General features: G+C 62.3%; 99 protein-coding genes, 1 tRNA gene and 2 riboswitches (1 of these 102 running past the window's edge). Of the genes, 38 read left to right on the top strand and 62 right to left on the bottom strand.

The window, feature by feature from the left end:
- Positions 1-1433, bottom strand: partial view of a carboxypeptidase M32 gene (locus ACP15P_RS06010; RefSeq protein WP_424927601.1) — the 5' portion only. 58 nt of this gene lie to the left of the window's left edge; only the first 1433 of its 1491 coding nucleotides appear in the window; it begins with the start codon at positions 1431-1433; its stop codon lies beyond the left edge, outside the window.
- A 105-nt stretch (positions 1434-1538) separates the two neighbouring features.
- Here ACP15P_RS06010 and modA point away from each other — a divergent pair, with 105 nt between their 5' ends.
- From modA to ACP15P_RS05995, 3 genes are read left to right on the top strand one after another with little or no spacing between them, the layout of a single operon-like run.
- Positions 1539-2312 carry a molybdate ABC transporter substrate-binding protein gene (gene modA, locus ACP15P_RS06005; RefSeq protein WP_424927600.1) on the top strand — a complete coding sequence of 258 codons (774 nt, stop codon included), beginning with the start codon at positions 1539-1541 and terminating at the stop codon, positions 2310-2312.
- A 3-nt stretch (positions 2313-2315) separates the two neighbouring features.
- Positions 2316-2993, top strand: coding sequence for a molybdate ABC transporter permease subunit (modB, locus tag ACP15P_RS06000; RefSeq protein ID WP_424927599.1), 678 nt, complete (start codon positions 2316-2318; stop codon positions 2991-2993).
- Positions 2990-4084 (top strand): ABC transporter ATP-binding protein, encoded by a 1095-nt coding sequence (locus ACP15P_RS05995; protein WP_424927598.1) that lies wholly within the window; start codon positions 2990-2992, stop codon positions 4082-4084. The genes modB and ACP15P_RS05995 overlap by 4 nt, the downstream gene beginning before the upstream one ends.
- A 68-nt stretch (positions 4085-4152) precedes the next feature.
- On the opposite strand, the gene ACP15P_RS05990 is transcribed toward ACP15P_RS05995, so the two are convergent.
- Complete coding sequence (locus ACP15P_RS05990; protein WP_424927597.1) at positions 4153-4851, bottom strand: hypothetical protein; 699 nt, start codon at positions 4849-4851, stop codon at positions 4153-4155.
- A 408-nt stretch (positions 4852-5259) separates the two neighbouring features.
- Entirely contained in the window at positions 5260-6210 is a 951-nt protein-coding gene (locus ACP15P_RS05985; protein ID WP_424927596.1) for a cation diffusion facilitator family transporter, read from the bottom strand.
- A 196-nt stretch (positions 6211-6406) separates the two neighbouring features.
- On the opposite strand from ACP15P_RS05985, the gene ACP15P_RS05980 reads away from it, so the two are divergent.
- Positions 6407-7579, top strand: coding sequence for a DUF3644 domain-containing protein (locus ACP15P_RS05980; protein WP_424927595.1), 1173 nt, complete (start codon positions 6407-6409; stop codon positions 7577-7579).
- A 170-nt stretch (positions 7580-7749) separates the two neighbouring features.
- Positions 7750-8238: a cell wall hydrolase gene (locus ACP15P_RS05975; RefSeq protein ID WP_424927594.1), complete on the top strand. Its 489-nt coding sequence runs from the start codon at positions 7750-7752 to the stop codon at positions 8236-8238.
- A 12-nt stretch (positions 8239-8250) separates the two neighbouring features.
- Here ACP15P_RS05975 and msrA read toward each other — a convergent pair whose 3' ends face one another.
- The 4 genes from msrA to ACP15P_RS05955 all read right to left on the bottom strand — a co-directional run bounded on the left by msrA (position 8251) and on the right by ACP15P_RS05955 (position 12050).
- Positions 8251-8901 (bottom strand): peptide-methionine (S)-S-oxide reductase MsrA, encoded by a 651-nt coding sequence (gene msrA / locus ACP15P_RS05970; protein WP_424927593.1) that lies wholly within the window; start codon positions 8899-8901, stop codon positions 8251-8253.
- A 14-nt stretch (positions 8902-8915) separates the two neighbouring features.
- Positions 8916-10259, bottom strand: a complete 1344-nt coding sequence (locus ACP15P_RS05965; protein ID WP_424927592.1) for an MATE family efflux transporter — start codon at positions 10257-10259, stop codon at positions 8916-8918.
- A 7-nt stretch (positions 10260-10266) separates the two neighbouring features.
- Positions 10267-11511, bottom strand: a complete 1245-nt coding sequence (locus ACP15P_RS05960) for an MFS transporter (protein ID WP_424927591.1) — start codon at positions 11509-11511, stop codon at positions 10267-10269.
- Between the two features lie 143 nt (positions 11512-11654).
- Positions 11655-12050: a hypothetical protein gene (locus tag ACP15P_RS05955; protein WP_424927590.1), complete on the bottom strand. Its 396-nt coding sequence runs from the start codon at positions 12048-12050 to the stop codon at positions 11655-11657.
- A 171-nt stretch (positions 12051-12221) separates the two neighbouring features.
- On the opposite strand from ACP15P_RS05955, the gene ACP15P_RS05950 reads away from it, so the two are divergent.
- Positions 12222-13172: a LysR family transcriptional regulator gene (locus tag ACP15P_RS05950; RefSeq protein ID WP_424927589.1), complete on the top strand. Its 951-nt coding sequence runs from the start codon at positions 12222-12224 to the stop codon at positions 13170-13172.
- On the opposite strand, the gene ACP15P_RS05945 is transcribed toward ACP15P_RS05950, so the two are convergent.
- Positions 13163-15799: an AAA family ATPase gene (locus tag ACP15P_RS05945; RefSeq protein WP_424927588.1), complete on the bottom strand. Its 2637-nt coding sequence runs from the start codon at positions 15797-15799 to the stop codon at positions 13163-13165. The two genes, ACP15P_RS05950 and ACP15P_RS05945, sit on opposite strands and share 10 nt — an antisense overlap.
- Entirely contained in the window at positions 15796-16905 is a 1110-nt protein-coding gene (locus tag ACP15P_RS05940) for a metallophosphoesterase family protein (RefSeq protein WP_424927587.1), read from the bottom strand. The genes ACP15P_RS05945 and ACP15P_RS05940 overlap by 4 nt, the downstream gene beginning before the upstream one ends.
- Before the next feature lie 189 nt (positions 16906-17094).
- Here ACP15P_RS05940 and ACP15P_RS05935 point away from each other — a divergent pair, with 189 nt between their 5' ends.
- The 5 genes from ACP15P_RS05935 to ACP15P_RS05915 all read left to right on the top strand — a co-directional run bounded on the left by ACP15P_RS05935 (position 17095) and on the right by ACP15P_RS05915 (position 22893).
- Positions 17095-17433, top strand: coding sequence for a hypothetical protein (locus tag ACP15P_RS05935; protein ID WP_424927586.1), 339 nt, complete (start codon positions 17095-17097; stop codon positions 17431-17433).
- A 170-nt stretch (positions 17434-17603) separates the two neighbouring features.
- Positions 17604-17960 (top strand): hypothetical protein, encoded by a 357-nt coding sequence (locus ACP15P_RS05930; RefSeq protein WP_424927585.1) that lies wholly within the window; start codon positions 17604-17606, stop codon positions 17958-17960.
- 135 nt (positions 17961-18095) lie between these two features.
- Positions 18096-21443 (top strand): transglutaminase family protein, encoded by a 3348-nt coding sequence (locus tag ACP15P_RS05925; protein ID WP_424927584.1) that lies wholly within the window; start codon positions 18096-18098, stop codon positions 21441-21443.
- Between the two features lie 175 nt (positions 21444-21618).
- Positions 21619-21966 (top strand): hypothetical protein, encoded by a 348-nt coding sequence (locus ACP15P_RS05920; RefSeq protein ID WP_424927583.1) that lies wholly within the window; start codon positions 21619-21621, stop codon positions 21964-21966.
- Positions 21967-22269: 303 nt separating this feature from the next.
- A complete protein-coding gene (locus ACP15P_RS05915; RefSeq protein WP_424927582.1) occupies positions 22270-22893 on the top strand; it encodes a hypothetical protein in 624 nt (207 codons plus the stop codon).
- A gap of 131 nt (positions 22894-23024) precedes the next feature.
- Here the strand turns inward: ACP15P_RS05915 and ACP15P_RS05910 are convergent, their stop codons facing one another.
- The 6 genes from ACP15P_RS05910 to cobU all read right to left on the bottom strand — a co-directional run bounded on the left by ACP15P_RS05910 (position 23025) and on the right by cobU (position 27413).
- Complete coding sequence (locus ACP15P_RS05910; protein WP_424927581.1) at positions 23025-24134, bottom strand: site-specific DNA-methyltransferase; 1110 nt, start codon at positions 24132-24134, stop codon at positions 23025-23027.
- Positions 24135-24208: 74 nt separating this feature from the next.
- Positions 24209-24847, bottom strand: coding sequence for a ribonuclease HII (locus ACP15P_RS05905; RefSeq protein WP_424927580.1), 639 nt, complete (start codon positions 24845-24847; stop codon positions 24209-24211).
- 26 nt (positions 24848-24873) lie between these two features.
- A tRNA-Arg gene (locus ACP15P_RS05900) sits at positions 24874-24950 on the bottom strand.
- A gap of 89 nt (positions 24951-25039) precedes the next feature.
- Positions 25040-26029, bottom strand: a complete 990-nt coding sequence (locus ACP15P_RS05895) for a hypothetical protein (protein ID WP_424927579.1) — start codon at positions 26027-26029, stop codon at positions 25040-25042.
- A 36-nt stretch (positions 26030-26065) separates the two neighbouring features.
- A complete protein-coding gene (locus ACP15P_RS05890) occupies positions 26066-26671 on the bottom strand; it encodes a Crp/Fnr family transcriptional regulator (protein WP_424927578.1) in 606 nt (201 codons plus the stop codon).
- A 223-nt stretch (positions 26672-26894) separates the two neighbouring features.
- Positions 26895-27413, bottom strand: a complete 519-nt coding sequence (gene cobU / locus ACP15P_RS05885; RefSeq protein ID WP_424927577.1) for a bifunctional adenosylcobinamide kinase/adenosylcobinamide-phosphate guanylyltransferase — start codon at positions 27411-27413, stop codon at positions 26895-26897.
- Positions 27414-27520: 107 nt separating this feature from the next.
- Between cobU and ACP15P_RS05880 the strand changes: the two genes are divergently transcribed.
- The 4 genes from ACP15P_RS05880 to cobD all read left to right on the top strand — a co-directional run bounded on the left by ACP15P_RS05880 (position 27521) and on the right by cobD (position 30799).
- Positions 27521-27898: a DUF1636 family protein gene (locus ACP15P_RS05880; protein WP_424927576.1), complete on the top strand. Its 378-nt coding sequence runs from the start codon at positions 27521-27523 to the stop codon at positions 27896-27898.
- Between the two features lie 57 nt (positions 27899-27955).
- Complete coding sequence (locus ACP15P_RS05875; RefSeq protein ID WP_424927575.1) at positions 27956-28741, top strand: propanediol utilization protein; 786 nt, start codon at positions 27956-27958, stop codon at positions 28739-28741.
- The gene (cbiB, locus tag ACP15P_RS05870) at positions 28738-29679 is read left to right on the top strand and encodes an adenosylcobinamide-phosphate synthase CbiB (RefSeq protein ID WP_424927574.1); all 942 of its coding nucleotides are present in this window, start codon (positions 28738-28740) and stop codon (positions 29677-29679) included. The genes ACP15P_RS05875 and cbiB overlap by 4 nt, the downstream gene beginning before the upstream one ends.
- A gap of 148 nt (positions 29680-29827) precedes the next feature.
- The gene (gene cobD, locus ACP15P_RS05865) at positions 29828-30799 is read left to right on the top strand and encodes a threonine-phosphate decarboxylase CobD (protein WP_424927573.1); all 972 of its coding nucleotides are present in this window, start codon (positions 29828-29830) and stop codon (positions 30797-30799) included.
- On the opposite strand, the gene ACP15P_RS05860 is transcribed toward cobD, so the two are convergent.
- From ACP15P_RS05860 to ACP15P_RS05815, 10 genes are all read right to left on the bottom strand, one after another.
- Entirely contained in the window at positions 30760-32232 is a 1473-nt protein-coding gene (locus ACP15P_RS05860; RefSeq protein ID WP_424927833.1) for a cobyric acid synthase, read from the bottom strand. The two genes, cobD and ACP15P_RS05860, sit on opposite strands and share 40 nt — an antisense overlap.
- Before the next feature lie 190 nt (positions 32233-32422).
- Complete coding sequence (gene cobO, locus ACP15P_RS05855) at positions 32423-33031, bottom strand: cob(I)yrinic acid a,c-diamide adenosyltransferase (protein WP_424927572.1); 609 nt, start codon at positions 33029-33031, stop codon at positions 32423-32425.
- A complete protein-coding gene (locus tag ACP15P_RS05850; protein WP_424927571.1) occupies positions 33028-33663 on the bottom strand; it encodes a nucleotidyltransferase family protein in 636 nt (211 codons plus the stop codon). The genes cobO and ACP15P_RS05850 overlap by 4 nt, the downstream gene beginning before the upstream one ends.
- Positions 33660-34355 (bottom strand): aspartate/glutamate racemase family protein, encoded by a 696-nt coding sequence (locus tag ACP15P_RS05845; protein ID WP_424927570.1) that lies wholly within the window; start codon positions 34353-34355, stop codon positions 33660-33662. Before ACP15P_RS05845 ends, ACP15P_RS05850 begins: the two co-directional genes overlap by 4 nt.
- Complete coding sequence (cobN, locus tag ACP15P_RS05840) at positions 34352-38068, bottom strand: cobaltochelatase subunit CobN (protein ID WP_424927569.1); 3717 nt, start codon at positions 38066-38068, stop codon at positions 34352-34354. Before cobN ends, ACP15P_RS05845 begins: the two co-directional genes overlap by 4 nt.
- Before the next feature lie 3 nt (positions 38069-38071).
- Positions 38072-39145: a cobalamin biosynthesis protein CobW gene (gene cobW, locus ACP15P_RS05835; protein ID WP_424927568.1), complete on the bottom strand. Its 1074-nt coding sequence runs from the start codon at positions 39143-39145 to the stop codon at positions 38072-38074.
- Between the two features lie 120 nt (positions 39146-39265).
- Positions 39266-39477: riboswitch (cobalamin riboswitch) on the bottom strand.
- A gap of 373 nt (positions 39478-39850) precedes the next feature.
- Positions 39851-41140 carry a PQQ-dependent sugar dehydrogenase gene (locus ACP15P_RS05830; RefSeq protein WP_424927567.1) on the bottom strand — a complete coding sequence of 430 codons (1290 nt, stop codon included), beginning with the start codon at positions 41138-41140 and terminating at the stop codon, positions 39851-39853.
- A 64-nt stretch (positions 41141-41204) separates the two neighbouring features.
- Positions 41205-41945 carry a cobalt-precorrin-6A reductase gene (locus tag ACP15P_RS05825; protein ID WP_424927566.1) on the bottom strand — a complete coding sequence of 247 codons (741 nt, stop codon included), beginning with the start codon at positions 41943-41945 and terminating at the stop codon, positions 41205-41207.
- Positions 41942-43015, bottom strand: a complete 1074-nt coding sequence (locus ACP15P_RS05820) for a cobalt-precorrin-5B (C(1))-methyltransferase (protein ID WP_424927565.1) — start codon at positions 43013-43015, stop codon at positions 41942-41944. Before ACP15P_RS05820 ends, ACP15P_RS05825 begins: the two co-directional genes overlap by 4 nt.
- A gap of 81 nt (positions 43016-43096) precedes the next feature.
- Positions 43097-43579: a YbjN domain-containing protein gene (locus tag ACP15P_RS05815; protein ID WP_424927564.1), complete on the bottom strand. Its 483-nt coding sequence runs from the start codon at positions 43577-43579 to the stop codon at positions 43097-43099.
- A 292-nt stretch (positions 43580-43871) separates the two neighbouring features.
- Between ACP15P_RS05815 and cobA the strand changes: the two genes are divergently transcribed.
- From cobA to ACP15P_RS05800, 3 genes are all read left to right on the top strand, one after another.
- Positions 43872-44729, top strand: a complete 858-nt coding sequence (cobA, locus tag ACP15P_RS05810) for a uroporphyrinogen-III C-methyltransferase (RefSeq protein ID WP_424927563.1) — start codon at positions 43872-43874, stop codon at positions 44727-44729.
- Positions 44726-46015, top strand: a complete 1290-nt coding sequence (locus ACP15P_RS05805) for a cobyrinic acid a,c-diamide synthase CobB (protein ID WP_424927562.1) — start codon at positions 44726-44728, stop codon at positions 46013-46015. The genes cobA and ACP15P_RS05805 overlap by 4 nt, the downstream gene beginning before the upstream one ends.
- A gap of 210 nt (positions 46016-46225) precedes the next feature.
- Complete coding sequence (locus ACP15P_RS05800; RefSeq protein WP_424927561.1) at positions 46226-48172, top strand: TonB-dependent receptor domain-containing protein; 1947 nt, start codon at positions 46226-46228, stop codon at positions 48170-48172.
- Between the two features lie 75 nt (positions 48173-48247).
- Here ACP15P_RS05800 and cobM read toward each other — a convergent pair whose 3' ends face one another.
- The 7 genes from cobM to ACP15P_RS05765 form a co-directional block, all read right to left on the bottom strand.
- The gene (cobM, locus tag ACP15P_RS05795; protein WP_424927560.1) at positions 48248-49024 is read right to left on the bottom strand and encodes a precorrin-4 C(11)-methyltransferase; all 777 of its coding nucleotides are present in this window, start codon (positions 49022-49024) and stop codon (positions 48248-48250) included.
- On the bottom strand, positions 49021-50832 hold the full coding sequence (gene cobJ / locus ACP15P_RS05790; RefSeq protein WP_424927559.1) for a precorrin-3B C(17)-methyltransferase: 1812 nt from the start codon (positions 50830-50832) through the stop codon (positions 49021-49023). The genes cobM and cobJ overlap by 4 nt, the downstream gene beginning before the upstream one ends.
- Complete coding sequence (gene cobI / locus ACP15P_RS05785; RefSeq protein WP_424927558.1) at positions 50825-51523, bottom strand: precorrin-2 C(20)-methyltransferase; 699 nt, start codon at positions 51521-51523, stop codon at positions 50825-50827. The genes cobJ and cobI overlap by 8 nt, the downstream gene beginning before the upstream one ends.
- Positions 51520-52713, bottom strand: a complete 1194-nt coding sequence (gene cbiE / locus ACP15P_RS05780) for a precorrin-6y C5,15-methyltransferase (decarboxylating) subunit CbiE (protein ID WP_424927557.1) — start codon at positions 52711-52713, stop codon at positions 51520-51522. The genes cobI and cbiE overlap by 4 nt, the downstream gene beginning before the upstream one ends.
- Positions 52710-53357: a precorrin-8X methylmutase gene (locus ACP15P_RS05775; RefSeq protein WP_424927556.1), complete on the bottom strand. Its 648-nt coding sequence runs from the start codon at positions 53355-53357 to the stop codon at positions 52710-52712. Before ACP15P_RS05775 ends, cbiE begins: the two co-directional genes overlap by 4 nt.
- A 6-nt stretch (positions 53358-53363) precedes the next feature.
- Complete coding sequence (locus ACP15P_RS05770; RefSeq protein ID WP_424927555.1) at positions 53364-54470, bottom strand: sirohydrochlorin chelatase; 1107 nt, start codon at positions 54468-54470, stop codon at positions 53364-53366.
- A gap of 297 nt (positions 54471-54767) precedes the next feature.
- Entirely contained in the window at positions 54768-55745 is a 978-nt protein-coding gene (locus ACP15P_RS05765; protein ID WP_424927554.1) for a calcium-binding protein, read from the bottom strand.
- Positions 55746-56025: 280 nt separating this feature from the next.
- Positions 56026-56240, top strand: a riboswitch (cobalamin riboswitch).
- A gap of 145 nt (positions 56241-56385) precedes the next feature.
- Here ACP15P_RS05765 and ACP15P_RS05760 point away from each other — a divergent pair.
- Genes ACP15P_RS05760 through ACP15P_RS05740 form a run of 5 tightly spaced genes read left to right on the top strand, consistent with a single transcriptional unit; the run spans position 56386 to position 59842 of the window.
- Positions 56386-57192: a DUF4198 domain-containing protein gene (locus ACP15P_RS05760; RefSeq protein ID WP_424927553.1), complete on the top strand. Its 807-nt coding sequence runs from the start codon at positions 56386-56388 to the stop codon at positions 57190-57192.
- Positions 57192-57815 carry a cobalt transporter CbiM gene (gene cbiM, locus ACP15P_RS05755; protein ID WP_424927552.1) on the top strand — a complete coding sequence of 208 codons (624 nt, stop codon included), beginning with the start codon at positions 57192-57194 and terminating at the stop codon, positions 57813-57815. Before ACP15P_RS05760 ends, cbiM begins: the two co-directional genes overlap by 1 nt.
- The gene (locus tag ACP15P_RS05750) at positions 57815-58387 is read left to right on the top strand and encodes a cobalt ABC transporter permease (protein ID WP_424927551.1); all 573 of its coding nucleotides are present in this window, start codon (positions 57815-57817) and stop codon (positions 58385-58387) included. Before cbiM ends, ACP15P_RS05750 begins: the two co-directional genes overlap by 1 nt.
- Positions 58384-59181: a cobalt ECF transporter T component CbiQ gene (cbiQ, locus tag ACP15P_RS05745; RefSeq protein ID WP_424927550.1), complete on the top strand. Its 798-nt coding sequence runs from the start codon at positions 58384-58386 to the stop codon at positions 59179-59181. The genes ACP15P_RS05750 and cbiQ overlap by 4 nt, the downstream gene beginning before the upstream one ends.
- Positions 59168-59842 carry an energy-coupling factor ABC transporter ATP-binding protein gene (locus tag ACP15P_RS05740; RefSeq protein WP_424927549.1) on the top strand — a complete coding sequence of 225 codons (675 nt, stop codon included), beginning with the start codon at positions 59168-59170 and terminating at the stop codon, positions 59840-59842. The genes cbiQ and ACP15P_RS05740 overlap by 14 nt, the downstream gene beginning before the upstream one ends.
- Positions 59843-59854: 12 nt before the next feature.
- On the opposite strand, the gene ACP15P_RS05735 is transcribed toward ACP15P_RS05740, so the two are convergent.
- Positions 59855-60508, bottom strand: a complete 654-nt coding sequence (locus tag ACP15P_RS05735; protein WP_424927548.1) for an outer membrane protein — start codon at positions 60506-60508, stop codon at positions 59855-59857.
- A complete protein-coding gene (locus ACP15P_RS05730) occupies positions 60505-61137 on the bottom strand; it encodes a phosphatase PAP2 family protein (protein WP_424927547.1) in 633 nt (210 codons plus the stop codon). The genes ACP15P_RS05735 and ACP15P_RS05730 overlap by 4 nt, the downstream gene beginning before the upstream one ends.
- Positions 61138-61326: 189 nt before the next feature.
- Between ACP15P_RS05730 and ACP15P_RS05725 the strand changes: the two genes are divergently transcribed.
- Positions 61327-62142: a cyclase family protein gene (locus ACP15P_RS05725; RefSeq protein WP_424927546.1), complete on the top strand. Its 816-nt coding sequence runs from the start codon at positions 61327-61329 to the stop codon at positions 62140-62142.
- Between the two features lie 20 nt (positions 62143-62162).
- On the opposite strand, the gene ACP15P_RS05720 is transcribed toward ACP15P_RS05725, so the two are convergent.
- Positions 62163-65615 carry an indolepyruvate ferredoxin oxidoreductase family protein gene (locus tag ACP15P_RS05720; protein WP_424927545.1) on the bottom strand — a complete coding sequence of 1151 codons (3453 nt, stop codon included), beginning with the start codon at positions 65613-65615 and terminating at the stop codon, positions 62163-62165.
- 182 nt (positions 65616-65797) lie between these two features.
- On the opposite strand from ACP15P_RS05720, the gene ACP15P_RS05715 reads away from it, so the two are divergent.
- On the top strand, positions 65798-66688 hold the full coding sequence (locus ACP15P_RS05715; protein WP_424927544.1) for a LysR family transcriptional regulator: 891 nt from the start codon (positions 65798-65800) through the stop codon (positions 66686-66688).
- Positions 66689-66950: 262 nt separating this feature from the next.
- Here the strand turns inward: ACP15P_RS05715 and ACP15P_RS05710 are convergent, their stop codons facing one another.
- From ACP15P_RS05710 to ACP15P_RS05685, 6 genes are all read right to left on the bottom strand, one after another.
- A complete protein-coding gene (locus ACP15P_RS05710) occupies positions 66951-67985 on the bottom strand; it encodes a TRAP transporter substrate-binding protein (RefSeq protein WP_424927543.1) in 1035 nt (344 codons plus the stop codon).
- 117 nt (positions 67986-68102) lie between these two features.
- Entirely contained in the window at positions 68103-69425 is a 1323-nt protein-coding gene (locus tag ACP15P_RS05705) for a TRAP transporter large permease (protein WP_424927542.1), read from the bottom strand.
- Positions 69425-69919 (bottom strand): TRAP transporter small permease subunit, encoded by a 495-nt coding sequence (locus ACP15P_RS05700; RefSeq protein WP_424927832.1) that lies wholly within the window; start codon positions 69917-69919, stop codon positions 69425-69427. The genes ACP15P_RS05705 and ACP15P_RS05700 overlap by 1 nt, the downstream gene beginning before the upstream one ends.
- 92 nt (positions 69920-70011) lie before the next feature.
- Positions 70012-71322 (bottom strand): glutamate--tRNA ligase, encoded by a 1311-nt coding sequence (gene gltX, locus ACP15P_RS05695; protein ID WP_424927541.1) that lies wholly within the window; start codon positions 71320-71322, stop codon positions 70012-70014.
- A gap of 76 nt (positions 71323-71398) precedes the next feature.
- Positions 71399-72379: a sensor domain-containing diguanylate cyclase gene (locus ACP15P_RS05690; RefSeq protein WP_424927540.1), complete on the bottom strand. Its 981-nt coding sequence runs from the start codon at positions 72377-72379 to the stop codon at positions 71399-71401.
- 158 nt (positions 72380-72537) lie between these two features.
- Positions 72538-74196 (bottom strand): NAD+ synthase, encoded by a 1659-nt coding sequence (locus ACP15P_RS05685; protein WP_424927539.1) that lies wholly within the window; start codon positions 74194-74196, stop codon positions 72538-72540.
- A 172-nt stretch (positions 74197-74368) separates the two neighbouring features.
- Here ACP15P_RS05685 and ACP15P_RS05680 point away from each other — a divergent pair, with 172 nt between their 5' ends.
- Both ACP15P_RS05680 and ACP15P_RS05675 read left to right on the top strand, forming a co-directional pair.
- Complete coding sequence (locus tag ACP15P_RS05680) at positions 74369-75832, top strand: MORN repeat-containing protein (protein WP_481736470.1); 1464 nt, start codon at positions 74369-74371, stop codon at positions 75830-75832.
- 31 nt (positions 75833-75863) lie between these two features.
- Entirely contained in the window at positions 75864-76583 is a 720-nt protein-coding gene (locus ACP15P_RS05675; RefSeq protein ID WP_424927538.1) for a hypothetical protein, read from the top strand.
- On the opposite strand, the gene truA is transcribed toward ACP15P_RS05675, so the two are convergent.
- Positions 76580-77383 carry a tRNA pseudouridine(38-40) synthase TruA gene (gene truA, locus ACP15P_RS05670; RefSeq protein WP_424927537.1) on the bottom strand — a complete coding sequence of 268 codons (804 nt, stop codon included), beginning with the start codon at positions 77381-77383 and terminating at the stop codon, positions 76580-76582. The genes ACP15P_RS05675 and truA overlap by 4 nt on opposite strands.
- Positions 77384-77505: 122 nt before the next feature.
- Between truA and ACP15P_RS05665 the strand changes: the two genes are divergently transcribed.
- Positions 77506-78930 carry a YcjX family GTP-binding protein gene (locus ACP15P_RS05665; protein WP_424927536.1) on the top strand — a complete coding sequence of 475 codons (1425 nt, stop codon included), beginning with the start codon at positions 77506-77508 and terminating at the stop codon, positions 78928-78930.
- On the top strand, positions 78927-79952 hold the full coding sequence (locus ACP15P_RS05660; protein ID WP_424927535.1) for a YcjF family protein: 1026 nt from the start codon (positions 78927-78929) through the stop codon (positions 79950-79952). The genes ACP15P_RS05665 and ACP15P_RS05660 overlap by 4 nt, the downstream gene beginning before the upstream one ends.
- Here the strand turns inward: ACP15P_RS05660 and ACP15P_RS05655 are convergent.
- Both ACP15P_RS05655 and ACP15P_RS05650 read right to left on the bottom strand, forming a co-directional pair.
- Positions 79949-80434: an SRPBCC family protein gene (locus ACP15P_RS05655; RefSeq protein WP_424927534.1), complete on the bottom strand. Its 486-nt coding sequence runs from the start codon at positions 80432-80434 to the stop codon at positions 79949-79951. The genes ACP15P_RS05660 and ACP15P_RS05655 overlap by 4 nt on opposite strands.
- Positions 80427-80765 (bottom strand): ArsR/SmtB family transcription factor, encoded by a 339-nt coding sequence (locus tag ACP15P_RS05650; RefSeq protein WP_424927533.1) that lies wholly within the window; start codon positions 80763-80765, stop codon positions 80427-80429. Before ACP15P_RS05650 ends, ACP15P_RS05655 begins: the two co-directional genes overlap by 8 nt.
- Positions 80766-81024: 259 nt before the next feature.
- Between ACP15P_RS05650 and ileS the strand changes: the two genes are divergently transcribed.
- The 4 genes from ileS to ACP15P_RS05630 all read left to right on the top strand — a co-directional run bounded on the left by ileS (position 81025) and on the right by ACP15P_RS05630 (position 86675).
- The gene (gene ileS / locus ACP15P_RS05645) at positions 81025-83946 is read left to right on the top strand and encodes an isoleucine--tRNA ligase (protein ID WP_424927532.1); all 2922 of its coding nucleotides are present in this window, start codon (positions 81025-81027) and stop codon (positions 83944-83946) included.
- A gap of 74 nt (positions 83947-84020) precedes the next feature.
- Complete coding sequence (locus ACP15P_RS05640) at positions 84021-84368, top strand: CPCC family cysteine-rich protein (protein WP_424927531.1); 348 nt, start codon at positions 84021-84023, stop codon at positions 84366-84368.
- A 191-nt stretch (positions 84369-84559) separates the two neighbouring features.
- Positions 84560-84976 carry a universal stress protein gene (locus tag ACP15P_RS05635; protein ID WP_424927530.1) on the top strand — a complete coding sequence of 139 codons (417 nt, stop codon included), beginning with the start codon at positions 84560-84562 and terminating at the stop codon, positions 84974-84976.
- 40 nt (positions 84977-85016) lie between these two features.
- Complete coding sequence (locus tag ACP15P_RS05630; protein ID WP_424927529.1) at positions 85017-86675, top strand: BCCT family transporter; 1659 nt, start codon at positions 85017-85019, stop codon at positions 86673-86675.
- A 71-nt stretch (positions 86676-86746) separates the two neighbouring features.
- Here ACP15P_RS05630 and kdsA read toward each other — a convergent pair whose 3' ends face one another.
- Positions 86747-87580, bottom strand: coding sequence for a 3-deoxy-8-phosphooctulonate synthase (kdsA, locus tag ACP15P_RS05625; RefSeq protein ID WP_424927528.1), 834 nt, complete (start codon positions 87578-87580; stop codon positions 86747-86749).
- Positions 87581-87682: 102 nt separating this feature from the next.
- Here kdsA and ACP15P_RS05620 point away from each other — a divergent pair, with 102 nt between their 5' ends.
- On the top strand, positions 87683-88297 hold the full coding sequence (locus ACP15P_RS05620; RefSeq protein WP_424927527.1) for a uracil-DNA glycosylase family protein: 615 nt from the start codon (positions 87683-87685) through the stop codon (positions 88295-88297).
- Between the two features lie 86 nt (positions 88298-88383).
- A complete protein-coding gene (locus ACP15P_RS05615) occupies positions 88384-89169 on the top strand; it encodes an SseB family protein (RefSeq protein ID WP_424927526.1) in 786 nt (261 codons plus the stop codon).
- A gap of 9 nt (positions 89170-89178) precedes the next feature.
- Here the strand turns inward: ACP15P_RS05615 and ACP15P_RS05610 are convergent, their stop codons facing one another.
- From ACP15P_RS05610 to ACP15P_RS05545, 14 genes are all read right to left on the bottom strand, one after another.
- Positions 89179-90120, bottom strand: coding sequence for a 2-hydroxyacid dehydrogenase (locus ACP15P_RS05610; RefSeq protein ID WP_424927525.1), 942 nt, complete (start codon positions 90118-90120; stop codon positions 89179-89181).
- 1 nt (position 90121) lies between these two features.
- Entirely contained in the window at positions 90122-91270 is a 1149-nt protein-coding gene (gene rodA, locus ACP15P_RS05605; RefSeq protein WP_424927524.1) for a rod shape-determining protein RodA, read from the bottom strand.
- Positions 91267-93195: a penicillin-binding protein 2 gene (mrdA, locus tag ACP15P_RS05600; RefSeq protein ID WP_424927523.1), complete on the bottom strand. Its 1929-nt coding sequence runs from the start codon at positions 93193-93195 to the stop codon at positions 91267-91269. The genes rodA and mrdA overlap by 4 nt, the downstream gene beginning before the upstream one ends.
- Positions 93195-93737 carry a hypothetical protein gene (locus tag ACP15P_RS05595; protein ID WP_424927522.1) on the bottom strand — a complete coding sequence of 181 codons (543 nt, stop codon included), beginning with the start codon at positions 93735-93737 and terminating at the stop codon, positions 93195-93197. The genes mrdA and ACP15P_RS05595 overlap by 1 nt, the downstream gene beginning before the upstream one ends.
- On the bottom strand, positions 93737-94654 hold the full coding sequence (gene mreC / locus ACP15P_RS05590) for a rod shape-determining protein MreC (RefSeq protein ID WP_424927521.1): 918 nt from the start codon (positions 94652-94654) through the stop codon (positions 93737-93739). Before mreC ends, ACP15P_RS05595 begins: the two co-directional genes overlap by 1 nt.
- Before the next feature lie 116 nt (positions 94655-94770).
- Positions 94771-95811, bottom strand: coding sequence for a rod shape-determining protein (locus ACP15P_RS05585; protein ID WP_424927520.1), 1041 nt, complete (start codon positions 95809-95811; stop codon positions 94771-94773).
- A gap of 201 nt (positions 95812-96012) precedes the next feature.
- The gene (locus ACP15P_RS05580; protein WP_424927519.1) at positions 96013-97023 is read right to left on the bottom strand and encodes a P1 family peptidase; all 1011 of its coding nucleotides are present in this window, start codon (positions 97021-97023) and stop codon (positions 96013-96015) included.
- Positions 97023-97763 carry a glucose 1-dehydrogenase gene (locus tag ACP15P_RS05575; protein ID WP_424927518.1) on the bottom strand — a complete coding sequence of 247 codons (741 nt, stop codon included), beginning with the start codon at positions 97761-97763 and terminating at the stop codon, positions 97023-97025. Before ACP15P_RS05575 ends, ACP15P_RS05580 begins: the two co-directional genes overlap by 1 nt.
- Before the next feature lies 1 nt (position 97764).
- Positions 97765-99210, bottom strand: a complete 1446-nt coding sequence (locus tag ACP15P_RS05570; protein ID WP_424927517.1) for an aldehyde dehydrogenase family protein — start codon at positions 99208-99210, stop codon at positions 97765-97767.
- Entirely contained in the window at positions 99207-100793 is a 1587-nt protein-coding gene (locus ACP15P_RS05565) for an ABC transporter ATP-binding protein (RefSeq protein ID WP_424927516.1), read from the bottom strand. The genes ACP15P_RS05570 and ACP15P_RS05565 overlap by 4 nt, the downstream gene beginning before the upstream one ends.
- On the bottom strand, positions 100790-101602 hold the full coding sequence (locus ACP15P_RS05560; RefSeq protein WP_424927515.1) for an ABC transporter permease: 813 nt from the start codon (positions 101600-101602) through the stop codon (positions 100790-100792). Before ACP15P_RS05560 ends, ACP15P_RS05565 begins: the two co-directional genes overlap by 4 nt.
- Positions 101602-102549, bottom strand: a complete 948-nt coding sequence (locus ACP15P_RS05555; RefSeq protein WP_424927514.1) for an ABC transporter permease — start codon at positions 102547-102549, stop codon at positions 101602-101604. Before ACP15P_RS05555 ends, ACP15P_RS05560 begins: the two co-directional genes overlap by 1 nt.
- Positions 102550-102610: 61 nt before the next feature.
- The gene (locus ACP15P_RS05550) at positions 102611-104086 is read right to left on the bottom strand and encodes an ABC transporter substrate-binding protein (RefSeq protein WP_424927513.1); all 1476 of its coding nucleotides are present in this window, start codon (positions 104084-104086) and stop codon (positions 102611-102613) included.
- Positions 104087-104112: 26 nt separating this feature from the next.
- Positions 104113-105417 (bottom strand): acetylornithine deacetylase/succinyl-diaminopimelate desuccinylase family protein, encoded by a 1305-nt coding sequence (locus tag ACP15P_RS05545; RefSeq protein WP_424927512.1) that lies wholly within the window; start codon positions 105415-105417, stop codon positions 104113-104115.
- A 167-nt stretch (positions 105418-105584) separates the two neighbouring features.
- Between ACP15P_RS05545 and ACP15P_RS05540 the strand changes: the two genes are divergently transcribed.
- Both ACP15P_RS05540 and ACP15P_RS05535 read left to right on the top strand, forming a co-directional pair.
- Entirely contained in the window at positions 105585-106199 is a 615-nt protein-coding gene (locus ACP15P_RS05540; RefSeq protein ID WP_424927830.1) for a CDP-alcohol phosphatidyltransferase family protein, read from the top strand.
- A gap of 153 nt (positions 106200-106352) precedes the next feature.
- Positions 106353-108059 (top strand): bifunctional sulfate adenylyltransferase/adenylylsulfate kinase, encoded by a 1707-nt coding sequence (locus ACP15P_RS05535; protein WP_424927511.1) that lies wholly within the window; start codon positions 106353-106355, stop codon positions 108057-108059.
- A 439-nt stretch (positions 108060-108498) separates the two neighbouring features.
- Here ACP15P_RS05535 and ACP15P_RS05530 read toward each other — a convergent pair whose 3' ends face one another.
- The 3 genes from ACP15P_RS05530 to ACP15P_RS05520 form a co-directional block, all read right to left on the bottom strand.
- Positions 108499-110127 (bottom strand): FAD/NAD(P)-binding protein, encoded by a 1629-nt coding sequence (locus tag ACP15P_RS05530; protein WP_424927510.1) that lies wholly within the window; start codon positions 110125-110127, stop codon positions 108499-108501.
- Between the two features lie 144 nt (positions 110128-110271).
- Complete coding sequence (locus tag ACP15P_RS05525) at positions 110272-111801, bottom strand: calcium-binding protein (protein WP_424927509.1); 1530 nt, start codon at positions 111799-111801, stop codon at positions 110272-110274.
- A 241-nt stretch (positions 111802-112042) separates the two neighbouring features.
- Positions 112043-112621: a hypothetical protein gene (locus tag ACP15P_RS05520; RefSeq protein ID WP_424927508.1), complete on the bottom strand. Its 579-nt coding sequence runs from the start codon at positions 112619-112621 to the stop codon at positions 112043-112045.
- Between the two features lie 355 nt (positions 112622-112976).
- Between ACP15P_RS05520 and ACP15P_RS05515 the strand changes: the two genes are divergently transcribed.
- Positions 112977-114287, top strand: coding sequence for an AAA family ATPase (locus ACP15P_RS05515; RefSeq protein WP_424927507.1), 1311 nt, complete (start codon positions 112977-112979; stop codon positions 114285-114287).
- Positions 114288-115343: the final 1056 nt, after the last annotated feature.

Genomic DNA, 115343 nt, shown 5'->3' with positions numbered 1-115343 from the left:
TCGGGCTCAAAGCCTGTGGCGTCCGTGATGAGCTGTTTGGGCGGGACCATGCGGCCGCGGTTGTGGATGTTGCGGTTGAGCCAGGCGACGACCCCCTGGGTTTCGCCTTCGGCCAGGGCCATGTCGATATCGGGCATGTCGGCATGGATGGCGCGGTTGAGACAGCCCGCATAGATGTTGCCCAACGTGTAGGTGGGGAAATAGCCGAAGAGACCGTCGGCCCAGTGGATGTCCTGCATCACGCCGCGCAGGGCGTCGGGAACCTTCAGGCCGAAATCGGCCTCGAAGCGCGCGTTCCAGGCGGTCTCGAGATCGGCCACGGGCAGGTCGCCGGAGATGAGCGCGCGTTCCAGGTCGAAGCGCATGAGAATGTGGAGGTTGTAATGGACCTCGTCGGCCTCGGTGCGGATGTAGCCGGTCTCGACGGCATTGGCGGCGCGGTAGAGGTCTTCGGCACTGTCGAGGCCGGTGGGGCCGAACCGGGCGAGCATGGCGTCGTGGAGCCAGCCGCAGAAGGCGCGGCCGCGGCCGATCTGGTTCTCGAACAGGCGGGACTGGGATTCGTGGACACCCATGGAGGCATGGGAGGCCACCGGGAGCATGGCGTGTTCAGGGTTGAGGTTCTGCTCGTAGACCGCGTGGCCAAGCTCGTGGATGGTCGAGTAGATGCATTCCAGCGGCTGCGTCGGGTTGATGCGGGTGGTGATGCGCACGTCGCCGCCGGAGCCGTTGGAGGACGGGTGCACGGCGAGGTCGAGACGGCCAGCGTCCCAGTCATAGCCGAAGATGTCACCGAGTTTGCGGGAAAAGGCGATCTGGCGGTCGGCGGGGAATTCGCCGGTAAAATTCGGTGGCGAGATGCCGGTCTCCGCTATGCGCTGCCGAAGTGACACGAGGCCGTCGCGCAGGCGGGAGAAGATGGTGTCGAGTTCGGCTGAGGTGGTGCCGGGCTCGAATTGGGACAGCAGCGCGTCGTAGGGGGTCTCGGCCTCCTCCGCCAGGCATTTGGCCTGCTCGCGTTTGAGGTCGATGAGCTCGGAAAGCGCAGGGGCGTAGCCGGCGAAATTGCTGGTTTTGCGGGTTTCCTGCCAGACGACCAGGGTCTTGCTGGCCTGGCGGGCAAGCTCGACGGCAAGTTTTTCAGGCGTGCGGGTGGCGCGGCGGTGAAGCGTGCGGGCCTCGGCCACGTTCACGGCCACATGGGCGGGCGCGCCGTCGGTGTCGATGGCGTCGCACCAGTCGGCGATGCGCGGATCGGCGGTGGCGGCGTGAAGTGCTGCGGCTACGGCACCGGCCTGTTCGGCGCGTTGGGCGGCCCCTTTGGGGGGCATCTGGGTTTCCTGGTCCCAGCCGAGCAGGCCCATGACCTGTTCCAGCGCCGTGATGCGTTTGAGGTGTTCCGCGAGGTTTTCATAGTCTTTTTGCCCTCTCACCGTGCCACTCCGTTCGTGTTGTCCCGTGTTCCTTTGAGGGATGACCAGCTATCGCGGTTTGAGTAAACAGGAAACCGGTCCGCATGGCGGAGAATTGAGGGGGGAATGGTGCGGTATCAAGTGGTTCGGCTCATTGCGGCGGTGATGCTGGCGCTGGGGCCCGGGTTCGGGGCGCAGGCGCGGGGGCTGGTGGCGGCGGCGAGTGACATGCAGTTTGTGATGCCTGACCTGGTGGCGGCGTTTGGCGCAACTGGAGGCGGCGAGGTTGAGGTGGTGTTTGGCTCATCAGGCAATCTGACGCGGCAGATCCAACAGGGCGCGCCCCATGAGCTGTTTCTCTCGGCGGATGAGGCCTATGTCGTGCGGCTGGAGGAGGCCGGGCTGACGGACGGAGCGGGCGTGATTTACGCGGAGGGGCGGCTGTCATTGTTTGTGCCGGAGGGGTCCGGGATTGGCGCGGATTTCGCGGCGTTTGAGGCGGCGCTGGCCGCGGGGGGTGTTGCGCGGTTTGCCATCGCCAATCCGGAACACGCGCCCTATGGGCTGCGGGCGCGGGAGGCGCTGGAACACCGCGGGATTTGGGAGGCGGTGCAGCCGGTGCTTGTTCTGGGCGAGAATGTGGCGCAGGCGGCGCGGTTTGCGGCCTCGGGCAATGCGGATGGCGGGCTGATCGCGCATTCGCTGGCCCTGTCGCCGGAGATGTCGGCGCGGGGGGAAAGTGTTCTGGTGCCCGCCGAGTGGCATTCGCCCCTGTTGCAGCGCATGGTTCTGATGCGCGATGCGGGGGATGAGGCGCGGGCGTTTTATGAGTGGTTGCAGTCGGATGAGGCAGGCGACATTCTGGCCCAGGCCGGATTTTCGGTGGGCGCGGAGGAGTAACGTTTGGACTGGACCGCATTGTGGCTGTCGTTTCGGCTGGCCGGGCTGACCGTGCTGGTGCTGGTGCCTCTGGCGGTGTTGGCGGGGCGGTGGCTGGCCTTTGGCTCGTTTCGCGGGCGCGGTGTGGTGGAGGCGCTGGTGGCCCTGCCGCTGGTTTTGCCGCCAACGGTGTTTGGCTATTACCTGCTCGTGGCGTTCGGGGCGGCCTCGCCGCTGGGTCAGGTCTGGGACGCGGTGTTCGGGCGCAGCCTGGTGTTTACGTTTGAGGGGCTGCTGATTGCGTCGCTGCTCTTTAACATTCCCTTCGCGGTGCAGCCGATCCAGCGGGCGTTTGAGGCCATTCCGCGCAATCTGCGGGAGGCGGCGCCACTATCGGGGTTAAGCCCGTGGCAGTCGTTTTTGCGGGTGGAGCTGCCGCTCGCGTGGCCCGGGGTTCTGACAGCGGCGGTGCTGGCGTTCGCGCATACGCTGGGGGAGTTTGGCATTGTTCTGATGGTGGGCGGGGCCATTCCAGGGGAGACGCGCACGGTGGCGATTTCGATTTACGATTCCGTGCAGGCCTTCGATGACGGCGCGGCGGCGCGGATGGCGGCTTTGCTGCTGGCCATATCGCTTATTGCGATTGCTCTGGTGTTCAGCCTGTCACGGCGGGCCGGGCGGCGGTTTGGCGGGCGGTCGTGACCGGGCTTGAGGTCCGGATTGGCCAGGAGGGGCCGATCCCGCTCGATGCCGCGTTTTCCTGTGGGCCGGGGGAGACGCTGGCCCTGGTGGGTCCGTCGGGAAGCGGGAAATCGACGATTTTGCGCTCGATCGCCGGGACGTATCAGCCCGCGTCGGGGCGGATCGTGGCAGGCGGCGATGTCTGGTTCGATGCGGCGGCGGGCGTGGCTGTGAAGCCGCATCTGCGGCGCGCGGGCCTGGTGTTTCAGGACTATGCGCTGTTCCCGCATATGACGGCGGTGGGGAACCTGACCGTGTCGATGGGGCATGTGCCGAAAGCGCGGCGGCGGGAAATGGCGGCGCGGCTGCTCGACATGGTGCATCTGACCGATCTGGAGAACCGCTATCCCGATGAGCTGTCGGGCGGGCAGCAGCAGCGGGTGGCGGTGGCGCGGGCTCTGGCGCGGGAGCCGGATGTTCTGCTGCTCGATGAGCCGTTTTCAGCGGTGGACCGGGCGACGCGGCAGAGGCTTTACCGCGAGATTTCGGAATTGCGGCAGAGCCTTGAGATCCCGGTGGTGCTGGTGACGCATGACATGGACGAGGCGGTGATGCTGGCCGACCGGATGGCCGTGCTGCACCGGGGCGCGGTGTTGCAGACGGGCACGCCGGAGGAGCTGACCAACCGGCCTGCGACGCCGCAGATTGCGCGGCTGGTGGGGCTTGGCAACGTGTTTGAGGGCCGGATCGAGGGGCATGACGCGGCGGCGGGGCATACGGTGCTGTCCTGGCGGGGGCAGATGCTGGAAGTCGCGCTGCGCCGTGATCTGGCGGCTGGCACGGTTGTGGACTGGGTCGTGCCGGAGGGGTTCGTGGTGCTGCACCGGCGGGGGCGGCCGTCTCTGGGGGAGCGGGAAAACCCGGTGCGCGGGGTGATTACCTCGCTGCTGTTCCAGGGGCAGACGGCGCAGGTGGTGATGACGCCGGAAGTGGACCCGGAGCGGCAGTTCCGGTTTTCCCTGCCCGCCCATTCGGCCCGGCGCAATGGGCTCGCACAGGGCGAGGAGGTGACGGTTTCGCTGATCGCGGGCGGGGTGCATGTGATGGGGTGATTGGGGCTTGGGTTAATCAGAATTTGCCGTGTGCCTTAAACCTTGCCGGATTTCGGAAGGAAATCCGCTTAATCCAAATAAATTCCATCAAAAAACATGGTAGTGTTGGCTGGTTGCTTCATTTTTATTTCCAGCGCAATTTCCGAAACGTCTTCAGGTTTCTCCAGAGTTGCCGAAAACAAGTCCCTAAATACCTCGCCCTCTTTGACGGAAACCTGCAATTCACCCAGCTGCTGGATATGCTGCTCACCCGTGTCCGTCAGAATACTGCTTCCCTCATCATAAATATAAAGGACCTTACCACCATCCACTGCGGAAAGAACCACCGGGATACGCAGTTGTGGTCCCATTCTTTTGAGATCCAAAGTCTTAACACAGACCTTGAGATTGCCGGAGGCTTGACACCGGTCCGCAACCGCGTCGAACTCCGATGAACTAATCTGATCGATAAAGACAGGTTTGAGCAACCGGAATGCTTCAAACTTGCAGTCGTCGGTGTGCCGCCGGATCCCCTTAAGTTGGGAATTCAACTGATCATACTGTTCAACGGAAATTTTGCCTTCCGCCTCAAAACCAAACATCCGAACGACACCGCCTGCGCCGGCAGTCCCGTCAATTTGAATGGAGTGGCCCGTATCCCGGTCGGAAACCTCTTGGGCACACATCCGGTCAATCGCGGAGAGCAATCCCTCCACATCTGAATTCTGCGAGGCGGCAATCGAAGGGAAAAGACAAAAAGCGAGCAACACAATATTCATGAATTTCATAAGATTTTCCTGACCTGAAATCTGAAAAAATACGAAGTAGTATGAAACCTTGATGATCGTAACACGCGCATCTATCGAAAAGAAGAAAATTGTCGCAGGGCTGCGCGGACGGTTCAGAATTCGCTAGCCACGGTTTTTTTGAGTCAAATGTCGAGGCAAACGATCCGGCAAGAAAACCTGGCATTGGGTGTCGAGAGGCGAGCATGTGATGGGGTTAGATCCTGACACGAGGCGGGACGCGCCATGTCCGACTTTGGGAGGGCTTCGACACGCTGGTTCAACGCGGGTCGCTCTAATTCCCGAAACCATTGAGTTTTTACCAACGTCGGGATGCCCTCCCGGGGGGAAAGTCGGGCATGGCGTGTCGTGCCGACACGCCGGGAGAGCCGGTGGGTTCGCGCCCCCGCTTCAGGTGGGGATTTCGGCGGTTTGGGTGATGGGGGAGGCGTCGGCCTCGTCGGCGCGCTGGATTTCGATGAAGATGTTGGAGACCTCGGGGAAGCGGTCGCGGATGCGGTCTTCGAGAGTGGAGACGCCGGTTTCGACGTCAGCGGCGGAGAGGCTGTCATCGGCGTCGACGGAGATGTTCACCAGCACGCCCTCAGGGCCGAAATGGACGGTGCGGACCTCGTTTACCAGCTCCACGAAGGGGGCGTCGTCGGTGATTGTGATGATTTCGGAGACCATTTCAGGGGAAGCCGCCTCCCCGATCAGCAGGCTCTTGGTCTCGATGGACAGCAGCACGGCGGCGAGGCCCAGGATGCAGCCGATGACGATGGTGGCGACGCCGTCGGCCCAGACGAGACCGAGCCGGTCGGCGCAGAAGACGCCGATAGCGGCGGTGATGAGGCCGAGGATGGCGGCAGTGTCCTCGAACAGCACGGTGAAGAGTGCGGGATCCTTGGAGTCGCGCACGGCCTGCCACATGGGGGTGTCGCCGCGGCGGGCATTGAACTCGCGCCAGGCGACGGTCCAGGCAATGCCCTCAAAGACCAGCGCGAGGCCGAGGACAATGTAGTTCCAGAAGGCGTTCTCGATGGGGTGCGGGTTGCCGAGTTTGTGGATGCCCTCGTAGAGCGAGAAGCCCGCGCCCAGCGCGAAGAGGATGATCGCGACCACGAAGGCCCAGAAATAGATCTCCTTGCCGTAGCCGAAGGGATGGTACTCATCCGCCGGACGGCTGGAGCGCTTCATGCCAAAGAGGAGCAGGCCCTGGTTGCCGGTGTCGACGACGGAATGCACGGCCTCGGCGAACATCGCGGAGGAGCCCGTGACGGCGGAGGCCGCGAATTTCGTGACCGCGATGAGGCCGTTGCCGATGAGTGCCGCCAGGACCACTTTGGTCGATCCACCTGCCATGTTCTGTCCCTCTGCCCGTTTGGTTTGGGGTATCTGACCGCAAAGGCGGGTGCGGTGCAAACGGAATGCGGGCAATTGTTTTTGGACATCCAAATTCTGGCGACTTTGACCACTCCGTCAAAAACTGACTTTATCGTCGAATACCTATTCCAAAATTCATTGCATCGAACCCCTAAAGACAAAAGGATCATAATAATTGGCCCGTAAAACCGGAAAAACACTGGAAAAGTGGGAAGTGGCAATTGTCAAAGCATTGCTACAACGGAACTATGTCCCGCAAGACGTTCATGCCTATTTTTCGAGACCGACAAGATCCGTGAATCAAGCCCGGATATCCCAGATTAAAGATGGCAAAATGCATGCCGCTATTAAAGCGGCGAGCGACGAAGAACTGGACGCTTTTCTTAGTGCATGGCCGGACATAGACCCAGCAACTGGCCTTCACCTTAAAGGAGACGAATTGCTAATCAAGGCTAGAGAAGCCATGATTGCGGCTGTTCATACTTTTAACAGCGCCGGTTTGTTTTTTCGCGCCGAACTTTTCATCGTCACAAGCGTCATTGCATGGACGTATCTATTGCACGCCTACTACAAGCGGGAAGGCGTCGATTATCGATACAAAAAAGCAGGAGTCGTACAGAAAACAAAACATGGTGCAGATAAGTTCTGGGAATTAGGCCAATGCCTCTCTTACGACAAATGTCCGATTGAAAAGGGTGTCGTTGATAATCTGAACTTTCTGACAGAGATCCGCCATGAGATTGAACATCAATCAACCGACCGAATTGACGACGCTCTCAGCGCAAAGCTGCAAGCATGTTGCATCAACTTCAATGACGCTATCAAAACCCTTTTTGGAAAAGAATTTGCACTCGAAAAGCGCCTGCCAATAGCACTTCAATTCGTAACCTTTGATGGAGCGCAAAGGTCCAGCTTGGTTGGCAAGAACTTGCCAACCAATATTACGGCCGCGATGAATGATTTTCACAATGGCTTGACCGATGAAGAGCAGGCCGATCCCAAGTTTCGATTTCGGGTCGCGTTTGTACCAAAAGTCGCAGGAAAGGCTTCAAAATCCGATTTGGCTATTGAGTTCGTCAAACCCGGCACACCGGAAGCCGATAGTGTTGAAAGAGTGCTGCTGAAAGAGACGGAGCGGCCAAAATATCGACCTACTGAGATTGTGGCAAAGGCAAAGGCAGCTGGCTTTAAAAAGTTTGCGATCTACGACCATACACAGCTCGTTAACCAGCTCGACGCCCGTAATCCAGGGAAAGGCTATGGAGTCGAGATTGCGGGTCAGTGGTATTGGTATGAAGGATGGTTTGAGAAGGTTATTGAAAAACTCGACGAAGGATGGACCCGTTAAGAAACCGCGGCCTAATGTTCGGTTATGGGCCGGAGCCATACTCCGTGGTCGTTTTTGCCCCCAGGCCAAATTCCGCCCATACGGGAAGGTGAACGGAACGGATCGTCTTCACGTCTTGTTAATGTTTCAGGAAGGAATATTGGAAGTCGGCAACTACAACGGAGCGTACTTTGCGTTTTACTGGTATTTTGGCGGTCTGTGGACTTGTCGCGGGATGCGCGCAGCCGCCGGCCGATACTGAGGCGGCCCCCCTCTCCCGGTCGGAAGGCCGACCGGCGGAGCTTGTCGAGCCGAACACACGGGATGTGAACTGCATGGCCGAGGCCATTTACTTCGAGGCGCGGGGCACCGGTGCCGAAGGCACACGGGCCGTGGGGCATGTCATCCAAAACCGGGCGGAGAGCGATGAGTTTCCGGATACGGTCTGTGCCGTCATTGACGACAAGTGCCAGTTTTCCTACCGTTGCGACGGGGTGCCCGAGGAACTGAGCCATGATGAAGCCCGGGCGCGGGCGCTGAAGACGGCGCAACAGGTTCTGTCGGGGGCGCCGGATATTACCAATGGGGCCTTGTTCTTCCATTCCGCCGGGATCGAGCCGGGCTGGTTCAGCACGCGCAAGCGCGTGGGCAAATTCGGCGGCAACATCTTCTACAGGTGACGCCCGGGCGCGTCAGGCGTTGTGGCGGACCGGGAAGACAATACCGGTTCCCCGCGTCTCGCCCAGCCTTTCGGGCTGTTTGTGGAGATACTGCTGGTACTGTTCCTCGGCGAAATAGAAGTCGGTGGCCGGTTTGATCTCGGTGGTGATTGAGCCCAGTCCGGCCGCCACAAGCTCCATCTGGTAAAGGTCGCGCGATTCCATTGCGGCGTGCTGCTGTTCCTCATTGGTGAAGAAGATGCCGGAGCGGAAGCGGGTTCCCACATCGGTGCCCTGGCGCATGCCCTGGGTGGGGTCGTGTTTTTCCCAGAAGAGGCGCATCAGGTCGGACGTGGAAATGCGGGCGGGGTCATAGACCACGAGAACCGCCTCGCAATGGCTGGTGCGGTCGGTGGAAACCTCGCCATAGGTCGGGTTGGCGACGGTGCCGGCGGTGTAGCCCACGGCCGTGACCCAGACGCCGGGTGTTTCCCAGAACAGTTTCTCGGCCCACCAGAAGCATCCCATTGCGAAATAGATGGATTCGGTATGGTCGGGATACGGCCCCTTGAGCGGGCGTCCATTGACCGCGTGGGTGTCCGCGGTTTCCAGCGGCTCGTCCCGGTCGGGTATCTCGGAGGTGCCTGCGTTCAGAACGGATTTCAGCAGATTTCCAAATTCCAAGTGTCTTTGTCCCTTTAAAGCTGCACGGGCCGCGCCCTCTCCAGCCCGGAGACATAGCGCCACCCTGCCATGGCCGCCGCCGCACCTACAATTACGCCGGCCATGGACTGTCCATATACTGCACCGGGTCCACCAATCCATGATGAGAGAGCCCATGCAAGTGGAAACATAACTAATGCGTCCCGCATCCAGTTAAAACCCGTCGACCAGAGCGGTTTTCCCAAAGTGTTGAACGCGGCGTTGGCACAGAAGAGAGATCCGTTGAACACGAAGCCGCCCGCGGCGAGGCCCGCGAAGGCGAGGTAGACGTCGAGCCCGTCGCCGGAGAGCTGGAACATGTCCGCGACGAAATGGCGGGTGAGGAACAGGATGCACCAGGCGATGCAGGTGTAGCAGGCCACGAAGATGAGGGCGTCGCGATAGGTACTGCGCACCCGGTCGAGAAGGTTAGCTCCGTAGTTCTGGCCGATGATGCCACCGATGGCGCCGGAGAGCGCGAAGATGCCGCCGAAAGCCAGCATGGAGACGCGGGAGACCACGATCCAGCCCGCGACCGCGCCGTCGCCATGGCGGGAGACGAGCCAGGTCAGCAGCATGTTGCCGCAGGGGGTGGAGAGCTGTGTCAGGGAGCCCGGCAGAGCAATGGCGAAGAAGGCGGGGATGATGCGGGTGATGTCGGAGAGCCTGACCGGCGCGAGCATTTTGTGCACCCGGACGAGATACCAGATGGCCAGCGCCGCGGTCACCGTGCGCGACAGGACGAGAACCAGAGCCGCGCCGTCGATGCCGAGACCAAAATACAGGATGAACAGAGGGTCGAGGGTTACCGCTATGGCACCGGCGGCCAGGGTGACGGACATGGAGCGCCAGCCGTCGCCGAGGGCGCGCAGGATGGAGCTGCCGACCATGCCCAGCGCGATCAGCGGAATGGAGGGCATGATGAAGCCCAGGTAGCGCACGGCGATGGTCCGTGTCTCGCCCGTTGCTCCGGCGAGACCGACAAGCGCGTCGCGGAAGGTGAACATCAGGGCCGCGATTGTGAACTGGATGGCGAAGGAGATGATCAGTGCCGAACTGGCCGTGCGGCGGGCATTGGCGCGTTCGCCCTGCCCTATCCCGCGGCTGACGAGCGCCGTGGCGGCGATCGCGAGGCCTATGCTGCTGCCCACGGCAAAAAACATGATGGTCCAGGCGAACCCGAGCGCGGCCAGCAGTGTGGGGTCATCGAGTTTGGAGACCCAGAACAGGGCGGCCGCGTCCACCAGGAACATGAAGGTCAGGCCGGTGGCGCCGGTCAGGGTCATCTCGATGACATGGCGCATGGTGCGGCCGTGAAGGAATTTTGCGCCCTGGGCCATGTTGATCCTATTCCGCGATGCTGACGCCGCGCCTTGTGAGGATGGTCTCGTGGCCGGGCGCGGGGTGTCTGGGTATCAGGGCGGAGAGCAGGATGGAACAGGCGGCAAGGCCCGCGCCGAGGTAAAACACCGCCGACGGGTTGACGATCCAGAGGTAGCCCAGGGCCGCGGGCAGGAACACGGCGGCAATGTGGTTGATGGAAAAGGCCACGGCCATGCTGGGGGCCATGTCGGCGGGGTCGGCGATTTTCTGGAAATAGGTCTTGAGGCTGAGCGAAAGGGCGAAGAGCGCGTGATCGACGAGGTAGAGCAGCGCGCCGATGACCGCGCCCCAGCCGAAGAGATAGACCCAGCCATAGGCGAGGAAGACAAAGAGGAGCCCGAAATACTCGATGAGCAGCGCCGTGCGTTCGCCGAGATTTGCGACCATGCGGCCGATGATGGGGGCGATGACCACGTTCATGGCGAAGGTCACCATCATCAGGCCGGTGACCATCGGCACGGAAAAGCCGAAGCGTTCGACCATCATGAAGGCCGCGAAGACCACGAAGATCTGGCGCCGGGCCCCGGACATGAATTCGAGCAGGTAGTAGAGCCAGTAGCGGCGGCGCAGGACGATGCTCTGGCGCTGCTGGACCGGGGTTTTGAAGGTGGGGTAGTATAAGCGGCAGAAGAGGGCTGCGGCGGCGGTCAGCAGACCGGAGACGGCATAGATCACGCCATAGCCCATATCGAGCAGGCTCCACAGAAGCAGGATCAAACCGTAGGCCGCAAAGGACGAGGCGGCGGCGACGGCGATGAGGCGGCCAAGTACGATGGGGGCTTCCTCACGGGTCAGCCATTGCAGCTGGAGCGACTGGTTGGCGGTCTCGTAGTAGTGGAAGCCGATGGAGCCGATCAGGGTGGTGATCAGCAGCCCCTGGAAGCTGGGAAACATGGCTGTGACGGAGACGGCGAGGCCCAGCATGGCGAGGCAGATCAGGGCGAACCTCTGTTCGCGTACGAGCAGGAGCAGGAAGATCACGCCGACGGCGAGAAAGCCTGGGATCTCGCGCACGGTCTGAAGCCAGCCGATCTCGACACCGGTAAAGCCCGCGCGTTCCACCACGAAATTGTTCAGGAGCGCCACCCAGACGGAGAAAGCGAGCGGCTGGGCGGCGGCCATGATGATGAGCATGCCCGCGGGCCCGCGCATCAGCGGGAGTGCGCGCGCCTCGGCGATGGGCATGGTCTGGTGGTGCCTGCCGGCCATTGTTGCGGGTCCGTCCTGTTGGTCGGGACACGCGCGGAAAATACGGACGGTCCCCCTGCCCGCGTTTCCTTGTCACAGGTTGCGCGAAATGAACAGCGCCGTTTCGTTGGGGGCCGGCGGAGGGAAGCCGCCGGCGGGCTGGGTCAGGGGGTGGTCCCGGCGTGTAGGGCTCCAACGCCGTGGCGGAGGATGACGCGCAGGAACATGCCCATGGAAATGAGAGCGAGGATGGAACCGATGGCTGCGGGGGCCTCGCCGTTTTCGGTGATTGCCAGCGCGATGCCGGGTGTCATGACGACGACCGCCGCGAACGTGAGCCAGTAGTGGATGCCGGCGGCCCTGGATGCGCCGGCGGCCGGGGTCAGGGCGTAGTAGACGCCATAGACGGCCATGATCACGAAACCGATCAGGTTGAGATGGGCATGGGCCGGTGACAGCGTGTGGTTGTGGCTTATCGACATCTGGATGCCCCAGATCATGCCGATCAGGGCAAAGACGGCGGATGTGGCAAAGAAGCGGGTCGGGATGGATTTCAGCATGGCGCGGCATCCCGTTTTGCGAAAAAGCGCGGTGCCCCGAGCGGGGTCGTATTCGAGTAGATCATATTATTTCCTCCCAACGTCTACTGGTAACAATGCCACTGGTGAGCCGTAAATTTACCAGATTACAGGCCATATAAAAAATTGATTGAATGTATTACAGTAATTCACATGGCAAATTTATCCGGGCTGGACCTGAACCTTCTGCGTGTTCTTGATGCGCTGTTGACCGAGCATTCGACGGTGCGGGCCGGGCGGCGTGTGGGGCTGTCGCAGCCGGCGGTGTCAGCGGCTTTGGGGCGGCTCAGGACAAGCCTGGGGGACCAGCTGTTTTTTCGCCGGGGTCAGGGGCTGGAGCCCACGGAGTATGCGCGGTCGCTGGAGGCGCCGCTGCGGCGGATATTGGAGGATGTGGAGGCGCTTGTCAGCAGTCCCGGCGCGTTTGATCCCGCCGCGTCGACCTTGTCGTTTACGGTTTCCGGGAGTGACTATTTCGCGGAACTGCTAATGCCCGAACTGGGGCGGGTGTTCTCGAAGGTGGCACCGCAGACGCGGGTGCATCTGGTGGACCTGGTGCCGGACCGGTACGTGGATACGCTGGAACATGGGGTGGTGGATCTGGCGCTGATGCCGACCGCGTCCATGACGGGCTGGATCGAGTCCCGGACGGTGTTCTACTCGTCGTTTTCGCTGATTGCGCGCAAGGGGCATCCAGGGTTGGCGGCGGCGGGGATTGGACCGGGGGGTATGGTGCCGCTCGATCTTTACTGTGACCTGCGGCATGTGATGTTCTCGCCGGAGGGGCGGAACAGCGCGGTGGCGGATCTGGCGCTGGCGCGGGTGGGGCGGAGCCGCAATGTGGTGATGACCATGCCGGTATTCTCCGGCATTTACCGCTCGGTGGCCGGATCGGATCTGATTGCGCTGCTGCCGACCGCTTTGGCCGAGCGGGTGGCGGAGGCTGCGGGGCTCGATATTTTCGTGCCGCCGGTGCGGGTGGCGCGGGCGGAGATCATCATGGTCTGGCACAGGCGGTATTCTTCGAGCCCGCCGCATATGTGGCTGCGCGATCAGGTGATGCGGGTGTTGCAGCCTCTGGATGAGGGGCCGGATCAGGGCTGATCTTTGGGCGTCCAGTCTGTGAAGGTGAGGTCCGTCGCGCCAAGCTGGCGGAAGACGGTTTCGTGGCAGGTCAGCACGACGATCTGGAGGTCCTGGGCGGTGCGGTGGAGCACGTCGAACATGGCCGCGATGCGGGCGTCGTCGGTGAAGACCAGCGGGTCGTCGAGGATCACCGGAACGTGGCGGCCGTCGCGGGCCAGCAGGCGGGCGAAGGCGAGGCGCGTGAGGATGGCGAGCTGTTCGCGCATGCCGCCGCTGAGGATCGAGATGTCCTCGGTCACCGGGCCGCGCTCGACCGTGGTGGGGAGCAAGGTTGTCTCGTCGAAGCGGATTTCGGCGTCGCCGAGAAGCATGGAGAGGAGCGGCGCGAGCTCAGTGATGACGGGCGCGAGGTAGCGCTCGGCGGCGTTGGCGCGGGCTTTTTCGAGAGCCGCGTGGAGGCGTTTGAGGACGGCGATTTCGTGTTCGATATGGGCGAGATGGGTTTGGGCGGCCTGGAGCCGGCCTTTGGTCTCAAAATGGGTTTCCTCCAGCCCCTCATCGGCGCGGGAGGCGATGCTGCCGTCGAGTTTGGCGAGTTCCGTGCGGGTCTGCTGGATTTTCAGCTCGGCGTTTTCCATGACCGCTTTGGTGCGGTTGGCGGCGGCGGTCACGGCGGCGAGGTCGGGGGCTGAGGCGGAGAGACGCTGGACGGCCTGGGCGGCCTCCATGTGCGCGCGGGTCAGGTCGGTGACGGTTTTTTCAAGCTCCGCGAGCGTGTCGGCGCGCTGGTCCTGCGGGCCGAGATCGTGGTCGAGGGTGGTCAGGCGTTCGGAGAGCGTGCGGGCCTCTGATTTGAGGTGCCAGAGGGTTTCGCTGGCGGATTTCAGGGCGGCGCGGGCCTGTTCGAGTTTGGCCTCTCCCGCGTCGAAGGCCTCACGGGCGGCAGTCATGGCGGCCTCGGTCGTTTCCGGGTCGGGGTGGTCGCCGGTGTCGTCGGGGATGAGCGAGGCGAGGCGCGTGACCTCCTGGCGCAGGGCGTCGATGCCGTCGGGTGCGAGGGCGCGAAGCTCGGCCTGGGCGTCGCGGGCGGCATCAATGGCCGTGGTTTTTTCGCGCAGGAGGGTTTCGGCAGCGGCGAGGTCATCCGCACCGGTTTTGGCAAGCGCGTCCGCGAGGGTTTTGGCGGTCGCGTTGGGGTTGCGGGCGTCGGTGTCGCTGCGGCCGGGAGTGATGGTGAGCTCGCCGTAGCCGGCGATGTTGAGGGTGACGGGACCGGTCAGGGGGGTGTCGCGGCCATCCGCCAGTGGTTCGTCGTCGTGGAAGATTTTGGCCACGGCATCCGGCGCGTAGTCCATGCGGATGCGGGCGGCGCCGGAGGCGACCTGTTCGCGCTGGCGGTCGAGGTCGGATGAGAGCGTGCGCAGGCGGGCGAGCGTGTCGGCGTCGACGGGGATGGTTTTGGCTTTGGCGGCGGCAGTCTCGAAGCGGATGCGGGCGGCGTCGGCGCGGGAGAGGTTTTCAAGGGCTGTCCGGTGGCGGTCGCGGTGCTGGGCGGAGAGGGCCACGCGTATGGCCTGTTTGTGCGCGTTTTCCGCATCCGTACGGGCGGCGGCCAGCGTTGCGAGGGCGCGGCTGGCGCTGTCCTGGGCTTTGGTGGCCTCCGCGTTGCGGGTGTTGGCGGCCTCAAGGCGGGTTTTGACCTCGGCCAGGTCTTTTGCGGCTTTGGCGGCGTCACTGAGGGCCGTGCGGAAGCTGCCGAGGCGGCCTTGGGCTGCGTCGAGTTTGGTGCGGGCGAGCTGCTCGGTTTTTTGGGCGTCCTCGAGCGTGCGGGCGTGGCTCTGCGCGGCGGTCAGGGCGTCGCCGGCGGTGCGGGCGGCCTCGATGCGGGCGCGGATGGCCTCGGGATCGGTGAGTTTGTCGAGGGTCTCGCGGAGCCGGGCACGGGACAGGAGTTCGTCGCGCAGGAGGTTGAGTTTGGCCTCAAGCGCGGCGGTTTCCTCCGTGAGGGACGCGACTTCCTTCTCGGCCTGGTCGTAGGGGCTGCCGGTTTTGGCACGGCCGCTCTGGACGATCTGCGCGTCGAGCGCGCCTTTGACCTCGGCCAGCACGCGGGTCATGCGGCGGCCGCCGGTGAGGGTTTCGACCTCGCCGGTGACGGAGGTGACGATGGTCTCGCGGGTTTTGCGCTCCTCCTCCATCTCCTTTTTGCCGGAGGTGTCGAACGCGGTAATGCCCTGCTTGACCCAGAGAAGGCCGGTGGGGCCGTGCATGCCGTCGCGGATTTCGCGTTCGATCCAGTTTTCGGCGTCGGCGCCCTGGGCCACGATGCGGGAGGTGGCGAGATCGGTGACGGAGGCGGTGGACTGGCGCAGGAAGCGTTTGCGGATGCGGAAGAGGCCGTCGCGGGTTTCGATGTCGAGTTCGATCAGGGGGCTGCCGCCGCTGTGGGGGCTGAGCGATTTGACCGGAGCGGCGCGGCTGTCGTGCTTGGTGAAGAGCGCGGTTTCCATGGCGTCGAGCGCGGTGGATTTGCCGCTCTCGTTTGGGGCGGAGAGGACGGAGACGCCGTTGCCGATATTCTCGATGGCGACGCCACGGCCGTCGAAACGGCGGGTGTTCCACAGGCGCAGGGCGCGGAGTTTCATAGGGACCCCGCGATCGAATAAAGCCGCGTGAGGGCGGCCCCGGCGACCTTGCGGTCGGCCTCCGAAAGGGCCGTATCGGAAGCCTCGGCCAGAAGTTCGGACGCGGCCTCGCGCAGGGCACCGGCGAGGTCGATACCGTCAAGATCGGCGGCGTCGTATTCGACGGCCAGGCCTGTGTCGTCGAAATCGACCCAGGCGAATTCGGGAGTGACCTCGCGGACGATGTCGGAGAGGGCGAGTTTTCCGGCGAGATCGCTGCGGCCGGTGACGGCGAGGCGCAGGAGGGTCTGGCGGCGGGTGCCTTCGGGCAGGCGCGTGCGGAGCGTGTCGGCGGGGGCCATGCCGGGCACGATGTCGAGGGCCATGTCGCGCCAGAGGAACGCGCCGGTCTCGACCGGTGTCACCTGGGCCTGCGCGCCGGGGGCATCCACGGTTACGGCAAGGACCTGGCCGGGGGCGTCGTGGCGGAACCGGTCGGGTTCGGGCGTGCCGCTGTACCAGGTGCGGGGCTTGACCTGGCGCTGGCCGTGCCAGTCACCGAGGGCGAGGTAATCGAGCCGCGCGGATGTGGCGCGGACGGGGTCGATGATGCCCTGCCCCTCCCCGTCGCCGAAATCGACGATGGCACCATGGGCGAGGCCGATGCGGGTGCGGTCTGCGGACGTGTCGCAGGTGTCCATCCAGGCGGTCAGATCGAGCGCGGTGTTTTTGCTGAGGAGTGGCGCGGGCAGGATTGTGGCGCTGCCGATATTGAGCGGTGCGGGCTCGCTGGCGATGTGGATGTTGGGGCCGGCGGAAGCGCGCACGCGGGTCCAGAGTTCATCCGAGGAAAACGGGTCGTGATTGCCGGGAATGATGACCCAGGTGAGGGCCTGGTCCTCGTTCAGAATCTCCAGGGCGTGGGCGATGGTGCGGGGGGACGGCGTGGCGGTGTCGAAGAGGTCACCGGCCACGAGGATGAATTCGGCCTGGTGCGCGCGGGCGGCGTCGGCAATGCGCGAAAGCGCGGTCTGGCGGGCCTCGGTCAGGCGGTTGCGCAGGGCTTCGGGGTAGCGTCCGAAACGCCGGCCAAGGTGAATGTCGGAGGTGTGAATGAAACGGGTCAATCGGAATACGGCACGTGATCCAAGGGGTTTTCAACCTGGTTACATTATGGGCAAAGATCAAGCGCTTGCGGGCCGTCACCTCACATCCTTTGGCGCGGCGTCGGTTCGCGGTTGAGTTGGCCGGTGAATTGGGGTTCACTGACGCTCCAGCCCGAAATTTGCCGATCCAGTGACCGGATGCCGAAACCGTTGTTTAAACCTGTCCGTATGCTGCTGTGCGCCGCAGCTTTTCTCATGTCCTGCGAGGCCGGTGATGGCCAAGGTGGCAGCGCCGCAGAGATCGACTGCTTCGCCTGGGTGTATCTGAAGCTCTATTCGGATGAGGGGCGCGGCAATGTTCCGGCGGCGGAGATTGACGCGCGGCGCGACGCGCTGATCAAGCAGTTCAACGCGAGCGTTTCGGGACGGGATTTCAACCGTCAGATGCGGCGTCTGATCGCGCGGGTTGAGGAGCTGTCCGCCACGGAGCCGTCCCAGGCGGAGATTACGGCGCGGGCGGAGGCCTGTGCCATTCCGGGGACACTCTGAGGGTTTTTGCGGGACGCATGATCTGTTGCGGCCCGGTTGAAACAGTCCCGGTGTTATAAAAGGGCGAAAAACTTTCGCGATTACATCGCTGCACGGTTGAGTTGATTTTGGTATTGGGTTTCAATACCGGTCCCAATTTCTTTTTACTTTGTAATTTGGATGTGACCGACATGAAAATTTACACTGCCGCCGCCTCCGCCGCCGCACTGTTCACACTGGTTTCCTGCACGGAGGGCGGCGTCGAGAGCGCCTCCGGTGGGGCTGATGAGCTGAACAGATCGGATTGCATCGCTTACATTTGGCTGGATGCCAACGCACGCGCCAATGAAGGCGAAATCTCGGATCAGGAGCTTCAGGACGTGGGCACCAGGCTGGCCGGTGAAATCCAGAACAAGGGTGACAATTTCAACTATGCCAACACGTACCGTATTCTCGACAATCGACTTGACCGGATAGTCGAGAGTGGCGTCACGTACGGGGAGGTGGCGCAAAAAGTCGAGGAATGCAGACCGATTGTGCATATTTAGCAGCGTTTTTGAGCTGTTGTAGACCTAACTTTACGCACAGTTCCGCCAGGTGACCGGCCGGGGCAATTAAGTCGTGGTACTGCCGCATTTTTTGTGAGACCCATTGGTGGGTGTTCAACAGTACGGGGTCCGGAAATGGCGATTACGGCGGGTGTCTATCATCTCACGCATTACAGATATGACAGACCGGTTTCACTGGGGCCGCAAATCATCCGGCTCAGGCCCGCGCCGCATTCGCGGACGCGGGTTCTGTCCCATTCGCTGAAGGTCACGCCGTCCGAGCATTTCGTGAACTACCAGCAGGACCCCTATGGGAACTGGCAGGCACGGTTTGTGTTTCCCGAGCCGGTGCGCGAGTTCAAGATCGAGGTCGACCTGGTCGCGGACATGACGGTCTACAACCCGTTTGACTTCTTCGTGGAGGAGGCGGCGGAGGAATGGCCGTTTGAGTATCCGGAAGAGATCCGGGACGATCTGAAGATTTACCTGAAGACCGAGCCGGTCGGACCGCGGTTGCAGGCGTTCCTGGATGACATTCCGCGCGACAAAATGCGCACGGTGGATTTTGTGGTCGGGCTGAACGCCAAGATCCAGGCGACCTTGGGCTATGTGATCCGCATGGAGCCCGGTGTGCAGACGCCGGAGGAGTCGCTGGAGCGCGGGACGGCGTCCTGCCGGGATTCGAGCTGGCTGCTGGTGCAGGTGCTGCGCCATCTTGGGCTCGCGGCGCGGTTTGTGTCGGGGTATCTCATTCAGCTGAAGCCTGACCTGGTGGCTTTGGACGGGCCTCCGGGCACGGATCATGACTTTACCGACCTGCATGCGTGGTGTGAGGTGTTTCTGCCGGGTGCGGGCTGGATCGGGCTGGACCCGACCTCCGGTTTGCTGACCGGTGAGAGCCATGTGCCGCTGGCGGCGACGCCGCATTACAGCAATGCCGCACCCATTTCGGGCCTGGCGAGCCCGGCCGAGGTTGATTTCAGCTTTGACATGAAAATCGACCGGGTGGCGGAGCATCCGCGCATTACTAAGCCGTTCTCGGACGAGGCCTGGGACGCGCTGAACGCGCTGGGGCGCAAGGTCGATGAGGCCCTGGAGGAAGGCGACGTCAGGCTGACCATGGGCGGTGAGCCGACATTCGTGTCGATCGATGATTTCGAGAGCGGCGAGTGGAACACCGATGCGGTTGGCCCGACCAAGCGCGGGCTGGCCGACGAGTTGATCCGCAAACTGCGCGAGCGGTTCGCGCCGGGCGGGTTCCTGCATTACGGTCAGGGCAAGTGGTATCCGGGTGAGAGCCTGCCGCGCTGGACGTTTTCGCTTTACTGGCGGAAGGATGGCAAGCCGATCTGGAAGAACCCCGACCTGATCGCCAGTGAGGCCGGGTCGAAAGAGGTGGGTCCGGAGGACGCGAAGACGCTGCTTCGGGGGATTGCGGAGAATCTCGATCTGACGCCGGAATACGTGGTGCCGGCCTTTGAGGATCCGGCGGAGTGGATCCTGCGTGAGGCGGATCTGCCGGATAACGTGACGCCGGAAAATTCGGAGCTGAAGGACGCGGAGGCGCGAAACCGGCTGGCGCGGGTGTTTGAGCGCGGGCTGACGGAGCCGTCGGGCTATATCCTGCCGGTGCAGGCCTGGCAGAGCCGGGCCATGGGGCGCAAGTGGCGGACGGAGCGCTGGACGCTGCGGCGCGGGCATCTGTTCCTGATCCCTGGGGACAGCCCGGTCGGATTCCGGCTGCCGCTTGGCAAGCTGCCGCATGTGCCCGCCTCGGACTATCCCTATACACATGTTGTGGACCCGACGGTGAACCGCGACCCCCTGCCCGATTTTGACGACATCATTACCCACCGCCGCTCCGCCTATGAGCGGCAGCAGCCGGTGTCGGAAGTGTCGGGCGATGCGGAATCCGTACGTCAGGATGTGCGGGAGCAGGAGGACAGTGGCATTGAGGGCGTGGTGCGCACGGCCCTGTCTGTGGAGCCGCGCGACGGGCGGCTTTGCGTGTTCATGCCCCCGGTTGAACGGCTGGAGGATTACCTGGAACTCGTCACGGCGGCGGAGGCTGCGGCGGCGGAGGCCGGGCTGGAGGTGCATATCGAGGGCTATTCGCCCCCGTCAGATCCGCGCATGAACGTGATCCGGGTGGCGCCCGATCCGGGTGTTCTGGAGGTCAACATTCATCCCGCCTCGAACTGGGACGAGTGTGTGGCGATCACGGAAGGTGTGTACGAGGACGCCCGCCAGGTGCGGCTTGGCACCGACAAGTTCATGATCGACGGCAAGCATACCGGCACGGGCGGCGGCAACCATGTGGTGGTGGGCGGGGCGACGACGCTCGACAGCCCGTTCCTGCGGCGGCCGGATCTGCTCAAGAGCATTATCCTGCACTGGCAGAGGCATCCGTCGATCTCGTATCTGTTCTCGGGGCTGTTCATCGGGCCGACGAGCCAGGCCCCACGGGTGGACGAGGCGCGGCATGACACGCTCTATGAGCTGGAAATTGCCCTGGCACGGATACAGGCGCCTGGGCAGGGCGAGCCGAGCGCGCCCTGGATGACGGACCGGCTGCTGCGCAACATTCTGACGGATGTGACCGGCAACACCCACCGGGCGGAGATCTGTATCGACAAGCTTTACTCGCCGGACGGGCCCACGGGCCGTCTGGGGCTGGTGGAGTTCCGGGGCTTTGAGATGCCGCCAAATCCGCGCATGTCGCTGGCGCAGCAGTTGCTGGTGCGGGCGCTGATCGCGCGGATGTGGAAATCTCCGGTGACCGGGTCGCTGACCCGGTGGGGCACGACCCTGCATGACCGGTTCATGCTGCCCCATTATGTCTGGCAGGATTTCATGGATGTTCTGCGCGACCTGGGCCAGCACGGGTTTGAGATGGACCCGGCCTGGTTTGAGGCGCTGCTCGAGTTCCGCTTCCCGTTCTGCGGTCAGGTGGAAACCGACGGCGTGAGCCTCGAGGTGCGTCAGGCGCTGGAGCCATGGCATGTGCTGGGCGAAACCGGGGCGATTGGCGGGACGGTGCGGTATACCGACAGTTCCGTGGAACGTTTGCAGGTGAAGCTCAATGCCGCCGATACGGGCCGCTATACCGTGTGCTGCAACCAGCGTCAGGTGCCGTTGAAGAAGACGGCCAGCGCGGGCGAAGCCGTGGGCGGCGTGCGCTACAAGGCTTGGAAACCGGCCGAGGCGCTGAACCCGGAGGTGCCGGTTCATGCGCCGCTGGTGTTCGATGTGTTCGACACCTGGACGGGCCGCGCGGTGGCGGGATGTACGTATCACGTGGCGCATCCCGGCGGGCGGAACTACGACACGTTCCCGGTCAACAGCAACGAGGCCGAGGCGCGGCGGCTGGCGCGGTTCGAGCCGTTTGGCTACACGGCCGGATCCTATACCCCGGTGCCGGAGCATCCGCATCCGGAGTTCCCGATGACGCTTGATCTGCGGCGGCCGCCGGGGCTCGTGTAGGGCCCGCGCCCTCTTTTCCCGCGTTAACCATACCGACACGGCCCGCTTGGCGGGCCGTTTAAATTTTTGGCAAATTAAGTTAAGCTGTGATGGGGGTCACTGAGAGCGCGTGGGGGCGCGCTTAAGGTTTTCACAGGGTCACACGGGACCAGGGAAAACGGTGGGAGTGGGGATCATGTCAAATACGGAACATCACGTCAGCCTGTTGAAAAAGCTGGCAGAAGACAGACGCATCGTCACGGACGTGTCGGATTTGGGCGTCCCGGAAACGCGGCATTTCGGGTCCGCGGACACGGGAATCGCGCCGGTCTGGTTCGATCGCCGCACGAGAGTCATGTCCGAGGACGGTAAACGGGCCGCCTATCGCGCGATCACGATTCGGGGTGAACTGCACTGGGTGGTGTTCACGGAAGGCAGGACACGGGCCCAAAGCTGCCGGACCCACTGCCCCTATATTGCGCTGAAGGCCGTACGCCAGGTTTCGCCGGATGGGACGGATGGGAGGCGGGAATGGGCGGCGTAAGGGAATCGGGCGCCCCTGCCCCGGAAAGACTGCCCATGGCGGGCATGGCCGGGCGCGGATGCCTGCGCCGCCTGAACCGAACGGTTCCGGTACGGATGCTGCCGCGCATGGGTGGAGCGGTTATCCTCCCGAAAAGCCTGCATAAATGCGGATGCTGAATCGCAAATTTATCCCTGAATGTGATGTAGATCACAGTTGGCGACCGGGCCACGTGCCAGATTTTGCGGAATGAAAAAAAGCGGTGTGAATCAGATGGGACCCCACCCGTCGGGACACCGCGAAATGGTCAGGAAATTGTTTTCGATGTTTGGATCAGTGTCACGGAAAGACCGTATTTTTCGCAAGCTTGCCGATGCCCGCAAACACGCCTCCCCTGCGGAGCGGGACCAGGCGGCGGATGGCCGGGATTTCGAGTTTGATGATGGCGATGGCGTGCCGGTGTATTTTGACCGGGGCAACCGGATCGTGTCCGATGACGGGCTGCATGTGGCCTATCGTGCGGTGACGTTCCGGGGGGAGCTGTTGTGGATTGTGTTCACCTCCGGCAAGCCGCGCGGATATCATTCCGATGCGGACGATCCGTATGACGCGTTTGAGGAATGCCGCCAGGCCCTGATCCGCCGACGCCTGGTTGAGGCGGACTGGGATGAGGTCCGGGCGCTGGCCTGGAAGCTGCGATTTGGCCTGGCGCGCCTGGAGATCAGGGCATCGGATGCGCGGTCCACGCCGGTCAGTCGTGCGGAAATGCGCGGTGTCATAAAGCGTTACGGCCGGCCCGGTGGTGAGACCATTTCGGGTTTTGTGCTGGCCTGGCTGATGCGGTTCCAGCCCCGCCTGGGCTTCGTGTTGCGCGAGGCTGCGGTGCGGCAAAACGTTTTGGAGCATGGACCTGCTCCATCACCTGACGCTGTTAAGGTGGGGGCCTGAAAGCGTCAGGACCGGGCCGTCCCGTTCGCGTTTGCATCGACGGACGCGGAGACGGCCACGAGGTCCAAAGGGTATGATGGTTGAAAAGCAAAGCGGCCGGAAATTCCGGCCGCTTTGGTCTGTCTGAGGGGTCAGCTGTCGCGCATTTCCGAGCGGATCTGCTGGCGCCAGTAGTCGATGGGCACGGGTTTGCCCTCGCGTTTGAAGTGCCAGAAGGTCCAGCCGTTGCAGGACGGAGCGCCCTGCACCGCCGCGCCGACCTGGTGGATGGAGCCGCGGGCGTCGCTGGAAATGACCGTGCCATCGGCGCGGATCTTGGCGGTGTGGCGGCCGTTGAGGGACCAGAGTTTCTCGCCAGGCGCCAGCAGGCCGCGCTCGACGACCGTGCCGAACGGCACGCGGGGCTCGGCGCGTTTGGCGGGGGTCACGGCGAGCGCGTCGGCATCGGCGGGACGGACCGCGGCGATGCGTTTCTCGGCGATTTTGCGGTAATCCGCCTCGCGCTCGATACCGATGAACTTACGACCCAGACGTTTGGCGACCGCGCCGGTGGTGCCGGTGCCGAAGAACGGGTCGAGAACCACATCGCCAGGGCGGGTTGAGGCGACGAGAACGCGGTGCAGAAGGGCTTCGGGCTTTTGGGTCGGGTGCGCCTTGACGCCATCCTCGTTTTTGATGCGCTCGGAGCCGGTGCAGAGCGGAATGACCCAGTCGGAGCGCATCTGAACGTCGTCATTCATGGCCTTGAGGGCCTCGTAGTTGAAGACGTATTTCGACTGATCGGATTTGGCGGCCCAGATCATGGTCTCATGGGCGTTGGTCAGACGCTTGCCGCGGAAATTGGGCATCGGGTTCGATTTACGCCACACCACATCGTTGAGCACCCAGAAGCCCGCATCCTGAAGCGCCGTACCGACCCGGAAAATGTTGTGATAGGAGCCGATGACCCAGATCGCCCCGTTGGGTTTGAGAACACGACGGGCGGCGGCAAGCCACTTGCGGGAGAAATCATCATAGGCTGCAAAGGACGCGAACTGGTCCCAATGATCGTCCACCGCGTCAACGCGGCTGTTATCGGGCCGGTGAAGCTCACCCTTGAGTTGCAGGTTGTAGGGCGGATCGGCAAAAATCAGGTCAATGCTGTTTTCCGGCAACGCCCGCATGACCTCTATGCAGTCCCCGGCGTGAATAATACCTGTTTTTAACTGGGCGGGGCGCGGCTTCGATCCGGTCTTTGTCACGGGGGGTCTCCTGGTGTGTCGGGTGCTCCGGAGACCATGATTCAAAAGTGATTCGCCGTCAATTTCTTTATGAATCAGGCACTTAAAGATTTAGCTTTTCGCAACATATTGTGTATCGGCTTAAATGAGCGCCGATGATGTTGTGTCACACCGTGCAAATTGAGGCCCTCAACATGGGCTTTCGTGCCGTATCCCATGTTGGTCTCCCAAGCATAACCTGGAAACTGTTGCGAAAGTGCAACCATGATCCTGTCCCGTGTGACCTTTGCCACAATCGACGCCGCGGCGATGGAGAGCGAGCGGCCGTCGCCCTTGATGACGGCCTGGGCCTGGCACGGCAGGCCGGGCGGGATGTGGCGGCCGTCGACGAGGACGAAATCCGGTGGGGTGGTGAGGTTGTCGAGGGCGCGGCGCATGGCGAGGAAACTCGCCTGCAGGATGTTGACCTCGTCAATCTCGGCAACCGTCGCCTCGCCGATGCCGACCGCGGCGCAGGCGGTAATTTCGGCCATCAGGCTCTCGCGCCGGGCGGCGGTAAGCTTCTTGCTGTCGTTCAGACCGGCGGGAATGTTGTCCGGGTCGAGGATCACGGCCGCCGCCACAACCGGCCCGGACCACGGCCCCCGCCCGACCTCGTCCACCCCGGCGATCCGGGCGTGGCCGGATGATATGGCCTCAAGCTCCAGACTGAGATCGGGGAGTGTGCCGGTCATGAGGTACATCCTGGATATGTGGAGAGTGGCGACCCCGACAGGATTCGAACCTGTAACCTGCCCCTTAGGAGGGGGCTGCTCTATCCAGTTGAGCCACGGGGCCTTGGTGGTGCCGGATTGACGTGGCGCATCTGTAACCAGGCTGAGGTGGCGGGGTCAATTGCCGGACGGCATAAATTGGGGAAATGGCGGTCAATGCGGGCTTTTGGCGGACTGCCACTCATCGAAGAGTGCGGTGATGCGGCTGCGGTCTTCAGGTGACAGCACGGCGGGCGGAGCGACGGGGTCGTTGGCGGTGATGCCGTAGCGGGCGAGGAAGGCATCGCGGGCGGCCTGGGAGGGCCAGTAGCCGCTGGCAGGGGATCCTGCGAAAGGCGACTTTTGGTTCATCCATTGCGTGAAGCCCTGGACGGTTTTGCGCCAGTCGTTGATCCCTGTCCCGGCCTCGCGGTTTCGTTCGCGGATCCACAGGACGGTGCGCGGGTCCGTGGTAACACGGGCGCGCGGGGCGGAGATGTCGAGACCGTTGACGCCGAAGACCTCGGCCAGAAAGGTGTTGGCGAGGCCGGTCTTTACGTGGCTGTCGTAGTCAAATGTGGTAGCCTGGCCGAAGACCTCGCGGAAAAGGGACACCTGGCGGTCGAAATCGAACCAGTGAATGCGTTCCTCAAGAAAGGTCTCGAAGTCATCGACGTAACCGAGGGAGTCCACGAAAGAGAAATACAGGGACTGTGCCACGCGGTCCTGGCGGCGCAGGTAGATGACCGGTTCAATCTCAAAGCGGGACAGGGCGTAGCGCAGGCGCTCCAGATAGGCGCGTCGTCCGGTCCAGTAGGTGTCCGGGTCGCCCGCGGCGGTCCAGTAGCCGCCGCCGCGGTTCGGATGCCTTGGCTCGCCGTCATGGTGGCGGCAGATGGCCTCGGCGCTGAGCAGAACGGTGCGGGTTTCGGGAACTTTTGCCAGTCGGTCCTGAAAGGCGGCCGTGTCGAACCCTCTGGGGCGGGCAATGGCATGGGCGAATTTGTGGTGGGCCTCCACCGGGTCGCGACCGAAGGGTGGCAGGTCGGGGTAGACGATGTCGTTTTTGCGGAGACGGCCGCGGTTGCTGGCGAAGGCCTTTTGCAGGGCGGTGGTGCCGGTTTTGTGCAGGCCCGCGTGGAGCACAAGGCGTGGTTTGCCCATCGTCCGGGTCCTTCGGTGGTCTGGCGGGTTTCAGGCTCAGTCGGGGAGCTGCTCGGCGAGTTCCTCGAGCGCATCCATGTTCAGCAGGTTGACCTTGCCGCGGGAGATGGAGACCCAGCCGTTCAGCTTCCAGACGGAGAGGGTTTTGGCCACGGATTCGCGGGTGGTTCCGACAAAATCGGCGAGGTCGGCCTGGGAGACCGGGACGGAGCCCGATTTTTCGCCGACCTTGCCATCGAGATAGAGAAGCCGGCGGGCCAGGCGGGCCGAGAGCGGCAGGAAGGTGCGTTCACCAAGCTGGGCGCTGACGTAGCGCAGGCGCTCGGAGAGCAGATTAATGAATTCCAGCGCGAGGTCGGGGTTGGTTTTCAGCTCCGCCAGAACCTCCGGGCGCCGGATGGAGGCGAGCACGCAGTCGCTAAGCGCGGTGGCGGTGGCGGTACGATCACCGCCGAAGAGGCCAATCTCGCCCAGAACCTCTTCCGGTCCCATGATGTTGAGCGCCAGTTTGCGGCCGGATTCGGAGAGCACACTGATTTCGACCTCACCCTGACGGATGATGTACATGCCGTCGCCGGGGTCGCCTTCCTGGAAGAGGATTGACCCCTTGCTCAGGCGGACCTCCTTGGCCACGTGTTCCATTACATTCCAGAGAGCGGGTGGCACGGAATCCAGTATGCTTTTCGGTAAATCTGACACGGTATGTCCTGTCCGGCCCCGATTTCGGGATTATTGCGGGCGCCTGCAACCCCTGGACAGACCCCTCCTGCCATCATCATCCTTATTCGGATCGGATAAACAAGACTGGACAGACGCGATTTCGCGGCCAGGCCTGCGGAAATGCGCTGATCTGGCGCGTAAACGGTCAGTTTTGCACGTTTTTGAGAATGAGGGGCAGTCCGCAGGAAACGAGAACAACTTCCGCCGAGACCGCGGCAATGGCCTGGTTTGCGGCGCCGGCAGCGTCGCGGAAGCGGCGCGCAAGGGCGTTATCGGGGACGATGCCCGCACCGACCTCATTGGTTACGAGGATGACCGGGGAGGTTTGGGCTTCGAGCGTGTCCGTCAGCGCCGTGAGGGCCGCCTGCCAGTCGTGGTCGGCCAGCATCAGATTGGTGAGCCAGAATGTGACGCAGTCAACGAGGCGCGCGCCGGTGCCGTCGGAGCGGGTGAGCGCGCCGGAGAGGTCGAAGGGTTCCTCGATCGTTGTCCAGTTTGGGCCGCGTCGGGCGATATGGGCGTTGATGCGCTCACGCATTTCGCCATCGCGGGGTTCGGCGGTGGCGATGTAGGTCCAGGGGAAGATGAGGCTTTCGATGCGTTCCTCGGCCCAGCGACTTTTGCCGGAGCGTGCGCCACCGGTAACAAGTATGATCCGTGACAAAACCGGCTCCTTTTTTGGCCCGTGGCGATCTCCCGAGGTTGCATAGACCGCGCCGACCTGTCACTCAATCCCGGACTTTTTTTGAGGCCGTCAAGGAGCGTCCGCCGATGTCGACCATTACCGTCTGCACCACCTGTCGCGTTCCGGAGAAGAAGGACGTGACCGATGAGCCGCCCTGTGGCGAGGCGTTCATCGAGCACATGCGGGCGGCGGCGGCAGAGGTTGAGGGTGTGTCGGTGCGGCCGGTCAAGTGTCTGATGGGCTGTGAGCGGTCGTGCAATGTGGCGCTCTCGGCGGAGGGCAAACTGACCTATGTGCTGGGCCGGTTTGAGGGTACGGCGGAGGATGCGCAGGCGGTGGTGGAGTACGCCACCGGGCATCGGGACAGTGAGACGGGCGTGGTGCCCTTCCGGACCTGGCCGCAGGGGGTGAAGGGGCATTTTGTGGCCCGCATTCCGCCGCTGTCAGCGCCGGTTGAGGGCTGAAACCGCATGGGGTCTGACGGGATTTCTGTCAGTGTCGCGGGACATTTCGGAGAGTTTTTGCAAGGAAGACTGGGCGCTGATGGGCCGGTTGTACTCGTGACCCTGCCCTGCCCGGATGCAGTCACGCAGGTGACGTGGCGGCCCGGGCCGGAGTTTGGGCTTTACCAGCACGGGGTTCCGGTTCTGTCGCGGGAGGATGTGCGGTGGTTGTTTCGGCTGCTGGTCGGGCAGCGGCCGTCAGGGATTTTTCGGGTGCGGTCGGGGATGCCGCCGGGGGGCGGTGCGGGAGCGTCGACGGCGGCGCGGCTGGGCCTGATCCGGGCAATGGCGGAGCCTCTGGGCGGATTGTGGCCGGAGATTGAGGCGATTTTGTGCGTGGCGATGGAGGGGGCGTCGGATCCGCTGATGCTTGAGCGGCCGGAGCGGATGCTGTGGGCCTCGCGCCTGGGTCAGGTGGTCGAGCGGCTCCCGGCCCTGCCCGCGTTTGACGTGGTTGGCGGGTTTGACGGGCCGGGCCGGCGCACGGATGCGGGCGATGCACGGTTTGCGGATATAAGCGATCTGGTGGCGCGGTGGATGGCGGCGGGTGGCGACCGGCGGGAGATTGCTGAGATCGCGAGCGCATCGGCCATGCGGAACCATTTGGTTCGCGGCGGGCGCGATCCGGGGCGGATATTGACGCTGGCGCGGGACCTGGGCGCGTTGGGCATAGCGGCGGCGCACACCGGGTCGGCGCGGGCGATGCTGTTTGAGCCGGGGCGTGCGCCGGATGGCGCGGCGTCCGCATTGCAGGCGGCAGGCCTGAGCGGCGTGCGGCGGTTTCGGGTTGGAGGGAAAGGTTGAGTTTCGCGGGCATGATGCTGGTGGCACTGGTGGTGGATGCGGCGTTTGGCTGGCCGGACCGGGTGTATCGCCGCATTGGGCATCCTGTGACCTGGATCGGGCGGATGATCGGCCAGCTTGAGGCATGGCTGGGCGCGGAGGATCAGGATGACGCGGCGCGGTTTCGGGCGGGAACGGCGACGGCGGTGATCGTGATTGGGGTGGTTGTGGTCGTGGCTGTGATGGTTGCGGCGACGCTGCCCGGTGGTGTGCTTGGAATGGTGATTGGCGGGATTTTGGCGGCGCCTCTGGTGGCGGCCCGGAGCCTGCACGATCATGTGGGGGATGTTGAGGCGCCCCTGTCCGCAGGTGATGTTGACGGTGCGCGGCAGGAGGTGGCGAAGATTGTGGGGCGCGATCCCTCGCGGCTCGATGAGGCCGGGATTGCGCGGGCGGCGCTGGAGAGTTTGGCGGAGAACACTTCGGATGGCGTGACCGCGCCGCTGTTCTGGGGGCTGCTGTTCGGGTTGCCGGGGATTGCGGGATACAAGGCGGTCAATACGCTCGACAGCATGATCGGGTATCGCAATGCGCGGTACGAGTGGTTTGGGAAGTTCGCGGCACGGTTTGATGATGTGGTGAATTACGTGCCGGCGCGGCTGACCGGGCTGGTGTTTTGCCTGGTGTCGGGTCGTCCGGGACAGGCGTTTGCGGTGATGCGGCGGGACGCGGGGGCGCACCGGTCGCCCAATGCGGGCTGGCCCGAGGCGGCGATGGCGGCGGGGCTTGGCGTGCGGCTGTCGGGGCCTCGGGTGTATGGCGACCGCGTGAGCGACGAGCCCTGGGTGAATGCGGGGGCGCGGGATCCGGAGGCGCGGGACTTGGCTGAGGGGCTTGGGCTTTATCGGCGGTGTGTTTTCGCGTTTGGGGTGGTTTTGGCGGTGTTGGTGCTGGTTTGATGAGGGTTGTGCGGATTTCCGAGGGCAGCGACGGCCGCGGGCGGAAGCGGAGCGCCGCCCAGGGGGGCGGACGGCGCTGCCCGGCGGTGCCGCCGGGCGGTGTGGCTGAACGAAGAATTGCTTCACTACATGCCGGGGAAAGTTTTCAATGAACACGCGGGATCACGGGGGCAACCTGGAAGGCGCGATTGCGCGGTTTGGTGGGGCGCGGGCGGACTGGATTGACCTGTCCACGGGGATCAACCGGGTGCCTTGGCCGGTGAGTGACCTGGGGCGGGAAGCCTGGACTGCATTGCCAACGGTGACGGCGCGGGAGGGACTGGTGGCGGCGGCGCGGCGGGCCTACGGCACGGGTGACGGGATTTTGCCGGTGGCCGGGGCGCAGGCGGGGATACAGTTGCTGCCGCTGATTCTCGACGGTCGGCGGATGGCGATTGCGGGGCCGACATATAACGAGTTTGCGGCCTCGTTCGAGGCGCGGGGCTGGTCAGTGGAACTGTCCACGGAGGGGCTCGACGGACTGCGTGGGGTGGATGTGGCGGTCGTGGTTAATCCGAACAATCCGGATGGGGCGCATTGCGGCGCGGATGATCTGCGGGCGCTGGCCGGTGAGGTCGGGACGCTGGTGGTGGATGAGAGCTTTGCGGATGCGGTGCCGGAGGGATCGCTGCTGCGGCGGCCCCTGCCCGGCAATGTTCTGGTGCTGCGGTCCTTTGGGAAGTTCTACGGGCTGGCGGGCGTCAGACTGGGGTTTGTGGTTGGCGCGGAGGCACGGCTGGAGGCGATGCGGGTGCTCGCGGGGCCGTGGAACGTGTCCGGTCCGGCGCTGGCCCTGGGGGCGGCGGCGCTGGCGGATGAGGGCTGGCGGGCAGCAACGGTGGAGCGTTTGACGGGTGAGATGACGCGGATGGACCGGATTGGGGCTGGTGCGGGCTGGCGCGTGCTGGGCGGGACGCATCTGTTTCGGCTGTTCGGGACGGAAGATGCGGCGGCGGCGCAGGAGCGGCTGGCGAAGGCGCAAGTCTGGAGCCGGATTTTTCCCTATTCCGACAGCTGGATCCGGCTTGGGTTTCCCGGAAGTCAGGCGGAATGGGAACGGCTTGAGGCGGCCCTGGCCTGAGACCCGGCGATTTTGAGAAGCCCATCGAGATCCGCGTGGGTTTCGAGGTGTTGGGCGAGGTCGTCCAGGGTGGTTTCCACCTGCGAGCCATATGAGGTTGTGGCGGCGGCAATGCCGAACCCGTTAAGCCAGGCGGCGCGGAAGGCGTCGTTGGAGAAGAGACCGTGCAGGTAGGACCCCGCGACGCGGCCATCGGGTGACGTGGCGCCCTCAGGGCGGGTGTCGATATGGGCGAAGGGGCGCGCGGTGTCCGGGCCCTCGGTGGCGCCAATATGGATCTCGTAGCCTTCGAAGCTTTTGCCGGTCGCCGTATGCGTCGCGGAGACGGTGGTGAGGTTTTTGCGTGGGTGCATGTGCGTGACCACGTCGAGCAGGCAAAGGCCTGGTGTGGTGCCGGGAGTGCCCTCGAGACCGTCAGGGTCGATCACGGTTTTTCCGAGCATCTGGTAGCCGCCGCAGAGGCCCAGCACGCGACCGCCGCGCCGGTGATGGGCGAGGATGTCGATGTCCCAGCCCTGCTTGCGGATGAAATCGAGATCGCCGCGCGTGGATTTTGAGCCGGGCAGGATCACGAGGTCCGTGTCGCCGGGAATGGGTTCGCCAGGGCGGACCATGGTGAGCGTGGTGCCGGGTTCGGCCTTGAGCGGGTCGAGATCGTCGAAATTGGCGATGCGGGAGAGGACGGGACAGGCGATTTTGAACGGGCCGGTTGAGGGGCGACCGGCGATGTCGAGCGCATCCTCGGCCGGAAGGCGGTGGGCTCCGTCGAACCAGGGAATGACGCCGAAACCGGGCCAGCCGGTGCGTTGAGCAATGAGGTCGTAGCCGTCGGTGAAGAGCCGGGGGTCGCCGCGGAACTTGTTGATGAGGAAGCCCTTGATGAGGGCGCGGTCCTTGGGAGAGATGACCTCCGCCGTGCCGACGATCTGGGCGATAACACCGCCGCGATCGATGTCTCCGGCGAGGATGACGGAAACGCCTGCGGCCTCGGCGAAGCCCATATTGGCGATGTCATTGGCGCGGAGATTGACCTCTGCAGGGCTGCCAGCTCCTTCGATCAGCACAAGGTCGGCCTGGGTGGCGAGGCGGTGGAAACTCTCCAGCACCGGGGCCATTAGCCCAGGTTTGAGTTTGGCGTAGTCGCGGGCCCTGACGGTGGTGAGGCGTTTGCCCTGGACGACGACCTGGGCGCCGGTGTCGGTTTCGGGCTTGAGCAGGATCGGGTTCATGTCGGTGTGCGGGGCCACGCCACAGGCGAGCGCCTGGAGGGCCTGGGCGCGGCCGATTTCGCCGCCGTCACTGGTAACGGCGGCATTGTTTGACATGTTCTGAGGCTTGAAGGGCAGGATTTTCAGGCCACGCCGGGTAAACGCGCGGCAGAGGCCGGCCACGAGCATGGACTTGCCGACATTGGAGCCGGCGCCCTGGATCATGAGGGATCTGGTCACGCGGCGGGCCTTTGGGGGTTCAGGAGGGCCGCGTTATCCGACGGTTGTTCCCTTGCCATGAGGGCAGTGGCGATCCTGGTGGCGCGAGAGCGCCTCCTGGGGGAGGATCGGCGCTGCCCGGCGTTGCCGCCGGGCGGGAGATTTGACAGGGGCACTGCCTCAATACCCGGCCTGTTCAGAATTCCACCCCGGCCTGGGCCTTTACGCCGGAGCGGAACGGGTGTTTCAGGAGTTCCATCTCGGTGGCGAGATCGGCGATTTCCAGCAGTTCCTCCTTCGCATTGCGGCCGGTCAGAACCACGTGGGTCATGGGTGGTTTGTGGTCGCGCAGGAAGGCCACGACCTCGTTTATGTCGAGGTAATCATAGCGCAGGGCGATGTTGATCTCGTCGAGCAGGACCATGCGGTTGGTCTCATCGAGAATGAGTTCCTTTGCCTTCGCCCAGGCGGCCTGGGCCATTTCCATGTCGCGGGACTTGTCCTGGGTTTCCCAGGTGAAACCCTCGCCCATGGTGTGAAAGGCGCAGCGGTCGGAGAAATGCTCAAGGATCAGGTCGCGCTCGCCGGTGGACATGCCGCCCTTGATGAACTGCACCACGGCGCAGGGCATGTCATGGGCGATGCAGCGGAAGATCATGCCGAAGGCGGCGGAGCTTTTGCCCTTGCCCTTGCCGGTGTGGACGATCACGAGGCCCTTTTCCTCGGTCTTGGTCGCCATGATCTTGTCCCGCGCGGCCTTCTTTTTGGCCATCTTGTGGGCGTGGCGGTCGGTATCCTCGTTCATGTGTCCTCCAGTGTCGCCATGGCGTGTTTGGGCCAGGGAAAGAATTCAAGCTCGGGCCAGAGAGCCATCTGGCGGGCGGCCTTGGCCTCGTGGGTCTCCCGGTTGGGCCGGATGGTATTTGGCACAAGACGAAAGGAAAAGATGTTGTCGAGGCCAAACGGGGCATGAACCGCGATGTTTCCGTCATGTTCCAGCCGCGCCGCGACGGAATGGGTCCTTGCGGCAAAGTACAGCAGTGCTTCCCGCGATGACGAGAATTTTGGACCTGGGCGGCCGAAGCGCTGTTCGTACCAGAGGTGAACCCGGGCCTGGTTGCGGGTCTCCACGGGTGGCTTGCCGGGGATGGCCTCCGCCACGCGGCGTATGACCTCGTCCTCGGCCTCCCAGGTGGTGTCGTGGTTGAAATAGAACAGGTCGATATCGTTGACGCCGTGCATGTCGGGCCGGCCGGTCAGGGCGTTCCAGACCGTGTTGTAGATCGCGCCCGATACGATCCAGGCATCCGGCAGATCCAGCAGGCGCACCCGTTCCATGACATCCATCATACGGGGTGAGGCGCGCAGGATTTCACGCAGGGTTTCCGTCTGCCGGGAAATGGACAGGCCGGAATAACGGAGATGGTCGTCGGTCATGTGCCTTCCAAAGCCGCGTCGAGGGCGCGGTCGCAGTGGATGAGTGTGGTGTCGAATACGGGTACGGCGACATTGGAGGCGTTCAGGAGCATTCCCACCTCCGTACAGCCGAGGATAAGGCTGTCGGCGCCCGCGTCAACAAGGCGGGCTGCTATGGCCTCATATGTTTTGCGGCTGTCACCGCGGATGATGTTTTTGCAGAGTTCGTCATAGATGATGCCATGCGTGGTCGCCCGGTCCGTGGCATTTGGAATGACGGGATCGAGCCCTTTTTCGCGGAGGCGGCCGATGTAGAACTCCTGCTCCATCGTGAAGGCGGTTGCCATCAGACCGGGGCGCTGCAACCCCTGCCCTGCGACAGCCTCTGCGGTTGCGGTTCCGATGTGGAGGAACGGGATGGCGAGGCCCTCAGTCATGCGGTCGGCCAGTTTGTGCATGGTGTTGGTGGCAAGGATCAGAATTTCCGCACCGCCGGCCTCGAGCAGGCGTGCCTCGTGGTTCAGCAGGTCACCTGCCGCGTCCCAGTCACCACGGGACTGCATGTCGGCGATGTCCGCGAAATCGAGGGAGCGGACGAGAAGGTTTGCGGAGTGCAAGCCGCCGAGACGCTCCATGGTTTGGGCGTTTAGACGGGCTTGGTAGAGGGCGGTCGAGGCGGCGGACATGCCGCCGAGGATGCCGATTTTCTTCATGCCAGCATCTCCTGCAACCGGATGCGGGCCGAGTTGGAGCGGGGCTGCCACAGACCGCGGTCGATGGCCTCGTTCAGGCGTTCGGCGATCTCGCGGAGCGCGGGCGCGTTGTTGTCGGCGATGAAGTCGCGGGTGTCGTCATCCTCAAGGTACGCGTCGTAGACCAGGTCGAAATGGTGGTCGCGGACGGCTCCGGTGGTGGCGGCGAAAGCGAAGAGGTAATCGACGGTGGCGGCGATCTCGAAAGCGCCCTTGTAGCCGTGGCGTTTGACGCCCTCGATCCATTTCGGGTTGACCGCGCGGGAGCGGACAACGCGGGCGATTTCCTCGTCGAGGGTGCGGATGACGGGGCGTTCCGGGCGGGAATGGTCGTTGTGATAGACGGTCGGGGCCGCGCCGCGCAGGGTCTCAACCGTGGCGGCCATACCGCCCTCGAACTGGTAGTAGTCGTCGCTGTCGAGGATGTCGTGTTCACGGTTGTCCTGGTTTTGGACCACGGCCTCAACCTCGGACAGACGACCGGCGAGTGCCTCACGGGCCGGTGCGCCCTCGCGGCCGTCGCCATAGGCGTAGCCGCCCCAGTCGAGCCAGGTATCGGCGAAATCGCTGCGGTCCTTCCAGAGTTTTTCGTCTATGAGCGCCTGAAGCCCCGCGCCGTAGGCTCCGGGTTTTGAGCCGAAGACGCGGTAGGTCGCCGCATCGCCCATGGCGCCGGATTCCCTGCGGAATTTGGCGGCTGACGGGTTTTCGGAGTCGGGCTCGTCCAGGTGCATCACGGCTTTGGCGGCGGAGGCCACAAGGTCGATCTGGGCCGGGAAGGCATCTCGGAAGAAGCCGGAGACGCGCAGCGTCACGTCGACGCGGGGACGGCCGAGGGCGCCCAGGGGGATGATCTCGAACCCGGTAACGCGGCCGGACATGTCGTCCCATTGCGGTTTGACGCCCATAAGCGCGAGGGCCTGTGCGATGTCGTCGCCGCCGGTGCGCATGTTTGCGGTGCCCCAGGCGGTCAGCGCCATGCTGCGCGGCCAGTCGCCATGGTCCTGGAGGTGGCGGTCGATGAGCAGGCCCGCGGATTTCCAGCCGAGTTTCCAGGCGGTGCGGGTCGGGATGGCGCGGCTGTCGACGGAGAAGAAATTGCGGCCCGTGGGCAGGACGTCGAGGCGGCCACGTGTGGGGGCGCCGGAGGGCCCCGGCGAGGTGAACTTGCCGTCGAGCGCGTTGAGAAGCCCGGTCATTTCGGCCTCGCCGGAGTATTCGACGAGAGGACGGACACGGGTGGTGATTTCCTCCATGACCGCACCGGATACCGGGCCGGGCGCGGTAGTTTCGCCCGCGACAAGGGTTTGGGCGAGGAGTTCCAGGCGTTCCACTGTGTCGCCGTGGCTGCGCCAGGTGTCGTCGGTCAGCGTGGCAAGCATATCGGGTTTGGGGCTGGTCCAGGGCGCAGCCATGTCGCAGTCGAGCGGATCGAAATCGAGGGCAAGATCGGCGGCCAGTGCGCGGATGAGGGAGGCGTCGCGGCCTTCGCCTTTGGCGCGGGGGACCCGTGTGAGGGCGATGGTGAGGTCGCGGGCCAGGCGGCCCTTGGGGGCCTCACCAAAGATGTGCAGGCCGTCGCGGATTTGGCTTTCCTTCAGCTCGCAGAGCCATGCGTCGAGTTTTTGCAGGCGACTGTCGGCATCGTCGGCGTCAGTTATGCCCGCGTCGCTGCCGAGGCCGGTGGCTTCCAGAAGCGTCACGATCTCGCGGCGGAGATGTTCGATGCGGCGCGGGTCCACGCCCGCGGCCTGGTAGTACTCGTCCACGAGGGTTTCGAGTTCGCGCAGTGGTCCGTAGCTTTCGGCGCGGGTGAGCGGTGGCGTCAGATGATCGATGATCACGGCCTGGGCGCGGCGTTTGGCCTGGGTGCCCTCGCCTGGGTCGTTCACGATGAAGGGGTAGATGTGCGGGGTTGGACCGAATGCGATCTCGGGGAAACACTCGTCTGACAGGGCCACGGCTTTGCCGGGGAGCCATTCAAGGTTGCCGTGCTTGCCCATATGGACCAGCGCGTTGGCCGCGAACGGGCCGCGCAGCCAGGCGTAGAAGGCCAGGTAGTTGTGCGGCGGGATCAGGTCGGGGGAGTGGTAGGTGTCCTCCGGGTCGATGTTGTAGCCGCGGGCGGGCTGGATGCCGACGACCACGTTGCCAAAGCGCAGGATTGAGAGGGCGAAACCGTCGCGGCCGGTGTCGAAGAACGGGTCGTCCTCCGGCCGGCCCCAGCGGGTTTCAATGCGGTCCCGGATTTCCCAGGGTAGCGCGTCATAGAAACTGCGGTACTCCTCCAACGTGAGGGTTTCGCCGCCCGTGCGGGTGGCGCGGTCCGCGAGCCAGTTGGTTGGTCCGGCCATGACGGCGTCCATCAGGTCGGACGGGGATTGCGGTATGTTTTCGGTGGTGTAGCCCGCCTCCGCGAGACGTTTGAGCACGCCGACCGTGGCGGCGGGGGTGTCGAGGCCGACGCCATTGGCGAGGCGGCCGTCCCTGTTGGGGTAGTTGGCGAGGATCAGGCCAACGCGGCGGTCCTGCGGTCTGGTCCGCGCGAGTTTGGCCCAGTTGGCGGCGAGGTCGGCCACGAAGCCGATGCGCTCGTTCTGGCCGCGATAGGCGGCGATGGCGCATTGGGTGGCCTCGTCGAAATAGGCTTCGGACTTGAAGCTGACGGCGCGGGTCAGGACCCGGCCATCCACCTCCGGCAGGGCCACGTTCATGGCGATGTCGCGGGCGGAGAGACCACGTTCGGTCTGCGCCCAGGCTTCCTCGGAGGCGCCGGAAAACACCATCTGGAACACCGGGCAGCCGGGTTCATCAAGGATGGTGGCGGGGCGATCGCCGGTCCAGCCGACGGGATTGGGCGAGGACACGGCGAAGGCGGTGGCGTTCAGGACAACGGCGGGCGGGTTTTCCGTGAAAATCCCGCGAAGGGTCTCGGCGGAGACCGGGTCCTTGAGCGAGGCCACAAAGACCGGCATCGGGTTGAGACCGCGCCGAAGCAGAGCCCGGACCATCTGATTGACCGGGTGCAGGCCCGCGCCCTGAAGGAGCGCACGGTAGAAGACCACAGCCACAACCGGCGCGCCGTCCTTCCAGCTGGCGCGGGCGGTGGTGGCGTCGGCGCGGGTTTCGCCGGGCCAGTACCAACCGGCGCGCAGGAGCGGTTCGGCGCGTGCCGGGGCCTCGCCGCGCTCGAGCATGTGGTTGGTGTATTTCAGGAAATTCAGCGCGTTTTCCGGGCCGCCCTCGACACAGTAGGACCAGAGATTTTCCCAGTGGTCCCGGTCCACGGTGGAATGGCTGAGAAGTTCGCCATCGGGTTTGTCGTCGCCGGGCAGTGCCACGAACGGCACGCCAGCCTCGCGCAGACGGATGGAGAGCTGTTCGACTGCATAGGTCCAGTAGGAGGCGCCGCCGAGAACCCGTGCGATGACGAGTTTCGAGCGGGAGGCGGTTTCGTCAATCCAGCGGTCAACGGTAAAGGGATGCGCCATCCAGGACAGGCTTGCCAGACGCAGTGACGGGGCCGCGCCGCCCAGGGTCTGACGCGCCTCGGACAGGGCCGCAAGCTCGGTGTCGGCGGCGGAGAGGAACACCACATCCGCCGGGTCCTGGCCGGTTTCAACCGGTTCGGTGCCGTCCGTGATCTGACCCGGCGTTGCGGCAAGCAGATGCATGGATCAGGCGGCCTGGGTGAGGTTTGCGAGGATTTTCTCGCGGTCAAGACCGGACAGGCCGATAACAACCAGTCTGGTCCCCCTCTCCTCACCCGCCGCAAAAGGCCGGTCGTAGTGGCTTTCGATACGGGGGCCGACCGCCTGGAGGACGAGGCGCATGGGCTTGCCCGCGACGGCGGCGAAGCCCTTCACGCGCAGGAGGTCGTGGGTGTCGATGGTGCGGGAGACGCGAGCGAGGAAAGCCTCGGTGTCGTCCAGTTCGGGCATGGTGACCACGAAGCTCTCGAACCCGTCATGGCCGTGTTCGTGCTCATGGTCGTGGTGGTGGTGGTCATCCTCATGGTGATGATGGTGATGATGGATTTCGTGGCGGCTTTCCATGTCGTCCTCGGCCCCGACGCCGAGCCCCAGAAGCACGCCGGGATCCACCGCGCCCATGTTGGAGGGCAGCACGGCGACGCCACCCCGGACGCGGGATTTGAGGCTGGTGGCGAGCTGGCCGGAGATGGCACTGTCGAGCAGGTCGGCCTTGCTCATCAGCACCATGTCGGCGCAGGCGAGCTGGTCCTCGAAAAGTTCCGACAGCGGGGTTTCGTGGTCGAGCGTGTCATCGAGACCCCGCTGGCGGTCCACGGCGGCCTCGTCGGCGGCAAAGCGGCCCTCGGACAGGGCGGGGCCGTCGACCACGGCGACGACGCCATCGACCGTAACGCGGGTGCGGATGTCGGGCCAGTTGAAGGCCCGCACAAGTGGCTGTGGCAGGGCGAGGCCGGAGGTTTCAATGACGATGTGATCGGGCGGCGTGTCGCGCTCGATGAGTTTTTGCATGGCCGGAACGAAATCCTCCGCCACGGTGCAGCAGATGCAGCCGTTGGAGAGTTCGACCACGTCATCGTCGGCGCAGCCCTCGATGCCGCAACCCTTCAGGATCTCGCCATCGACGCCAAGATCGCCAAACTCATTGATGACGAGCGCGATGCGTTTGCCGTTCGCGTTGTCGAGCAGGTGTTTGATGAGGGTGGTCTTTCCTGCACCGAGGAAGCCGGTGACGACGGTGGCCGGGATTTTCTGTGCCATGTACTGCTCCTGCACGCTCCATTTCAGTGGGATGCAGTCAGATCACGGGGGAACGCGGCCCGGTTTGGGCCCGCCCCTGCACCCACGGGGCACCCCGCCCGTGAACGTCCCGCCCGGCATGGCCGGTGCTCGTGCGAGGCAGGTCTCCTGGCTCGCGGGTCACGGCCCCTGCCCGCCTTCCCGGCACGAAAAACGTGTCAGTGGCGTCCGGGCAGCGGCTCACCGCATACAGTCGCGGGGGCGGCTGCGCATTGGGATTTTGGCCCCCGCGCATTCCCTTTTCATCCGGTTTGGCACTGGCCCCACCGGCAACCTTGCCGGGCCGTTATGTGACCGGAGTTTGACGGGTGTCAAGTGGCGGTGGACGGGGTGTATGGGGGCATTGCCGTCTCCACCCAATGCCATGACCTGAGGCACGACGCGCCATGTCCGACTTTGGGAGGGCTCCGACCCGGTTGCCAGGCGCGGGTCGCGTTAACGCTCGAAACCATTGAGCAGCCGCCAACGTCAGGGATGTCCTCCCTGGGGGAAAGTCGGACATGGCGTGTCGTGCCGACACGCCGGGAGGTTTGCGGGACCTTCGCCCAATACCCGGCCGAGCCATCGGAATACGGTTTTTTATAACGTTACAGCCAAACGGGCGGCGCATTTGCGCCACCCGCAGTCGTCGCTGCCCCAGGAGGACGAGCGAAAGCGTAGAGACGTTTACGCCGCCGTCACGCGCCAGATGATGTCGCCCACGTCGTCGGCCATCAGCAGGGATTTGCCGTCGGGGCCGACCTGGACGCCTACGGGACGGCCGTAGGATTCCCTTTCGTCCGGCGACAGGAAGCCCCAGAGGATGTCGCGCGGCGGACCGGATGGCTGCCCGTTTTCGAACGGCACAAAGATCAGTTTGTAGCCGCTGAGGGTGGAGCGGTTCCAGGAGCCGTGCTGGCCGATGCACATGCCGTCCGGGAAGCCGGGCAGCGTGCCTGCGGGCATCCAGCAAAGACCGAGCGAGGCGGTGTGACCGCCCAGCGCGTAGTCAGGCTGGATGGCGCGGTCCACAAGCTCCTGGTTCTGCGGCACGCGGTCATCCACGGTTTTGCCCCAGTAGCAGTAGGGCCAGCCGTAAAATCCGCCGTCCTGAACGGAGGTCAGGTAGTCTGGCGGTGTCTCATCGCCAAGGCCGTCCCGTTCGTTGACCACGGTCCAGAGCTTTTGCGTTGTCGGCTCCCAGGCGGTGCCGACCGGGTTGCGCAGACCGCAGGCGAAGATGCGGGCCTTGCCGGTGGGGATGTCGTATTCCCAGATACAGGCGCGTCCTTCCTCGGCCTCCATCCCGTCGTCGCCGATATTGGATTTCGAACCAACTCCCGCGTAGATTTTGGTGCGGTCGGGCGAGACGATCAGACTGCGGGTCCAGTGGCCGGCGGGTTTGAAATCGACAAGTTTTCTGCCCTCGCCCTTCAGGCTGGTTGCGCCATCCTCGTAGTCAAAGGCCACGATACCGTCGGTGTTGCCCACGTAAAATACGCCGTCCACCAGCGCCATGCCGAACGGCTGGTTCTGGTTTTCGAGGAAGACGTGACGGGTTTCGGCGACGCCGTCACCATCCTCGTCGCGCCACAGGCTGATGCGGTTGGCGGAAACGCCGATGGCTTTGGCACGGCGCATTGTGGCCTGCATGGCGTGGTCCATGAGCCCCTTGGGCGCGTTGGCCTGCTGCAGTGCCTCGGCAACCAAAACATCGCCGTTGGGCAAAACCTCGATCCAGCGGGGGTGTTCGAGCTCGGACGCGAAGGCGTTGACCTTCAGGCCTTCGGCGCATTTCGGGACGTGGCCGGGTTCCCAGCCTTTGGCCGTTGGCATCTTCAGTGTCATGATGCCCTGTTTTTTGGCTTCGGGGATCTGCGGTGATGTGCCCATGGCCTGGGTGTCGGGTGCGAACCCGCGCCGCAACAGGACCATGGCGCCACCGACGATGGTGGTTGCGCGTGCGATAATATCCATGATGTGCCTCAATTCTCCTCGGGGCGGACCCTACCCTGTGACGCAGGGCGGTCCAAGGGCGAAATCAGCAGGCGTCGGGTTTGGCAAGCCAGTCGAGGGCGGCGCGTACCGTCGTGACCGTTTTGGCGCCCGGTGGCAGAGGCGGACGGTCGACCATGACGGTTGTGATGCCAAGGGCGTCGGCGGCATCAAGTTTTGCCCGGCCCGCATCTCCGCCGGAGTTTTTGACGACCAGGTGCGTGATGGCGTGTTCGCGGAAGGTGTTTTCCTCTTCCGCCTGGGTGAAGGGGGGGCATGCGTTCAGGAATATGGCGTTGCCTGCGGGAAACTGGCTGGGCGGAGGCTCGATGGAGCGCAGGACGAAATGGACGTCGGCGCGATTGTGGAATGTGAGAGATGAGATTGCGCCAGTTGCCAGGAACGCGCGCGCTCCCGCTGGGAGCAGGTGCGCGGCATGTTCCAGAGATGTAGCGCGCAGATAATGCTTCCGGACCGGCCAGGGCAGGCGTTTTAGGTGCAGACACGGGATGCCCGCCGCTATGGCCGCCGCGTGGGCGTGATGGGGCATTCGGGCCGCATGTGGGTGGGTTGCATCGATCAGGTGTGAGATGGCGTGGTCGCGCAGCCATTGGGTCAGGCCATCGACGCCGCCGAACCCGCCGGTACGCACGGGACACGAGTAGTCTGCCGGAGATCGCGTGACGCCGGCGAGTGAGGTCGTGACGTCGCGGTTTTCGGCGGCAAGGGCAGCGCAGAGCCGGCGGGCCTCGGTCGTTCCGGCCAGAACAAGAATGCGCCCGGTCATTCCGGGTCCGTGGCCGCAACGATGTTGCCCGCGCGATCGATCACGAGGACATCGACAGCGATCGGTGCGGATGCGACCACCGCGCGGGCGGTGACGGCGGCCCGCAGGGCGATTGCCTGGGCGAGGGGTGGTCCGACGATATCGAGTGCCTGCTTGGCGGTGTTGCAGGCGGCGATTTCCGCGCGGTCGGCCCCAACGGAAGCCGCCACATCCGCCAACTGGTCGAAATCGACGCGGGACCGGGCCGAATGGAGGTCGAGACGCCCTTGGGCGAGCTTGGTCAGTTTGCCGAAGCCCCCCGCGACGGTCACACGGGCGACCGGGTGTTTCGCGAGGTATTTGAGCATTCCGCCGGCAAAATCGCCCATGTCGAGCATGGCGGAGGTGTCGAGGCCGAAATGGGCCTGTGCGGTTTTCTCGGAGGTGGCACCGGTCGAACCGACCACATGGGGCAGCCCGGCGGCGCGGGCCACGTCGATGCCGCGGTGAATGGATGCGATCCAGGCGGCACAGGAAAAGGGGCGGACAATCCCGGTTGTGCCGAGAATGGACAGGCCGCCGACGATGCCGAGGCGCCCGTTCCAAGTGTTGAGTGCTATTTCCCTGCCCCTTGGGACCGACACTTCGATCTCCACATCCGGCGGCACGCCCCAGCCTGCGGCGATGCGTTCCACCGTCTCGCGCATCATGCGTCGGGGGACAGGGTTGATCGCGGGCTCACCTGGCTCGATTGGCAGGCCGGGTTTTGTGACCGTGCCAACGCCCTCGCCCGCCACAAATGTCACGCCGCTGTCCGGCTTGCCGTGACGGGTGGTTGCAAGGATCGTCGCGCCGTGGGTGACATCGGGGTCGTCGCCCGCGTCCTTGACGATACCGGCCCGCGCCCAGCCTGGACCGTCACCGCGTTCGGCCAGGTCGAACGTGACCCGCTGGCCGCGGGGGAGCGTGATTTCGACACGGGGCTGCCAGGGGCCGCCAAACAGAACCTCGACCGCCGCCGCAGTGGCCGCCGTGGCGCAGGCGCCCGTGGTGAAGCCGGTTCTGAGAGGTCCGTCGGGTTTGCGTGTCATGTTGCCGGTATAGCGGCCAACGGCATGACACTACAGGAAAAAGCGCGGGCGCCTGATTGCGTCACCGCGGGGCACAACGACCTAGGAGCCGCGTTCCCTGAGATAACTGTCGAGGCTGACCAGAAGGATCGACCAGTAGTCAAAACTGATATCGAGGTTTGACGCACGCACGCCATTGAGGAGATTTACGTCCATCTCGACCGCGGGCACACCATCCGTATCTATATATGCCTTGGCAAACCGCATGTCGTGGTTCCAGGTATTGATTTGTTTGAGGGTAATGCCGTCAACATCCTCCCACCGGGCGAACATCTCAATGCCCTGGCAGTCGCCGCCGTTTTCACAGCCGAAAAACAGCACCGCGTAGTAGATACCCTCGATGCGTCCCTCAATCAGCGGATCTCCGAAATTGTCGGTGGACACCATGGTCGAGCCATAGCCGTTGGCGATTGCGGCGATCTTTTCCACATCGTTGGCATCCAGGATCTCGTTCGGGGTGACCATGTTGGTGCAAGCGGTCGGAAGTGCAAACGCCGCTGAAAGAAGCACGGTTCTGGAAAACATGTGGCCTGCCCCTCCCCCCTGACATTATTGAAAGGCTGTCAGAGCCGAGCCGGTTTGTAAAGATTTTCGTCCTTTGGAGCGTTTCGGAGGTCGTAATCATAGGTCCGACTTACTCCATGCCAACAAATACTGTTCGGCAGGCGGTTGTAGACTTCCCAAAGGGGCGGATCGACAGCAGGGATGCCCGGACCACAAGGCAGAAACCACCGCCGCAAAAAAGACGTCGCGCGTGGGCCTCAAACCGTCATTTCGGCTCTCGCCCTGGGCCGTGGAGCGGGGTATTGTTTCCGCCATGAGTGATGACCGTGATACGTTTTTGCCGCCAGGGGACTGGCCCGAGTTTCCGCCGGGCCTGGTCTGGCTGGCTGGTGCGGGGCCGGGAGAGCCTGGACTGATGACTTTGCTGGGGCTGCACGCGCTGCGGCAGGCGGATGTCATTGTGCATGATGCCCTGGTGGAGCCCCGTATTCTCGAATGGCGGGGGCCGAATGCGGTCGTGGAATACGCGGGCAAACGCGGGGGTAAACCGTCCGCGAAGCAGCGGGATATTTCGCTGAGGCTGATTGAGCTGTCGAGAGCGGGAAAACGTGTGCTGCGGCTGAAGGGTGGCGACCCGTTTGTGTTTGGCCGTGGCGGTGAGGAAGCGCAGACCCTGGTTCGGGCGGGCATTCCGATCAGGATTACGCCGGGGGTTTCGGCGGGAATCGGAGGGCTCGCATGGGCGGGCATTCCGGTGACGCATCGCGACGTGAATCAGGCGGTGACGTTTCTGACGGGCCATGACCAGAGCGGGCTGACGCCTTCGGCGATTGACTGGGGAGCGCTGGCGAAGGGATCGCCGGTTCTGGTGATGTATATGGCGATCAAACACCTGGCGCAGATCACCGGCAATCTGCTGGAGGCCGGGCGTGGTGCGGAGGAGCCGGTAGCGATTGTGTCGAATGCCACCCTGCCCTCGATGAGCGTCCTGGAGACCACGCTGGGCCGGGCGGCGGCGGATGCGCAGGCCAATGCGGTGGAGGCACCGGCGATTGTCTGCCTTGGTGAGGTGGTGCGGATGCGCCAGGTCATCGACTGGGCCAGCCAGTTGCGCGGAGAACCTCCCCGCGATCTGGACCCGCTGGCGATTGGCACGCCAGAGGCGTCGTGACGGCCAAAGGGTTTGTAATTGCCGCGCCCTCGTCGGGAGCCGGAAAGACCACGGTGACGCTGGGTCTCCTGCGGGCATATCGGCGACGGGGGATCGACGTGCGGGCGGCGAAGAGTGGTCCCGACTATATTGATCCGGCATTTCACGCTGTCGCCTGTGGCAAGCCCTCGATCAATTTGGATGGCTGGGCCATGCCACGCCTGGATTTGCAGTCGCGCGCCATGGAACAGGGCGGAGACCTTCTGGTGGTCGAGGGCGCGATGGGTGTGCTCGATGCGGCGCGGAATGGCCAGGGATCGGTCGCGGATCTGGCGGCACATCTCGGGTTTCCGCTGGTGATTGTTTTGGACATCTCCAGGCTGGGGCAGTCGGCGGTATTGCCGGTAGCGGGGCTTCGCACGTTGCGGCCGGACGTGACCATCGCGGGCGTCATCCTCAACCGGGCGGGGTCGCCGCGCCATGTGGAGATGGCGGAGGGACCGCTGCGCGAGGCCGGGTTTGAGGTTCTGGGGGCAATAGGACGGGATACCGCAGTGAGCCTGCCGGAGCGGCATCTGGGACTTGTGCAGGCGGAAGAGACCGTTGGACTGGACGGGTATCTGGACGACCTAGCTGCACGGATGGAGCGGGAGATCGACCTCGACCGGCTCATGGGGATGGCCAGACCGCTTCCCCTTTATACTGCGGCACACGCGAAGCTGGCAGCACCCGGGCAGCGCATTGCAGTGGCGCGGGACGTGGCTTTTGCCTTTGCCTATCCGCATATGCTCAGCGACTGGCGGGCGCAGGGGGCGGAAATCATTCCGTTTTCTCCGCTGGCGGACGAGGCCCCCGACGAACGTGCTGACATGGTTTTCCTGCCGGGAGGATATCCGGAACTTCATGCGGGCAGGCTTGCGTCCCGTGAAGGATTTATTGCGGGCGTTCGCAAGGCTGCCGCGCGGGGGGCACGGGTCTATGGCGAGTGTGGTGGTTTCATGGCTCTTGGTGAGGGCCTAATTGATGCGGACGGCGAAAGGCATCGCATGTGCGACTTGCTGCCGCTGACGACCTCGTTCGCGGAGCGACGTCTGACTTTGGGATACCGCAATTTGGCCTGTGGTCGGGATTCCCCGTGGAAGGGTCGGTTGAAGGCGCATGAATTTCACTATGCGACCACGGTTGAGACCGGTGAGGCCGAACCGCTGTTTATGGCCACAGACGCATCAGGAGAGTCGGTTGGGCCGATGGGGCTTGCGCGTGCCAAAGTTGGCGGGTCGTTTGCGCATGTGATTTCAGGCGGTTAGCGGCCGGTTCCGCATGTCCGGCCAGGCGGCTTGATGGTGGTACGTCCTCCGAAACGCTTTCGTTCAGTTTTTGCCACAGTCCAGCCGAAATCGAAAAGTTAATACTTGACTAATTTTATATGGAAACCTATCGCCGTCCCGAAGTAAGCCACCGGACGTTTTGCCTGCAGCCAACTGATTTCGCAAAAGCAAAAGTCAGGAAAGGTATTCATGGCTTACTCCAGGAAAGCGGCGCTGCTTGCGTCGGCAGCGGTTTTTTGTGCCCATGCGGCAGCGGCACAGGAAAGTTTCGTACTCGATCCCATTCGCGTTGAGGCGGAGGACGCCCAGACGACACTCGGCAATACCATGATTGACCGCGAGACGATTGAGGCAGCCAACCCGTCCTCGATGGCTGACGTGTTTGTTGGCCAGTCGGAGATCATTTCGTCGGGCGGTGCCGCGATCGCGCAGAAGGTTCTGGTTCACGGTATCGAGGAAAGCCTGCTCTCCGTCACCATCGACGGGGCCCGGCAGAACAAGTCGGCGTTCCACCATACCGGCAACGTTCTGATGGACCCCACACTGCTGAAACAGGTTGAGGTGAGTTCGGGTATCGCCCCGGCGGATGCGGGGCCTGGCGCGCTGGCCGGTGTGATTGCCTATGAGACAATGGATGCACGGGATCTGCTGCTGCCCGGTCAGGAGTTTGGTGGTCAGGCCACGCTGAGCTATGGCGACAACGGCAACAGCCTGCGCAGCGCGCTGACCCTTTTCGGCTCCAATAGCGGGTTCGAGTATCTGCTGAGCGGGACCCGGCTGACCGGTGATGACTACGAGGACGGATCGGGCAACGTTGTGCCGGGGACGGAGCCGGACCTGACCTCACTGATCGGCAAGTTCGCCTTTACTACCGAAACCGGCAAGCGCCTGGAGTTTTCGGCGGATGAGACGAAGGACACGGGTGATCGCGCCATGCAGTTGGGGCCTGGCGGGCTCTACTATGCACGGCCGGATTTTGCGGGTGTTGTTGGCCGGGACAGTGTTTATCTGCCCGCCGAGTCCAAACGCACGTCCTATACCTTCACCTATACCGATGAGCAGCCCACCGGCATTTTCGCACCGACCATCCAGCTGAGCTACAACGAGCAGTATGTTGAGGCGGGAGCGGCCATCGGGACGAACGCAAGCCTCAGCGGTAAGATCGAGAACGAGTTCTATATCGGCTCGGGGGCTCTGACGGCCGGTGCCGATTTCTTCCATGACACGGCCACACCGGAAAGCCCGCTCACCACGCCGGAAGAGAAGGAAACCCTCGACAGCGTTGGTATCTATGCCCAGATGCGGCAGGACGTTGGCGCACGGCTGTCGCTGTCCTATGGCGCGCGCGTCGACCATCAGACCTTTGAATTGGCCAGCGGTGATGACTACAGCGACACGGGCATCAGCGTGAACGCGCAGGCGGACTACATCCTGACGGACAGTCTGACGTTTAACATCGGTGGTGCGTCGAGCTTTGGTGGTTATGAGTTGAGCGAGGCCTCGCTGATCAATCTGGGCGGTGCCTGGGTGTACGGTGATCCGGAGACCTCCCGTGCCAACAACGCCCGCATGGGTCTGCGCTATGAGTATGGCGCGTGGACGGCCAGCGGTGCGCTGTTCTACACCGAGATCCTTGATGTGAATGACGTGCTGACCGCGGCCCGTGAAAAGTCGGACGTGACCTCCCAGGGTATTGATGCGTCGCTGACCTACAATACGACGCGGGCGTTTGCGCAGGTTAACTACACCTATGCCGATGTCGAGATGGACGGAGAGACCATTGGAACCACGGCCTATTACTATGGACGTCCGGTGGGTCACATCATTGGCGTGCTGGCCGGATATGAGGTCACGCCGGAGATCACCATCGGTGGCAGTGCGGAATTCGCGCTGAAGAACGACGACACGGAAAACGCGGCACTCGGAACCGAGGCGCTGGACGCCTATGAGGTTGTAAACCTCTACGCGGCCTACGTTCCGCAGCGGTTTGAGAATGTCGAGTTCCGGGTGGATGCGCGGAACCTGTTTGACGAGACCTATGTCGCCCGCGGCGCGGATGGCACGGGTCTTGCGAATGTCGTTCCGCTGAACGAGCCGGGCCGCAGTCTCTTCGTGACGGCTTCGCTGAAGTTCTGAGTTTGACGCTCCGGCCTGACGGGGTTGGGCCGGGGCGTTTTAACTTTCGCGGTGAGCCGAGGCTGCGCCGATCCGTCAGGCCGGGGCCGCCACCTTCCGCTTCGGCCGGAGAATGTGCGGTTGAGCGGCGTCGTAGAGGGCGCTGTCGGGGAATTCGGTTTCCTCAAAGACGCGGCCCACAAAGACGAGCGCGGTGCGGGTGAGTTTCTCCGCCCGCACTTTTTCGCGGATGTCCGAGAGCGTGCCGCGCAGGAACATCTCGTCGGGCCAGCCGACACGGTAGGCGACGATCACTGGGCAGTCGGCGCCGTAAAGCGGTGCAAGCTGGCGTTCGACCTCCAGCAGGTTGCGCACGGACAGATGAATGGCGAGTGTGGCGCGGGATTTTCCTAGCGTCGCCAGGTCCTCGCCTTCCGGCATGGAGGAGGATTTCATGGCGGTGCGGGTGAGGATGACCGTCTGCGCGACCTCCGGCACGGTGAGTTCCTGCCCCATGGCGGCGGCGGCGGCGCAGTAGGCGGGCACGCCGGGAATGATCTCGAACGGGATGCCCAGCGCGTTGAGGCGGCGGATCTGCTCGGCGATGGCCCCGTAGAGGGACGGGTCGCCCGAGTGGACACGTGCGACGTCCTGACCCTCGGCATGGGCTTTTGCGATTTCATCGATGATCTCATCTAGCGCCATGGGCGCGGTGTCCATGACACGCGCCCCTTCAGGAGCGCAGTCCACAACGGCTTCGGGGACCAGGGAGCCGGCATAGAGGCAGACCGGGCAGCGGGAAATCAGGCGCTGGCCCTTGACCGTGATGAGATCGGGATCGCCGGGGCCGGCACCAATGAAGTAGACTGTCATGACGGGACTCCGTCCATTTTCTTCGCGTAACCGCGGGGTGTGTAAATCATCGTGCCGTTTGCGCCGGCGGAGATGTCGCCGGTCTGTACGGTTTTTGAGGTGGAGGCACCGACCAGTACGATGGTGAGCATGTCGACCTCATCCACCGAGAGTTCACCGAGGGTGCGCAGGACCAGTTTTTCCTCCGGTCGCCCCAAGCTGGAAGCGAGCAGAACCGGTGTGTCGGCGGGCCGGTGTTGCAGCAGCACCTCGCGGGCCTCGGCCAGCAGGGTGCGGCGGCGTTTGGACACCGGGTTGTAGAAGGCGATCACGAAATCACCCTCGGCGGCGGCACGGATGCGTTTTTGGATGTCCTCGCGCGGGGTCAGGAGATCGGAGAGCGAGATGGCGCAGAAATCGTGGCCGAGCATGGCACCCGCGCGGGCCGATGCGGCCTGGAGGGCGGAAATGCCGGGGGCGTGGATGACCTCGACCCGGCGGGCGGCGGGGCTGACGCCGCCGTTATGGGTGTCGCGGTGGAGCAGTTCCATGACCAGCGCGCCCATGGCATAGATGCCCGCGTCGCCCGAGCAGATGAGCGCGACATTGCGGCCCTGCCCTGCGGCCTCGAGCGCATGGCGGCAGCGGGCCTCCTCGTCGCCGAGGGGGAAGTCGTGGCGAATTTTGCCTTTGGCGGCCGGGCCGAGCAGGTCGATATAGAGGCCGTAGCCGACGAGTTCATCAGCCTCCGCAATCAGGCGCGTGGCTTCCGGCGTACGCCATTCGGGCTGGCCGGGGCCGATGCCGACGACGGCGAGGCGGCCGCGGGACTGGCCCTGGCTGGGCTCGCCGGTGATTTTGGCGAGCGCGCAGGTCGCGTTGGCGGATTTGTGTTTTTCGATTGCGAGGGTTGCACCCTGCCCGGCGGCGGCGAGAGCCGCGCCTTCCGCGACACCGTGGCAGCCGACCTCGGCGAAGACCACATCGGAGGGGTTTTTGAGGCGTCCTGTTTCGGCTTCAAGCTGCTCGGCGGGGAAAAAGCTGGCCGGGACGTTGAGATGAGCGGCGAGCGCGTGGATGGCAGCCTCGTCGGCCTTAAGGTCAATGGAGTGGATGGAGGCCACCTCGAACAGGGAAATGCCGTCGTCCGCAAGAGTGGCGGAGACGAGCGCGATCAGTTCGTCCGGCGGGCATCCGCGGGCACAGCCGACGCCGAGGGCGAATAGCTGGCGGCGGAAGACCAGAGGTTCATTCCCCTCGACAGAGAGGACAACGGGCGCGTCCGCACTCGCAGGCGCGGGTGTGACGGTTCCGCCCTTGAGCAGTGGCGCGAGCCAGGGGGCGTCACCGGAGAGGGTCGCGGATGTGCCGCGGAGGAGCTCAGCCATAGCGGGTTTGGCGGCTTCGGGGTTTTCCAGACGCCAGCCTTCGGGCGGTTCATCGAGGGCGACACCAAGGGAGACGTCACCTGCGGTAGTGACGGCAGCGCCGGTGTTAAGGCCGGTGGCGATCCGGCGGGCGAGCGCGTTTGCGCCGCGATGGCCACCCAGGAGGGGCACGACCGCGGAGGCGTCCTCGGCCACAGCCAGCACGGGAGGCTCGGAGCGTTTGTCGCCCAAGGATGGGGCCAGGGCGCGGATCAGGATGCCGGAGGACATGATGCCAATGATGGCGTGGCCAGCCTCGAAGAGGTCGCGTAGATGTGGTGCCGTATCGGCAAAATCACTGCCGCGCATGTCGAGGCGCGCGCCGGTCAGGTCCCCGACCCGGCGGGCGGTGTCATGGGCGGAGGCGAGATTGCAGACGACGACGGGGCCGGGTTCAGACATGGGCATCCCTTCCGGGCAGCAGGATCATTGAGAAATACGGGGCCTCCTCCGGCGCGTCGGCCAGCGGGCAGACATGCTGTTCGGGGAGCGAGGCGTGGCGGACGAACATGGCACGGCCGGTGAGGCCAAGCCGGTCGACGACCGTCCGGGCCTTGGTGAAATGGCGGCCGAGTTTCATGATGGCGGCGGCATTGGCGCGGGAGAGGCGTTCGTGGAGGATGTCTTCCGGCAGGGTCGCGGGCAGGACCGTGAGGATTTCCTCGCGGGCGCAGAGGGGCTTTTGCGCCGCCGCGGTGACAGCGCCGAGGGAACTGACGCCCGGGATGATGGTGGTCGGGAACCGTTCGGCCAGGCGGGCAAAAAGGTACATGAACGAGCCGTAGAAAAACGGGTCGCCTTCGCAGAGGACGATCACGTCGCGGCCCTGGTCGAGTTCGGTGGCGAGGGTCCGCGCGGCTTCGTCATAGACCTCCTGGGCGGGGAACCTTGCGGCGCGCATGGGGACGACGATGGGGATCTCGCGGGCTGTTGCGGGGATGTGTTCAGCCACGATGCGGCGGGCGAAGCTCTCGCCGCTGTCTGGGGCGGGATAGGCTATGACCTCTGCATTCGAGATCAGGCGATGGGCCTTTAGGGTCAGCAGTTCGGGGTCGCCGGGGCCGACGCCGACGCCGTAAAGTGTTCCGGTCATACGGTTTTCACCCATTGCGTGACGGGCATCATGGGACGCCAGCCACGATAGCCACCCACGGGTTTTGCGCGGGAGACGGCGATGCGGGAGAGTTCGCCGCCGTGGCGGGCGTGGAGGTCCATGAGGATGGTCTCGGATTCGAGCGTTACGGCGTTGGCAACGAGGCGGCCTCCGGGGGAAAGCGCGTTGAGTGCGATGTCGACCGTTTCCGCGGTGAGGCCACCGCCGATGAAAATGGCATCGGGTGCGGGCAGATCGGCGAGGCCATCCGGGGCGGTGGTGTCGATGAGTTTCAGCGCGGGGGCGCCGAGGCGGGTTGCGTTGGTGGCGGCCATGGCACGGCGGTCGGCGCGGGGCTCAAGGCCGATGGCGCGGGCGTCACGACCAGCCCGCATCCATTCGACAGACACCGAGCCGCAGCCGCAGCCAATGTCCCAGAGCATGCCGCCGCGTCTGGGGTCGAGCGAGGCGAGCGTGATGGCGCGAACCTCGCGCTTGGTCATGCGGCCGTCATGCTCGAAGGCGTCATCTGGCAGTCCGGTCAGTGGAAGTAGTCGCGCCCCCGGTTCGGCGATGCATTCCACCGCAAGGGTGTGGAAATCCGGCGATGTGGCGTCCCAGGTGGCGGCGATACCGTCGATGCGGGTCTCATTTGGCCCGCCCAGCGCGCCGAGGACCGTCATGCGGCTGCGGCCGAAGCCGTTATCCGTGAGGAGTTTGGCGATCTCCGCAGGCGTGTCACCATCGCGGGTGAGGATCAGCAGACGGGCGTTTGGGTAGAAGCCCGCGAGGATCTGCTCCGCGGGGCGGCCGTGGACGGTGACGGTCTCAAGATCCGCAAGGCTCCAGCCCATGCGGGCGGCAGCGAACTGGAAGGCGGAGATCTGCGGATGGAACGTGACCTCGCCGGGCTCCAGCGCGCGTCCGATGATGGCGCCGGCGGAAAACCAGAGCGGGTCGCCGGTAACGAGGACGCAGACGCGGCGGCCGCGCCAGGATTTGATCTCGTCGACCAGGGCGCAGAAGGGAGACGGCCATTTGATGCGTTCGGCGCTGAAGCCTTCGGTGAGGTCGTGGTGACGGGCGCCGCCGATGATGACCTCGGCGGTTTGCAGGCGGGTGAGCGTGGCCGGGTGTAAACCGTCCAGGCCGTCCTCGCCGATGCCGATGATGTCGAGCCAGGCGGTCACGTACCGTCGCCCTTCAGGCCAAGGGTCAGTGCGTTGACGGCCGCGGCCGCCATGGCGGACCCTCCGCGTCGGCCGAGAAGCGTCAGGAACGGAACGTCGTGGCGATACCGCGCGAGCGCATCCTTGCTCTCGGCGGCTCCAACAAAGCCTACCGGGAACCCGAGGATCAGGGCGGGTTTCGGCCAGTCCTGGCCCAGGCGTTCAAGCAGGTGAAACAGGGCTGTGGGAGCATTGCCGATGACGACGATTGCCCCCTCAATATGGTCGCGCCAGAGTTCCACGGCGGCGGCGGACCTCGTGGTGCCGAGGCGCCTGGCAAGATCGGGCACGGACGGATCGTTAAGGGTGACGGTTGGTGTCAAACCGTCGGGCAATGCGCGGGTTATGATGCCGCGGGCGACCATCTCGGCGTCACACAGGATGGGCTTGCGGGCGGCTATCGCGGCGCGTCCCGCGGCCAGGGGATCGCCGCCAAAACGCAGGTCATGGACAATGTCCACCATGCCACAGGAATGGATCAGGCGTGTCGCCAGCGGGCGCAGCCCCGGGGGAAGCTCGGAAAAATTGGTCTCGGCCTCAATGATGCGGAAACTCGCCTCATAAATCCGCGCCGGGTCGCGCTCATATGGCGGGAAAGGCGACACGGTGCGTCAATGCTCCGGCTTGAGGTGTTTGCGGACGCTTTCCGGCCCCATGGGATGATCGGCATGAGGGTATGGCGGATGCGCGTGATCGTGATGGTGGTGATGATCGTGACCGTGATGATGGTCGTGATCATGGTGATGATGATGGTGGTGGTCCATGTCGAGGCGGCAGGCCCCGGTGCAAAAATCATCGCATTTGGTGCAGTCGGCCACATTGGAGCCGGGAGCCTGGGCGCCCTGCCCCTCGACATGATGGTGGTGGCTTTCCTGGACCATGCCGACCTCAGATTCGAACCCGAGAACCTGGGTGCGGTATTTGCACAGGCCGCAGTTCATGGCCGTGTTGCCCTCAAGGATTTCGATGACGCGCTCGGCAAAGGTCGCGAGCACTTTCGGATGATCGTTGAGGTATCCGGCCTTGACCCACTGGGTTTCCGGATGGGCCTCGGCGACCATGTCGGTGAAGCCGTAGATGCGGTCGATCAGGATGCCGGTGAAGAGGAAGTACGGGAAGACGATGACCCGTTTGTAGCCGAGTTTGGCAACCTGTTCGAGACAGGGTTCCACGAGCGGGAAGGTCACACCGGAATAACCGACCTCGCACCAGCCAAAGCCCATGCCCTCCCAGAGCATGCGGGCGATTTTGGAGACATTTGAGTTGGCGTCGGGGTCGGAGGCACCGCGGCCGATCACCACGAGACAGGTCTGGGACACGGGCAGTTCGCCAAGTTCGGCATTCGCGCGGTCGACGGCCTCCTGAATACGCTCGGAGGCGGCGGCGATCATGTTGGCGTTGACGCCAAGTTCGCGGCCATAGTCGACCTGGATGCCGTGTTTGGTGGCATATTCACGCAGGACCGACGGGATGTCGTTCTTGGCGTGCATGGCGGCGAAGAGCATGCCGGGCACGGCGAGGATGCGGTCGCAGCCGGCCTCACGCAGGTTGTCGAGACCCTTGCGGATTACGGGGTTGGCAAATTCGAGATAGCCATAATCAACCGGCCATTCGGGCGGCAGCATCGCCGGGAGTTTTTCGGCCAGCACCGAAAACTCGCGCACGGCGTCCTCACTCCGCGAGCCATGTCCACACAGCATCACACCGATTTTTCCCATAACCCATCTCTCCCCGGTTCACGGAGCCGCGTACGGCCCAGCCCTGTCTGACGGCATGGCAGCATTTCGGGGGCGGTTTCCCGCATCAACGATGTCGCCCTTCACCCCCTGATTGGGTCGGTGTCGGGGCAACTCCCTTTCAGCCTCCCGGCATCGTCACATTTCGCTGTTAGCAGTGCGGGCGGTGCGGGGCAAGTGATGCGTTTGGTCGTTTGAGATGCGTCGAAAGATAAAGGCCCGGCGCATGGAAAGCCATAGCCGGGCCCTATCGTTCCTGTCGGTTGGAACGGTGGCTTCCTAGAGCAGGTCGTCGATCTGGTCGATATCGAGACCGTGGAACTCGATGGAGCCTTGTTTGAACTCGATGAGAACACCGTCCTCGGTTTCCTCGGCCGACCATTTCTTTCCGTTGGAAATTTTCAGACGGTCCTCGCCGATCTCAAAGTCGGCAACAACGTCATCGCCAAACTTGCCCTTGAAGCGGAACAGGTCAGCGCCGTCACCGCCCCAGAGTTCGTCATCGCCCTTGCCACCGATCATTTTGTCCTTACCGGCGCCACCATCGAGGTAGTCGGAGCCCTTACCCCCGTTGAGCTTGTCCCGACCCTCGCCGCCGTCGAGGCTGTCGTGACCGCGCCCGCCGAAGAGCTTGTCCCGGCCGGCACCGCCATCGAGGTGGTCGTGCCCTCTGTCGCCGGACAGATTGTCGTGACCCCGACCGCCACTCATATGGTCGTCGCCATCGGCCCCGTCCATTTTGTCGTCGCCCCGGCGTCCGTGGAAGACATCGTCGCCGTTGCCGCCATCCATGTCATCATCGCCCCGGTCGCCCTTCTCGTTCAGGCCGTCGTCGTCGTCATCATCCTCGTCATCATCGGCATCGTCGTCGTCTTCTTTTTTGTCATCCTCATGATCGTCTTCGTCATAATGATCAGCGTCTTCCCCATCGTCGTCATGATCGTGATCGTCGTCTTTGTCCTTTTTATCATCGCCATGATCGTGATCGTCAGCGTCGTCATCTTCGTCCGCGTCGTCATCTTCGTCCGCGTCGTGGTCTGCGGCATCCTCATGGGCGTCCTCGGCATCGTCGAGGTCGTCCTCCGCTTTGTCAGCGTCGTCCTCAGCGTGTTCGAGTTCTTCTTCCCCGTGACCTTCCGCGTGATCAGCGGCGGCCTCCATAAACATCGCGACAGCTTCGCGGCGCTGTTCCGGATCGTAAGTGTCTTCCTCAAACTCAAACCGGATTTCATCGTCGTGCTGCGTGTTGATGGTCATGTAGTTGCCCCTTGATCCGAAGCCGGAAGCTCGCCACCGGCTTTTCTATGTGCGCCCACCGCGCGTTTGATGTGCCAAAAGCGGGCACAAACCTTTCCGGGAGGTTAAGCCAACGGGTTGGGCGTAACGGGAGGGTTAACCGGGGCGGCCGGGGCTCGGCCCAGATCGCCGTAAGGTACTTAAAAGGCGTCGAATGCAAAACCTGGCGGCGTTAATCATGACGCCGATGCGGCCCATAGCATGGCGGCATTACCGCATTGACAACACCATTGCGTGACTGCCATCAATAACCTGCTTCGGTTCCCGTGGCGGTCAAGCGTCCGGGATGAAAAGGGAACACGGTGAGGACGACCCAAGAGGGGCCAAATCCGTGACTGCCCCCGCAACTGTGAGTGGTAGGCGGGACCAACAGCGCCACTGGGGATTTCCCTGGGAAGGCCGGTCCAAAGCCCGTGACCCACGAGTCAGGAGACCTGCCGGTGCATGGGCCTGTTTTGGGGTGACCCTAACGGCCTGTTTCCACCGGATGCCGGGGTGAGCGTCTGGTTCGGAGAGGGCCGGACCCTTTGCGGACCATTTTACTCCCGACATTCAAATGCCTTGCATCGCGTTCCGGGGAGGAACGCAATGGAGTAGACCGATGTTTGATAAAACCGGCGCCGCCTGCGCGGTTACCTTGAGCCTTTTGGGGGCTGGGACGCCCGTAGCGGCCCATTTCCAGTTAATCTATTCTCCGGACACCCTGATCGAGCGTCCCGGCGATGTGCCCCTGAAACTGATTTTCTGGCACCCGTTTGAAAACGGCCATGCCATGGACATGGAAAAACCGCAGGAGTTCTATGCGGTTCACCGCGGCGAGAAAACCGATCTGATGAACAGCCTGTCCGAATTCGAGTTCACCGGACAGGCGAATTCCGCGAAAGCCTGGAACGGGTCGGTGCCCGTGAAACGTTCAGGGGACTACGTGCTGGTGACGGTGCCTCAGCCCTATTACGAGGAAAGCGAGGACATCTATATCCAGCAGCTCACCAAGTCCTTTCTGAACCGGAACACTGTTCCCACCGACTGGGATACGCCGGTGGGTCTTGCCACGGAAATCCTTCCCCTGAACAAGCCCTACAACGTGCTCGCCGGGTCGACATTTTCGGGCCAGGTGGTGTCCGGAGGCGAGCCGGTCGCCGGGGCGGAGATCGAGGTCGAGTTCATGGCGGCGGAACCTGATATGGACGCCGATGCACCGCGTCCGGCCACCGCAGCCCCCCTGCCCGGCGGCAGTATCGTGGCCCTGACGGATGCGAACGGGTATTTCAGCTTTGGCATTCCGAAGGCCGGTTTCTGGGGATTTGCGGCCCTTGGGTCGGGTCCGGATACCGAGCATGAAGGCAATGAGCTGAGCCAGGATGCGGTGATCTGGGTTCGTGCCTGGGATCTGGCGGAGCAGCCCTGATGCATATTGTGGATGGCGCCCTCGCGAACAGTGTCGTCGCCGGTGGCGCCGTCGTCGCGGTGGGCGGCATCGCCATGGGCCTGCGCCATATGCCCATGGAAAAGATCCCTGTGGCTGGCGTTCTGTCGGCGAGTTTCTTTGTGGCCTCGCTGATCCATGTGCCGATTGGGCCGTCCTCGGTCCATCTGATCATGAACGGTCTGGCAGGGATCGTGCTGGGCTGGGCGGCGGTGCCTGCGCTGTTTGTCGGACTGTTGCTTCAGGCGGTGTTTTTCGGCTTTGGCGGGCTTACGGTGCTTGGGATCAATACGGTCAACATTGCCCTGCCCGCGGTTGCGGCGTGGTATCTCTGCCGCAGAGGTGTACGCTCATCGGATGCGCGCATTGCCGCGCTGTGGGGGGCTCTGGCGGGCGGTTTGTCCATTGCGATTACAACGATAATGGTCGCGGCGTCGCTGGCGCTGTCCGGAGAGGAGTTTTATCCGGCAGCAAAGTTCGTGTTCCTTGCCCATATCCCGGTGATGCTGATCGAGGCTGGACTGACGGCGGCGGCGGTTCACCTGACGCGTCTGGTCAAACCGGAGCTTTTGGATGTGGCTCCGGTCATGGGGGAAGCACGGTGATGCGGGTCGTTGCCGTCTTGCTTGGGCTGATGCTCGTTGAGGTGACACCAGCCTCCGCGCACAAGGTCATTGCCTCGGTGTTCATGGCCGGTGACATGATTGAGGGCGAGATTGGCTTCTCCAACGGTGCGGTTGCCGCAAACCAGATTGTTCAGGTTCTGGATACCAGCGGTAACCCGCTCGGACAAACGGTCACGGACGAGGACGGGTTTTTTGTTTTTGAGCCGGTCGGGGACATGACCCATGTGTTTCGCGCCGACCTGGGCGCGGGACATGTGGCTGAGGCCGTGATGGAGGGGAGCGAACTGTCGGATGACGGGGAAGCGCCCGTGGCTCCAACGGCGGGCCGGACCGGTTCGGTAGTGACGACCACCCTGCCTCCGGAGATGAAGGATGAGATCGCGAAAATGATCCGCGACGAATTGCGGCCATTGCGGCAGGAGATCGCGGCCTACAGGGAAAAGAACGACTTTCAAAACATTCTCGGTGGCATCGGCTATATCTTTGGCCTGTTCGGAGTGGGCTTTTACGTCATGGCCAGGCGCCAGGGACGGCAGGAGGAGAAAACATGAATCCGATACTGTCCATCACGGCGACTGAAGAAGACGTTCTGCCGCGGGTCCGCCGGCTGCCCAACCTTAACATGCTTGATCCACGCACACGGGTGATTGCTGCGGTTCTGTTTGCGGTTGTGGTCGTCGGGTGTCGGCATATCCCGGTGCTGGCGGCGGCCCTTGGTGTTGCGGTGCTGCTGATGCTTTCGGCGCGGGTGCCGATGCGTACGACCCTGCGGCGGATGATCGCAATGGACGGGTTCATCATTTTTGTTCTTGTATTTATGCCGTTCACCATGCCGGGCGATACAATGTTTACCGTACTGGGCTTTGAGGCAAGCTGGCAGGGATTTCACCGGGCGGTGGAAATCGGTCTGACGGCGAACGCTGCCATTCTGGCACTGATGTCGCTGGTGGGAAGTCTCGAACCGGTGACGGTGGGACATGCGCTGTTCCGGTTAAGGGTGCCGGAGAGGCTGGTGCATCTGATGATGTTTACGGTACGATATATCGAGGTGCTGCGCGAGGAGTATCAGCGCCTTCGGCAGGCGATGCTGGCGCGCGGGTTTCAGGCGCGGAAAAACGGGCTGCATACCTGGCGGAGTTTCGGCTACCTGATTGGCATGATGCTGGTGCGGGCGGTTGAGCGTTCGGAACGCATTCTGGGTGCGATGAAATGCAGGGGGTTCACCGGGCGTTTCCCGGTGCTCAACACGGTTTCATGGACGCGTGCCGATGTGGTGTTTGGTGTTGGTTTTGGGGCGGTTCTCTGCGCGCTGATAGTGGCGGATATTCTCCATGGCGCTGTTTGAACTGCGCGGAATACGGTTTGGATATGCGGGACGCCCGCCGGCGCTCGATGGTGTGGATTTCACTCTGGAGGCTGGCGAGCGGGTTTTCATCACCGGGCATAACGGCTCGGGCAAGTCGACACTGCTGAAGATTATGGTGGGGCTCCTGATGCCCCAGTCGGGAAGCGTGACAGCCTTCGGGGAGCGCCGGGCCGTGGACGCGGATTTCAATGATGTGCGCCGGCGCGCGGGACTGGTGTTTCAGGATCCGGACGATCAGCTTTTCTGCCCGACGGTGGCGGAGGATGTAGCGTTTGGTCCCCTGAATCTCGGGCAGAGCCGGACCGAGGCGATGCGGACCGTCGAGGCGACGCTGGCAAGGCTCGACCTGCTGCATCTTCGGGACCGGGTGACCCACAGGCTGTCGGGTGGGGAAAAGCGGCTGGTCACGCTGGCAACCGTGCTGGCGATGGAGCCCGAGGTGCTGCTGCTTGATGAGCCCACCAATGCGCTCGATGAGGAAAACGCCGGGCGTCTGACGGAAATACTGCTCGCCCTGCCCCAGGCCATGGTGCTGGTCAGCCATGATCCGCATTTTCGCCGCAGGGTCGCTACGCGCACTCTGAGAATGAAGAACGGGGTGTTGAGCGGGAAGCAACCGGCCTGCCGCAATGCGGTTTAGCCATTTGGGCAATCAGGGGCCGAAGCGCCAGGTCAGGCCGAGATTGAGCGCGTTGGTGACGATGTCGCTCCTCAGTGAGCCGCCGCCATTCATGTCGACATCGAGCCTGACGTAATTCGCTTCGTACTCGCCGAAGAGGTGCCAGTGATCGCTGAGAGGATAAGTCACTCCGAACCGCGCCGCTGCCGCGAGGCCGCCGAACTGGTACTCATATGTCCGGTCCTGGGACTGAGGTGACCGGGTTTCCACATGGGGGTAGACAAACCCGACACCAAAGCCCGCATGCGGAACAACGCCTGAGACCGGATCGAAACGCCTTGTGGCCCCGATGGTGGCGACGTTCAGGCCGTCGGTGAATTCGAGGGTTTCGAACCCGGAGCGGTCGAGCGACGCATCGTCCGCGTAGAGCTTCACATGGGTAAAATCGAGCGTCAGCCCCCATTGCGGTCTGCGCCACCAGGTGTAACGCAGGCCGTAATAGGGCGGCATGTCGAGGGATCTTCCCTCCCAGTCCACATCGAAGGACAGCGGTTGCCCGTTGACGTCCCTGCCGTCCATGTCCGAACTTAAGGCGCCCTGAATGCCGCCATAAACACTCAGTTCGTGTTGCGCCCAACCGGTGGCGGGCAACAGGGTCAGCAGGATTGCGCAGGCACGGGAAATCATGTCGGGCGGGTTTCCGGAAAGGGCAGCACGCCATGCGACCGGAGCAGAACCGGAATGCCGGCGACGCGACGACGCCAGCGCAGGCCGGAGAGGCGGCGACGGCGTTTGGCCCGTTGGTTTCGGGCGGCACGGTCAAATGCAACCCCGACGAGCGCACCGGCCATAACCTGAACGAGATCATGGTGACCGGATTCAACCCGGCTGCCCGCGACGAAACCGGCGGACAGCACGACGACCGGCCCGACCCATGGCACGAAGGAACCACACTCGCGGGCAAGATAGCTCGCGCCATAGGCTGAGGCAGCGGTGTGCCCGGACGGGAAACCGCGGTCGGATCCGCCGGGGCGCATGTTCAGCGGTGTCTCGCCAAGTCCGTTTTTCAGACCATGCACGACTGTCATGGCTCCCGCAAAGCGCAGAACATAGTCACGCGCGCCGTTTTTCATGGTTGAACAGGCCAGCCCCACAACCGGTAACGCGATCTGAACACGGTCGCCGATACGGTCACGGGCCGAGCCGACGCACAATGTCAGATACACCGCCGTAAGCAGACAAAGGGCCAGGGCCAGCGTGGAACGGTTCATCGCGCCTGAGATTGTACGGAGCAGAGAGTTAGGATCTGAAGACATTGAACTTCCGGACAGACACGGGACCGGATGCGGCGAACCGGCGCGTACCAAAGCCTGGAGGGAACGGGTAACGGCTCCGTGACCATGGAATGTCATTTGCGTAACGAAAACCGCGCGGACTTATTCCGAACGGCACGAATGTGCTACGGTTCCGGTTCAAACAGCCAACAGGAACGGGGAACAGAAAAAATGTGCGACATGTGCGTGATGAATTCGGTGAAGGACAGAATGCTGTCCCGGCGGGGATTGTTCAAAGGTGCGGCGATGGCGGGCACCGCAGCGGCGCTTGGCAGCGTGGCCGCGGCTCCGGCGGCATTGGCGCAGGGCCACGACGCGGTTGAGGACCTGACACATACCCTGACGCCGGAATTCCCGACCTTCTCGGGCGAACAGCAGTTCTTCATGGAGCAGAAATTCAACTACGCGGAGCATTTCTACAACCTGTTCGATCTGCGCGTTGATGAGCACACGGGCACGCATATCGATGCGCCGCTGCATTTTTCCGAGGATGGTGCTTCCGTGGATGAGATACCGGTGTCCAACCTTGTCGCGCCGCTCTGCGTTATCGACATTGCCGTCCGCGCGGCCGAAAACCCGGATGCGCAGGTCACGCCGGATGACATTTCCGCATGGATCGCCGCGAATGGGGAGATCCCGGCCAATGCCTGTGTCGCCATGCATTCAGGCTGGAGCTCGAAGGCTAATTCGGACACGTTCCGGGGCTTTGATGGAGAGGCGATGCATTTCCCAGGCTTCCACGTCGAATGCGCTGAGATGCTGGCAAATGCGGGAGCGGCCTCGGTCGCTGTGGACACGCTGTCGCTCGATCACGGGCCGTCCGCGGATTTCGCCTTTCACTACGCCTGGCTGCCCAGCGGACGGTTTGGGGTGGAATGTGTGGCAAATCTCGACAGGCTTCCGGCAACGGGCGCGACCCTGATTGTCGGTGCCCCGAAACACCAGGGCGGCACCGGTGGACCGGCGCGGATCCTTGCCCTCGTCTAGCGCTTAGGCCTTTCCGCAGTTCAGGCGACCGACCGTGTGTCTGGTGCCGGGCTGCGGAATTGGGCGAGCAGGGTTTCGCGGCGTTTTGCCACGGTTTCGGCCGCCGCGGCCTTCACCGGCCCGAAGCCCCTGATTTCCAGCGGGAGCAGCGCAATCTCAGCGGCAAGTGGGGCATTGTCCGGCGTGAGGCCCCTTTGCAGCTCGTCAATGTCGCCTTCGTATTGCGTGATCAAGGCGCGTTCCATGCGTCTTTCATCGGTGTAACCGAAGGGATCAAACCGGGTCCCGCGCAGGCCTTTCAACCGCGCAAGCAGGCGCAAAACGCGCATCAGGCCCGGGCCAAATTCGCGTTTGAGGGGACGACCATCCGGGCCGGTTTTCGACAGCAGCGGTGGCGCCATGTGGAAGGTTACCCTGCCCACTTCCGAGAAAGCGCCTGTGAGATGTTTCTCCAGTCCCGTGCTGTGCAGACGGGCCACCTCGTATTCGTCCTTATAGGCCAGAAGCGAGTGATAGCCTTTCGCGACCGCCTCCCCGAAGGCAGGATCGACCTCATGGGCGGAGCGGACACGGGTCTCGTAGCGTTTGGCGAGGTTTTCGTCCTGATAGTCAACGAGATGTGCGCGGCGGGCCGCAACGAGGTCCCCGAAACCTGTCGGCGCGTGAACCTCCGGCGCCACGGCAGCCGCGGCGTCATTGGGAAACGCCGCGGCCCAGCGGCCTAGCGTGAACGCGCGCAGGTTGCGCTCGACGTTTACGCCATTGAGGCGAATGGCCTGCTCGATGGCGTCCTGTCCCAGCGGGATCATCCCGGCCTGCCAGGACGCGCCAAAAATCAGCATGTTGGTGTAGATGGCATCGCCCAGCAGCACCTCGGACATGCGGGTTGCGTCCAGTGCGAGGATGGCATCCTCACCCAGCCGCGCACGAAGGCTGAGCAGCAACCGGTCCGTCGGAATGCGGAACTCCCGGTCGCGGGTAAAGGCGCCGGTCATGATCTCATGGAGATTGACGAGGCAGCGTGTGCGGTCGCGGGTCATCAGGCCCAGCGTTTTGGCCCCGGCCGAAACCACAAGGTCGCCTCCGATCAGGGCATCCGCCTCGCCCACCGCGATACGAATGGCGGAAATATCCGCAGGTTTTTCCGCTACGCGACAATGAATCAGGACCGCGCCGCCCTTCTGCGCCAGGCCCGCCATTTCCATGACGCCGACGCCCTTGTTTTCGATGTGCGCGGCCATGGCGATCAGCGCGCCGATGGTCACAACGCCGGTGCCGCCCACCCCCGTGATGACAATATTGTAGGTGTGCGAGATCGGCGGCAGATCGGGTTCGGGCAGATCGGGCAGGTCGAGTTCTTTAGCCTCCACTTTGCGGGGAACCGCGCCTTCCAGCGTAACGAAACTGGGGCAGAAGCCGTTCAGGCAGGAAAAATCCTTGTTGCAGGCGGACTGGTCGATCTGACGTTTGCGGCCGAATTCCGTCTCCAGCGGCAGGACCGCGACGCAGTTTGACTGCACGCCGCAGTCTCCGCAGCCCTCGCAGACATCCGGGTGGATAAAGACCCGCCGGTCGATGTCGGGGAATGTCCCTTTCTTGCGGCGACGGCGTTTTTCGGCGGCGCAGGTCTGGATGAAGACGATGGCCGAAACGCCCTCGATTTTCTGCATCGCCTTTTGAACCTGATCGAGCTGGTCGCGGGTGGACACGCTGACGGAGGACGGGAAGGAATTCGGATCGACATCCTCCTTCGGGTCGTACACCACGGCCACGTTTTCGACGCCCATCGCAAGAAGTTCGTTGACGATACGGTGCGGGGTCAGGCCGCCCTCATTGGGCTGACCGCCGGTCATGGCAACGGCGTCGTTGAACAGGATCTTGTAGGTTATGTTGACCTTCGCCGCGAGCGCCGCGCGGATCGCAAGCGTTCCGGAATGGTTGTAGGTACCGTCGCCAAGGTTCTGGAAAACGTGTTTGCGTTTGGAGAACGGGGCCTCGCCGATCCAGTTCGCGCCCTCGCCCCCCATCTGCGTGACGCCATCCGTGTCGCGGTCCATCCAGAGCGCCATGGTGTGACAGCCGATACCGGCATAGGCGCGGGAGCCTTCGGGAACGCGGGTGGAGGTGTTGTGGGGGCACCCGGAGCAGAACCAGGGCTGGCGCACGGCGGCCTCATCGGCATTGTCGGCCTGGACGGCATCCTCAAGCAGGCGGCGGCGTTGGGTGAGCGTTTCGGTCTCAATGCCCTCATGCGCCAGAAGCTCGCCGAGTTTGCGGGCAATCAGGACCGGGTCGAGCGCGGATTTGACCGAGAACACCGTCTCGTTCTGCTCGTTCTTCCAGCCGATGACGCGACGGCCGCGGCGGTCGTTGAAGATCGCCTCCTTGATCTGGACCTCAACGAGTTTGCGCTTTTCCTCGACAACGATGATCAGTTCCAGGTCGTGAGCCCATTCGCGGAAAGACTCCATGTCGAGCGGCCAGACCATACCGACCTTGTAGGTGGAAATGCCGAGGCGTTTGGCCTCATCGGCATTGAGACCCAAAAGTTCGAGCGCGTGAACGGTGTCGAGCCAGCTTTTGCCGCAGGATACGATGCCAATCTTCGCACCTTCCCGTGGCCAGAATTCCCGGTCGATGCGGTTTGCCCGCGCGAAGGCCTCCGCCGCGAACCGTTTGTAGTCGTGCAGGCGGGCCTCCTGGGCCACGACCTCAAATCCGGGGCGAATATTGACGCCGTCGGGGGGCATCTCAAAATCCGTGGGCTCGACGATGTTCAGACGATGCGGGTCGCCATTGACGACTTCCGTAACCTCAATCGTGTCCTTCACGCATTTCAGGCCCACCCAGGCACCGGAATAGCGCGACAGAGCCCAGCCCAGCAGACTGTAATCGAGGACCTCCTGCACACCCGCCGGGGAGAGGATCGGCATCATGACGTCGACCAGGGCAAATTCGGACTGGTGAAGCGTGGTGGAGCTTTCGCCGGTGTGGTCGTCCCCCATGCAGACCAAAACGCCGCCGAGTTTTTCCGTGCCGGCGAAGTTTGCGTGCCGAAAGACGTCGCCGCAGCGGTCGACGCCTGGACCCTTGCCGTACCAAAGTCCGAAAACGCCATCGACGCGCCCGTCGCCGCGCATCTGAACCTGCTGGGTTCCCCACAGGGCCGTGGCTCCGAGATCCTCGTTCAGGCCCTCCTGAAACACGATATCCGCGGCCTCAAGATGGTTTTTGGCCCGATTCATCTGGATATCCACGCCGCCCAAAGGTGAGCCGCGGTAGCCGGTTGCGTACCCTGCGGTATCATGTCCGGCCGCCACATCACGGGCTTTTTGCATCAAAAGTGCGCGGACGAGAGCCTGTGTGCCGGTGAGAATTACCTGGGAATTGGCCAGATCGAACCGGTCATCGAGCGTTATACGCTTTTCCGCAGCACCCGATTCCCGCTGAGGTTGTTCTAATTCTGCACTCATTTTGGCACAATTCGGTCCCGATCTGGCTGAAAACCGTTCATTTGGCGCTTGAACGGGGAACGATGTCACAAAGGATAATAAAATTTCAACACGATCGTGGCAAATGTATTTGCGCACAATTCCGTGCTATGGGAATAAACGCCATCTATCAAAATCAGCAAAATTTCAGCTTACGGGGCTCAATGGACTGGGACAAACTGCGAATATTCCACGCGGTGGCGGATGCGGGCAGTCTCACGGCCGCAGGCGAAAGCCTGCATTTGAGCCAGTCCGCGGTCAGTCGCCAGATCCGTGCGCTTGAAGACAGCCTGAACACGACACTGTTTCGGCGTCATGCCCGTGGGCTGTTGCTGACGGAACAGGGCGAGCTGCTGTTTGAGGCGACGCGGACGATGACCAAGCGTCTCGATGCCACGGCAGCCCGTATCCGGGATTCGGAAAACGAGGTTTTCGGGCAGTTGCGCGTCACGACGACCATCGGGTTCGGAACGCTGTGGCTGGCACCGCGCCTGCCCCGGCTGTTCGAGAAATACCCAAGCCTGAAAATTGACCTGATGCTCGAGGAGCGAATTCTCGATCTTCCGATGCGTGAGGCCGATGTGGCGATCCGCATGAAGGAGCCGAGCCAGGCCGATCTGATCCGGCGTCGTCTGATGAGCACGACGATCAAGCTCTATGCGACCAAGACCTATATCAACAAGCATGGCATGCCCGCCTCCGAGGAGGATTTGGCCGATCAGCTGCTGATCACGCAAAGCCCGTCCTCACCGCAGGTGCGCGCCGGAGCGGATTTTGTACGGCCGTTTCTTGCAAGTCAGAACTCGCTTCTGACCGTGAACAACTATTTCGGCATACTTGAGGCCATTCGCAGCCATATCGGCATCGGCGCCCTGCCCGACTACCTGACGGCAGATTTTCCCGAACTGATCAATGTGCTGCCCGACCTGCAAAGCACTGAAATTCCAGTATATCTCGCCTTCGTCGAGGAACTGCGGCATTCAAAACGCGTCGCGGCGTTCCGGGATTTCGTCCTTGAGGAACTAACGGTCTTTAAAAAACAGCTCGCATCCTAGGCAAACAGGTCATTTTTGTGCCTCTCCGTTATGCACTCATGTGATAGCGGCTATGACTAAATATAGTGCAATTGCACTTGCGAAATACAGCGAACATCTCTATATCTCAACTCGAGGTTGGCGGACAGTCGTCTACCGACCTCACCTCCCTGTTGGACTTGGGCCGAACGAAAGTTCGGCCTTTTTTTTTGTTTAAGTGTTGAGTTCCCGGCCAGTCGCGCTCCGCCGAATTGATTCGACGAAGCACGTATTCGGGGAAAAATCAGCCGTAGCGGTAAGGCCGACCGGCCTTCACCATATCGGCGTTGTACTTCTTGAAGATCTCAACAACCTTCGCCTTGGTCTCCGATTCAGCGGCAATCTCATCCCAGAACTTGACCGCGGCTGCCTCGACTGTGGCCCACTCCTCATCTGGAATGGTGGTGAGTTCAAGCTTCTCGCCGTGAACACGCAGGCTGGCCTCACCGCCCCAATACCACCACTGGCGGTAATAATGGCTCTGGTCCATGCAGACGCGGAGCAGTTCCTTGAGATTGTCAGGCAGCTCATTCCAGCGGTCCATATTCGCGAAGAACGATCCCGCCCAGGCACCGGAAATGTTGTTGGTCAGGAAGTAGTTGGTCACGTCAGCCCAGCCAACCGTGTAGTCTTCGGTGATACCGGACCAGGCGATTCCGTCGAGTTCTCCGGTCTGAACCGCAACCTCGATGTCTTCCCAGGGAAGGGTTACGGGAACCACACCGAACTGGGTCAGGAAGCGTCCGGCCGTCGGGAAGGTGAACACCCGTTTGCCCTGAAGGTCGGCCAGGCTGTTGATCGGGTCTTTTGTGGCGAAATGGCACGGGTCCCAGGCACCGGCGCTGATGTGTTTCACGCCAACCTTGGAATACTCCTCATCCCAGATTTCATTGAGGCCGTACTGGTTGAACAGTACCGGCACATCGAGCGAATAGCGGGACGCGAAGGGGAAGTATCCGCCGAACACGGTCACTTCGGTCGGCGAGGCCATCGAGTCGTCGTCGGACTGTACCGCGTCGATTGTGCCGTTCTGCATGGCGCGGAACAGTTCGCCGGTCGGGACCAGCTGATCAGCGAAGTAAAGCTCGATCTGCATCTGATCGCCGGCAATCGCGTTGAAGCTGTCGATTGCGGGCTTGATAACGTGCTCGGCCAGGGCCGGTCCGGCATAGGTCTGCAGCCGCCAAGTGATGGTGCTCTGGGCATGTACGGCGGGGGCCGCCAGGGCCGCCGCTCCGGTTGCTCCGGCTCCGGTGATAAACCTGCGTCTTGTTGTCATTGATATTCTCCTTGTTGGTCGGTTTGTTGTTTTTCGTATTGGGGTGTTTTTCCCGTTTTTCGGGACGTCACCCACTTTCTTTATCCGGACGGGCCCCGCGAGATGGCGGACCTGTCATCAAAACCCATAGACATAGCCCGGCAGCCACAGCGCAATGCCCGGGAACACCATGATCAGCGCGAGGGCGATCACCATCACCAGAACAAACGGCAGAATGGAGCCATAGATGTCGCGCATGGTGATCTCCGGCGGGGCCATCGCGCGCATCAGGAACAGGTTATATCCGAACGGTGGCGTCATGTAGGCGATCTGAGTCGTGATCGTGTAGAGGACACCATACCACACCAGATCGAAGCCCAGAGCCTTTACCAGCGGCACATAGAGCGGCGCCACGATCACCAGCATGGCCGTATCGTCCAGGAACGTGCCCATGATCAGGAATGACAGCTGCATCAGAATAAGGATGGTCCAGGGGTCGAGGCCCAGCTGTTCGGTGAACAGGTTGTCAATGGCCCGAACCGCGCCAAGACCGTCAAACACCGCGCCAAAGCCGAGGGCCGCCAGAATGATCCACATGAACATGCAGGAAATGGCCAATGTCTGACGCACGGAGTTCTCGAACACATCGCGCGTCATGCGGCCTTTCAGGACTGCGGCAAGGAACGCGGTCATCGCACCGATCGCGGAGCTTTCAACGAGGGATGTCCAGCCGTTTACAAACGGCACCATCATGGCCGCAAAGATCGCAATGGGCAGCAGACCGGCCCGCAGCAGGCGAAACTTCTCGGAGCGGGACACCTCACGCCCGGCGGACGGAAGCGCGGGCCCAAGTTGGGGCTGAATTTTGCAGCGGATGTAGATGTAGAGAATGAACATCCCCGCCATGACGAGTCCTGGGAATACGCCCGCGAGCCAAAGCTGGCCCACCGGCTGGCGGGCGATCATGGCATAGAGAACCAGCACCACGGAGGGCGGCACAAGGATCCCCAGGGACGAGCCCGCCTGGATCACCCCGGTGACCATCCGCTTGTCGTAGCCCCGTTTGAGCAGTTCCGGCAGTGCAATTGTGGCTCCGATGGCCATCCCGGCCACTGACAGGCCGTTCATGGCGGAAATCAGTACCATCAGGCCAATGGTTCCGATGGCAAGGCCACCGTTCACCGGCCCCATCCAGACATGGAACATGCGGTAAAGGTCGTCCGCAATACGGCTTTCCGACAGCACATATCCCATGAAGATGAACATCGGCAGCGTCAGGAGCGGGTACCACTTCATCAGCTTCATGGCGGAGGAGAACGGAATGTTCGACCCGCCCGTCCCCCACAGGGCCAGGGCCGCAATCGCCGCAACAAAACCAATGGCCCCAAAAACGCGCTGTCCGGTCATGAGCATGAGCATCATGGTCGCGAACATGAAGATGGCGATCATTTCATGGGACATCAGAGTTCTTCCCCGCGCAGACGGGCAAGATCCTTAAACAACTCGGATATTGCCTGGAGCAGCATGAGGAAAATCCCCAGGCACATGATGATTTTGATGGGCCAGATGTAGGGCCGCCATGCGGTGGCACTGCGTTCGCCATACTGCAGGGAGTAGGATGTACTGTCCCAGGCGCCATAGAGCAGAACACCAAGGTAGAAGATCAGAAACAGCACCGTAATCGCATCAACCTGCGCTTTGCGGCGGTCCGACCAGTTGGCGTAGAACAGATCCATCCGCACGTTGGAGCCCATCTGGATCGAGTAGGGCCCGCCGAGGATGTAGTAGGCCACCATTGCAAACTGGGCCATTTCGAGCGTCCAGAGCGATGGCAGGAAAAACGTCTTTGAGATGGACGACCAAAGCAGAATGCCGATCATGACGAACAGCCCGTACATGATCACCCGCCCAATCCGATAGTTCACCGCGTCCACAACGCGGACGTATTTCCTCATCAGATCAGACAAATCAAACTCTCGGCAGCACGGTTAATCACCCTGCCGTGAAGAATGCACCCCGAGCCTGGCGTGTCAACGCCATTGTGGGACTAACCGCGGGTCAGAAGCGGCAGGAACTCCGACATGTCCGGCCCGGAACTTCGACCCGTAAGGGCCTTGCGCAGCGGCATAAACAGGCCCCGGCCCTTACGGCCCGTCTCGGTCTTGACCGCGCCTGTCCAGGTTTTCCACGTGTTGCCGTCCCATGGCTGATCCGGCAGCATGGCGATGGCCGTCCGCACGAAATCCGCATCCTCCGCATCCACATCCGGCTCAAACCGGCCCTGGCAGATTGCCCACCACTCCGGGATTTCGGAGCGTTTTTCGATATTGCCGCGAATGGCCTTCCAGAAGGCGGCGGATTGATCCGGCGGCACGCCGATGGCGGCGAGGTCATCGGCAACCTCGTCGTGCTCCATTTCGTGCAGGAACCTTGCCGAAAGCGGCGCGAGATCATCCGGATTAAATTTCGTCGGAGCGGAGCCGAACGCATCAATGCGAAACCCCTCCGCCACGTCGCCCAGAGAGCGCTGAACCACCACCGGATCGGACGACCCCAGCCTGGCCAGCAAAGACACCAGGGCCATCGGCTCCACGCCAGCCTCGCGCAAATCACGCAGGGCAAGCGTGCCGAGTCGTTTGGAGAGAGCCTCGCCGCCGGGCCCGGTCAGCAGGCTGTGATGGGCGAAGCGTGGCACGTCGCCGCCCAGCGCCTGGAACATCTGGATCTGGGTTGCAGTATTCGTGACATGATCCGAGCCGCGGACAATATCGGTGATGCCCATGTCGTGATCGTCCACGACGCTGGCGAGTGTGTAGAGGTACTGGCCATCACCCCGTATCAGAACCGGGTCGGACACACTGGACGCGTCGATCGAAACGTCACCGAGGATACCATCCTTCCACTCAATCCGGCCAGGATCGAGGCGGAACCGCCAGTGACCGGGGCGCCCGGCCCTTAGCGCGTCTTTCTCCTCGTCCGTAAGCCGGAGCGCGGCGCGGTCGTACACCGGCGGCTGGCCCGCGGCGAGTTGTGAGCGGCGTTTCAGTTCAAGTTCAGCCGGAGTCTCAAAACACTCGTAGAGCCGACCGGACGCCCGCAGGCGATCCGCCGCGGCATCGTAAAGCGCGAGCCGGTCGGACTGACGGATCATCGTGTCCCAGGTCAGCCCAAGCCAGGTAAGATCCTGCTCGATGGCCTCGGCGTATTCAGGCATCGACCGCTCCGGGTCGGTATCGTCCAGCCTCAGCACAAACCGCCCCCCCTGTTGGGCCGCGATCAGCCGGTTCATCAGCGCGGTACGCAGGTTTCCAATGTGGAGAAAACCGGTGGGTGAAGGGGCAAATCGGGTAACGGTCATGGGCATCCTTTCGGTTGCCCCTGCTTATCGCAGGCCATTCAAAAACGGCAAGACACCCCGTGAGCCTACAGAAGGCTCAGGCGGCCAGTTCGACCCGGTTTCGACCGTTTTTTTTCGCGAAATAGAGAGCGGCGTCCGCCCGCTTCAGGATCTGTTCCGCCGTCAGGTCGTTTGGCCGGACCGCAGCCACACCAACACTGGTCGTACAGCGGATGTCAAAGCCGTCATGGTGGCGCTGAAGGTTTTCGACCAGTTGGCGAAACCGTTCCGCAATCATTTCGGCCTGCATGATGGAGGTATCATTGAGAACAATCGCAAACTCTTCTCCGCCGAGGCGGGCAAGCATATCCTGTTCGCGGATGTTGTCGTTAAAGGTATCCACCACCCCGCGCAGGACCTCATCTCCGCCGGAATGCCCAAAACGGTCATTGATGCTCTTGAAGCGGTCCAGATCAAACAGGATCATCGCAAGCGACATGCCCTCGGTATGGAATTTTCGCATCAGATCCGTGGCATGATTCATGAACGCGCGCCGGTTCTTCGCGCCGGTCAGGGGATCCGTATAGGCCAGTTCGTTGAGCTGGCGCATCTGTTCGTGAATTCTGATCTGTGACGCCATGAGACGGCCAACAGCACAGAGCGCGGCCATTTCGTAATCACCGAAATATCCAAGTTCAGAGTGGCTGAGGTTCAGGGTTCCAAAACAGTAATCACCGCTCAGAAGAGGAACACAGATGCTGCTGCGATACCCCGCCTCGGCAAGCTTGCGGCCGGCATCCGAGGTCTCCAGCCGCTGGTCTCTTACCAGATGGGGAGTACGTGTCGCGAACACCTGTCCCACACGGGAGTCGGTCGGGTCAAAAACCATGCCGGAGTGAAAAATCGGCTCCCCAAGAAAACCGCAGATCCTGAGTTCCCCGTCTTCCAGCACGGCGATACTGCCCCGGTCGGCGCCAACGAGTTCGGGAAGCCACCGTACCGCCACGTCGAGAATTTCATCCCGCGTCTCGGTAGCGGAAAGGGCGTCTATCAACCCCATCGGAATTTTGACACTCATTCCTCGAACCCACGCATCACGCACCTGCAATTAAACAGGACATAGGGGCATTTCCCTAACGGGTTCTGAAAAGGCGCCAAATTTCAGTGCAATAGAAAGCGTAATGAATGTAAACTTTGTCACAAGAACGGGGCGAAAAGCTCACATTCCACCCCGCTTCAGGAGGGATCGCGCCAGCGGTTTACGATGGGATAGCGGCGGTCGAGCCAAAACGCCTTGCGGGTCAGACGCGCCCCAGGAGCCGACTGGAACCGTTTGTATTCAGAGCTGTACAACAGGTTCTCGATCTTCTTGACCGTTTCGCGCTCGAAGCCTTTTTCGACGATCTCCGATACTGCCATGTCATCCTCCATCAAATGCTCGAGAATGGCATCGAGCACCTCATAGGGCGGCAGGCTGTCCTCGTCCTTCTGATCGGCGCGAAGCTCTGCGGAGGGCGGTTTGTCGATTACGCGCTGGGGAATCACCATGCCTACCGGGCCGCGCATCCACGGACGGTGATTGGCATTGCGCCAGCGGCAGGTCTCAAAAACCCGCATTTTGTAAAGGTCCTTGATTGGATTGTAACCGCCCGCCATGTCGCCATAAATTGTGGCATATCCTACGGCCACTTCTGACTTGTTGCCGGTGGTCAGAAGCATCGAGCCAAACTTGTTCGACAGCGCCATCAGAAGCAGCCCACGCAGGCGAGATTGAATATTTTCCTCGGTCAGGTCTTCGGGCATACCCTCAAACAGCGGCGCGAGCGTCTCGGTGATCGCCTCGCGTCCCCTTGTAATGGGCACGGTATCGAGACGGCAGCCAAGTGAGTTCGCCACCCCGGCCGCGTCCTCCAGGCTTTCGTCCGAGGTAAACTCGGAGGGAAGCATGACACAGTGAACGTTGTCCGGTCCAAGCGCATCGGCGGCAATTGTTGCCACAAGCGCGCTGTCCACACCGCCGGACAGACCCAGCACGACCTTTTTGAAGCCTGACTTGGCCATGTAGTCGTGGAGCGCCATGACCATCGCGCGGTAGTCCTGTTCGACAACCGGCTCGTGGACGGCAACATCGCCCGGAATCGCGCGCCAGCCGTCGGATTTCTCCTCGAAATCGACCTCGGCAATGACCTCGTCAAAGACTGGGAACTGACGCACGAGTTTCCCGTGCGGATTGAGAATGAACGACCCACCGTCGAAAATCTGATCGTCCTGTGCGCCGACCATGTTCAGATAAACGAGTGGCAGTCCCGTTTCGATGACGCGGGACACCATGTGGTTCACACGAACGTCGAACTTGCCGCGACGATAGGGCGAGCCGTTGGGAATCATCAACAGCTCGGCGCCGGATTCCGCCATTGCTTCGGTGACATCGTCGTACCAGCTGTCCTCGCAAATGGGCGTTCCCATGCGCAGCGGGCCGATGGGGAACGGCCCGGAAATGGGCCCATGGGCAAACAGCCGTTCCTCATCGAAAACATTGTAGTTCGGCAGGTGATGCTTGCGGGCATAGCCGATCACCTCCCCATCGGAGAGAATGGCATAGACGTTGAAAAGCTGGCCATATTCCATGATCGGCAGCCCGATGCCCAGCGGTGGCCCGTCCGCGCAGTCAGCCGCAAGCTGATGCAGTTCATCCCAGGCATGTCGCAGAAAGGCGGGTTTCAGGATCAGGTCCTGCGGCTGGTAGCCCACCAGGAACATTTCCGGCAAAGCGACGAAATCGGCTCCGTTTGCCCTGCCCTGGACATGGGCCCGCATGGCCTTGGCGCGGTTTCCAGCCAAATCCCCCACGGTCGGGTTCAACTGGGCCATCGTCAGCCTGAATTTACCCGCCATACGCCTCTCCACCACTTTGCTCCTGCACCCGAATACCGTTGCCTCACCCGAAAACACAAGAGAAGGCTTCGCCCGGAACAAAACGGTTAACAAAGCCATTGTTCCCGGACCATGACATTCGTAAGTTCGTTTCCAACGGATGTAGTCGGATTTGGCCTGCGGGGGAGATGACGTGAAAAGAGTAGTAGTGTTTTGCGCCATGACGGGGTTGAGCCTTGCAACCGCTGGCGCGGCGCTGAGCCAGACGGACGTTCTGACCAAGGAGTACGAAAACGGCGGTGTTTATGAGGGCGAGTTCCTGGACGGTCGCCAGCACGGACAGGGAAAATACACTCTGCCCAATGGCTACGTTTTTGAGGGCCAGTGGGTCGAGGGCCGCATCGAGGGCGAAGGCAAGGCGACCTTCCCGAATGGCGAGGTGTATGAGGGCGAATTCCTCGACGGACGCCCCCACGGCATCGGCAAAATGACCTACGCGGACGGTTCAACCTTCGAGGGCGGCTGGAAAAACGGTCAGATCGATGGCGAGGGCGTCGCGGAATATGCCGAGGGCGTGCAGTATGTTGGCGGCTTCCGAAACGGACAGCAGCATGGCGAAGGCGTCCTGACCCGCCCGGACGGGTATGTCTATGAGGGCGAATGGGTCGATGGACGCAAGGAAGGCCGTGGGCGTATTACCTATGCCGATGGCAGCGTCTATGAGGGCGCTCTCATGGCGGGCCTGCCGGAAGGCGACGGCATTCTGACCACGGCGGACGGCACCAGCTATGAGGGTGAATGGGTCGGCGGCGAGATCCAGGGCGAGGGAACGCTCGAACAGCCCGATGGCCTGACCTACGAGGGCGCGCTGGTTGCGGGCAAACGCGAGGGCTTCGGCCGCGTGACCGATGCCAATGGCGATGTCTATGAGGGCGGTTTTGAGAACGACCTGCGCCACGGCGCGGGCACGCTAAAGGCGGCAGATGGTTTTGAATACACCGGCCACTGGGTCGAGGGCCGGATCGAGGGCGAAGGCAAGGCGATCTATCCTGATGGATCGGAATATGTCGGCGGTTTCCTCGACGGAAGTCCGCATGGGCAGGGGAAAATAACCTATGCCGACGGCTCGACATATGAGGGCACCTGGGAAAAGGGTGTCATCTTCGGATCCGGTAAGGCGGTCTATGCCAACGGGATCACCTATGAGGGTCAGTTCAAGGATGGTCGCAACCACGGCGAGGGAACGCTGACCTCCACGGACGGCTACTCCTATACCGGCGACTGGGTGGACGGCCTGCGCGAAGGCACCGGCACGGCGGTCTACGCCGACGGCACCCGCTATGAGGGTGGATTTGTCGCCGGCGCCCGCAGTGGTCAGGGAACCATGACCATGCCGGAGGGGCACCGGTTTGAGGGCCAGTGGGAAGACGGCAAAATGAACGGACCAGGCCGCGCGGTATATCCCAACGGGGATGTCTATGAGGGAAACTTCGTTGACAACCAGCGCGAGGGCACCGGGCGCATGGTCTTCTCTGACGGACAGGTTTACGAGGGTGACTGGGAAGACGGCCAACCCTCCGGCGAGGGCACGAGCACCCTGCCCGACACTTCCGGCGAACCCGACAACCCGTCCGAACCTCCGGCCTCCGGCAACTGATGGTTGCTGACCCGGCTACAGGCATATTCCCGTGAGCGTGGATGACCGCGCCCTGATGGCTGCCGGCAACAATGCCGACTGGTATGCCGTGATGTTTCGGGCCCATGGCCTGGAGCATGAGCGGATGTCCTTTGCCTTCGTCGGACGCGACCGGCCACCGCCCTATTATTCCAACCTGACAGTTTTGAGGCCTGGGCATGCCAACGGCATTGTTCGCCTCGTTGCGGAACTGGCCCAGGCGCATGGTGGCAAGGTGGGCCTGAAGGACAGTTTTTGCGAACTGGACCTGGAGGGAAATGGTTTTCAAACCCGCTTTGAGGCTTCGTGGATCTGGCGTGAGGCATCCGCCCGTCAGATGCCGGACGGCTGGCGCGTTGTGAAGGACGCCGAGGACCTGTCGGCCTGGGAAAACGCCTGGAAATCCGCCGGTTCACCCGCTGACAGACGCATGTTCCCGGCCAGCCTCCTCGACCACCCGGATGTGCGGTTTTGTGTCCGGGAGGACGCTGGCAAAATCGTATCGGGATGCATTGCAAACCGGTCCGGGGACTGCATCGGGCTTTCAAATGTGTTTTCCACGTCCGAACAGGACGGGTATTTTTCCGAGGCGGCGGACGCGGCGTTTGCTTTCGACGAAAGCCTGCCGGTTGTTGGCTATGAAAGCGGTTCGGATCTGGATCTGGCAAAAGCGGCGGGATTTGAAACCGTGGGCGATTTGCGGGTCCTGTATAGCGAAGCCGTGCTTCTCTAGACGCCACCTTCTCCGGGCCAGGCACCATTCGACGCTGCAAACGGGTTCTCCGGGTAATCGACACCCGTCAGATACAGACCATCCGGCGGGCTGACCGGACCACATTGCGCCCTGTCCCGCGATGCGAGTGCGGCACCGACGCGCTCCGGCTCCCAGGCGCCGCTGCCGACCCGTTCAAGGGTTCCAACGATGGAGCGGACCTGATTGTGCAGGAACGACCGTGCGCGCAGGTAAAACCGAAACTCCACGCCACCCGCGTAGTCCGACTCCACGATCCGGATTTCGTCAAGCGTCTTGACCGGGCTTTTGGCCTGGCACAGGGATGAACGAAACGCGGTAAAGTCATGCTTTCCAATCAGAAAAGCGGCCCCCTCCCGCATCGCCTCCACATCAAGTTCATGCCGAACCCTCCAGGCAAACCCACGGTCATGGACCAGCGGCGAACCACGCGAGACCAGGCGAAAGAGGTAACGTCGTTCCATAGCCGAGAATCGTGCGTGAAAATCGTCAGACACCGGACCAACCGCAACCACGGCCACCGGATGCGGTCGCAGATGCGCATTGATGGCCTGGCCCAGCCGGTACGGGTCCCAGTCCCGGGACAGATCCACATGCGCCACCTGTTCGGTCGCGTGCACACCGGCATCGGTTCGGCCCGCACCGGTGATTTCCGGGCCAACGGGATCAAGCTTTGCGATCGCCCGCTCCACCGCCGCCTGCACGCCAGGGAGGTCCGGCTGCCTCTGCCAACCCACGAAAGGGCGGCCGTCATATTCGATTTTCAAAGCATATCGTGGCATGGCCACGCCCCTACCCCTCCGCGAATGATTTGCCAAGTCCGCGCCCCGACCGTGCCGCAGGTCGTTGCAGCCCGCCCGCAAAGTCACTACCTCTTGGCGGACCGCCGAAATGAGGACCGCCATTGATCCTGCGCCGCATTACCGACAGCATCACCCACACCGTTGAGGATGCCATCGACGGAGTTAGCTCCGCTCTCTTTGACCCCGTGATCCGCGTTGGCGTGACGGGACTGAGCCGCGCGGGCAAGACGCTGTTCATCACGTCCCTCGTGGCAAACCTGCTGGAACGCAGCCGGATGCCGCAGCTCAAATCGGCGGCGGAGGGCCGGATACTGGCGGCATATCTTCAGCCGCATCCCGACCACAAAATGCCCAGGTTCGCGTTTGAGGATCATATGGCCGCACTGACGGCCGTTGACCCGGTCTGGCCGGAAAGCACGCGGTCGATTTCCACCGTTCGCGTCTCGCTGAAGGTACAGCCGACCGGGCTTCTCAACGGCATCACCGGGCCGTCGCAGATCCATATCGACATCGTGGACTATCCTGGCGAGTGGCTGCTCGATCTTCCGCTGATGTCCCAGAGTTACGCCGAATGGTCCGCCGCAACGCTCGATAAAGCCATGACACCAGGCCTTGCGGAGCATTCATCAGGCTTCCGCGATCTGCTGGGCCAAACGGACCCCGCCGCGCCGCTTAACGAGATGAACGCGAACCGGCTGGCGGATGCGTTCAAGGGATACCTTGCGGCCTCCCGCGAGGCCGGTTTTTCCTCGATGGCACCGGGTCGTTTCCTGATGCCAGGCGACCTGGAAGGTTCTCCGGCACTGACATTTTCGCCGCTGCCGAAAGCTGGTAAATCCGGGGGAGGCTCCCTGTGGCGGACGTTTGAAAAGCGGTTTGACAGCTACAAGCGTGTTGTGATCGAGCCGTTCTTCCGCAACCATTTCGCCCGTTTCGACCGCCAGGTGGTCCTTGTCGATACGCTTGGTGCCATCCATGACGGCCCACGGGCGGTGGAAGACCTGCGCACGGCTCTTGCTGAAATCCTGACTTGTTTCCGGCCAGGAAGAAATTCATGGCTGGCACCGATTTTGGGCAAACGCATCGACCGCATTCTGTTCGCCGCCACGAAATGCGACCATCTGCATCACACCCAACACGCCCGCCTGGCCGCCATCACCGAGGCGCTGGTTCGCGATGCCCGCGACCGGGCACGGTTCCGTGGGGCAAAGACGGAGGCGATGGCCATCGCGAGCATCCGGGCGACCGTGGAACAAAGCGTTGAGCGCAACGGCGAAACCATCAAGGTCGTGCGCGGGCGGCTTCAGGATACCGGAAAGTCCGCAGCGCTTTTCCCGGGGAACCTGCCCGAAAACCCGTCCGACATTCTAAACCCCGCCCGCATGCGCGAGGGTGACTGGTCGGATGCGGCCTACAGCGTCACCAAGTTCGCTCCCCCCATCCTCGACCTCACGCCGGGCGAGGCGCCGCCCCACATCCGGCTGGACCGGGCCGCGGAATTTCTGATCGGAGACCGTCTGACATGAGCCCGCGCCACGATCCGTTCATCATCACCGGAGACGAACTGCCCGAAGGTGAGGTTGAGAGCCCTGCCGATGCGCCGCCCGTGCTGGACGAGCCCGCCCAGGTAGCCGCCATGCAAAGCGCCATGCGCGTGGCCGGGCGCAAAAAATCCCTGTTCTCGGGCTGGTTCTGGCCACTGCTGGGCAGCGTTTTGACCCTGATGATCGGTATCGCCGCCCATGACTACGTCACGGGGCTGATCGACCGGTATCCCTCGCTCGGGTTTGTGGTGCTGGTATTGCTGTGCCTGCTCGGTCTGGTCATTCTGGTTCAGATCGCCCGCGAACTGATTTCCTTTCGCAAACTTGCCCGGATTGACCGCTTCCGGGCCGGTGCCGCCCAGGCCCTTGCCGACGCGGACCATACGGCCGCCCTGAAACTGTCGCAGGATCTTGAGGGCTTTTACGCGGGCCGTCCGGAAATCCGCTGGGGGCAGCGCAGTCTGGAGGAAAGCCGCAGCGAACTGCTCGATGCGGATGCTGTCATTGGCCTGACCGAACGCGCGATATTCACGCAGCTTGACGCCATGGCCGTCCGGGAAATCGAAAACGCGGCCCGCACGGTGGCCGGAGCCACGGCGCTAATTCCGCTGGCACTTGCAGATGTGCTGACCGCATTGTCCATGAACGTGCGCATGATCCGGCGGATCAGCGAGATCTATGGCGCACATTCCGGCTTTTTTGGGTCCTGGCGTCTCCTGCGCTCGGTCGCGGCGCATCTGCTGGCGACCGGCATGGTGGCTGTAGGCGACGACATGATCAGCAGTTTTGCCGGTGGCGGCGCGCTGTCCAAAATCTCCCGCCGCTTCGGTGAAGGTGTGGTCAATGGAGCTTTGACGGCACGCGTGGGCATTGCCGCCACCGAAGTCTGCCGGCCCCTGCCATATGCCGCCCTGCCACGACCCAGGGTCTCGACCATCATGAGCCGGTCCGTGACCGGGTTGTTTCCGCAGAAGGACGACGGGGAGAAACAGGCCGGAGGCTAGCCGCGCTCCTGCAAGACATCGCCCAGTTTGTCGAAAGCCTGCATCCAGCCGCCCTCTCCTGCCGTACCGGTCGGCACACCGATATGAACCATCGTCATAAGGGTTTTGCCGCCCTGGCTGGTCAGTTCGACGATGACTTCGGTCACATCCGGGTGCCGCTCCGGCATGCCCATGCTCTGTGGTGAAATTATGGTGCCGTGTTCATCACACATGCTTTCGGTGTAAACCAGACGGGTCGGGGGCGTGACCTCGCGGTAGACGCCGGTGAACCACATTTTCATCTGACGGTCCGGCGACGTCATTTCCATGCAGATCTTGCGGGTTCCACCGACGACCAGATCCATATCCGCTTCCGGCACATGCATCCCGCGGGGACCGTACCACTGCATGAACAATTCGGGTTTGGTCCACATGTCCCACACCGTTGCGATCGATGCGTCGAATTCGCGGGTGATTTTCACCCATTCCTGACCGTCATTCATCCACACTGTCCCCCATTTTTTTGATGACCTCATCCATCGCATCGAACCGCGCATCCCAGATGTGCCGGTACTGATCCGTCCAGTGAACAACAGCCTGCAGTGCCGGGCCGTTCAGTTCACAGGGCCGAAACTGCGCATCCCTGCCCCGCTTTATGAGCCGCGCCTTTTCCAGAACCCGGATGTGTTTGGAAATGGCGGGAAGGCTCATGTCGAACGGTGCCGCCAGTTCGTTCACGGTCGCTCCGCCTTCCGCAAGACGGGCCACGATGGCCCGCCTGGTCGGATTGGCGAGCGCAAAGAAAATTGCGTCAAGCTGGTTTGCATCGTTCATGCATCCATTATTAAACCACGCCTTTAATTAATCAACCGGTTAAATAAAACGAGCAAGGGGCGCGTCCCATGCCACCCGACCGCGAAACACACGAAAAAAAGCGCATTGATGCATCACCGCCGCGCCGTTATACCCCAGCCCATGTTCCATATCAGGTCACAGGCAATACGAATTACCACCGCGGCTCTCTGAGGCATCAGGGCAGCCGTTTCCCCCGTTGCGCCAACCACCTGATATCTTCTGACACGGATTTTCCCCGATGAGTGCCGAAACCCCAAACTACAAAGACACGCTCTTTCTGCCCAAAACCGATTTTCCCATGCGCGCGGGCCTGCCCAAACGCGAGCCCGAATGGCTGGAACACTGGGCAAAAATCGGCGTCTATGACCGTCTGCGCGAGACCGCCGGAGACCGCAAACCCTTCGTTCTCCATGACGGCCCTCCCTACGCCAACGGCAACCTGCATATCGGGCACGCGCTCAACAAAACCATCAAGGACATGATCGTCCGCTCGCATCAGATGATGGGGTTTGATGCGCGCTACGTCCCCGGCTGGGACTGCCACGGCCTGCCCATCGAATGGAAGATCGAGGAGCAGTACCGCAAAAAAGGCCGCAACAAGGACGAGGTGCCGATCAACGATTTCCGAGCCGAGTGCCGGAAATTCGCGGAGGGCTGGGTCGACGTGCAGCGCGAGGAGTTCAAACGCCTCGGCGTCACCGGCAACTGGGCCAATCCCTACCTGACCATGGATTTCCACGCCGAACGGGTCATCGCCGAGGAATTCATGAAATTCCTGATGAACGGCACCCTGTATCAGGGCTCCAAGCCGGTCATGTGGTCTCCGGTGGAGAAAACCGCTCTGGCCGAGGCCGAGGTGGAATACCACGACAAGGAAAGCTTCACGATCTGGGTGAAATTCCCGGTTGCGGAAACCGGTAATGACGCTTTGAAAGGCGCCAGCGTGGTCATCTGGACCACCACACCCTGGACGATCCCGTCCAACAAGGCCGTCGTTTATTCCGCGGACATTTCCTACGGCGTTTATGAGGTAACGGACGCGCCGGAGGACAACTGGGTCACCGCCGGCGAACGCTACATCATCGCGGACAAACTGGCCGAGGGCGTTTTCGCGAAGGCCCGTGTCACCGAATACACCCGTGTCAGCGATGCGGGCGATCTGTCCGGCACGTCGCTGCACCACCCGCTTGCCAACGCGGAAGGCTCCGATGGGGAATGGGACGACCCGCGCGATTTCCGCGCCGCTGATTTCGTCACCGACGACGAGGGCACGGGCTTCGTTCACTGCGCCCCGTCCCACGGTCTTGAGGAATACGAGCTCTACCGCGACCTGAACATGCTCGACCAGGTCATCACCTACAACGTGATGGAGGATGGCGGCTTCCGCGCCGACCTGCCCTTCTTCGGCGGCAAATACATCCTCAACCGCAAGGGCGGTGAGGGCGATGCCAACAAAACCGTCATCGACAAGCTGGTCGAGGTTGGCGGTCTGTTTGCGCGCGGCAAGATCAAGCACTCCTACCCCCACTCCTGGCGCTCCAAGGCGCCGGTCATCTACCGCAACACACCGCAGTGGTTCGCCGCCATCGACCGTGAGGTGGGCGACGGTCAGGACACATACGGCAAAACCATCCGTGAGCGTGCCCTCGCCTCCATCGACCAGCTTGTGACATGGACGCCGAAAACCGGCCGCAACCGCCTGCACTCGATGATGGAGGCGCGGCCCGACTGGGTGCTCTCACGCCAGCGCGCCTGGGGCGTGCCGCTCACCTGCTTCACGCGGAAGGACAAACTGCCGACCGACCCCGACTTCCTGCTGCGCGATCCCGCGGTCAACGCCCGCATCGTGGACGCAATTGAAATCGAGGGGGCCGACGCCTGGTATGCGGAGGGCGCCAAGGAACGTTTCCTGGGCAGCGACCACAACCCGGAGGAGTTCGACCAGGTCACCGACATTCTCGACGTCTGGTTCGACAGTGGCTCGACCCACGCCTTTGTCCTGCGCGACCGCGAGGACGGAACCGAGGACGGCATTGCGGACGTCTACATGGAAGGCACGGACCAGCATCGCGGCTGGTTCCATTCCTCCCTGCTCCAGGCCTGCGGCACCCTGGGCCGCGCGCCCTACCGCAATGTCGTGACGCATGGTTTCACCTTGGATGAGAAGGGCATGAAAATGTCCAAGTCCCTGGGCAACACCATCGCGCCGCAGGATGTAATCAAACAGTACGGCGCCGACATTCTCCGCCTCTGGGTGGCCCAGACCGATTACACCGCCGACCAGCGGATCGGTCCGGAAATCATCAAGGGCACCGCTGACAGCTACCGCCGCCTGCGCAACACCATGCGGTTCATGCTCGGCGCACTGGACGGTTTCTCGGATGCGGAGCGCATTGAACCGGCCGACATGCCGGAGCTTGAGCGCTTTATGCTGCACCGGCTGGCGGAACTCGACGCGGTGGTGCGCGAGGGCTACGCCTCCTTCGACTTCCGTCAGGTCTATGAGCGGCTGTTCCAGTTCTGCACCCTGGAATGCTCGGCGTTCTATTTCGACATCCGCAAGGACGCGCTCTACTGCGACGGTGAGGACAGCCCCCGCCGCCGTGCCTGCCGCACGGTGCTGGACCTCATCTTCCACCGTCTGACCACATGGCTCGCTCCGATCCTGTGTTTCACCATGGAGGATGTCTGGCTGACCCGCTTCCCGGGTGAGGACAGTTCCGTCCACCTCCAGGATTTCCCGGATACTCCGGCGGACTGGAAAGATGCGGAACTCGCGGCCAAATGGACCAAAATCCGCACCGTCCGCCGGACGGTCACGGGGGCCCTGGAAGTCGAGCGGACCGAGAAACGCATCGGATCGAGCCTTGAGGCCGCGCCAACGGTTCATGTCTCAGATGCGGAGACACTGGACCTGCTGCGGACGACCAGTTTCGAGGATATCTGCATCACATCCGACGTGACGCTCACCGATGAGCCGGCACCGGACACGGCCTTCACTCTGCCGGAAATTCCAGGCATTGCCGTCGTTCCTGGACGGGCCAGCGGCGAAAAATGCGCAAGATGCTGGAAAATCCTGCCCGATGTCGGAACGCACGAACATCTTGGCGTTTGCGGCCGCTGCGACACCGCGCTGAGCGGAGCGGCGGTCACGGCCTGACGCTCTGAAGCAACGCCTATCCTCCGCAGATCCGGATTCGGGTCTGCGGATCAACAACAGGACGCCTTGGGCCAGTGAACTATGAATTCGAGCTACCGCTGCTGAACTGCCCCTGCTGTAAACTGCCCACGCTCAGGGAACGCGGTAAGTTTGAATTATGCATGGTCTGCTGGTGGGAAGACGATGGTCAGGATGACGCACAGGCGGATGAGGTGTGGGGCGGCCCCAACGGCGATTACTCGCTGACCAAAGCACGAAAAAATTATCAGCACCACGGTCACATGTATGATGGTGAAGACCGAATAAGGCACGAAGAAAATTCAAATGCGGTGCAACAAGCGATCGACCGGTATGTCGCTTTGATTCGTAGCGGGGAATGTGAGCTGGATCCGCTACATCTCCGTCAACTCATCGGCGAGTAGCTACGTCGCCTATCATCACAAGTATTTGCACCCCCAGGTCCAACGTGCGACACTCGCCCACCGGGGAGTCGCAGTTTTAGACTCCGAATTCACGGAACGGACTTTCGCCCGGAACTTCTCCCGAGCGGATTTCCAATACCCGGAAACGGACGGGTCGCTGCTTCGCACACCTGTCGGAAACAGGAGGGACAATGTTCAAAAAAATAGTTGTACCGGTTGACCTTACCCATGCGGACCGTCTGTCGAAGGCCCTTGGGGTAGCCGCGGACATGGCCAGCCAGCACGGTGCCGAGGTCTGCTACGTCGGGGTGACCACATCCACCCCGGGCGGGATCGCCCGTACGCCTGAGGAATACACCCAAAAGCTCACGGCATTCGCCGGTGAACAGGGCGAATCCCGGGGCATCACCACCTCGAGCCACACCATCATCAGCCACGACCCAAGCACCCAGATGAACCGGGAACTGGAAGCGGCTGTGGAAAAACTCGGGGCGGATCTCGTGATCATGGCAAGTCACGTTCCCAATGTAAGCGACTATGTCTGGTCGGGTCACGGCGCGCATATCGCGGCCCACAGCCCCGTATCCGTAATGCTGGTCCGCGACTGACGAAAACACGAAACGCAAAGAATAATTGAAAGGAGGCCTCATGACGGAAGAGTCTCAGGAGGGCGTCAGCCCTGAAGGAATTCCGCAACCGGAAGGCGCCGTACATCTCATCGATACCGATTACGAAATCGGCCAGGACAATGTTGAGGGCCACCTGGGCCCGTTTGGTTTCGACATCCACAACCCCGTCTTCGTGGTCTCGGGCGCCTGTATCGTGGCGTTCGTGTTCTACGCCCTGGCCCTGCCCGAGCAGGCCGGCGCGCTGTTCTCATGGCTGTTTGGCACCGTCACCAAGGGCTTTGACTGGTTCTTCCTTGGTGCCGCCAATATCTTCGTATTGTTCTGCCTTCTGCTGATCGTCACACCCTGGGGCAACGTGCGTCTCGGCGGCAGTGAGGCCGTGCCGGATTATTCCTATATCGGCTGGTTCGCGATGCTGTTCGCCGCCGGTATGGGTATCGGTCTCATGTTCTACGGCGTGTCCGAGCCCATGAGCCACTATTCCTCCGCGATAGGCGGCACGGCGGTCGAAAACGGTGTCCGCACCGACTGGGCGCCTCTTGGAGCCGCACAGGGGGATGAGGCCGCCGCTGTACGTCTGGGCATGGCCGCGACCATCTTCCACTGGGGTCTGCACCCCTGGGCGATCTACGCCGTTGTGGCCTTGGCGCTGGCTCTTTTTTCCTACAACCAGGGCCTGCCGCTGACGATCCGCTCCGCTTTCCACCCCATCTTCGGCGACGCCGTATGGGGCTGGGTTGGCCACGTCATCGATATCCTTGCGGTTTTTGCCACGCTTTTCGGCCTCGCCACATCGCTCGGCTTCGGAGCAACCCAGGCAAATGCCGGACTGAATGAACTTTTCGGCCTGCCGATCGGACCAACCACGGAAGTTGTCCTGATTTCCGTCATCACCGCCGTCGCACTGGTGTCAGTTGTGCGTGGCCTTGATGGCGGGGTTAAGGTGCTCTCCGAGCTGAATATGGGTCTGGCGCTCCTGCTGCTTCTGTTCGTGCTTCTGGTTGGACCTACGATCTACCTGCTGAAGCTCTTCGTCAGTTCGCTCTTCGCGTATATTGAGTACCTGCCGTCCCTGTCCAATCCGCTGGGTCGTGAGGATGTCAACTTCATGCAGGGCTGGACCTCGTTCTACTGGGCCTGGTGGATCAGCTGGTCACCGTTCGTGGGCATGTTCATCGCCCGCGTCAGCCGTGGCCGCACGGTCCGGGAATTCGTGGTCTGCGTTCTCCTGATCCCCTCCATGGTCTGTGTGCTCTGGATGTCCGTCTTCGGCGGCACCGCCCTGCACCAGGTCGTCAATGACGGCTACACCGTTGCGCAGGACGCCAACCTGGAACTGAAGCTCTTCAAAATGCTCGACGTTCTGCCGCTGGCCGGGATCACATCCCTTGTGGGCATTGTCCTCGTGATCGTGTTCTTCGTGACCTCTTCGGACTCCGGTTCGCTGGTCATCGACACCATCACGGCGGGCGGCAAGATCGACGCACCGGTACCCCAGCGTGCCTTCTGGTGCATCTTCGAGGGTGCGGTCGCCATCGTTCTGCTTCTGAGCGCCGGCGGACTGCAGTCCCTGCAGTCCATGGTCATTTCGACGGGCCTGCCCTTCACCATCGTTCTGCTCCTGATGTGCATCGCGATCGCCAAAGGCCTGATGGCGGAACGGCGCCTCGGCAAATAAAGAAAAAAGCCGCCCGGCCCTTCACGGACCGGGCGGCAAACACCTCCCGAAGGTCAGCCTGGTTTCTCCGGTTAACCCCGCGCCTTCGCCAGTTCATCAAACCGCATCAGTTCCGCGATCAGGGCCGGCATCTGATCCAGATGGATCATGTTGGGACCATCCGAGGGCGCGTTGTCCGGGTCCTCATGTGTCTCGATGAACACCGCCGCCACACCGATTGCCACCGCGGCCCGGGCCATGACCGGCGCAAACTCGCGCTGGCCGCCGGACGAGCCGCCCTTGCCTCCAGGCTGCTGCACCGAATGGGTTGCGTCCATCACCACCGGATAACCGGTTTCCGCCATGGTCGGCAGGCTGCGCATGTCCGCAACCAGCGTGTTGTAGCCAAACGAGGAACCCCGCTCGCAGAGCATGATCCGCTCATTGCCGGTTGAGGCGATTTTGGCTGCCACATTCGGCATGTCCCATGGCGCCAGAAACTGCCCCTTTTTGACATTGATTGCGGCCCCGGTGTTGCCCGCCGCCAGCAGAAGATCCGTCTGACGGCAGAGAAACGCCGGGATCTGCAACACATCCACCGCCTCGGCCACCGGCGCGCACTGATCGGCGGAGTGCACATCCGTTATCACCGGACAGCCAATCCGCTCCCGCACGGTCTGCAACACCCGCAGTCCCTCATCCATGCCAAGGCCACGCGTCGCGTTGAGCGAGGTCCGGTTGGCCTTGTCATACGAGGACTTGAAAATGAAACTGGTACCGTTTTTCCGACAGGCTTCCGCCAGCGGCTCGGCAATTTTCAGGGCATGATCCAGACTTTCCAGCTGGCACGGCCCTGCAATGAGCGTGAGCGGCGCCGCGTTCGACACCGTCAGATCCCCGATCCTGACATCCTTTGCTGTGCTCATCGCTCATCCCCTTTGATACCGTTGACCGACCGTTAGCGCGAAGGCGTACAGGGGTAAAGCGCGATGACTTGACCGCAGAGACGGAATACCCAGTTTGAGGGTATGACGACCGAAACCCTGCCTAATCTGACGCGGCGCATCACGGGCTGCAGAATCTGCGCCCAGCGCTTCGCGGCCACACGAACCGCGCACAGACCGCGACCTGTCGCCTGGCTCTCCGATACGGCGCCCGTGCTGCTGTGCGGACAGGCACCGGGCGCACGCGTTCATGAATCGGGTATCCCTTTCGACGACAGATCCGGCGACCGGCTGCGGGACTGGCTCGGCGTAACCCGGGACGAATTTTACGACCGTTCGCGCTTTGCCGTTCTGCCCATGGCGTTCTGTTTTCCAGGCTATTCCGCCAACGGCTCCGACCTGCCACCACCCAAAGTCTGCCGCGAAACCTGGCACGACCAGGTCATTGCGGCGATGCCCCAGGTGCGGCTGACCGTTCTGATTGGCGGATACGCCCAAAAATGGGCGCTCGACCGTGCCGGGTCGGTCTCCGACACCGTGCGCAATCACGCCGATCTGTCGCCGCACCTTCTGCCCCTGCCCCATCCCTCCTGGCGCAACACTGGTTGGTTGAAGAAAAACCCGTGGTTCGAGACGGAACTGGTCCCGAAACTGCGGGAGAAGGTTTCAAGCCTTCTGGAGGCCCGCGAGGTTTCTTAGGCCCCGTGCCAGTTCACAATTCGCGGTTTCCCCTGAACCCAAAACCCTCTAACCCGTCGCGGTGACCGAAGGAAAACAGCAGCGCTATGGACCACACCCCCGTCGACCTCACCTATCTCGCCCACGAGGCCGAGCCGGACAACGAACGTTTGCACCACCGGTTTCTCGAACGGGTGATGGACGCGGAACTCTACATTCTGACGGAAACCGAGTCCGACGGCGGAACGGTCCGGCCCCGCATCATGGATCTGGCCGATGGCCGGTTTGTCCTCGCGTTTGACCGCGACGGCAGGCTTGCGGAGTTCTTGGACGAACCGGCGCCCTACATCGCACTTGCCGGGCGGCGTCTTGTGGAAATGCTGGCGGGCCAGGATATCGGCGTCGCGCTCAACCTCGGTGTGGCGCCATCCTCAACGCTGCTGCCCGCCGGGGCGATTGACTGGCTGGCGGAAAACCTCGTTGCGCCACCGGACCTCGAGGATGCGAAACCCGACACCATTTCGACACCGGGCCGGTTGAGCCAGGACCTGCTCGACGCGCTCGACACAAAACTGGCCGCCATGGCGCATCTGATTGGTGAGGCGCATCTGGTTGAGTCCGGGTTTGCAAACGCGGACAGCCGCCTGATGCTTGGCCTCGTGGCCGTGCCCGAACCAGCGCGGACCGATGTGGCGGCGGCGATGGCGGAGGCGGTGCGGTTCAGCAGCTCGGAGGCCGACCTGGACGTAACCTTTCTCGAAAAAGACAGCCCCGCGCTCGGCCACATTCAGGACGTTTCGATCCGGTTTGACCTGCCCGAACCGCCCGAGCCCGAGAAACTGAAACCCGTGGCCCCCGGCATGAACCCCGACAAGCCACCGGTTCTGCGCTGATCTCAGGCCTCAGTACCCGGCTGACAGGTCAACCAGGTGCAGCAGTTCCTCGCCGGCCAACCCCCGGCGGATATTCTCGGCCAGGGTTTTAACTGCGGTTTCCGGACGCGTAGCCGCGGCAATATGCGGTGTCACCGTGACCTTCGGATGCGCCCAGTACGGATGGTCCACCGGCAGGGGCTCCTGCCTGAACACGTCCAGTGTGGCATGCCCGACCTGGCCACTGTCCAGTGCCGCCAGAAGCGCCTCGTCATCTATCAGCGGACCACGTCCTGGATTGATAATCATCGCTCCTTTCGGCAGCCATGCCAGCGTCTCCGCATTGAGCGTGTTCTCCGTTGAGGGCGTGTCCGGCAAAAGCGTCACGAGGATTTCCGACGCCTCAAGCGTTTCACGCAACCCCTCCGGGCCACTGTGACAGGTCACGCCCGGCACATTCGCCGTGCGCCGGCTCCACCCGTGGACACGAAATCCGATGCCCAACAACTGTTCCGCGCAGGCACTGCCAAGCGCTCCCATGCCGAGAATTCCAACCGACCGGCTTGATGCGAACGGGGGCAGGACATCATTGCGCCACACGCCGTCCTGCCCCTCAAAATGCGCATCCATGCCAAGGTGATAGCGCATCACATGGCCCGTGACATATTCCCGCATGGCCTCGGTCAAACCGATATCCACCATGCGACACAACGGCACACCAGCCAGTTGCGGGTTTCCGATAAATTTCTCAACACCCGCCCAAATGCTCAAAACCGCCTTCAGGTTCGGCAGCGCCGAAAAATCCGGCAGTTCTCCGGCCGGGCTTGCGACCACAAACTCCACATCTTCAGGATTATCCGGCACCGTGACGGCGCGGGCCTCGACGCCAACCTCGCGGCAGGCGGGCGCAATAAGATCCCTGTAATCCGCCGTTTCCGACGGAGACAGACACATCAGTACGGTCGTGGTCATGTCAGTCCCTTATTCTCGGCCGATGGACATGGGCGCTCTGCACAAGTCCGAATGCCGCAAGCAGAACCAGCATCGCGGACCCCCCGTAGGAGACCAGCGGAAGCGGCACACCCACCACCGGCATCAGGCCCATGACCATGCCCATATTGACCGCGAAGAAAAGGAAAAACGTCACCGCAATCCCGCCCGTGAGCAGCGCCCCGAACCGGTTGCGGTTCGATATGGCCGAAAAGATGCAGAACACGATTACAAGCGTGTAAAGCCCCAGCAGGGCCGTGGACCCGACAAAACCAAATTCCTCCGCCAGGGTCGTGAAGATAAAGTCCGTATGCTTCTCCGGCAGGAAGTTCAGACGGCTCTGCGTGCCCTGCATGTAGCCACGTCCCGAGAGACCGCCGGAGCCCATGGCGATCTTGGCCTGGGTGATGTGATAACCGGCCCCCAGCGGATCAGCGGACGGGTCGAGAAAGGTGAAAATCCGGCGGTACTGGTAGTCCTTCAGGAGCTGCCAGTCCGTCCCCTGGGACTTGAGAACGGCTGTCACAAGCCCAACGGCCGCGGCCAGCGCCGTGCCAAAATACCACAGGCTGACCCCCGCCAGAAACATCACCGCCCCGCCGCCCATCACGAGCAGCAGCGCCGTACCAAGGTCGGGCTGTTTCAAAACCAGTCCGACCGGAAGAAGGATAAGTATGAGCGGCAGGATAACCCAGAAAATATGGGAGACCTTGTCCACATCGAGCCAGTTGTAATAGGCCGCCAGAACCATCACGAGCGCGATTTTCATCACCTCCGAGGGTTGGAGCAGAATAAACCCAAGGTCGATCCAGCGCTGCGCCCCCATGCCCACATGGCCCATGACCTCCACAAGCACGAGCAGCCCCATCGCAAAGAGATAGGCCATCGGCGCCATATAGAGCCAGAACCGGATCGGGATCATCGCAATGATCACCATGGCGATCATGCCAACCGCAAAGCGGATCATCTGCGCCCGTGCCCAGGGGTCCAGCGCGCCACCCGCAACGGAAAACAGCATGGTAAACCCGGCGCAGGCAATCGCGGTGATCAGCACGATCAGCGGCCAGTTCAGGGCAAAAATCTTGCCCAGCCCCGATGGCCCGCTGCGCCGCGTGTCCGACATCATGCTCATGCCGGGTCAGCCTCCACCGGTTCCGGCTCCATGAAACCCAGCTCGATCCAGCGTTCCTCAATCGAGGAGCGCTGTTCCGCTGGATAGGCCTCCATCGGCGGCATCTCTCCGTAGAGCGCCCGGAGCAGAATATCCCGCGCCACGGGTGCGGCTGCGGTAGACCCGCCGCCCCCATGCTCAACAACCTGCGCAATCGCATATTTCGGCCGGTCATAGGGCGCAAACGCTACAAACAGGGCATGGTCGCGCCTGTTCCAGGGCAACTGTTCATTGCGTGTCACACCTGCGGCACGTTCCGCCGCCGTGATGTTCCGCACCTGACTGGTGCCGGTCTTGCCCGCCATCTCCATCGTCTCGACGTCAATGCGGGACCGATACGCCGTGCCACCCGGCACATTGGACACCGTATACATCCCGTCACGCACCGCGTTCAGACTGCGCGCACTGATCCCCAGCGGCTCCATCGGATGCACGGGCTGCTCAACACCGCCCATCGTGTGTACAAGCCGCGGCGTCACCGACAGACCGGTGGCAATACGCGCAGTCATCACGGACAGCTGCAAGGGCGACGCGAGGGTAAAACCCTGGCCAATGCCATAGTTGAAGCTGTCTCCGACCGTCCAGGACTCGCCCCGCCGTTCCTTCTTCCAGGCGCGGTCCGGCATCAGACCCTCAGTCACCGCAGGCATCGGCAGATCATGGCGCACGCCAAGTCCCAGCCTGTTCGCCATCGCGGAAATACGGTCCGCACCAACCCGCCGGGCCATCTCGTAGTAATAAACGTCACAGGAATGCGCGAGACTGTTGCGCAGATCCACCGAGCCATGACCACCGCGTTTCCAGCAGTGGAAACGCCTGCGTCCCAGCTGACTGAAGCCGGGGCAGTAGACCGTCTCCCCCGGGTTTGCGACACCGGCCTCCAGCGCCGCGAGCGCCACCACCATCTTGAACGTCGACCCCGGGGGATAGGCCCCGGATACCGTTTTGTTGGAGAGCGGCCGGTATTCATCGTTCAGGAGCGCGTTCCATTCCGGCGAGGAAATACCGAACACAAAACTGTTGGGATCAAAGCCCGGCGAGGAGGCCAGCGCGATGATGTCGCCGTTCGTCACGTCGATCACGGACACCGCCGCACTCTCGCCCTGCATCCGCTGCATGGCGAAATCCTGCACCCCCTGGTCCAGCGTCAGCACCAAATCATTGCCCGCCGTGCCCTCAACGCGGTCGATCTCGCGCATGACACGCCCGGCGGCACTCACCTCAATCTGCTGGTTTCCGGCCTGACCCCGCAGGTCGGTTTCCAGGCGCTGTTCCGCGCCGGTTTTTCCGATCTGAAAGCGGGGGATCTGCAGCAGGGGGTCGGGGTCCTCCAGCTTCTCCAGATCCCGCTCCGACACAGGACCGACATAACCAACCACATGCGCGGTGTTCCAGCCTTCAGGGTAGAACCGGCTCAGTCCAACCTCGGGGATCACACCCGGCAAAACCGGTGCATTGGCGGAGACCCGCGCCACATCCTCCCAGGTCAGGTGTTCCTGAACGACCACCGGGACAAACGCGCTGCGCGCCTGCATTTCCCGCAGCACCCGGTCCCGGTCCTCGGGTGGCAGGTCGATGATTTTCGCGAGACGATCGAGGATCAGTTCCGCATCCGACGCCTGCTCACGCACCATAACGATGCGGTAGTTCTGCCGGTTGCCGGCCAGCAGACGCCCGTGACGGTCATGGATCAGCCCGCGCGCCGGCGGCAGAAGGCGCATGTTGATGCGGTTTTCCTCGGCCAAAAAGTGGAAATGCTCGTTCTGCTTGATCTGCAGATCGCGCATCCGCCAGCCGAGCGCGCCAATCACACCAAGCTGCAAACCACCGAGCATCAATGCGCGGCGCGTGATCGGCGGTGGCAAATCCCTGTCATTTCCCGACATCACCAGGCCCTCCCGGAAACGCCGCTCAGGGACCGTTCCCCTTTTTCCGATTTCGACATTCTAAGCCCAAGCGCAACCGCCGCCGCAATCACCGGGTAGAGAAGCACCGTGCGGAAGGCCAACTCCATGGAAAGGCCAATCTCAGGCACATCCACGAAAACCATTTTCAGCACCGCCTGGGTTCCGGCAAGCATCACGCAGTAGAGAACCGAGACCACCAGCCACTCCGAGAAAAAGCCCAGGCCGCGAACGGCCGCGCGCCGGTGCCGCACCATGTCGGTCACAATCAGCATTCCCAGCGCCATCAACCCCGGCGGGCGGAACATCAGCACATCCGCCACCAGCGCCAGGGCCACAATCACCCAGAACGGCGCCGCATCAGGGTCACGGATGATCCACGCCATCGCAAGGCAGTAGAACGCATCCGGCGTGATCTGGGTCCCGCCCGGCGCGACCGGGATCATCGGCGTGTAAATCGCAACGATGGCAAAGATCAGGAAAACCACCATACGAAACCAGGGACGGCCACGCGAGGTCTCCATCACTGCTGCTCCTCCGCGCCCGTGTCGGAGGCGAGACTGCCGACGCTCTCAGGCCGAAGCGGTCCGATCAGGCCACCCGGCCCCTCAATGGCCGTGGCGGGACGTGAGCGAACCACGCGAACGAAATCCAACCGGCCGTAGTCGGCCGCCGGACGCACGCGATGGCGGCCATGCCCGTCATCGACTACACGGCCGAGGAGAATATCCGGCGGGTAAAGCCCTCCGGCCCCGGACGTGACGACCCTGTCCCCGACGCTGACGGCATCGGACTGCTCAAGGAATTCCAGCACCGGCGCGGAGGAATTGTCCCCGGACGCGACCGCCCGCTGACCCGAAGGCAACACAATCACCGGAACCCGGCTGGACGTATCCGTCAGGAAAATGATCCGTGAGGAGCGCGATGCAACACCAGCAATGCGCCCCACGAGGCCAAGGCCATCCATCGCGGCCGCGCCATCCTCAACGCCATCCACCGTTCCCACATTGACCATTGCCGACCGGCTGAACGGACTTCCCGGATCGGACACGATCTCGCCCGTGACATAGGTCAGGCCAGGATTGAGGCGCACATTGTTGATCGCCAGAAGTTTGGCGTTCTTCTGCTCCAGCTGAAGTGCCACTTCCCGCCAGGCCTGCATGCGCTGAAGTTCACGGCGCAGTTCATTGTTCTGCTCGTAAACGCGATTGTAGGCCTGAAAATCCCCAATCATCCGACCGGCCGCCGCCAGGGGTTTCAGCGTCCATTCAAAGCTTGGAACAAAACGGTCGACCAGGGCCACGCGAAGGCGTTCAACCCGCGCATTGTCGATCCGCCACAGCAAAAACAGGGCGATGAGCACGAACACGACAATGCCAACAGCAATCCTTCGGACGCTGCGGATATAGTCGGGCTGCGTGCGTTCCCCGTAATGCGCCAAGCTGTTTCGCTGCCTCCAGGTGCAGGCTGTCTACCCGTTCCGGCGGGAGCGTATCAAACGGTCAATTCCGTGCAATACGCCCTGATCCTGCCGGGACCGGGCGCCAGCGGATCGTATCAGTTTCCGAAATCCAGAACATGGGCAAGCTGGTTTTCGAACTCCAGCGACTTGCCCGTTCCGACCGCGACGCAGTTCAACGGATCTTCCGCAACGGTGATCGCGAGACCGGTCTGTTCCCGCAGGGCAAGGTCGAGATCCCCAAGAAGCGATCCACCACCCGTCAGCATCACGCCCCGGTCAACGATATCCGCAGCCAGATCCGGCGGGGTCTGCTCCAGGGCCGTCATCACCGCCTCAACGATGGTCTGCACGGTTTCGGACAGCGCCTCCGCGATCTGCGCCTGGTTGATTTCCATCTCTTTAGGTACACCATTCAGCAGGTCGCGTCCACGAACCTGCATCCGCTCGCCCCGGTTGTCGTCGGGGATGCGCGCCGTACCAATCGAGGTTTTGATCCGTTCCGCCGTGGCGTCACCAACCAGCAGGTTATGCTGCCGGCGCAGATAGCCGATGATGGCCTCATCCATCCGGTCGCCGCCCACACGGACGGAGCGGGCATACACCACGTCACCGAGGGACATGACGGCAACCTCGGTGGTGCCGCCACCGATATCGACGACCATGTTACCGGTGGGGTCGGCAATCGGCATTCCCGCACCAATCGCCGCCGCAATCGGCTCGGAGATCAGACCGGCCTTGCGCGCACCCGCGGCCATCACGCTCTCGCGGATCGCGCGGCGTTCAACCGGCGTGGCTCCATGAGGCACGCAGACGATGATCTTCGGCTTGGCCCAGTTCCCGCGTTTGTGAACCTTGCGGATGAAATGTTTGATCATTTCCTCGGCAACGTCGAAATCCGCGATAACACCGTCCCGCATCGGCCGGATCGCCTGAATGGATTCGGGGGTACGGCCGAGCATGAGTTTCGCATCCTCACCAACCGCCAGGACCCGCTTCCGGCCTTCCTTGTTGTGGTATGCGACAACGGAGGGCTCGTTCAGCACAACCCCCTTGCCTTTCACGTAAATCAGCGTGTTCGCCGTGCCCAGGTCGATCGCCATGTCCGACGAGAACATCCCGCCCAGAAAACCCATCATTGTCTGTCTGTCCTTCGAATCCTGCCTGGATTATCGTTATGCGCCAATACTGCCTGTTCCGCCGGCTTTATAGTCCCCAAATCTGCTGACGGTAAGGCCTAACCAAAATGGTTAATTTGACAGTTGCAACCATTAGATGAAAATTTTCTAAATATTCTCCCGGCCCTGACCTCACGGCCATAATTTCCCGGGCTTGTGGCCTCAGACCGCCCCTGGCAAACCGCTCCAGCACGGCAAAATGTCGCCTGGACGGGGGCTGGCCGAGAAAACCGCCTGCGCAATGGCCCGCGCGAGGCAGTTCGCCGCCGCCTGCTCCACCATCATGCCCACGGCGTCCCAATCCGATTCCATTTCGCGTTTGCCGGTCGAGGCCGCAAACACCAGATCCCCGTCAAAACGCGTATGCGCTGGATAGAGAGCCCGTGCCATCCCGTCATGGGCAATCGCCGCCATCCGTTTCGCCCCGGCCTTGTCCAGCGCCAGATCGGTCGCCACCACCGCAATCGTGGTGTTCTCCAGTGGCTTCGCCGGACCGCGCTTGATGTAATCCGGCGAAAACGGCTCCAGCGATACATTACCGGTCCCCAGCCCGCCGAACTCGCCATCCAGTTCCAGCATCCCCGCGAGGAAATTCCGCCCCCCAGGCACCGTCGCCATGCCTATCGCATTCACGGCCACCACGGCGCCTACGGTCGCGCCATTGTCCAGAACCAATGACGCCGACCCAAGACCGCCCTTCAAAGTCGCGGTGTTCGCCCCCGTCCCGGCCCCTTCCGTGCCCAGCGCAAAATCAACACCCGCAGCACCCAGAGCGGTCCGCCCGAGCCTCCGGTACGGGTTTTCGCCCCAGTCCTTCGCCCCGCCATTGGCCAGATCAAACAGGATCGCAGCCGGCACAATCGGCACCCGCGCCGGTCCCGCCGGAAAACCCCGCCCCTGCGCACGCAACCCGTCCGAGACCCCGGAGGCCGCGTCCAGCCCAAAGGACGACCCGCCCGACAGAACCAGCGCATCGACCTGTGACACCAGCTTTCCCGGCTCCAGCAGATCCGTCTCCCGCGTGCCAGGCGCACCACCGCGCACATCCACGGCCGCCGTAAACGGCTCCTCCGCCGTCACGACCGTCACACCTGATTTCAGCCGGTCATCGGAGGCATTGCCAACGAGAAGACCCTCAACATCCGTGATCAGGTTCCGGGGCCCGGGCCGCATCAAACGCACCGACCACCGTCGATCTCCATCGCAACACCCGTGAGCATGTCCGCCTCATTCGAGCAGATCCACGCGGCCGCATTCCCCAGATCCTGCGGCGTCGAAAAACGGCCCAACGGGATTTTCGACAGGAACTTCTCCCGGTTCTCCGGCGTATCCCCGCCAAGGAACGACGCCAGCAACGGCGTCTCGCCCGCCACCGGGCAAAGCGCGTTTACCCGCACGTTATAGGGCGCAAGCTCAACCGCCATCGTCTTGGTCGCAATCACCATCCAGCCCTTGGAGGCATTGTACCAGGACAGGTTCGGCCGCGGACTGATCCCGGCCGTTGAGGCAATGTTCAGGATCGTGCCCGACCCGCGCGACTTCATGCCCGGCACGAACCGTCGTGACATCAGATAGACGGATTTCACGTTGACCCGCATCACCCGGTCAAACTCGTCCTCACTGATGTTTTCCAGCGGCGCGGGCATATGCGTCACGCCTGCGTTGTTCACGAGAATATCGAGGTTTCCAAGCTGTGCCGCCGCAGATACGGCGATATCGGCCACACCCTGCACGTCCGCCACATCGCCGCGCACATGGAAACAGCCCAGTTCCGAAGCCGCCTTCTCCACCGCCTCGCCATTGATATCCGCGATCAGAACCCGCGCGCCCTCATCCATGAACTTCGAGGCGATGCCATAGCCAAAACCGGACGCTCCGCCGGTGATCAGTGCAGTTTTACCTTCCAGCCGCATGTTACTCTCCGTGATGTGTTGCGACGGTTTTCAGGCGGGTGAAGCCATAAAGGGACTCAAACCCCTTCTCGCGCCCGTGACCTGACAACCCCACTCCCCCGAACGGCAGTTCCACTCCGCCTGCCGCTCCATAGTTGTTTGTGAAAACCTGACCGGCCCGCAACCGTTTGGCAAGCCGCATTGCGCGCGACCCGTCCCCGGTCCAGACCGCGGCGACCAGTCCATAACCGGTCGAATTTGCGATCCGCACCGCCTCGGCCTCATCCTCAAACGGGATGACGACCTGAACCGGACCAAAAATCTCCTCCCGTGCCAGCACGTGATCCGGCGGCACATCCGCAAACAGAACCGGCGGCACGTAACTGCCACCTTCCGGGGAATGATCCACGATCCGGCCACGCCCGGCGATCCGCAGACCATCCGCCTGGTCCAGAAACCCCTCCACGACGGTTTTCTGGCGCGCCGAGATAAGCGGCCCAAGATCGAGATCATCCAGCGCGGGACCGGCCCGAAACGCGTCATACCGTGCGCCCATCCGCGCCACGACCTCCTCGTAGACGCCCTGCTGCACCAGAATTCGCGACGCCGCCGAACAGGTCTGGCCGGCATTCTGGATGCCTGGCCCCACCAGAAACGGCAGTGCCCGGTCAAGGTCCGCGTCATCAAACACCAGTTCCGGCGACTTGCCACCCAGTTCAAGCGTCACGGGAACAACTGCAGCCGAGGCCGCCGTCTGCACCGCACTGCCTGTCGCAACCGATCCGGTGAATGAGAGGTGATCCACGTCCCCATGACCCGCCAGAGCCGCACCCGCGCCCTGTCCCAGCCCCGGAACCACATTCAGCGCCCCGGCGGGCAGCCCGGCCTCCTCGGCCAGTTCCGCGAAAGCCAGTGCGGTCAGGCACGCCTCCTCCGCCGGTTTGAGCACCGCGGCATTTCCCGCCGCCAGCGCCGCCCCGACCGAGCGCCCGATGATCTGCATGGGGTAATTCCACGGCACGATATGCCCGGTCACCCCATGCGGTTCGCGCAGGGTGTACACCGTGTACCCTGCCAAAAAGGGAATGGTTTCCCCCATCAGCTTGTCCGCCGCCCCGCCGAAAAATTCCATGTACCGCGCCAGCGCCACCGCATCCGCCCGGGCCTGGGTCAGCGGTTTACCCACATCCTGCGCCTCCAGGTCGGCCAGTTCATCCACGTGCTCCAGCACCAGTTGCCCAATGCGCGTCAGAACACGCCCGCGCTCAACAGCCGTGGTCGCACCCCAGACACCCTCCGCGGCCTCCCGCGCCGCCTGCACCGCGGCATCAATCTCAACCGGCCCGCCAAGGCTGATCGAGGAAAAGGCCTCCCCGGTGGAGGGATCGACCGCGTCCATGACCGCGCCATCCCGCGCCGGAACCCAGAGACCGCCGATAAAACACTGCCGCCTGTGAAACCTCTTCATGCCGACATCTCCAGTACCGGTGCCGCCGCCAGCAGCGTGCGGGTATATTCGTGTTGCGGATTGGCGAAGACCTCTTCCGTCCGTCCCGTCTCCACGATCTCACCGGCTTGCATGACCATCACCCGGTCGGTAATGGCCTGCACCACCGTCAGGTCATGCGTGATGAACAAGTAGGACAGCCCGTAGCGTCCGGACAAATCCGCCAGCAGGTCAAGGATCTGCGCGCGTATCGACACATCAAGCGCCGAAACGGCCTCATCGAGAATAATCAGCTGCGGCTTGATAATCAGCGCACGGGCAATGGCGATGCGCTGCCTCTGCCCGCCGGAAAACTCATGGATATACCGGTCGGCGTCATCGGGATGCAGCCCCACATCGGTCAGCGCCGTATCAATCGCCGCCTTCCGTTCCGCTCCTTTGGGTGGGTTGTCCAGGAGGTGAAACGGCTCCGTCACCAGTCGCCCGACCCGGTGCCTGGGATTAAAACTGCCATAGGGGTCCTGGAACACCACCTGCATCTTGGCGCGCAGATCCTTCGGCATCTTCTGGCCCGCCTCAACCGGATGCCCGTCCACATGGACACTCCCGCCCTGCAGCGGCTCAAGCCCCAGGATGGCCCGCGTCAGGGTCGATTTGCCACAGCCGGATTCGCCCACAAGCCCCAGACTCTCGCCATGCGAAATCGCGAAACTCACGTCACGCACCGCCCGAAACGTGCCATGTGCCCCGAACAGACCCTTTCGCGGCGTGACATAGTCCCGCACCATGTTGCGCGCTTCCAACAGTGGCGTGCCTACATGCCCGGCGGTTCTGTCCGGCTGATGCGACGACGCCTCAAACAGCGCGCGGGTATACGGGTGGCGCAGCTCGCGCATGACCTTGTCGGAGGGCCCGGCCTCCACCACCTGGCCCTGTCGCATGATCGCCAGGTGATCGGCATTCCCTGACACCACGGCCAAATCATGCGTAATCAGGATCAGACCCATGCCATCCTCAAGCACCAGACGGCGCAGCAGACGCAAAATCCCCGCCTGCGTTGTCACATCCAGCGCGGTGGTCGGCTCATCGGCAATCAGCAGCCGGGGACGCAATGCAATGGCCATCGCGATCACCACCCGCTGCCGCTGCCCGCCGGAAAGCTCATGGGGATAGCGCGTTGGAGGAAACCGGTCGCGGGGCAGACCGACCCGCTCCAGCATATCACCCGCAATTCGCGCCGCCTCACCGCGTCCGGCCCCGCCATGAATACGTACCGTTTCGGCCACCTGATCGCCAATGGTGCGCAGCGGATTGAGCGCGGTCATCGGCTCCTGAAAGATCATGCCAATGTCGCGACCGCGAATGTCACACATCTGCCGCTCGCTCAGCCCGGTCAGGTCGTTGCCGTCAAGTTCAATCGACCCGCTCATCTCCGATCCATCCGGCAGCAGATCCATGATCGACAGCGCCGTCATCGACTTGCCCGAACCACTTTCACCAATGATCCCCAGCACATGCCCCGGCGCAAGATCGAGCGAAACCCTGTTCAAAACCCGTTTCCCGTGGATCGACAGATCGAGGTCGCGAATACGCAGCAGGCTCATGCCCGCACCCGTCGAATGCGCGGATCAAGAATGTCCCGCAACCCGTCCCCCATCAGGTTCAGCCCGAGGACCGTCAGAACAATGGCCATTCCCGGAAACAGCGCCAGGTGCGGCGCAAAGGATATCATCGTCTGGCTTTCCGCCAGCATCCGCCCCCAGGAGGGCGTCGGCGGCTGCACACCGAGGCCCACATAAGACAGCCCCGCCTCCGCCAAAATTCCCAGCGAAAACTGGATAGTCCCCTGCACGATGAGAAGGCTCATCAGGTTGGGCAGGATATGCTCGAGCGAAATCCGCACCGCACCCTTGCCCGACACCCGGGCCGAGAGAATGAAATCCCGCGTCCAAAGGCCCAGCGCCGCCCCGCGGACCAGCCGCGCAAACACCGGTATGTTGAAAATCCCGATGGCAATGATTGCATTGACCGCTGACGGCCCAAACACCGCCGTAATCATGATCGCGATCAGGAGCGCGGGAAACGCGAAAATCAGGTCATTGCCCCGCATGATCACCTCATCGAGCAGCGATCCCTTGCGCGCCGCCGCCGTCAGCCCAAGCGGAATGCCAATGCCCATCCCAATGCCAACCGCCACAATCGCCACCGCAATTGATACCCTCGCGCCAACGAGGATCATCGAGAAGATGTCGCGACCGAAATGGTCCGTTCCGAACCAGTACCCGTCCCCCGGCGTCAGCAGCTTCGCGGCGATGTTGATCGCCTCAACGTCGTGGGGCGTCCAGAAAAACGACACGATGGCGCCCAGCACGAACACCCCGGCAATCACCGCCCCGGTCAGCAGCGTCCGCATCAGCCCCGCCTCCGCAGGCGCGGATCCACGGCCGCATAAGCCAGATCCACGCAGAACGTGACCACAATCACCGCCACGACCAGCAGCATCACGACACTCTCAACCACAATCAGGTCCCGCTGGCTGATCGCCTGAAACACCAGCCGTCCGAGCCCTGGCAGGAAAAACACGTTCTCAATGATGATCGCACCCGCCAGCAAAAACGAAAACTGCAGCCCGATGATGGTCAGCACAGGAATAAGCGCATTGCGCAGCGCATGACGCCACAGAGCCTGCCGCCGGCTCAGTCCCTTGGCCCGCGCCGTCCGGATGAAATCTTCGCCCATCGTGTCGAGCAGCGCCGAACGCATCACCCGCGCCAGGATCGACGCCTGCGGCAGGGCCAGCGCAATGGCCGGCAGCGTCAGCGCCTTCATGCCCTCGAAAAATCCGGCATCCCAGCCCGGAAACCCACCGGCTGAAAACCAGCGCAGACCGATTGCGAAGACCAGCACCAGCAGCATCGCAAACCAGAAATTCGGCACCGCAATGCCAAGCTGCGTCGCCGCCATCACACCTATGTCCTGCGCTTTGCCCCGGTGCGTCGCGGCCCAGATACCCACGGGAAACGCGATCAGCGTCGACAGCGCCAGCGCATAGAGCGCAAGCGGCAGCGACACCTTGATCCGCTCCCCAATCATCTCCGCCACCGGCGTGCGATAGGTGTAGGATATCCCGAAATCTCCGGTCAGAAGCCCCGTCGCCCAGGTGAAATACCGCTCCACCGGCCCGGCATCTAACCCCAGTTCCGTGCGCAGCGCCGCCACCGTCTCCGGGCTCGCGTTCATCCCCAGCATGTAGGCCGCCGGATCACCCGGCACGACCTCCAGCGCGAAGAAAATCACGACACTGGCCACAACGAGGCTCAGCCCCAGGGAGGTGAGGCGGGCCAGTGCGAAATGCAGCATGAATTCAGCCTGTTCCTGTCTTCAGTGGTTGTACGTCGAACTGAACGAAGGCGTATCGCGCCTATTCCTCCCAGTAAACCGCAGTCACATCATTTGCCTGTGTGGGCGAGTTTTCCCACAGGCCCCGGATTTTGGCATCGGCCACACCGGTTTTCGCGAGCTGGAACAGATACCCGTTCACATAGTTCTCCGCGATGCGGGTCTGCGCCGCCTCAAGCAGGGACGCCCGGTCCTCCGCATCCGCCGTGGCGTCCAACTCGTGCATCAGGGCCGCCATCACCGGATCGCGGTAGTCGAAATAATAGTCGTCACGGGCGTAGATCCCGATATCCATCGGCTCCGTATGGCTGACAATGCTCAGGCCATAGTCCTTGGCCTTGAACACCTGCTCCAGCCACTGCGCCCATTCCACATTGATGATCTCCGCATCAATGCCGACCTCGCGCAGTTGCGACGCTATAATCTCACCGCCACGCCGGGCATAGGACGGCGGCGGCAGGGTCAGGGTCGTCTCAAACCCGTCGGGATACCCGGCTTCCTCCAGCAGCGACCGCGCAAGCTCAGGGTCATATTCCGACATCCCCGTCAGATCGACATAGGCCGGGTGATGCGGCGCAAAATGTGAGCCAATCGGCGTCCCGTAGCCAAACATGGCCCCATCGATGATCGCCTGCCGGTCGATGGCATGGGCAATCGCCTCCCGCACCAGAATATTGTCAAACGGCTCGCGACCGTTATTGGTCGACAGAATTGTTTCACCCTCGGTCGAGCCCACTATCACATTGAAACGCGGGTCAGCCTCAAACTGCGCCAGGTTTTCCGGCGCGGGAAAAACCGGAAACGCATCCACGTCACCCGCCATTAGAGCCGCAAAGGCTGCGGTGGGATCGGAAATGAACTTGAACGTCACCTCTTCAAGCTTCGCCGGCTCACCCCAGTAGTCCGGGTTGCGGACCAGTTCCACGCTGTCGCCCTGCACCCAGTTCGAGAACCGGAATGGTCCCGTACCCACGGGCTCGGTGGTGTTGGTCTCCGCACTGCCCGGTGACACGATCACCGCATCCCCCCAGGCCAGGTTGGAGAGAAGCGCGCCCTTGGGAACGTCCAGACCAATCTCGACGGTCACATCATCAATCACATTGACGGAATTTATACCGTCGAAAAGCTGTTTCTGCGCATTGGTGGAATCCTCGGCAATCGCCCGTTCCAGCGAAAACGCCACATCCTCCGCCGTGAAAGGTGCTCCGTCGTGGAACGTCACGCCCTGGCGGAGATTGAACACCCAGGACAGCCCGTCCGGCGCAATTTCCCAGCTTTCGGCAAGCCCAGGCAAAACCGAGCCATCCGAGGCAAAGCGGGTCAGCCCCTCGAACACATTGGCGTAGGTCACCTCGTCAATCGCCGCCGCGGCAGCCGAGGTCGGGTCGAGATGCGGAGGCTCAAGCTGCATCCCCAGAACCAGATCCGTCTGCTGCGCATGGGCCGCTCCCGCAAACAGCAGCAGTCCACCAGCAAGCACCAGTTGGGTTGATTTCATTGCGACCTCTCCTGTGTCCCCGGCGGTTATCCCGCCTCCCCGTCCGCCGTTACTCCAAGCAGTCCCGCGAGGGCGGTAGCCATCACGGTTGCCGAGTCCAGCATGTCATTTACACCCACATATTCATCCGGTTGATGCGCAAGGTCCAGTATTCCCGGACCGTAGGCCACACAATTCTTCAGCCGCCCGATCCGGTCGATATGTTTCTGGTCGTAGGTTCCGGGCGAGACGACAAATTCCGGGTCTTTGCCAAACTTCGCGGCCATCGCCCCGGACAGGGCCTGCACCACCGGCGCGTCCCTGTCCGTCATGGAGGGCAGAACGTCATGCATATCGCTCAGGCGGTATTTGAAATCCGGGCCCCGTTCCCGGGCCCGGTCGACAACCTGACGGAACTCGTCACGCACATCCTCAAGGCTTTCCTCTGCCAGGAAACGCCGATCGATGATCATCCGGCAACTGTCCGGCACCACCGCCGAGGGCCAGCCGTCGAAATCCGCGGGCCGTTCATCCTGTCCGCCGTGGATGGAGTTGATGTTAAGTGTCGAAGACCGCGCCCCGTCCGGCACCACGGGCATCGCGGTCTTGCGCGCGGCCAGCGCGGGATAGAGCACATCCTCCATCTCCCGCATCACCGCCCCCATATGCCGCACGGCGCAGTCGCCCAGGAATGGCATCGAGCCATGCGCGATCCGCCCATAGGTCTCCAGTTCCGCCCACCACACGCCCCGATGGCCCAAGCAGATCCGGTCCTTGTTCAGGGGTTCGGGTATAATGACGTGCTGCACCCGCTCGGGGTTGAAGTAGCCCTGTTCCGCCAGATAGGCGACACCGCCATAGCCCCCGGTTTCCTCATCCGCCGTGGCTGAAATCTCAATCGCCCCCGCAAAATCAGGACATTTGGCTAGAAACGCTTCAACCGCCACAATCGCGGCCGCAATGCCCCCCTTCATGTCGCAGGCTCCGCGCCCATAAATCAGCCCGTCTTTCAACTCACCGCCGAACGGATCGGTTGTCCAACCCTGTCCGACCTCGACCACATCCGTGTGCCCGTTGAAGTGAACGCAACTGCCAGGCCGTGCCCCCTCCCTGCGCGCCACGAGGTTCCAGCGCGGATAGCGGTCGCTGTCGCCGGGCGTGTCATGGGCGCGGATCAGACGCACCTCAAACCCCTGCCGCTTCAGGCGGTCCGCGAGAAACTCACATACGTCGCGGTAACATTCTCCCGGCGGGTTGAGCGTGGGAATTCGGATCAGATCCTGGGTCAGCGCAATCAGATCGTCCCGGCGCGCCAGAACCTCCTGATCGAGTTTCTCTGAAATATCCTGCATGGAAGCCCCGCCTGTCTTTTCCATCACCATTGAGAACATGACCGCGTTTGTCCAGTTACCCCCGTTCAGCTAATTGTAACCACGCCCAGCCAGTATTTCTGTTACTGGGCTGTAACGGATGCCCGCAGATGGGCGAAGAGCAACATGCAGCAGAAAAGGCCAAAGGCATGTTCGACGCCGAAATCAGGACACATATTGACCCGCCCCTGAACCGCATGGGCCGGCGGATGGCGGCAATGGGCATGACCGCGAATACGGTCACCCTGACGGGCCTCGTCCTGGGTCTGTGCGCCGCAGCCATGATTGCGCTCGGCGGTCCCGAGGCCGCGCTGATCCCGCTGTTGCTGTCGCGCTTGGCTGACGGTCTCGACGGTGCCATTGCACGGGCGACGGAGACCACGGATTTCGGCGGATATCTGGACATCACCGCCGACTTCTTCTTCTACGGGGCCATACCGCTGGGCTTCGTGCTGCTTGATCCCGCCGCCAACGGGGTGGCGGGGGCGGTGCTGTTGCTGTCCTTTTACGTGAACGGCTCATCATTTCTGGGCTTTGCCATTATCGCCGAAAAACGCGGGCTTTCGACCAGTGCGCAGGGTATCAAAAACCTTTACTATTCCGGTGGACTGCTCGAGGGGTTCGAGACCATCGCCTTCTTCGTCCTGCTCTGCCTCTTCTCCTCCGCCTTCGCCCCAATGGCCCATGTCTTCGCGGGTCTGTGTTTCTTCACCGCCTTCCTCAGAGTGCGTCATGCCTTCAAATTACTGTCAAATTTGGACTAAATTGAGGGGAAACGGCCAAAAGTGCGACATTGTTGCACTGCATCATCGGATTAACGTTCGCTTAACCATGATACCTGCACGAGTGCTTTGACCGATTGGCCGGTGCCTGCTAACACCCACGCAGTTCCGAATCAGTGGTAAAGGTTCCCGTAAATGACTGCCCCAAATCTCGTTCCAATTCCCGAACTGTTTGTTTCTTACGACAGCGCGGAAAAGCTGAAGGTTGAGGCTGCGCAGCTTCCGTCCTGGGATCTTACGGCGCGGCAGGTTTGTGACCTGGAGCTGCTGATGAATGGCGGGTTCAATCCGCTCAAGGGATTCCTCGGCAAGGACGACTATGAGAGCGTTGTCGAGAACATGCGCCTGGCCGACGGTACGCTGTGGCCGATGCCGATCACGCTGGACGTGAGCGAGGAGTTTGCCTCCAAAATTGAGCCGGGTCAGGACATCGCGCTGCGCGACCCCGAAGGTGTGATCCTGGCGATGATGTCGGTTACCGACAGCTGGGAGCCGAACAAGGCCAATGAGGCCGAAAAGGTCTTTGGTGCGGATGACGTGGCCCACCCGGCCGTGAACTATCTGCACAACACCGCCGGCAAGATCTATCTTGGCGGTCCGGTCACCGGCATCCAGCAGCCGGTCCATTACGATTTCCGCGCACGCCGCAACACGCCGAACGAGCTGCGCGCGTTCTTCCGCAAGCTGGGATGGCGGAAAATCGTTGCATTCCAGACACGTAACCCGCTGCACCGTGCCCACCAGGAACTGACCTTCCGGGCCGCACGTGAGGCGCAGGCCAACCTTCTGATCCATCCGGTTGTCGGCCTGACCAAACCAGGCGACATTGACCACTTCACGCGCGTGCGCTGCTATGAGGCGGTTCTGGACCAGTATCCGGCAGCCACCACGGAGATGTCCCTGCTGAACCTGGCCATGCGTATGGCCGGCCCGCGTGAGGCCGTATGGCACGGAATTATCCGGCGAAATCATGGCTGTACGCACATGATCGTTGGCCGCGACCACGCCGGACCGGGCAAAAACTCCGCCGGTGAGGACTTCTATGGTCCCTACGACGCGCAGGAGCTGTTCAAGAAGTACCAGGACGAAATCGGCTGTGAAATGGTCGACTTCAAACACATGGTCTACGTCCAGGAGCGCGCCCAGTATGAGCCGGCGGATGAGGTTGAGGAAGGCATGACCGTCCTGAACATCTCCGGCACCGAGCTGCGCCGCCGTCTTCAGGAAGGCCTTGAAATTCCTGAATGGTTCAGCTTCCCGAATGTTGTTGCCGAGCTGCGCAAGACCAAGCCGCCCCGTGACAAACAGGGCTTCACCGTGTTCTTCACCGGCCTGTCCGGCTCCGGAAAATCCACCATCGCGAACGCGATGATGGTGAAACTGATGGAAATGGGCGGCCGTCCGACCACTCTTCTGGATGGTGACCTAGTTCGTAAGCACCTGTCCTCCGAGCTTGGATTCTCCAAGGAACACAGGGACATAAACATCAAGCGGATCGGTTATGTGGCCTCCGAGATCACCAAGAACGGTGGTATCGCGATCTGTGCGCCAATCGCGCCCTACACCGCGACCCGCCGGGCCGTGCGTGAAATGATCGAGGCTTACGGCTCCTTCGTTGAGGTGCATGTGGCGACCTCCGTGGAAGAGTGCGAAAAGCGCGACCGCAAGGGTCTCTACAAGCTGGCCCGCGAAGGCAAGATCAAGGAATTCACCGGTATCTCCGACCCCTACGAGGAGCCGCAGAACCCGGAAGTCCGCCTTGAGACCGAAGGCACGGACGTGGATTACTGCGCACAGCAGGTTCTGCTGAAGCTGGAAAGCATGGGTCTGATCGGCGCCTGATCCGGCCTAACCTGACGACAAAAAGCCGCCGGCCCCCCGCAGGGTCCGGCGGTTTTTTTGTGTCCGAAAGTGGCACGTTTTGACGTCCAGGTGGCGCAGACTGGTCAAAAAGTGGCACAGATTGTGAGTCAAATGGCACAGATTGCACGGGGTTTTGCCGAAAATGGCCGAAATTGTCACCGGTTTTGCCCTCTGGGGCCCCGGGAGCGAACGGTGGTAAAAAAATCCGCGCAACAGGCGGATCCTTTAGGGAACGGTCCCAAAGGTTAATTTCCATGGTCGCGAATATGGCGACCCGCGGCCACCGGGTCCGGCACCTGGGCGGGCGGATATTCGCTTAAACCAGGCAGCGCGCGGTTCGTTAACCTGTTGCAGTGCAGCATTGCACCGAAAATTCACTCTTCCGCTACCCGACAGTGGCGCCGGGTATGGATTCGGGTCAGCCGGTCAGGCGGTTGCAGACGCCGCGGGCCCAGCGGCGGGAGGCTTCGCCGAAGCAGTCGTGGAGCGAATCGACGGCGATGACGGAGCCCAGCGCGAGGCGGCCGAGCAGGCAGAGGCCGGGCTGGTCCTGGCCGTCCGCGTCGATCAGGCCGCCATCGGCGGCGGTGTTGGCCGAGAGCCCTTCGTCAATGGACGCGAGCACACCCCGGTCCATCAGATCCCGGATCAGGGGGGCGGTGACGCTTGCCGGATCGGGCGGTGGCAGGACGGCGTCGATCATCACGGAGGCCTCCGCCGTGCCTGCCCCGGACGTGAGGGTCCAGCCGTCATCGGTAAGGTCAATGTCCGGGTCGGCGGCGAAGTCGAGGTCGATCAGGCCCGCGTCGATCACGGCCAGCATTTCGCGGGCGGACGACACCGGGGGGCCATAGGAGTAGCGCTTCATTCCCTCGTCGAAGCCCACGATGATTTTGGCGGATTCCGGCGGGGTTGTGGCGGGGTTGTAGCCCGCGCGGACCTGGTCCTGCCATTTACGCCAGATCTGGCCCAGGGTGTAGCCGATGGTGAGTGGCGCGGTGCCCTCAGCCAGCGCGACGCCGTGGCGCAGGGTCTCAAACGTATCGCCGGTTTCCTGGCTGCCGGGGTCGCTCCATTCGGTGTCGAGCCAGGCGTATACGCCCGCCAAGTCCGCGCCCTGGGCCTTCAGGATGCGGTCTGCGACGGGAATGAGGGCGGTGGTGATGAGGTGGCGGGCGGTGTCCGGGTCGCTTTGGGAAGCGGTGGCCATTGCTGTCTCGAAGGCGGTGGTCTCCGTGTCGAGCGGGTCGAACCAGGCGTCGATTTCCTCCGTCGCGGGTTTGGGGAATGGCGGTTTGCCGTCGAGGGAGAACGGGACAATACGGGCGGGTTCCTGGCCCGAGGGGGTGTAGCGTCCCTGCTCAAAACGCCCGCCCTGTGCGGCGGTCAGAGCGCGCAGAACGTCGAAGAATGACAGGGCGAGGCCACGGACGGCGACGGTGCGGCCGGTCCAGTTGGCGGCCTCCCCGATCAGGGTTTTGGCGGGATAGGCCCCCGCCAAGCGGGCGGTGGTGCGGGCGGCGTGATCGCGCCATTCGGCCAGCTGGTCATCGGGGGAAACCGGCGGCTGGCCGAGGGTCAGCAGGACCTCGTCATAGACGGCGGAGGCGCCCTGCGCGGTCTCGATGCGCCAGCGGCTGCCGTCGCGGGTGATGCGCTCGACCTCGCCCGCGACGGGGGTGATTTCGGGACTGTCCCGGCCAAGCAGGTCGGCGGAGCGGGCGCGGAGGTAGCGGCCGAGTTCGGCGCGGGGTGGGAAGGCGTCGGGGTCGCAGTCCGGTCCGGACCAGTCGGTGAAGCCTCCCAGTTTGGAGAAGCCAGGCGGGCGGATGTTGATGTCGCGGTTGGGGATGTTCAGCAGGCAGAGCGGGGACTCGTCCGGGTCGAAATTCGGCCCGGCCCCGCGGGCGGCGTTTGCGTCATACATGTCGACGGCAAGGGAGAGGTCGCGGTCGGCCATGCAGTCGGCCAGGGCCTCCAGCGCGCCAAGACCGCGGGGGCCGAAACCCACCACGGCGATACGTCGCGTTTTTACGTCCTTGTTCACTGCCCGCCCCCTCGTGATGCCCGTGCGGACCACCCGCCTGACATAGATGAAGAAACCCGCGGGCAATGAAAAGACCCCGCCGCATGTGAAGGATGCGGCGGGGCAAGTGGGGGAGGAAGTCGCAGTGAGGGTTATGGGTCTCCGTTAGAGGATAAAGTCGTGGGCGGAGTAGTCGTGGGCTTCGATGTGGCCGTCCTTGATGACCACCTTGAACTCGATGCCCTTGTCGCCGTCGGTGTTGCCGAGCAGGACGGTGTTTTTGCCGTCATTTTCCATCCAGACCTTGCCGTTGCCGGGGCCGTGGCTGAATTCCAGGTGCTGGAAGCCGGCGGTGTCGGTGTCAGCGTCGATGCTGGAGAGGTCGAACACGTCGCCATGGGCGTGGCCGGCTCCGTCGAAGCCATAGACCTTGTCTGCGTCGCCCGGGCGGCTGTCATCGGCATATTTGAAGACGAAGGTGTCCGCGCCCTTGCCGCCCCAGTATTTGTCGCGGCCCTCGCCACCATCCAGGGTGTCGTCGCCCTTCTGGCCCTTCAGTTTGTCGTTGGCGTCGCCACCATGCAGGTAGTCGTCATCCTTGCCGCCGTAGAGCTTGTCCTTGTCATCGCCGCCATAGAGACGGTCGTCGTCGTTGCCGCCATAGAGTTTGTCCTTACCGTGGCTGCCGTAGAGCGTGTCCTCGCCGTAGCCGCCGATGAGTTTGTCGTCGCCCGAACCGGTGTGGATCATGTTGTCGTCGTCATTGCCACGCACGGTGTCGTCGCCCATGCCGGTGTAGATGCGCTCGATGGAGTAGAGCGTGTCGGTGTCGGTGCTGTTGCCCGGGAAGGCCACCACGCCGGTTTCGAGATCGGCGTCCACGTCGCCGCTGTAGAAGGTGTAGCTGGTGGTGTCCGTGCCGGAGCCGCCATTGATGTAGTCGAAGCCGTAGCCGCCGTCGATCCAGTCGTCATCCGAGCCGCCATAGAGGCTGTCATCGCCGTCGCCGCCGTAGATGGTGTCGTTGCCCGCACCGGTGGAGATGACATTGTCGGCGGTGGAGCCGGTGACCATGTCGTGGTTGGAGCCGGTGTAGATGTTCTCAATCGAGGTGAGCTTGTCCGTGCCGGAGCCGCCGGTGGGGAAGCTGACCACGCCGGTGGCGAGGTTGGCGTTCACGCGGCCGGAATAGAAGGTGTAGGAGGTGGTGTCGGTGCCGGTGCCGCCGTTGATCTCGTCATAGCCGTAGCCGCCATCGAGCCAGTCATTGCCGGAACCGCCATAGATGGTGTCGTCGCCGTAGCCCGCATAGACGTAGTCGTTGCCCGCGCCGGTGGAGATGTAGTTGTCGTAGGCGCTGCCGGTGACGGTGTCGTTGCCGGAGCCCATGTAGAGGTTCTCGATGGAGACGAGTTTCTCGGTTTTGGTGCTGTTGCCGGGGAAACTCACGACGCCGGTGGAGAGGTTGGCGTTCACGTTGCCGGAGTAGAAGGTGTAGGTGACGCTGTCGATGCCGGAGCCGCCGTCGATGTGGTCGAAACCGTAGCCCCCGTCGAGCCAGTCGTTCCCGCCGTTGCCGTAGATGTAGTCGTCGCCATTGCCGGGCTTGGGCGTGAAAATGGATTTCAGAACGAAGGGGGAGACGTAGGTGGGGGTAATGGTGTCGTTGAAAATCGATCCGGTGAAAGTCGCCATGGGGTAGTCCTCTCGGTACTGGTTAGGTTTTCGGGCCGGCGTTTTCTGCCGACCGTTGAGGACATGGTTAACCTGGCGGGCGGATCTTCGAAGTGACAGGTGTCACAGGGGGGGTGTGGGGTGTGGGTTTTTGGCGGATGGGGGTGTGGGGGGGCGCGTTGGACCGCCCGAAGCCGACATCAGAAAGGTGTGGACATTGCTGCGGTGCGGCCTATCGAAGCCGCTGTTCACTACATTCGCGTTAGTCAAAAGTCTTATAGGTTTCTGGTGGTGCTGCCGCTTTGAGCATGCACCCTGCGACATATCTGTAGACTTTTTGAGCTACACTTTGACCAAATAGGTGTTCCGAGCATTTTGCACGTTCCGCCACACTGTCCGTGAACGGCGATTCTGTTAGCTCGATATATGACAGCCCTTCAGCTTCAAATAATCGAGCATAGGCTGGACCTTGGAATCCAAGACTATAGTCTTCGGCTCTGTGGTCATCTACTTTGGCGAGATAACTACTAGAAAGTGACTGCCAATCCAACAAAAGCACTGCGCCGCCAAACCTACCAACGGCGTCTATTATGATCGGATCGGAAAACAAATCCAACGATGGGTCTTGGAACATATCACGACTTAAGCTGAATGACACGTAGACGACCGCTCGGTTGTTAGCTTCAAAGAACTCAAAGGTATCCGTGCCTTCGGCCGTGTCCAAATCAATCGACGGCAAACTTCTATTGGCTGTAGTCACCTCAAATAAAAAGACCAAGGCTGTGACAACGCCAACAACTTCAACTAGGCGACCTGCTGCGTTTGAAAAGTATCCGACCATATCCGTTGGTTAGCGAAGTAAGGGCGCCTCTGGCAACGACCCATAGCGCACTTCTAGCTATTGACATCGATGCTGTGAGCGAAGCCCGCATTGCCGACATTCGCTGCGCCAACACTATAACGGGATCGGCCAACTTACAGTAAGCAAACTTGGCAACCGCTCGAACAATGCTGGCTACGTTCGTTTTGAGAGGGCTTCGAAGCATGCGTTTCCTACGCGCGAGGTGTCAAATCCGAAATCACTCGTGACTTCGATTTCGACGACCGCCATCTACAATTTTGGGATTGAATGCACCCACATGTCGGATAGAATATATCAACGGGACAACATGTTGTGTTTAAACGGATAAGAACCGATGGTCAATAAGCGACTCGAGAAATACGCATTGTTCTCAAAAGGATTTCGGGGCCTGCCAGACGGCTGGCATAATTTGAGAGCGTGCAATTTTCTTGTTGGAGAGAACAGTACCGGGAAGTCGAGTTTTCTACAATTGATCCAATTGATAGATTCAAGAGAGCATATGGTACTTTTTGATATTTGCGGCGTTGTTGACGGCATAGATACAGCTTTCGACGTTTGTTCTCGTTTAGCTAACTGTAAAGAGACAACGATTGGCTTTCTAATTAAAGAGCGTCCCGATGAAGATCGAAAATCTTACAGAGGGACTTTTGGCCGACTTGCAACATACAAAAAGGTCAATGAAGAAATGCAACTTCAGCGTCTGACGATGGTCTCAGGCGATAATATTCTGCGACTCAAACGGAGCAAGGACAGAATTTCGTATCGTTTTGATACGTTTTTGTACAACTCGGAAATTTCCCATGCGGGGAACGGTAAGCAAGTAGAATTGTTGCATTTCAAAACAGGAGACAAGTTTAGAAACCACTATGAGGTGATTTGGCCGGAAGTTTCTGAAATTGCAGCTTGGCATGAAGCCTTGAGCCATGCAGTGTTTAAGTCTGAAGACAAGAGAGAGAGACGGATACTCAACTCCTATTCACCGCTTCGCTGTCTTCACCACGGGCCAATTCGAGCGCAAACGCGACGATTGTATCACGGCAGCAATTCTGAATTCAGTTCGACTGGAGAACATACTCCTTTCTTGCTTCGAGATATGTTAATTGAGGGTTCTGAGCTTGCGCAGTCCATAGAAGACTTCGGCGCTGCAAGTGGACTATTCGACAGAATTTTGACGACTTCTGTACGGACTGCAATCAAAGACAAACCGTTTGCACTACAAGTTGAAAAGTCGGGCTCATTCTTTTATGTCGATGAATTGGGATATGGCGTTGGCCAAGTACTTCCGATCATTTCTGATATTGCCTTCGCATCTGGGACGCACGCATTTTTAATTCAGCAACCAGAATTGCATTTACATCCCCGCGCCCAAGCCGCTTTGGGTGATGTATTTCTTAAGTCAGCTGAATCTGGAGGCACGTTTGTCATTGAGACCCACAGCGACTTCATTATTGATCGTTATCGTTTGAAGCATAAGCAATCTGATAACGGTCCCAAATCCCAAATTATTTATTTTGAAAAATTAGGGGATGGTACGAACCAAGCTTACGAGATCGAGTTGAATTCTGATGGAACGATGGGCAATATTCCAGATTCTTACCGAAGCTTTTTCTTGAATGAATCCATGGACAAGTTTGAAAACCTCTAATGCGTGAATTTATTTTGGATCTAAATGTTGATTTAAAGCCACATCAGCAAAATTACCCATACTACTTTTTAAAGATATTAGGAAAAACGGAAAAGTAAAAATCGTTGTCGGTGGTACAGCTTATCGTGCTGAAGTTAAGTCGAAGAAATCTTTACTTGAACTGATCGGCCAGTTCATTAGTAGTGGAAAGGTCCGCACTGTTCCTGATGAGTCAGTAGACGAGGCTCAGAGCAGACTAGAGGCCAAAATTGAAGAGCGTTTTGAGAGTTGCCCAAGAGAATGTGACGATTCGCATATCTTTGCTCTCGCCTTAGTCAGTGGGTGTGTGAACGTCATTTCGAGGGATGCAAGAATGGCTTTATGTCGCAATCAAATTCGGAACGTCGTTGGCCATGATCTTTGTGCTGACATAAAAGTCATAAAAGATCAGGCGACTTATAATCGAGCAAGATAGTGCTTTTATCATCGTTGAGATTGCCGCATTGGGAGCAATTCCTATTAAAAATGATGATTTGACCGGCGCCCCCTCCATTTTTGGATGGACCGTGTGTCGGTCTGGACCAATAGACCCTTTTCAGAAATGCGCACAACGGTCGCGTAAATTTGTCAATTCCCAGCTCCGCGTGAAGCTGCATCGTGTCCATGGTTTACTGAATGTCCAATCCGTGATCACTCGAAGAGTGGCAGCATTGGGCATGCCGCAACGTCGCTTCGCGATTGCGTCGAACTTACGCTTTCCGCCCATTCCCAACGCCTGCCATTTGCCTCACAGTCACAGGATGTTCGGGGATTCGCTCGCGCCGCCTTGGTCGAAGTGATGCTCCCAAGGCCTCGCGCGGTGTCGGGGCGGCGGCGTTGGAGTGTGTCGAACGGGCTCGAGTGCCCCGCGACCGGGCGCCCGTTCCAGCCGTGAAGTAGAGCCGTGCCCGCGGCGGACCGGGGGGTGGCGCGCGGGGTGGTTGGGCGGCGCGGTTTTATGGTGCAGTGTGCCTCTTCGGGGTGATCCCAGGGCCAACGTTGACGGGCGCCGGCCCATGGGGCCGGGCCGGCGCGGGC

This window comes from Amaricoccus tamworthensis, assembly GCF_049800875.1.
GTDB classification, from domain to species: domain Bacteria; phylum Pseudomonadota; class Alphaproteobacteria; order Rhodobacterales; family Rhodobacteraceae; genus Amaricoccus; species Amaricoccus tamworthensis.
The sequence above is the reverse complement of the archived record's forward strand: the minus strand, read 5'-3'. Positions and strand labels throughout refer to the sequence as shown.

Excerpts from the sequence above, each read along its gene's own strand:
- modA (WP_424927600.1), top strand. The coding sequence starts at position 1,539 with ATGGTGCGGTATCAAGTGGTTCGGCTCATTGCGGCGGTGATGCTGGCG.
- ACP15P_RS05990 (WP_424927597.1), bottom strand. The coding sequence starts at position 4,851 with ATGAAATTCATGAATATTGTGTTGCTCGCTTTTTGTCTTTTCCCTTCG.
- ACP15P_RS05985 (WP_424927596.1), bottom strand. The coding sequence starts at position 6,210 with ATGGCAGGTGGATCGACCAAAGTGGTCCTGGCGGCACTCATCGGCAAC.
- ACP15P_RS05965 (WP_424927592.1), bottom strand. The coding sequence starts at position 10,259 with ATGGCCCAGGGCGCAAAATTCCTTCACGGCCGCACCATGCGCCATGTC.
- ACP15P_RS05960 (WP_424927591.1), bottom strand. The coding sequence starts at position 11,511 with ATGGCCGGCAGGCACCACCAGACCATGCCCATCGCCGAGGCGCGCGCA.
- ACP15P_RS05955 (WP_424927590.1), bottom strand. The coding sequence starts at position 12,050 with ATGCTGAAATCCATCCCGACCCGCTTCTTTGCCACATCCGCCGTCTTT.
- ACP15P_RS05950 (WP_424927589.1), top strand. The coding sequence starts at position 12,222 with ATGGCAAATTTATCCGGGCTGGACCTGAACCTTCTGCGTGTTCTTGAT.
- ACP15P_RS05945 (WP_424927588.1), bottom strand. The coding sequence starts at position 15,799 with ATGAAACTCCGCGCCCTGCGCCTGTGGAACACCCGCCGTTTCGACGGC.
- ACP15P_RS05930 (WP_424927585.1), top strand. The coding sequence starts at position 17,604 with ATGAAAATTTACACTGCCGCCGCCTCCGCCGCCGCACTGTTCACACTG.
- ACP15P_RS05925 (WP_424927584.1), top strand. The coding sequence starts at position 18,096 with ATGGCGATTACGGCGGGTGTCTATCATCTCACGCATTACAGATATGAC.
- ACP15P_RS05920 (WP_424927583.1), top strand. The coding sequence starts at position 21,619 with ATGTCAAATACGGAACATCACGTCAGCCTGTTGAAAAAGCTGGCAGAA.
- ACP15P_RS05915 (WP_424927582.1), top strand. The coding sequence starts at position 22,270 with ATGTTTGGATCAGTGTCACGGAAAGACCGTATTTTTCGCAAGCTTGCC.
- ACP15P_RS05905 (WP_424927580.1), bottom strand. The coding sequence starts at position 24,847 with ATGACCGGCACACTCCCCGATCTCAGTCTGGAGCTTGAGGCCATATCA.
- ACP15P_RS05895 (WP_424927579.1), bottom strand. The coding sequence starts at position 26,029 with ATGGGCAAACCACGCCTTGTGCTCCACGCGGGCCTGCACAAAACCGGC.
- ACP15P_RS05890 (WP_424927578.1), bottom strand. The coding sequence starts at position 26,671 with ATGGAACACGTGGCCAAGGAGGTCCGCCTGAGCAAGGGGTCAATCCTC.
- ACP15P_RS05880 (WP_424927576.1), top strand. The coding sequence starts at position 27,521 with ATGTCGACCATTACCGTCTGCACCACCTGTCGCGTTCCGGAGAAGAAG.
- cobD (WP_424927573.1), top strand. The coding sequence starts at position 29,828 with ATGAACACGCGGGATCACGGGGGCAACCTGGAAGGCGCGATTGCGCGG.
- ACP15P_RS05860 (WP_424927833.1), bottom strand. The coding sequence starts at position 32,232 with ATGATCCAGGGCGCCGGCTCCAATGTCGGCAAGTCCATGCTCGTGGCC.
- cobO (WP_424927572.1), bottom strand. The coding sequence starts at position 33,031 with ATGAACGAGGATACCGACCGCCACGCCCACAAGATGGCCAAAAAGAAG.
- ACP15P_RS05850 (WP_424927571.1), bottom strand. The coding sequence starts at position 33,663 with ATGACCGACGACCATCTCCGTTATTCCGGCCTGTCCATTTCCCGGCAG.
- ACP15P_RS05845 (WP_424927570.1), bottom strand. The coding sequence starts at position 34,355 with ATGAAGAAAATCGGCATCCTCGGCGGCATGTCCGCCGCCTCGACCGCC.
- cobN (WP_424927569.1), bottom strand. The coding sequence starts at position 38,068 with ATGCATCTGCTTGCCGCAACGCCGGGTCAGATCACGGACGGCACCGAA.
- cobW (WP_424927568.1), bottom strand. The coding sequence starts at position 39,145 with ATGGCACAGAAAATCCCGGCCACCGTCGTCACCGGCTTCCTCGGTGCA.
- ACP15P_RS05830 (WP_424927567.1), bottom strand. The coding sequence starts at position 41,140 with ATGGATATTATCGCACGCGCAACCACCATCGTCGGTGGCGCCATGGTC.
- ACP15P_RS05825 (WP_424927566.1), bottom strand. The coding sequence starts at position 41,945 with ATGACCGGGCGCATTCTTGTTCTGGCCGGAACGACCGAGGCCCGCCGG.
- ACP15P_RS05820 (WP_424927565.1), bottom strand. The coding sequence starts at position 43,015 with ATGACACGCAAACCCGACGGACCTCTCAGAACCGGCTTCACCACGGGC.
- ACP15P_RS05815 (WP_424927564.1), bottom strand. The coding sequence starts at position 43,579 with ATGTTTTCCAGAACCGTGCTTCTTTCAGCGGCGTTTGCACTTCCGACC.
- cobA (WP_424927563.1), top strand. The coding sequence starts at position 43,872 with ATGAGTGATGACCGTGATACGTTTTTGCCGCCAGGGGACTGGCCCGAG.
- ACP15P_RS05800 (WP_424927561.1), top strand. The coding sequence starts at position 46,226 with ATGGCTTACTCCAGGAAAGCGGCGCTGCTTGCGTCGGCAGCGGTTTTT.
- cobM (WP_424927560.1), bottom strand. The coding sequence starts at position 49,024 with ATGACAGTCTACTTCATTGGTGCCGGCCCCGGCGATCCCGATCTCATC.
- cobJ (WP_424927559.1), bottom strand. The coding sequence starts at position 50,832 with ATGTCTGAACCCGGCCCCGTCGTCGTCTGCAATCTCGCCTCCGCCCAT.
- cobI (WP_424927558.1), bottom strand. The coding sequence starts at position 51,523 with ATGACCGGAACACTTTACGGCGTCGGCGTCGGCCCCGGCGACCCCGAA.
- ACP15P_RS05770 (WP_424927555.1), bottom strand. The coding sequence starts at position 54,470 with ATGGGAAAAATCGGTGTGATGCTGTGTGGACATGGCTCGCGGAGTGAG.
- ACP15P_RS05765 (WP_424927554.1), bottom strand. The coding sequence starts at position 55,745 with ATGACCATCAACACGCAGCACGACGATGAAATCCGGTTTGAGTTTGAG.
- ACP15P_RS05760 (WP_424927553.1), top strand. The coding sequence starts at position 56,386 with ATGTTTGATAAAACCGGCGCCGCCTGCGCGGTTACCTTGAGCCTTTTG.
- cbiM (WP_424927552.1), top strand. The coding sequence starts at position 57,192 with ATGCATATTGTGGATGGCGCCCTCGCGAACAGTGTCGTCGCCGGTGGC.
- ACP15P_RS05750 (WP_424927551.1), top strand. The coding sequence starts at position 57,815 with ATGCGGGTCGTTGCCGTCTTGCTTGGGCTGATGCTCGTTGAGGTGACA.
- cbiQ (WP_424927550.1), top strand. The coding sequence starts at position 58,384 with ATGAATCCGATACTGTCCATCACGGCGACTGAAGAAGACGTTCTGCCG.
- ACP15P_RS05740 (WP_424927549.1), top strand. The coding sequence starts at position 59,168 with ATGGCGCTGTTTGAACTGCGCGGAATACGGTTTGGATATGCGGGACGC.
- ACP15P_RS05735 (WP_424927548.1), bottom strand. The coding sequence starts at position 60,508 with ATGATTTCCCGTGCCTGCGCAATCCTGCTGACCCTGTTGCCCGCCACC.
- ACP15P_RS05730 (WP_424927547.1), bottom strand. The coding sequence starts at position 61,137 with ATGTCTTCAGATCCTAACTCTCTGCTCCGTACAATCTCAGGCGCGATG.
- ACP15P_RS05725 (WP_424927546.1), top strand. The coding sequence starts at position 61,327 with ATGTGCGACATGTGCGTGATGAATTCGGTGAAGGACAGAATGCTGTCC.
- ACP15P_RS05720 (WP_424927545.1), bottom strand. The coding sequence starts at position 65,615 with ATGAGTGCAGAATTAGAACAACCTCAGCGGGAATCGGGTGCTGCGGAA.
- ACP15P_RS05715 (WP_424927544.1), top strand. The coding sequence starts at position 65,798 with ATGGACTGGGACAAACTGCGAATATTCCACGCGGTGGCGGATGCGGGC.
- ACP15P_RS05710 (WP_424927543.1), bottom strand. The coding sequence starts at position 67,985 with ATGACAACAAGACGCAGGTTTATCACCGGAGCCGGAGCAACCGGAGCG.
- ACP15P_RS05705 (WP_424927542.1), bottom strand. The coding sequence starts at position 69,425 with ATGTCCCATGAAATGATCGCCATCTTCATGTTCGCGACCATGATGCTC.
- ACP15P_RS05700 (WP_424927832.1), bottom strand. The coding sequence starts at position 69,919 with ATGAGGAAATACGTCCGCGTTGTGGACGCGGTGAACTATCGGATTGGG.
- gltX (WP_424927541.1), bottom strand. The coding sequence starts at position 71,322 with ATGACCGTTACCCGATTTGCCCCTTCACCCACCGGTTTTCTCCACATT.
- ACP15P_RS05690 (WP_424927540.1), bottom strand. The coding sequence starts at position 72,379 with ATGAGTGTCAAAATTCCGATGGGGTTGATAGACGCCCTTTCCGCTACC.
- ACP15P_RS05685 (WP_424927539.1), bottom strand. The coding sequence starts at position 74,196 with ATGGCGGGTAAATTCAGGCTGACGATGGCCCAGTTGAACCCGACCGTG.
- truA (WP_424927537.1), bottom strand. The coding sequence starts at position 77,383 with ATGCCACGATATGCTTTGAAAATCGAATATGACGGCCGCCCTTTCGTG.
- ACP15P_RS05660 (WP_424927535.1), top strand. The coding sequence starts at position 78,927 with ATGAGCCCGCGCCACGATCCGTTCATCATCACCGGAGACGAACTGCCC.
- ACP15P_RS05655 (WP_424927534.1), bottom strand. The coding sequence starts at position 80,434 with ATGAATGACGGTCAGGAATGGGTGAAAATCACCCGCGAATTCGACGCA.
- ACP15P_RS05650 (WP_424927533.1), bottom strand. The coding sequence starts at position 80,765 with ATGAACGATGCAAACCAGCTTGACGCAATTTTCTTTGCGCTCGCCAAT.
- ileS (WP_424927532.1), top strand. The coding sequence starts at position 81,025 with ATGAGTGCCGAAACCCCAAACTACAAAGACACGCTCTTTCTGCCCAAA.
- ACP15P_RS05635 (WP_424927530.1), top strand. The coding sequence starts at position 84,560 with ATGTTCAAAAAAATAGTTGTACCGGTTGACCTTACCCATGCGGACCGT.
- ACP15P_RS05630 (WP_424927529.1), top strand. The coding sequence starts at position 85,017 with ATGACGGAAGAGTCTCAGGAGGGCGTCAGCCCTGAAGGAATTCCGCAA.
- kdsA (WP_424927528.1), bottom strand. The coding sequence starts at position 87,580 with ATGAGCACAGCAAAGGATGTCAGGATCGGGGATCTGACGGTGTCGAAC.
- ACP15P_RS05620 (WP_424927527.1), top strand. The coding sequence starts at position 87,683 with ATGACGACCGAAACCCTGCCTAATCTGACGCGGCGCATCACGGGCTGC.
- ACP15P_RS05615 (WP_424927526.1), top strand. The coding sequence starts at position 88,384 with ATGGACCACACCCCCGTCGACCTCACCTATCTCGCCCACGAGGCCGAG.
- ACP15P_RS05610 (WP_424927525.1), bottom strand. The coding sequence starts at position 90,120 with ATGACCACGACCGTACTGATGTGTCTGTCTCCGTCGGAAACGGCGGAT.
- rodA (WP_424927524.1), bottom strand. The coding sequence starts at position 91,270 with ATGAGCATGATGTCGGACACGCGGCGCAGCGGGCCATCGGGGCTGGGC.
- mrdA (WP_424927523.1), bottom strand. The coding sequence starts at position 93,195 with ATGTCGGGAAATGACAGGGATTTGCCACCGCCGATCACGCGCCGCGCA.
- ACP15P_RS05595 (WP_424927522.1), bottom strand. The coding sequence starts at position 93,737 with ATGGAGACCTCGCGTGGCCGTCCCTGGTTTCGTATGGTGGTTTTCCTG.
- ACP15P_RS05585 (WP_424927520.1), bottom strand. The coding sequence starts at position 95,811 with ATGATGGGTTTTCTGGGCGGGATGTTCTCGTCGGACATGGCGATCGAC.
- ACP15P_RS05580 (WP_424927519.1), bottom strand. The coding sequence starts at position 97,023 with ATGCGGCCCGGGCCCCGGAACCTGATCACGGATGTTGAGGGTCTTCTC.
- ACP15P_RS05575 (WP_424927518.1), bottom strand. The coding sequence starts at position 97,763 with ATGCGGCTGGAAGGTAAAACTGCACTGATCACCGGCGGAGCGTCCGGT.
- ACP15P_RS05570 (WP_424927517.1), bottom strand. The coding sequence starts at position 99,210 with ATGAAGAGGTTTCACAGGCGGCAGTGTTTTATCGGCGGTCTCTGGGTT.
- ACP15P_RS05565 (WP_424927516.1), bottom strand. The coding sequence starts at position 100,793 with ATGAGCCTGCTGCGTATTCGCGACCTCGATCTGTCGATCCACGGGAAA.
- ACP15P_RS05560 (WP_424927515.1), bottom strand. The coding sequence starts at position 101,602 with ATGCGGACGCTGCTGACCGGGGCGGTGATTGCCGGGGTGTTCGTGCTG.
- ACP15P_RS05555 (WP_424927514.1), bottom strand. The coding sequence starts at position 102,549 with ATGCTGCATTTCGCACTGGCCCGCCTCACCTCCCTGGGGCTGAGCCTC.
- ACP15P_RS05550 (WP_424927513.1), bottom strand. The coding sequence starts at position 104,086 with ATGAAATCAACCCAACTGGTGCTTGCTGGTGGACTGCTGCTGTTTGCG.
- ACP15P_RS05545 (WP_424927512.1), bottom strand. The coding sequence starts at position 105,417 with ATGCAGGATATTTCAGAGAAACTCGATCAGGAGGTTCTGGCGCGCCGG.
- ACP15P_RS05540 (WP_424927830.1), top strand. The coding sequence starts at position 105,585 with ATGTTCGACGCCGAAATCAGGACACATATTGACCCGCCCCTGAACCGC.
- ACP15P_RS05535 (WP_424927511.1), top strand. The coding sequence starts at position 106,353 with ATGACTGCCCCAAATCTCGTTCCAATTCCCGAACTGTTTGTTTCTTAC.
- ACP15P_RS05525 (WP_424927509.1), bottom strand. The coding sequence starts at position 111,801 with ATGGCGACTTTCACCGGATCGATTTTCAACGACACCATTACCCCCACC.
- ACP15P_RS05520 (WP_424927508.1), bottom strand. The coding sequence starts at position 112,621 with ATGGTCGGATACTTTTCAAACGCAGCAGGTCGCCTAGTTGAAGTTGTT.
- ACP15P_RS05515 (WP_424927507.1), top strand. The coding sequence starts at position 112,977 with ATGGTCAATAAGCGACTCGAGAAATACGCATTGTTCTCAAAAGGATTT.